The sequence below is a fragment of the Streptomyces sp. NPDC090445 genome, assembly GCF_044769385.1.
In the GTDB taxonomy this organism is placed as follows: Bacteria; Actinomycetota; Actinomycetes; order Streptomycetales; family Streptomycetaceae; genus Streptomyces.
The window spans coordinates 41,304-150,943 of the sequence record NZ_JBIVXV010000018.1 but is presented as its reverse complement, the minus strand read 5'-3'; the positions used below and the strand labels follow the sequence as shown (position 1 = coordinate 150,943).

Annotated in this window: 111 protein-coding genes, 1 tRNA gene, 1 pseudogene and 1 riboswitch (1 of these 114 only partly in view); of the genes and pseudogenes, 66 read left to right on the top strand and 47 right to left on the bottom strand. The window is 73.0% G+C overall.

From position 1 onward, the window contains the following. From ACIQUT_RS28155 to ACIQUT_RS28145, 3 genes are all read left to right on the top strand, one after another. Positions 1-1,463 carry the 3' portion of a serine/threonine-protein kinase gene (locus ACIQUT_RS28155; RefSeq protein ID WP_403566729.1) on the top strand. Its footprint begins 232 nt before the window's first position, so the window shows 1,463 of its 1,695 coding nt (coding positions 233-1,695); its start codon lies off the left edge, out of view; the stop codon is at positions 1,461-1,463. 73 nt (positions 1,464-1,536) lie between these two features. Beyond that, positions 1,537-2,538 (top strand): NlpC/P60 family protein, encoded by a 1,002-nt coding sequence (locus ACIQUT_RS28150; protein WP_403566759.1) that lies wholly within the window; start codon positions 1,537-1,539, stop codon positions 2,536-2,538. Positions 2,539-2,742: 204 nt separating this feature from the next. Then, complete coding sequence (locus ACIQUT_RS28145; protein WP_403566727.1) at positions 2,743-3,453, top strand: phosphatase PAP2 family protein; 711 nt, start codon at positions 2,743-2,745, stop codon at positions 3,451-3,453. Between the two features lie 151 nt (positions 3,454-3,604). Here the strand turns inward: ACIQUT_RS28145 and ACIQUT_RS28140 are convergent, their stop codons facing one another. Both ACIQUT_RS28140 and ACIQUT_RS28135 read right to left on the bottom strand, forming a co-directional pair. Further along, positions 3,605-3,886 carry a hypothetical protein gene (locus ACIQUT_RS28140; RefSeq protein ID WP_403566726.1) on the bottom strand — a complete coding sequence of 94 codons (282 nt, stop codon included), beginning with the start codon at positions 3,884-3,886 and terminating at the stop codon, positions 3,605-3,607. Between the two features lie 115 nt (positions 3,887-4,001). Beyond that, complete coding sequence (locus ACIQUT_RS28135) at positions 4,002-4,217, bottom strand: hypothetical protein (RefSeq protein WP_403566724.1); 216 nt, start codon at positions 4,215-4,217, stop codon at positions 4,002-4,004. A 143-nt stretch (positions 4,218-4,360) separates the two neighbouring features. Here ACIQUT_RS28135 and ACIQUT_RS28130 point away from each other — a divergent pair, with 143 nt between their 5' ends. Both ACIQUT_RS28130 and ACIQUT_RS28125 read left to right on the top strand, forming a co-directional pair. Further along, positions 4,361-5,197, top strand: a complete 837-nt coding sequence (locus ACIQUT_RS28130) for a hypothetical protein (RefSeq protein ID WP_403566722.1) — start codon at positions 4,361-4,363, stop codon at positions 5,195-5,197. A 153-nt stretch (positions 5,198-5,350) separates the two neighbouring features. Next, positions 5,351-5,503 carry a hypothetical protein gene (locus ACIQUT_RS28125; RefSeq protein ID WP_356849675.1) on the top strand — a complete coding sequence of 51 codons (153 nt, stop codon included), beginning with the start codon at positions 5,351-5,353 and terminating at the stop codon, positions 5,501-5,503. 84 nt (positions 5,504-5,587) lie between these two features. On the opposite strand, the gene ACIQUT_RS28120 is transcribed toward ACIQUT_RS28125, so the two are convergent. Continuing rightward, the gene (locus ACIQUT_RS28120; protein WP_218783177.1) at positions 5,588-5,935 is read right to left on the bottom strand and encodes a metal-sensitive transcriptional regulator; all 348 of its coding nucleotides are present in this window, start codon (positions 5,933-5,935) and stop codon (positions 5,588-5,590) included. A gap of 194 nt (positions 5,936-6,129) precedes the next feature. Here ACIQUT_RS28120 and ACIQUT_RS28115 point away from each other — a divergent pair, with 194 nt between their 5' ends. Both ACIQUT_RS28115 and ACIQUT_RS28110 read left to right on the top strand, forming a co-directional pair. Then, positions 6,130-6,750, top strand: coding sequence for a DUF47 family protein (locus ACIQUT_RS28115; RefSeq protein ID WP_179177074.1), 621 nt, complete (start codon positions 6,130-6,132; stop codon positions 6,748-6,750). 5 nt (positions 6,751-6,755) lie between these two features. Further along, a complete protein-coding gene (locus ACIQUT_RS28110; RefSeq protein ID WP_403566719.1) occupies positions 6,756-7,754 on the top strand; it encodes an anion permease in 999 nt (332 codons plus the stop codon). A gap of 153 nt (positions 7,755-7,907) precedes the next feature. On the opposite strand, the gene pstB is transcribed toward ACIQUT_RS28110, so the two are convergent. The 7 genes from pstB to mshD form a co-directional block, all read right to left on the bottom strand. Then, positions 7,908-8,684, bottom strand: coding sequence for a phosphate ABC transporter ATP-binding protein PstB (gene pstB, locus ACIQUT_RS28105; protein WP_403566718.1), 777 nt, complete (start codon positions 8,682-8,684; stop codon positions 7,908-7,910). A 29-nt stretch (positions 8,685-8,713) separates the two neighbouring features. Further along, on the bottom strand, positions 8,714-9,796 hold the full coding sequence (gene pstA, locus ACIQUT_RS28100; RefSeq protein ID WP_403566717.1) for a phosphate ABC transporter permease PstA: 1,083 nt from the start codon (positions 9,794-9,796) through the stop codon (positions 8,714-8,716). Beyond that, entirely contained in the window at positions 9,796-10,785 is a 990-nt protein-coding gene (gene pstC, locus ACIQUT_RS28095; RefSeq protein ID WP_403566715.1) for a phosphate ABC transporter permease subunit PstC, read from the bottom strand. The genes pstA and pstC overlap by 1 nt, the downstream gene beginning before the upstream one ends. Before the next feature lie 124 nt (positions 10,786-10,909). Continuing rightward, positions 10,910-12,046: a phosphate ABC transporter substrate-binding protein PstS gene (gene pstS / locus ACIQUT_RS28090; RefSeq protein ID WP_403566713.1), complete on the bottom strand. Its 1,137-nt coding sequence runs from the start codon at positions 12,044-12,046 to the stop codon at positions 10,910-10,912. Between the two features lie 928 nt (positions 12,047-12,974). Continuing rightward, positions 12,975-13,940, bottom strand: coding sequence for a CHAD domain-containing protein (locus ACIQUT_RS28085; protein ID WP_403566712.1), 966 nt, complete (start codon positions 13,938-13,940; stop codon positions 12,975-12,977). Continuing rightward, on the bottom strand, positions 13,921-16,197 hold the full coding sequence (locus tag ACIQUT_RS28080; protein WP_403566710.1) for an RNA degradosome polyphosphate kinase: 2,277 nt from the start codon (positions 16,195-16,197) through the stop codon (positions 13,921-13,923). The genes ACIQUT_RS28085 and ACIQUT_RS28080 overlap by 20 nt, the downstream gene beginning before the upstream one ends. A gap of 222 nt (positions 16,198-16,419) precedes the next feature. Beyond that, positions 16,420-17,352, bottom strand: coding sequence for a mycothiol synthase (mshD, locus tag ACIQUT_RS28075; RefSeq protein ID WP_403566708.1), 933 nt, complete (start codon positions 17,350-17,352; stop codon positions 16,420-16,422). A gap of 147 nt (positions 17,353-17,499) precedes the next feature. Here mshD and ACIQUT_RS28070 point away from each other — a divergent pair, with 147 nt between their 5' ends. Further along, positions 17,500-19,314 carry a bifunctional metallophosphatase/5'-nucleotidase gene (locus ACIQUT_RS28070; RefSeq protein ID WP_403566707.1) on the top strand — a complete coding sequence of 605 codons (1,815 nt, stop codon included), beginning with the start codon at positions 17,500-17,502 and terminating at the stop codon, positions 19,312-19,314. 211 nt (positions 19,315-19,525) lie between these two features. On the opposite strand, the gene ACIQUT_RS28065 is transcribed toward ACIQUT_RS28070, so the two are convergent. Then, entirely contained in the window at positions 19,526-20,299 is a 774-nt protein-coding gene (locus ACIQUT_RS28065; protein WP_403566705.1) for an alpha/beta fold hydrolase, read from the bottom strand. A gap of 137 nt (positions 20,300-20,436) precedes the next feature. Between ACIQUT_RS28065 and ACIQUT_RS28060 the strand changes: the two genes are divergently transcribed. Together ACIQUT_RS28060 and ACIQUT_RS28055 are read left to right on the top strand one after the other, a co-directional pair. Then, positions 20,437-21,024 (top strand): TetR/AcrR family transcriptional regulator, encoded by a 588-nt coding sequence (locus tag ACIQUT_RS28060; protein WP_403566704.1) that lies wholly within the window; start codon positions 20,437-20,439, stop codon positions 21,022-21,024. A gap of 76 nt (positions 21,025-21,100) precedes the next feature. Further along, on the top strand, positions 21,101-21,991 hold the full coding sequence (locus tag ACIQUT_RS28055; RefSeq protein ID WP_403566702.1) for a phosphatidylinositol-specific phospholipase C: 891 nt from the start codon (positions 21,101-21,103) through the stop codon (positions 21,989-21,991). Here ACIQUT_RS28055 and ACIQUT_RS28050 read toward each other — a convergent pair. From ACIQUT_RS28050 to ACIQUT_RS28030, 5 genes are all read right to left on the bottom strand, one after another. After that, complete coding sequence (locus tag ACIQUT_RS28050; protein WP_403566700.1) at positions 21,971-23,518, bottom strand: ATP-binding protein; 1,548 nt, start codon at positions 23,516-23,518, stop codon at positions 21,971-21,973. The genes ACIQUT_RS28055 and ACIQUT_RS28050 overlap by 21 nt on opposite strands. After that, the gene (locus ACIQUT_RS28045; protein ID WP_403566698.1) at positions 23,515-24,264 is read right to left on the bottom strand and encodes a response regulator transcription factor; all 750 of its coding nucleotides are present in this window, start codon (positions 24,262-24,264) and stop codon (positions 23,515-23,517) included. Before ACIQUT_RS28045 ends, ACIQUT_RS28050 begins: the two co-directional genes overlap by 4 nt. A gap of 84 nt (positions 24,265-24,348) precedes the next feature. Continuing rightward, positions 24,349-25,509 (bottom strand): S1C family serine protease, encoded by a 1,161-nt coding sequence (locus tag ACIQUT_RS28040; RefSeq protein WP_403566696.1) that lies wholly within the window; start codon positions 25,507-25,509, stop codon positions 24,349-24,351. Between the two features lie 161 nt (positions 25,510-25,670). After that, positions 25,671-26,693, bottom strand: a complete 1,023-nt coding sequence (locus ACIQUT_RS28035) for a LacI family DNA-binding transcriptional regulator (protein WP_403566694.1) — start codon at positions 26,691-26,693, stop codon at positions 25,671-25,673. A gap of 91 nt (positions 26,694-26,784) precedes the next feature. Then, on the bottom strand, positions 26,785-27,519 hold the full coding sequence (locus ACIQUT_RS28030) for a response regulator transcription factor (protein ID WP_403566692.1): 735 nt from the start codon (positions 27,517-27,519) through the stop codon (positions 26,785-26,787). A gap of 525 nt (positions 27,520-28,044) precedes the next feature. On the opposite strand from ACIQUT_RS28030, the gene ACIQUT_RS28025 reads away from it, so the two are divergent. The 12 genes from ACIQUT_RS28025 to ACIQUT_RS27970 all read left to right on the top strand — a co-directional run bounded on the left by ACIQUT_RS28025 (position 28,045) and on the right by ACIQUT_RS27970 (position 38,190). After that, positions 28,045-28,299 carry a MoaD/ThiS family protein gene (locus ACIQUT_RS28025; RefSeq protein WP_179173447.1) on the top strand — a complete coding sequence of 85 codons (255 nt, stop codon included), beginning with the start codon at positions 28,045-28,047 and terminating at the stop codon, positions 28,297-28,299. Positions 28,300-28,309: 10 nt separating this feature from the next. After that, positions 28,310-30,211, top strand: a complete 1,902-nt coding sequence (locus ACIQUT_RS28020; RefSeq protein WP_403566690.1) for a hypothetical protein — start codon at positions 28,310-28,312, stop codon at positions 30,209-30,211. A gap of 121 nt (positions 30,212-30,332) precedes the next feature. Then, positions 30,333-31,079 (top strand): DUF2993 domain-containing protein, encoded by a 747-nt coding sequence (locus ACIQUT_RS28015; protein WP_403566689.1) that lies wholly within the window; start codon positions 30,333-30,335, stop codon positions 31,077-31,079. Positions 31,080-31,499: 420 nt separating this feature from the next. Continuing rightward, positions 31,500-32,345 (top strand): sulfurtransferase, encoded by an 846-nt coding sequence (locus tag ACIQUT_RS28010; protein ID WP_403566687.1) that lies wholly within the window; start codon positions 31,500-31,502, stop codon positions 32,343-32,345. 55 nt (positions 32,346-32,400) lie between these two features. Continuing rightward, complete coding sequence (locus ACIQUT_RS28005; RefSeq protein WP_403566685.1) at positions 32,401-32,691, top strand: DUF1416 domain-containing protein; 291 nt, start codon at positions 32,401-32,403, stop codon at positions 32,689-32,691. Positions 32,692-32,861: 170 nt separating this feature from the next. Next, positions 32,862-33,125, top strand: a complete 264-nt coding sequence (locus ACIQUT_RS28000; RefSeq protein ID WP_403566683.1) for a DUF3099 domain-containing protein — start codon at positions 32,862-32,864, stop codon at positions 33,123-33,125. Between the two features lie 112 nt (positions 33,126-33,237). Further along, a complete protein-coding gene (locus ACIQUT_RS27995; protein ID WP_403566682.1) occupies positions 33,238-34,014 on the top strand; it encodes a hypothetical protein in 777 nt (258 codons plus the stop codon). Next, positions 34,011-34,862 carry a hypothetical protein gene (locus ACIQUT_RS27990; protein ID WP_403566680.1) on the top strand — a complete coding sequence of 284 codons (852 nt, stop codon included), beginning with the start codon at positions 34,011-34,013 and terminating at the stop codon, positions 34,860-34,862. Before ACIQUT_RS27995 ends, ACIQUT_RS27990 begins: the two co-directional genes overlap by 4 nt. Continuing rightward, entirely contained in the window at positions 34,859-35,707 is an 849-nt protein-coding gene (locus ACIQUT_RS27985; protein ID WP_403566678.1) for a hypothetical protein, read from the top strand. Before ACIQUT_RS27990 ends, ACIQUT_RS27985 begins: the two co-directional genes overlap by 4 nt. A 303-nt stretch (positions 35,708-36,010) precedes the next feature. After that, the gene (locus ACIQUT_RS27980; protein ID WP_403566675.1) at positions 36,011-36,583 is read left to right on the top strand and encodes an FABP family protein; all 573 of its coding nucleotides are present in this window, start codon (positions 36,011-36,013) and stop codon (positions 36,581-36,583) included. Between the two features lie 158 nt (positions 36,584-36,741). Further along, positions 36,742-37,203 (top strand): Fur family transcriptional regulator, encoded by a 462-nt coding sequence (locus tag ACIQUT_RS27975; protein WP_403566674.1) that lies wholly within the window; start codon positions 36,742-36,744, stop codon positions 37,201-37,203. A gap of 21 nt (positions 37,204-37,224) precedes the next feature. Further along, positions 37,225-38,190, top strand: coding sequence for a YgfZ/GcvT domain-containing protein (locus ACIQUT_RS27970; protein ID WP_403566672.1), 966 nt, complete (start codon positions 37,225-37,227; stop codon positions 38,188-38,190). A 131-nt stretch (positions 38,191-38,321) separates the two neighbouring features. Here the strand turns inward: ACIQUT_RS27970 and dtd are convergent, their stop codons facing one another. After that, positions 38,322-38,747 carry a D-aminoacyl-tRNA deacylase gene (dtd, locus tag ACIQUT_RS27965; RefSeq protein ID WP_179173437.1) on the bottom strand — a complete coding sequence of 142 codons (426 nt, stop codon included), beginning with the start codon at positions 38,745-38,747 and terminating at the stop codon, positions 38,322-38,324. 162 nt (positions 38,748-38,909) lie between these two features. Between dtd and ACIQUT_RS27960 the strand changes: the two genes are divergently transcribed. The 7 genes from ACIQUT_RS27960 (at position 38,910) to ACIQUT_RS27930 (ending at position 44,173) form a co-directional block, all read left to right on the top strand. Continuing rightward, the gene (locus ACIQUT_RS27960; protein ID WP_403566670.1) at positions 38,910-39,581 is read left to right on the top strand and encodes an AmfC protein; all 672 of its coding nucleotides are present in this window, start codon (positions 38,910-38,912) and stop codon (positions 39,579-39,581) included. 61 nt (positions 39,582-39,642) lie between these two features. Then, positions 39,643-40,887: a GNAT family N-acetyltransferase gene (locus tag ACIQUT_RS27955; protein WP_403566668.1), complete on the top strand. Its 1,245-nt coding sequence runs from the start codon at positions 39,643-39,645 to the stop codon at positions 40,885-40,887. A 91-nt stretch (positions 40,888-40,978) separates the two neighbouring features. Then, positions 40,979-41,749 (top strand): putative protein N(5)-glutamine methyltransferase, encoded by a 771-nt coding sequence (locus ACIQUT_RS27950; protein WP_403566758.1) that lies wholly within the window; start codon positions 40,979-40,981, stop codon positions 41,747-41,749. A 123-nt stretch (positions 41,750-41,872) separates the two neighbouring features. Further along, positions 41,873-42,439, top strand: a complete 567-nt coding sequence (locus ACIQUT_RS27945; RefSeq protein WP_403566666.1) for a hypothetical protein — start codon at positions 41,873-41,875, stop codon at positions 42,437-42,439. Positions 42,440-42,663: 224 nt separating this feature from the next. Beyond that, on the top strand, positions 42,664-43,092 hold the full coding sequence (locus tag ACIQUT_RS27940) for a helix-turn-helix domain-containing protein (RefSeq protein ID WP_403566664.1): 429 nt from the start codon (positions 42,664-42,666) through the stop codon (positions 43,090-43,092). Positions 43,093-43,118: 26 nt separating this feature from the next. Next, entirely contained in the window at positions 43,119-43,685 is a 567-nt protein-coding gene (locus ACIQUT_RS27935) for a hypothetical protein (protein WP_403566662.1), read from the top strand. 149 nt (positions 43,686-43,834) lie between these two features. After that, positions 43,835-44,173, top strand: coding sequence for a DUF2516 family protein (locus tag ACIQUT_RS27930; protein WP_179173453.1), 339 nt, complete (start codon positions 43,835-43,837; stop codon positions 44,171-44,173). Positions 44,174-44,327: 154 nt separating this feature from the next. On the opposite strand, the gene ACIQUT_RS27925 is transcribed toward ACIQUT_RS27930, so the two are convergent. The 3 genes from ACIQUT_RS27925 to ACIQUT_RS27915 form a co-directional block, all read right to left on the bottom strand. Next, complete coding sequence (locus tag ACIQUT_RS27925) at positions 44,328-45,605, bottom strand: PP2C family protein-serine/threonine phosphatase (protein ID WP_403566660.1); 1,278 nt, start codon at positions 45,603-45,605, stop codon at positions 44,328-44,330. A gap of 231 nt (positions 45,606-45,836) precedes the next feature. Continuing rightward, entirely contained in the window at positions 45,837-46,901 is a 1,065-nt protein-coding gene (locus ACIQUT_RS27920) for an NlpC/P60 family protein (protein ID WP_403566658.1), read from the bottom strand. Between the two features lie 231 nt (positions 46,902-47,132). Continuing rightward, positions 47,133-47,858, bottom strand: coding sequence for a class I SAM-dependent methyltransferase (locus ACIQUT_RS27915; protein WP_403566756.1), 726 nt, complete (start codon positions 47,856-47,858; stop codon positions 47,133-47,135). Positions 47,859-48,261: 403 nt separating this feature from the next. Here ACIQUT_RS27915 and mshA point away from each other — a divergent pair, with 403 nt between their 5' ends. From mshA to ACIQUT_RS27900, 3 genes are all read left to right on the top strand, one after another. After that, positions 48,262-49,644 (top strand): D-inositol-3-phosphate glycosyltransferase, encoded by a 1,383-nt coding sequence (gene mshA / locus ACIQUT_RS27910; RefSeq protein ID WP_403566656.1) that lies wholly within the window; start codon positions 48,262-48,264, stop codon positions 49,642-49,644. After that, positions 49,637-50,146, top strand: coding sequence for a YbjN domain-containing protein (locus tag ACIQUT_RS27905; protein WP_403566654.1), 510 nt, complete (start codon positions 49,637-49,639; stop codon positions 50,144-50,146). The genes mshA and ACIQUT_RS27905 overlap by 8 nt, the downstream gene beginning before the upstream one ends. 84 nt (positions 50,147-50,230) lie before the next feature. Beyond that, complete coding sequence (locus ACIQUT_RS27900; RefSeq protein ID WP_403566652.1) at positions 50,231-51,091, top strand: DUF4396 domain-containing protein; 861 nt, start codon at positions 50,231-50,233, stop codon at positions 51,089-51,091. Between the two features lie 123 nt (positions 51,092-51,214). On the opposite strand, the gene ACIQUT_RS27895 is transcribed toward ACIQUT_RS27900, so the two are convergent. Next, positions 51,215-52,501, bottom strand: coding sequence for an MDR family MFS transporter (locus tag ACIQUT_RS27895; protein ID WP_403566650.1), 1,287 nt, complete (start codon positions 52,499-52,501; stop codon positions 51,215-51,217). A gap of 209 nt (positions 52,502-52,710) precedes the next feature. Between ACIQUT_RS27895 and ACIQUT_RS27890 the strand changes: the two genes are divergently transcribed. Both ACIQUT_RS27890 and ACIQUT_RS27885 read left to right on the top strand, forming a co-directional pair. Then, the gene (locus tag ACIQUT_RS27890) at positions 52,711-53,472 is read left to right on the top strand and encodes a phosphoglyceromutase (protein ID WP_403566648.1); all 762 of its coding nucleotides are present in this window, start codon (positions 52,711-52,713) and stop codon (positions 53,470-53,472) included. A gap of 226 nt (positions 53,473-53,698) precedes the next feature. After that, positions 53,699-54,280 carry a hypothetical protein gene (locus ACIQUT_RS27885; RefSeq protein WP_403566646.1) on the top strand — a complete coding sequence of 194 codons (582 nt, stop codon included), beginning with the start codon at positions 53,699-53,701 and terminating at the stop codon, positions 54,278-54,280. 86 nt (positions 54,281-54,366) lie between these two features. On the opposite strand, the gene ACIQUT_RS27880 is transcribed toward ACIQUT_RS27885, so the two are convergent. After that, on the bottom strand, positions 54,367-54,516 hold the full coding sequence (locus tag ACIQUT_RS27880) for a hypothetical protein (protein WP_179173420.1): 150 nt from the start codon (positions 54,514-54,516) through the stop codon (positions 54,367-54,369). A gap of 123 nt (positions 54,517-54,639) precedes the next feature. Then, positions 54,640-55,311: a phosphate signaling complex protein PhoU gene (phoU, locus tag ACIQUT_RS27875; RefSeq protein ID WP_403566644.1), complete on the bottom strand. Its 672-nt coding sequence runs from the start codon at positions 55,309-55,311 to the stop codon at positions 54,640-54,642. 215 nt (positions 55,312-55,526) lie between these two features. On the opposite strand from phoU, the gene ACIQUT_RS27870 reads away from it, so the two are divergent. Together ACIQUT_RS27870 and ACIQUT_RS27865 are read left to right on the top strand one after the other, a co-directional pair. Next, entirely contained in the window at positions 55,527-56,750 is a 1,224-nt protein-coding gene (locus ACIQUT_RS27870) for a sensor histidine kinase (protein WP_403566642.1), read from the top strand. Between the two features lie 38 nt (positions 56,751-56,788). After that, a complete protein-coding gene (locus ACIQUT_RS27865; RefSeq protein WP_179173417.1) occupies positions 56,789-57,469 on the top strand; it encodes a response regulator transcription factor in 681 nt (226 codons plus the stop codon). A 174-nt stretch (positions 57,470-57,643) separates the two neighbouring features. Here ACIQUT_RS27865 and ACIQUT_RS27860 read toward each other — a convergent pair whose 3' ends face one another. Beyond that, positions 57,644-58,336: a DUF461 domain-containing protein gene (locus ACIQUT_RS27860; protein ID WP_403566640.1), complete on the bottom strand. Its 693-nt coding sequence runs from the start codon at positions 58,334-58,336 to the stop codon at positions 57,644-57,646. Between the two features lie 591 nt (positions 58,337-58,927). Here ACIQUT_RS27860 and ACIQUT_RS27855 point away from each other — a divergent pair. The 7 genes from ACIQUT_RS27855 (at position 58,928) to ACIQUT_RS27825 (ending at position 66,657) form a co-directional block, all read left to right on the top strand. Further along, the gene (locus ACIQUT_RS27855) at positions 58,928-59,410 is read left to right on the top strand and encodes a CarD family transcriptional regulator (protein WP_179178388.1); all 483 of its coding nucleotides are present in this window, start codon (positions 58,928-58,930) and stop codon (positions 59,408-59,410) included. A 350-nt stretch (positions 59,411-59,760) separates the two neighbouring features. Next, the gene (ispD, locus tag ACIQUT_RS27850) at positions 59,761-60,507 is read left to right on the top strand and encodes a 2-C-methyl-D-erythritol 4-phosphate cytidylyltransferase (RefSeq protein WP_403566638.1); all 747 of its coding nucleotides are present in this window, start codon (positions 59,761-59,763) and stop codon (positions 60,505-60,507) included. Further along, positions 60,497-61,021 carry a 2-C-methyl-D-erythritol 2,4-cyclodiphosphate synthase gene (gene ispF, locus ACIQUT_RS27845; protein ID WP_403566636.1) on the top strand — a complete coding sequence of 175 codons (525 nt, stop codon included), beginning with the start codon at positions 60,497-60,499 and terminating at the stop codon, positions 61,019-61,021. Before ispD ends, ispF begins: the two co-directional genes overlap by 11 nt. Positions 61,022-61,137: 116 nt before the next feature. Next, positions 61,138-62,538 (top strand): cysteine--tRNA ligase, encoded by a 1,401-nt coding sequence (gene cysS, locus ACIQUT_RS27840; protein WP_403566634.1) that lies wholly within the window; start codon positions 61,138-61,140, stop codon positions 62,536-62,538. A 100-nt stretch (positions 62,539-62,638) separates the two neighbouring features. Further along, positions 62,639-63,595, top strand: a complete 957-nt coding sequence (gene rlmB / locus ACIQUT_RS27835; RefSeq protein WP_403566632.1) for a 23S rRNA (guanosine(2251)-2'-O)-methyltransferase RlmB — start codon at positions 62,639-62,641, stop codon at positions 63,593-63,595. A 191-nt stretch (positions 63,596-63,786) separates the two neighbouring features. Continuing rightward, positions 63,787-65,412, top strand: coding sequence for a DoxX family protein (locus ACIQUT_RS27830; RefSeq protein ID WP_403566631.1), 1,626 nt, complete (start codon positions 63,787-63,789; stop codon positions 65,410-65,412). A gap of 198 nt (positions 65,413-65,610) precedes the next feature. Continuing rightward, on the top strand, positions 65,611-66,657 hold the full coding sequence (locus tag ACIQUT_RS27825; RefSeq protein WP_403566630.1) for an LLM class flavin-dependent oxidoreductase: 1,047 nt from the start codon (positions 65,611-65,613) through the stop codon (positions 66,655-66,657). 53 nt (positions 66,658-66,710) lie between these two features. Here ACIQUT_RS27825 and ACIQUT_RS27820 read toward each other — a convergent pair whose 3' ends face one another. The 3 genes from ACIQUT_RS27820 to ACIQUT_RS27810 all read right to left on the bottom strand — a co-directional run bounded on the left by ACIQUT_RS27820 (position 66,711) and on the right by ACIQUT_RS27810 (position 69,245). Then, positions 66,711-67,499 carry an NDP-sugar synthase gene (locus ACIQUT_RS27820; protein WP_403566628.1) on the bottom strand — a complete coding sequence of 263 codons (789 nt, stop codon included), beginning with the start codon at positions 67,497-67,499 and terminating at the stop codon, positions 66,711-66,713. 76 nt (positions 67,500-67,575) lie between these two features. Next, entirely contained in the window at positions 67,576-67,989 is a 414-nt protein-coding gene (locus ACIQUT_RS27815) for a hypothetical protein (RefSeq protein WP_403566627.1), read from the bottom strand. 167 nt (positions 67,990-68,156) lie between these two features. Further along, positions 68,157-69,245 (bottom strand): ABC transporter ATP-binding protein, encoded by a 1,089-nt coding sequence (locus ACIQUT_RS27810; protein WP_403566625.1) that lies wholly within the window; start codon positions 69,243-69,245, stop codon positions 68,157-68,159. 271 nt (positions 69,246-69,516) lie between these two features. On the opposite strand from ACIQUT_RS27810, the gene ACIQUT_RS27805 reads away from it, so the two are divergent. From ACIQUT_RS27805 to ACIQUT_RS27790, 4 genes are all read left to right on the top strand, one after another. Then, positions 69,517-69,590, top strand: a tRNA-Thr gene (locus ACIQUT_RS27805). A gap of 146 nt (positions 69,591-69,736) precedes the next feature. After that, entirely contained in the window at positions 69,737-70,639 is a 903-nt protein-coding gene (locus ACIQUT_RS27800; RefSeq protein ID WP_403566623.1) for an aminoglycoside phosphotransferase family protein, read from the top strand. A gap of 9 nt (positions 70,640-70,648) precedes the next feature. Next, positions 70,649-71,122, top strand: a complete 474-nt coding sequence (locus ACIQUT_RS27795; RefSeq protein ID WP_403566621.1) for a GNAT family N-acetyltransferase — start codon at positions 70,649-70,651, stop codon at positions 71,120-71,122. Between the two features lie 55 nt (positions 71,123-71,177). Beyond that, complete coding sequence (locus ACIQUT_RS27790; RefSeq protein WP_403566619.1) at positions 71,178-71,870, top strand: pentapeptide repeat-containing protein; 693 nt, start codon at positions 71,178-71,180, stop codon at positions 71,868-71,870. 119 nt (positions 71,871-71,989) lie between these two features. Here the strand turns inward: ACIQUT_RS27790 and ACIQUT_RS27785 are convergent, their stop codons facing one another. The 3 genes from ACIQUT_RS27785 to ACIQUT_RS27775 all read right to left on the bottom strand — a co-directional run bounded on the left by ACIQUT_RS27785 (position 71,990) and on the right by ACIQUT_RS27775 (position 74,422). Continuing rightward, positions 71,990-72,493 (bottom strand): hypothetical protein, encoded by a 504-nt coding sequence (locus ACIQUT_RS27785; protein WP_403566618.1) that lies wholly within the window; start codon positions 72,491-72,493, stop codon positions 71,990-71,992. Positions 72,494-72,554: 61 nt separating this feature from the next. Then, the gene (locus tag ACIQUT_RS27780) at positions 72,555-73,190 is read right to left on the bottom strand and encodes a response regulator (protein ID WP_403566617.1); all 636 of its coding nucleotides are present in this window, start codon (positions 73,188-73,190) and stop codon (positions 72,555-72,557) included. Further along, entirely contained in the window at positions 73,187-74,422 is a 1,236-nt protein-coding gene (locus ACIQUT_RS27775; RefSeq protein WP_403566615.1) for a sensor histidine kinase, read from the bottom strand. The genes ACIQUT_RS27780 and ACIQUT_RS27775 overlap by 4 nt, the downstream gene beginning before the upstream one ends. 292 nt (positions 74,423-74,714) lie before the next feature. Between ACIQUT_RS27775 and ACIQUT_RS27770 the strand changes: the two genes are divergently transcribed. Together ACIQUT_RS27770 and ACIQUT_RS27765 are read left to right on the top strand one after the other, a co-directional pair. Continuing rightward, positions 74,715-75,272, top strand: a complete 558-nt coding sequence (locus tag ACIQUT_RS27770; RefSeq protein WP_403566614.1) for a heme-binding protein — start codon at positions 74,715-74,717, stop codon at positions 75,270-75,272. 138 nt (positions 75,273-75,410) lie between these two features. After that, on the top strand, positions 75,411-76,808 hold the full coding sequence (locus ACIQUT_RS27765) for a M1 family metallopeptidase (protein ID WP_403566755.1): 1,398 nt from the start codon (positions 75,411-75,413) through the stop codon (positions 76,806-76,808). A 60-nt stretch (positions 76,809-76,868) separates the two neighbouring features. Here ACIQUT_RS27765 and ACIQUT_RS27760 read toward each other — a convergent pair whose 3' ends face one another. Next, the gene (locus ACIQUT_RS27760; protein ID WP_403566613.1) at positions 76,869-77,444 is read right to left on the bottom strand and encodes a TerD family protein; all 576 of its coding nucleotides are present in this window, start codon (positions 77,442-77,444) and stop codon (positions 76,869-76,871) included. A 218-nt stretch (positions 77,445-77,662) separates the two neighbouring features. Between ACIQUT_RS27760 and arfB the strand changes: the two genes are divergently transcribed. After that, positions 77,663-78,088 carry an alternative ribosome rescue aminoacyl-tRNA hydrolase ArfB gene (arfB, locus tag ACIQUT_RS27755; protein WP_403566612.1) on the top strand — a complete coding sequence of 142 codons (426 nt, stop codon included), beginning with the start codon at positions 77,663-77,665 and terminating at the stop codon, positions 78,086-78,088. Between the two features lie 62 nt (positions 78,089-78,150). Here the strand turns inward: arfB and ACIQUT_RS27750 are convergent, their stop codons facing one another. Beyond that, a complete protein-coding gene (locus tag ACIQUT_RS27750) occupies positions 78,151-78,720 on the bottom strand; it encodes a flavin reductase family protein (protein WP_403566611.1) in 570 nt (189 codons plus the stop codon). A 304-nt stretch (positions 78,721-79,024) separates the two neighbouring features. Between ACIQUT_RS27750 and cdgB the strand changes: the two genes are divergently transcribed. Both cdgB and ACIQUT_RS27740 read left to right on the top strand, forming a co-directional pair. Continuing rightward, positions 79,025-80,737, top strand: coding sequence for a diguanylate cyclase CdgB (gene cdgB, locus ACIQUT_RS27745; protein WP_403566609.1), 1,713 nt, complete (start codon positions 79,025-79,027; stop codon positions 80,735-80,737). A 68-nt stretch (positions 80,738-80,805) separates the two neighbouring features. Further along, positions 80,806-81,816, top strand: coding sequence for a CBM35 domain-containing protein (locus ACIQUT_RS27740; RefSeq protein WP_403566608.1), 1,011 nt, complete (start codon positions 80,806-80,808; stop codon positions 81,814-81,816). Between the two features lie 153 nt (positions 81,817-81,969). On the opposite strand, the gene ACIQUT_RS27735 is transcribed toward ACIQUT_RS27740, so the two are convergent. The 3 genes from ACIQUT_RS27735 to ACIQUT_RS27725 all read right to left on the bottom strand — a co-directional run bounded on the left by ACIQUT_RS27735 (position 81,970) and on the right by ACIQUT_RS27725 (position 85,111). Next, the gene (locus ACIQUT_RS27735) at positions 81,970-82,890 is read right to left on the bottom strand and encodes a 1-phosphofructokinase family hexose kinase (RefSeq protein ID WP_403566606.1); all 921 of its coding nucleotides are present in this window, start codon (positions 82,888-82,890) and stop codon (positions 81,970-81,972) included. Between the two features lie 140 nt (positions 82,891-83,030). Next, positions 83,031-84,179, bottom strand: coding sequence for an N-acetylglucosamine-6-phosphate deacetylase (nagA, locus tag ACIQUT_RS27730; RefSeq protein WP_403566604.1), 1,149 nt, complete (start codon positions 84,177-84,179; stop codon positions 83,031-83,033). Then, positions 84,179-85,111, bottom strand: coding sequence for an ROK family protein (locus ACIQUT_RS27725; protein ID WP_403566753.1), 933 nt, complete (start codon positions 85,109-85,111; stop codon positions 84,179-84,181). Before ACIQUT_RS27725 ends, nagA begins: the two co-directional genes overlap by 1 nt. A 175-nt stretch (positions 85,112-85,286) precedes the next feature. On the opposite strand from ACIQUT_RS27725, the gene ACIQUT_RS27720 reads away from it, so the two are divergent. The 3 genes from ACIQUT_RS27720 (at position 85,287) to otsB (ending at position 87,983) form a co-directional block, all read left to right on the top strand. Further along, a complete protein-coding gene (locus tag ACIQUT_RS27720) occupies positions 85,287-86,579 on the top strand; it encodes an extracellular solute-binding protein (RefSeq protein WP_403566603.1) in 1,293 nt (430 codons plus the stop codon). Between the two features lie 146 nt (positions 86,580-86,725). Next, complete coding sequence (locus ACIQUT_RS27715; protein WP_037924728.1) at positions 86,726-86,962, top strand: DUF3263 domain-containing protein; 237 nt, start codon at positions 86,726-86,728, stop codon at positions 86,960-86,962. A 172-nt stretch (positions 86,963-87,134) separates the two neighbouring features. Next, a complete protein-coding gene (gene otsB / locus ACIQUT_RS27710; protein ID WP_403566601.1) occupies positions 87,135-87,983 on the top strand; it encodes a trehalose-phosphatase in 849 nt (282 codons plus the stop codon). 239 nt (positions 87,984-88,222) lie between these two features. Here otsB and ACIQUT_RS27705 read toward each other — a convergent pair whose 3' ends face one another. Next, complete coding sequence (locus ACIQUT_RS27705) at positions 88,223-89,686, bottom strand: trehalose-6-phosphate synthase (RefSeq protein ID WP_403566600.1); 1,464 nt, start codon at positions 89,684-89,686, stop codon at positions 88,223-88,225. Positions 89,687-89,788: 102 nt separating this feature from the next. Continuing rightward, positions 89,789-90,739, bottom strand: a complete 951-nt coding sequence (locus ACIQUT_RS27700; RefSeq protein ID WP_403566751.1) for a glucosyl-3-phosphoglycerate synthase — start codon at positions 90,737-90,739, stop codon at positions 89,789-89,791. A 196-nt stretch (positions 90,740-90,935) separates the two neighbouring features. Continuing rightward, a riboswitch (SAM riboswitch) is annotated at positions 90,936-91,089 on the top strand. Positions 91,090-91,106: 17 nt separating this feature from the next. On the opposite strand from ACIQUT_RS27700, the gene thrC reads away from it, so the two are divergent. From thrC to groL, 4 genes are all read left to right on the top strand, one after another. After that, positions 91,107-92,426: a threonine synthase gene (thrC, locus tag ACIQUT_RS27695; protein ID WP_403566599.1), complete on the top strand. Its 1,320-nt coding sequence runs from the start codon at positions 91,107-91,109 to the stop codon at positions 92,424-92,426. A gap of 35 nt (positions 92,427-92,461) precedes the next feature. After that, complete coding sequence (locus ACIQUT_RS27690) at positions 92,462-92,740, top strand: MoaD/ThiS family protein (protein ID WP_179175859.1); 279 nt, start codon at positions 92,462-92,464, stop codon at positions 92,738-92,740. Positions 92,741-93,122: 382 nt separating this feature from the next. Beyond that, positions 93,123-93,326 (top strand): cold-shock protein, encoded by a 204-nt coding sequence (locus ACIQUT_RS27685; protein WP_005315736.1) that lies wholly within the window; start codon positions 93,123-93,125, stop codon positions 93,324-93,326. Between the two features lie 391 nt (positions 93,327-93,717). Continuing rightward, positions 93,718-95,337, top strand: coding sequence for a chaperonin GroEL (gene groL / locus ACIQUT_RS27680; protein WP_179175858.1), 1,620 nt, complete (start codon positions 93,718-93,720; stop codon positions 95,335-95,337). Positions 95,338-95,454: 117 nt separating this feature from the next. Here groL and ACIQUT_RS27675 read toward each other — a convergent pair whose 3' ends face one another. From ACIQUT_RS27675 to ACIQUT_RS27665, 3 genes are all read right to left on the bottom strand, one after another. Continuing rightward, positions 95,455-95,586, bottom strand: a complete 132-nt coding sequence (locus ACIQUT_RS27675) for a hypothetical protein (RefSeq protein WP_403566597.1) — start codon at positions 95,584-95,586, stop codon at positions 95,455-95,457. A gap of 241 nt (positions 95,587-95,827) precedes the next feature. Next, a complete protein-coding gene (locus ACIQUT_RS27670; protein ID WP_403566749.1) occupies positions 95,828-96,409 on the bottom strand; it encodes a Uma2 family endonuclease in 582 nt (193 codons plus the stop codon). 162 nt (positions 96,410-96,571) lie between these two features. Beyond that, positions 96,572-97,012: a GNAT family N-acetyltransferase gene (locus ACIQUT_RS27665; protein WP_403566595.1), complete on the bottom strand. Its 441-nt coding sequence runs from the start codon at positions 97,010-97,012 to the stop codon at positions 96,572-96,574. Between the two features lie 58 nt (positions 97,013-97,070). Here ACIQUT_RS27665 and ACIQUT_RS27660 point away from each other — a divergent pair, with 58 nt between their 5' ends. Next, on the top strand, positions 97,071-97,673 hold the full coding sequence (locus ACIQUT_RS27660; protein ID WP_403566594.1) for a phosphoribosylanthranilate isomerase: 603 nt from the start codon (positions 97,071-97,073) through the stop codon (positions 97,671-97,673). Between the two features lie 143 nt (positions 97,674-97,816). Then, complete coding sequence (locus ACIQUT_RS27655; RefSeq protein WP_403566592.1) at positions 97,817-99,247, top strand: PQQ-binding-like beta-propeller repeat protein; 1,431 nt, start codon at positions 97,817-97,819, stop codon at positions 99,245-99,247. 21 nt (positions 99,248-99,268) lie between these two features. Here ACIQUT_RS27655 and ACIQUT_RS27650 read toward each other — a convergent pair. From ACIQUT_RS27650 to murQ, 5 genes and pseudogenes are all read right to left on the bottom strand, one after another. Next, a pseudogene (locus ACIQUT_RS27650) lies at positions 99,269-99,846 on the bottom strand (Uma2 family endonuclease). Positions 99,847-100,008: 162 nt separating this feature from the next. Further along, positions 100,009-100,149, bottom strand: a complete 141-nt coding sequence (locus ACIQUT_RS27645) for a hypothetical protein (protein ID WP_403566590.1) — start codon at positions 100,147-100,149, stop codon at positions 100,009-100,011. Between the two features lie 363 nt (positions 100,150-100,512). Further along, positions 100,513-100,887 carry a hypothetical protein gene (locus tag ACIQUT_RS27640; protein ID WP_403566588.1) on the bottom strand — a complete coding sequence of 125 codons (375 nt, stop codon included), beginning with the start codon at positions 100,885-100,887 and terminating at the stop codon, positions 100,513-100,515. Between the two features lie 28 nt (positions 100,888-100,915). Next, on the bottom strand, positions 100,916-102,445 hold the full coding sequence (locus ACIQUT_RS27635) for a PTS transporter subunit EIIC (RefSeq protein WP_403566586.1): 1,530 nt from the start codon (positions 102,443-102,445) through the stop codon (positions 100,916-100,918). Between the two features lie 57 nt (positions 102,446-102,502). Then, on the bottom strand, positions 102,503-103,525 hold the full coding sequence (gene murQ, locus ACIQUT_RS27630; protein WP_403566584.1) for an N-acetylmuramic acid 6-phosphate etherase: 1,023 nt from the start codon (positions 103,523-103,525) through the stop codon (positions 102,503-102,505). A gap of 317 nt (positions 103,526-103,842) precedes the next feature. Here murQ and ACIQUT_RS27625 point away from each other — a divergent pair, with 317 nt between their 5' ends. From ACIQUT_RS27625 to ACIQUT_RS27610, 4 genes are all read left to right on the top strand, one after another. Continuing rightward, the gene (locus tag ACIQUT_RS27625; RefSeq protein WP_179178189.1) at positions 103,843-104,235 is read left to right on the top strand and encodes a hypothetical protein; all 393 of its coding nucleotides are present in this window, start codon (positions 103,843-103,845) and stop codon (positions 104,233-104,235) included. Positions 104,236-104,242: 7 nt separating this feature from the next. Then, positions 104,243-104,509 (top strand): DUF4031 domain-containing protein, encoded by a 267-nt coding sequence (locus ACIQUT_RS27620; RefSeq protein WP_403566582.1) that lies wholly within the window; start codon positions 104,243-104,245, stop codon positions 104,507-104,509. A 137-nt stretch (positions 104,510-104,646) separates the two neighbouring features. After that, positions 104,647-104,784, top strand: coding sequence for a hypothetical protein (locus tag ACIQUT_RS27615; RefSeq protein WP_403566580.1), 138 nt, complete (start codon positions 104,647-104,649; stop codon positions 104,782-104,784). A gap of 151 nt (positions 104,785-104,935) precedes the next feature. Beyond that, complete coding sequence (locus ACIQUT_RS27610; protein WP_403566579.1) at positions 104,936-106,591, top strand: caspase family protein; 1,656 nt, start codon at positions 104,936-104,938, stop codon at positions 106,589-106,591. A gap of 3 nt (positions 106,592-106,594) precedes the next feature. On the opposite strand, the gene ACIQUT_RS27605 is transcribed toward ACIQUT_RS27610, so the two are convergent. Both ACIQUT_RS27605 and ACIQUT_RS27600 read right to left on the bottom strand, forming a co-directional pair. Then, complete coding sequence (locus ACIQUT_RS27605; RefSeq protein WP_403566748.1) at positions 106,595-107,833, bottom strand: Cmx/CmrA family chloramphenicol efflux MFS transporter; 1,239 nt, start codon at positions 107,831-107,833, stop codon at positions 106,595-106,597. A 109-nt stretch (positions 107,834-107,942) separates the two neighbouring features. Next, positions 107,943-108,644: a hypothetical protein gene (locus tag ACIQUT_RS27600; protein WP_403566577.1), complete on the bottom strand. Its 702-nt coding sequence runs from the start codon at positions 108,642-108,644 to the stop codon at positions 107,943-107,945. A 119-nt stretch (positions 108,645-108,763) separates the two neighbouring features. On the opposite strand from ACIQUT_RS27600, the gene ACIQUT_RS27595 reads away from it, so the two are divergent. Next, complete coding sequence (locus tag ACIQUT_RS27595) at positions 108,764-109,459, top strand: copper homeostasis protein CutC (RefSeq protein WP_403566575.1); 696 nt, start codon at positions 108,764-108,766, stop codon at positions 109,457-109,459. Positions 109,460-109,640 lie beyond the last annotated feature (181 nt).

The window sequence follows — 109,640 nt, the reverse complement described above, 5'->3', positions numbered from 1 at the left end:
TCGACGCCTCGCTGGCGGCGGCGCCGTTCTGGCTGGCGACCGAGTACGTGGCGGGCCCGACGCTGGCCCATGCGGTGGCGCAGCGCGGTGCGCTGCCCGCGGACACCTGCCGCCGGCTCTTCGCGGCGCTCGCGGAGGGGCTGGCGAGCGTGCATGCGTACGGGGTGACGCACCGGGACTTCAAGCCGCAGAACGTGATCCTGGGCGCGCAGGGGCCGCAGCTCATCGACTTCGGCATCGCGCGGGGCGTCGGGGAGACGGCGCTGACCCAGGACGGACAGGCTCCGGGCACGCCGGGGTACACGGCGCCGGAGGTGCTGCTGGGCGCGGAGGCGGGGCCCGCGGCGGACGTCTTCGCGCTGGGGGCGTCGCTGGCGTACGCGGCGACGGGGCGGCCGCCGTTCGGTACGGGCGTGGCGGCGACCGTGAGCTACCGGGCGGTGCACGAGCCGGTGGACGTGGCCGGTGTGGAGCCGGGGCTGGCGGCCCTGATCGGGGCCTGCGTGGCGAAGGACCCGGCGGCCCGGCCGGAGCTGTCGGAGGTCGTGGCGCGGTGCGCGGTGCGGGACGCGCTGGTCGACGATCCGGTGTACGTGGGGCTGGGGGCGCTGGGCGAGGCGGTGCCGCTGCACGAGATGCGCACGCAGGGGCCGGGTGCGGTGCCGTACGGGTACACGCCGACCGCGTACGCGGGCGCGACCGTGCCCGGGCCGCCGGCGGGCCGCGGCGGGCGGCGGGCGGCGGGCTGGGTGGCCGCGGGGGCCGCGCTGGCCGTGGTGGGCGGCGTGGCGGTGTGGCAGCTGCTGCCGGTCGGCGGCGGCGGTGGGGGGGACGGCAAGGGCGCCGGTTCGTCGGCGCAGGGTCCGTCCGGGCAGGCGTCCGGGGCGCCGTCCGGGCAGGGGTCGGCCGCCCCGTCGGCGGGGGCGCAGTCGCCGGCCGGGCCGCCCGTGTTCATCAGGCAGACGGCCCCGAACCTGGACGACTACAACCCGATCGTGAAGCAGTGCCACAACCCGGTCGGGGAGGAGCCCGGCCTCGCGAACTTCCAGACGTCGGTGACGACCGACGGGAGGGACCACCTGATGGAGCTGAAGCCGGGCCAGGCCAGCATCGGCTACCGGCTGAAGTACGGGGTGGCCGACGCCCCGCCGTACTACGTGGCCGTCGTGGTGAAGCCGCAGCACGAGGTCGACGCGAGCGGGCGCTCCACGGCGGTGACCGACAACCGCCAGCTCGGCTTCGTGGCGAAGGCGCGCGACCTGTACGAGGGGGACGAGACGAAGTGGAAGTTCCTCACCTACCCCGACGACTTCTCCATGGAGCTGGACGGCAAACGGGTGCCGGCGCCGCCGCTGGCGCAGGATCCGGGTGGGTGGACGGTGGTGTTCCGGCACGCGGTCTCGGATACCCAACACAAGAGCGTGGTGTGCGATGGCTTCGATTCGGGCCCGCAAAAGGGATGATTCCGACACGTGCCGGTGAATCCCTGTGAAAGTCTGCTCGATGGGGGAGGGTTGACGGGTGCGCAGATTCTGGGTGATCGGCGGGATCGGCTTCGGGGTGTGTCTGTGCTTCGTCGCCCTGCTCGTGGTCGGCACGTACTCGGCGGCGGCGGGCATCGCGGGCGGCGGCGGCCGGGCCCTGGGCCTGACCAAGGGGGCGGTGCCCGCGAAGTACCAGGCGCTGGTGCAGAAGTGGGGCGTGCTGTGCCCCACCCTCTCCCCGGCGGTCCTCGCGGCGCAGCTGTACTCGGAGAGCGGCTGGAACCCCACGATCGTCAGCCCGGCCGATGCCCGCGGCATCGCGCAGTTCATCCCGGGCACGTGGGCGACGCACGGGATCGACGGGGACGGTGACGGCGACCGCGACATCTGGGATCCCAATGACGCGATCCCGTCGGCGGCTTCGTACGACTGTACGCTCGCCAAGGACGTGAAGAACGTCCCGGGCGACCCCGTAGCCAACATGCTCGCGGCCTACAACGCGGGCCCGGGCGCGGTGTTCAAGCACCAGGGCGTGCCGCCGTACCGCGAGACGCAGGGGTACGTGAAGGCCATCACGACCCTCGCCAAGAGTTTCGAGAAGCCGGTCGGGCGGGTCGCGCCCTCCCAGCAGGCGGCCGGGGCCATCTATTTCGCGCAGAAGCAGCTGGGGACGCCGTACCTGTGGGGCGGCAACGGAACGCCCGACCAGGACGGGCGGTTCGACTGCTCGGGCCTGACCAAGGCGGCGTACGAGACGGTGGGGATCACGCTGCCGCGCGTGGCGAACGACCAGTACAACGCCGGGTCGCACCCCGCGCGGAACGACCTGCTCCCCGGCGATCTGGTGTTCTTCTCCGACGATCTGACGAACTCGCGGGAGATCCGGCACGTCGGGCTCTACGTGGGCGGCGGCTACATGATCAATGCCCCGTTCACCGGCGCGGTGATCCGTTTCGACAAGATCGACACGCCCGACTACTTCGGTGCGACGAGGGTCACCAAGGACGGTGCCGAGGCGCTTCCGGACCGCACCGCCGATGCCAAGGCGCCCTGATGACGCTGGGTCAGGTCATGGCCCTGAGCTGCGACGGTGAATCACTCTTGGATAACGTTGCCGTGATCATCCGGTGGAGAGTGGAACCGCACTGACAGAACGGGCGTTCCATGAACACGGGGAGGGATCGCAAGGGGGGGTTCGCGGGGCGTACACACGGGTGCGCCCGAAGGGAACCGAGCAAGGGCAAGGTGCCGCATCGCCATGGCTGCACTCGCAACCGGTGGGTCGAACGTGGATGTCAGCCTGCTGTACGACGTCAACGCCTTGGCCCGGCATGCCCCGGCGGCTGTCGACCGGGCCGTCGCCCTGGTCGGCGACTACGGCATCCCCCTGGCCCTGGTGCTCCTCGTGCTGTGGTGCTGGCGCGGTGCGCGCCGACAGGACGAGACCTCGGCCGCCGAATCGTTCGCCGCTCTCGTGTGGGCGCCCCTCGCGGCGGCCCTCGCGCTGCTCGCGAACGTCCCGCTGCGCCGGCTGGTCGCCCGCCCCCGCCCCTTCGACGAGCACAGCGGGCTGCAGGTGATCGAGCCGGGCCTCGGCCTGCACGGCTTCTCCTTCGTCAGCGACCACGCCACCCTCACCATGGCGCTGGGCATCGGCCTGTTCCTCGTCCGCCGCAAGTTCGGCCTCGTCGGGATCGGACTGGCCCTCGTCGAGGGCGTCTGCCGCGTCTACATGGGCGTCCACTACCCGACCGACGTCGTCGGCGGCTTCGCCCTCGGCACCGCCGTCGTCCTCGTCCTCGCCCCGCTCGCGATGGCGCTGCTGACCCCGGTGGTGCGCGCGGTGGCCCGCTCCCCGCGGCTCGGCCGGCTGGTCCGCGCCGGGCACCGGGCCCGGCCCTGCCCGGTGGACCTCTCCGACCGGCCGGCGGCGGACGCCGGTACGCGGGACAAGGACCTCGCCGCCTGACGGCACCGGCGGCCGCGGGCGGGCCCGCGCCGGGCCGCCCCGGCTCAGGAGTGCCCGTACGCGTCCCAAGCGGTGATCAGGACCGCCGCCAGCAGGCACAGCGCCGCCGCCCCGAAGCACACCAGCACCGCCGTCGGCCGGGGCCGCGGCGTCACGGGTCGCCCCCCTCGGCCCGCGCGCCGGCATCCGACGCCGCATCACGGCGGTAGCGGGAGCGCAGCCACAGGCCGGTGGCGAAGGCCGCGGCGCCGGTCAGCCCGACGGCCAGGGCCACATCGGCGGGGCCGTCCGCGGTGCCCGTCGGCCGGGCCGTGCCCAGCGGCCGGACCGCGGCGGGCTGCCGGGCGGCGGCCGCGGCGACCGCGGCGGCCGGGGTGAGCGCGATCAGCAGGGCCCAGAGGAGGGCTGCGAGGCGGGGTGCGGGTCCTGGCATGCCTCCAGCGCATCCGTACGCGGGCGGCACGGCCAGCCGGGAGTGTCCGAACGGGCGACGGCCGGCGGGCGACGGGCGTCGGGCGTCGGGCGACGGCCGGCGGCGGCGCCGGCCGCTACCCCGCGGTGTGCCCGGCGGCGTCCTTGCGGGCCAGGTCCCGGGAGCGGCGGGCGGGCCCTCTCCAGCCGCAGGTGCAGACGGCCAGGCAGAACGAGCCGCGCTCGGTGGTGTCGGTGGTGTGGGTGTCGCCGGTGGAGGGCTCTTCCGCCGGGCGGGGCAGCGTGACGCTGTCGGGCAGGGCGACGGGTGACGCCTCGGTATGCGGGTCCACCCCACCACGGTACCGGGGGCCGGGGCGGCCCCGGGAGCGCGGCGGCCCCTGGGACGGCCGTGACGGGAAACCGCGGACCTCGTTATCCGGAGCGGGTGGGGGCCTCGGTCGATCAGCGGTCATGCGTTGGGGGTTGGCAGGCGATGGTGGTGCACCAGCACGGGCGGTGGCGCGGGCGGGCGGGTGAGGCGGTGCTCGCCGCCGGCATGGCCGCGACCCTCGCCGCGATGAGCGGCTGCGGCGGCGCGGCCACCGCGGGCGACGACCGGCCCCCGGCCGACCCGGCGGCCACGGTCCGCGCGGCCGCGGACGCGCTGGTCAGGACGGGCAGTGCCCGGGCCCGTACGGCGATGGAGATGGCCACCGGAGGCACCCGGGTCACCATCCGCGGCGAGGGCGGCGTCGACTTCAAGAACCGGATGGGCCAGCTCCTGGTCATGCTCCCGGCCGACGCCGCCGGCAAGGAGGAGCACCGGCCCATCACCGAGCTGCTCGTGCCCGGCGCCCTGTACATGAAGAACCGGGGCGCGGGCGTGCCCGCCGACAAGTGGGTCCGGGTCGACACGACCGCCCTCGCCGACGGGAACCTGGTCACCGGCGGGGCGACGGACCCGCAGGCCGCGGCCGAGCTGCTGCGCGGGGCGCAGGAGGTCCGGTACATGGGCGAGACGGAGCTGGCCGGGGAGAAGGTGCGGCACTACCAGGGGACCACCGACATCGGGCTTGCCGCGCAAAGCGCCTCCCCGGCGGTCAAGGGGGCCCTGGAGGCAGCGGCGAAAGGGTTCAGCAAGGACACCGTGCCCTTCGACGCCTACCTCGACGAGCAGGGGCGGCTGCGGAAGGTCCGGCACCGGTTCACCTATGTCAACAATGGCGTGATCGATGTCTCCTCGACCACGCTGCTCTACGGCTTCGGGACGCCGGTGACCGTCGTATTGCCCGCAAGCAGGGACATTTACGCCGGGAAGATCGCCGACTAGCCGGACGGGCGGTCCCCGGCGGCGCGATCGGGCCATGGCGGGGTATCCGGAAATGGTCCATCCGTGTCATGCGCACAGCGCCCCGCCCTCCCTACCCTGGGAGACCGCAGGCCCACGTCCCCCGTCCGATGGCGGCAGATTGAGGTGACACGCGTGACTCCCGCTGGCGGTACGACGGTGCAGGACCACGTGGCGCTCGCCGAGATCGAGCTGTGCGGCGAGCTGATCATCGCGGCCTCCGCGGCGGACGAGGAGCGGCTCAGCCAGGACCGGATCGACGAGGTCCTGATGGGCCTCGCCCGCTAGCCGCTCTCCGCTGGAAGTCCGGTCGTGACACCGCGGGCCGGTGGGGGCTGGTCGCGCAGTTCCCCGCGCCCCTGCGGGGCGCGGTCAGGTCCGCAGGAGCCGCGCGATCGCCTTCGTCGCCTCCTCGACCTTCGCGTCGATCTCGGCCCCGCCCTTGACGGCCGCGTCGGCCACGCAGTGCCGCAGGTGCTCCTCCAGCAGCTGGAGCGCGAAGGACTGCAGGGCCTTCGTGCTCGCCGAGACCTGGGTGAGTATGTCGATGCAGTACACGTCCTCGTCGACGAGCCGCTGCAGGCCCCGGATCTGCCCCTCGATGCGGCGCAGCCGCTTGAGGTGCTCGTCCTTCCGGTGGTGGTACCCGTGCACCGCAGCGCCGGGGGCCGTGCCGGGGGCGACGCCGGCTCCGGAGCCTTCCGCCTCGATGGCCGTCATGGGTCCTCCCGTGGTCCGGAACGAGGGGTGGATACCCCCAATGGGTATAGGATAGCGGGCTCCGCCCGGCCGGGCAGCGGTCCGCGGTCCTTACTCTGCCTGATGGAGGACACGGTGCAATGGCCGGTTAGCCGTGGCCGGGGTATACGCCTAGCATCAGGCTGACCGAATCCGATGCACCCCGAGGACCCCACGTGCGATTTCGTCTGACCCCCAGGGAGACGAGCTTCTACGACATGTTCGCCGCATCCGCGGACAACATCGTCACGGGCTCGAAGCTCCTGATGGAACTGCTCGGAGCGGATCCCTCCGCCCGGGCCGAGATCGCGGAGCGGATGCGTGCGGCCGAGCACGCGGGGGACGACGCCACCCACGCGATCTTCCACCAGCTGAATTCCTCGTTCATCACGCCGTTCGACCGCGAGGACATCTATGCCCTCGCGTCGTCGCTCGACGACATCATGGACTTCATGGAGGAGGCCGTCGACCTGGTCGTCCTCTACAACATCGAAGAGCTCCCCAAGGGCGTCGAGCAGCAGATCGAGGTCCTGGCCCGGGCGGCCGACCTGACCGCCGAGGCCATGCCGCACCTGCGCACGATGGACAACCTGACCGAGTACTGGATCGAGGTCAACCGCCTCGAGAACCAGGCCGACCAGATCCACCGCAAGCTGCTCGCCCAGCTCTTCAACGGCAACTACGACGCCATCGAGGTGCTGAAGCTCAAGCAGATCGTCGACGTGCTCGAAGAGGCGGCCGACGCGTTCGAGCACGTGGCGAACACGGTGGAGACCATCGCGGTCAAGGAGTCCTGAACCCCGTGGACACCTTCGCTCTGATCGTGACCATCGGTGTCGCGCTCGGTTTCACGTACACCAACGGTTTCCACGACTCGGCGAACGCGATCGCGACCTCGGTCTCGACCCGCGCGCTGACCCCGCGCGCCGCCCTCGCGATGGCCGCGGTGATGAACCTCGCCGGCGCCTTCCTGGGCAGCGGTGTGGCCAAGACCGTCAGCGAGGGGCTCATCGAGACCCCCACGGGCAAGACGGGCATGTGGATCCTGTTCTCCGCGCTGGTCGGGGCCATCGTGTGGAACCTGATCACCTGGTACTTCGGCCTGCCGTCCTCCTCCTCGCACGCCCTGTTCGGCGGCATGGTGGGCGCGGCGCTGGCCGGCGGGATCGGGGTCATCTGGTCGGGCGTCCTGGACAAGGTCGTCATCCCGATGTTCCTGTCCCCGATCGTCGGCCTGCTCGTCGGCTACCTGGTCATGGTCGTGATCATGTGGCTGTTCCGCCGGTCCAACCCGCACAAGGCGAAGCGCGGCTTCCGTGTCGCCCAGACCGTCTCGGCGGCCGGCATGGCCCTCGGCCACGGTTTGCAGGACGCCCAGAAGACGATGGGCATCGTGGTGATGGCGCTGGTCATCGCGGACATCGAGGAGCCCGGCGCCCCGATCCCGACCTGGGTGAAGGTGGCCTGTGCGGTGATGCTGTCGCTCGGTACGTACGCGGGCGGCTGGCGCATCATGCGCACCCTCGGCCGCAAGATCATCGAGCTGGACCCGCCGCAGGGCTTCGCCGCGGAGACCACGGGCGCGTCGATCATGTACACGGCGTCGTACATGTTCCACGCGCCGATCTCCACCACCCACGTGATCACCTCGGCGATCATGGGCGTGGGCGCGACCAAGCGGGTCAACGCGGTCCGCTGGGGCGTCGCCAAGAACATCGTCATGGGCTGGTTCATCACCATGCCGGCCGCGGCCCTCGTCGCCGCCCTGTGCTTCTGGATCGTGGACCTGGCCCTCGTGTAGGCGGGCGGCCGTACGCGCCCGGGCGGGCCGTGCGGCGACGGACACGAAATCGGGCCGGCTCCCCCCACCCAGGGGGAGCCGGCCCTTCGCCTTGCGGTGGCACCGCCATGCAGCACCGCAGGACGTCCGTGCGGCAGAGCCGCGGTCCGTGGATCAGCCGAAGCGGCCCGAGATGTAGTCCTCGGTCGCCTGGACGGACGGGTTGGAGAAGATGCGGTCCGTGTCGTCGATCTCGATGAGCTTGCCGGGCTGGCCGACCGCCGCGAGGTTGAAGAACGCGGTGCGGTCCGAGACGCGGGCGGCCTGCTGCATGTTGTGCGTCACGATGACGATCGTGAAGCGCTCCTTCAGCTCGCCGATCAGGTCCTCGATGGCGAGGGTGGAGATCGGGTCGAGGGCCGAGCAGGGCTCGTCCATCAGCAGGACCTCGGGCTCGACCGCGATGGCGCGGGCGATGCACAGGCGCTGCTGCTGGCCGCCGGAGAGGCCGGAGCCCGGCTTGTTCAGGCGGTCCTTGACCTCGTTCCACAGGTTGGCGCCCTTGAGGGACCGCTCGACGATGTCCGCGAGGTCGGCCTTCTTGTGCTTGCCGTTCAGGCGCAGGCCCGCCGCCACGTTGTCGAAGATCGACATGGTGGGGAAGGGGTTCGGGCGCTGGAAGACCATGCCGACCGTGCGGCGGACCGCGACCGGGTCCACGCCGGGGCCGTACAGGTTCTCGTCGTCCAGGAGCACCTTGCCCCCGACGCGGCCGCCGGGGGTGACCTCGTGCATGCGGTTGAGGGTGCGCAGGAAGGTGGACTTGCCGCAGCCGGACGGGCCGATGAAGGCGGTCACGGAGCGGGGCTCGACGGTCATCGAGATGTCGTCGATGGCCTTGTGGGCGCCGTAGAAGGCGGACAGACCGCTGACGTCGATTCGCTTGGCCATGAGGGTCACTTCGCTTTCATGCAGTCGCGTCAGCGACCGGTCTTCGGGGCCTTCCAGCGGGCGATGCCGCGGGCCACCAGATTGAGGATCATGACGAAGGCGATCAGGACGAGCGCTGCGGCCCATGCCCGGTCGTAGGAGGCGTCACTGCCGACCTTGTACTGCTCCCAGATGTAGAGGGGGAGCGAGGACTGGGCGCCTTCGAAGGGGTTGCCGTTGATCAGCTGGGAGCCGAAGACCAGCAGCATGATCGGGGCGGTCTCGCCGGCGATGCGGGCGACGGCCAGCATCATGCCGGTGGCGATGCCGCCGATGGCGGTGGGGAGGACCACCTTGAGGATCACGCGCCACTTCGGCACACCGAGGGCGAGGGCGGCCTCGCGCAGCTCGTTCGGGACGAGCTTGAGCATCTCCTCGGTGGAGCGGACCACGACGGGCATCATCAGGATCGACAGGGCCATCGCGCCGGCGAAGCCGGAGGGGCCGAAGCCGAGCATCAGGTTCCAGGTCGTCAGGATGAACAGGCCCGCGACGATGGACGGGATGCCGGTCATGACGTCGACGAAGAACGTGACGGCCTTGGCGAGCTTGCCCTTGCCGTACTCGACCAGGTAGACGGCGGTCAGCAGGCCGATCGGGGCGGCGATCAGGGTGGCCAGCGCGATCTGCTCGATGGTGCCGAGCAGGGCGTGGTAGACGCCGCCGCCGGCCTCGAAGCTGGTCACGCCGTTCATCGAGTGGCTGAGGAAGCCGCCGTCGAGGGCCTTGATGCCGCGGCTGACGGTGGTCCAGATCAGCGACAGCAGCGGGATGACCGCGAGCAGGAAGGAGACCCAGACGGCGGAGGTCGCGACACGGTCCTTGGCCTGGCGGCGGTTCTCGACGACCGCGCTGGCGACGTAGGTGATCACGACGAACGCGAGGGCGGCGAGCAGGCCCCACTGGACCTTGCTGCCGAGTCCGAAGACGGCGCCGAGGCCGCAGCCGACGGCGATCGCGGCGGCGCCGATGGCGGCGGGGGCCCAGCGGGGGAGGCCGCCCCGGGTGAGGCTGCCGCCGGCGGGGGACTTGTCGGCCCGGACGGGCCGCTGGTCCTGGATTGCGTGGCTCATCAGGCGTTCGCCCCCGAGTACTCCTTGCGGCGCGCGATGATCATGCGAGCGGCGCCGTTGACCAGCAGGGTGAGCAGGAAGAGGACGAGACCGGAGGCGATCAGCGCGTCCCGGCCGAACTCGTTGGCCTCGTCGAACTTCGCGGCGATGTTCTGGGCGAACGTGCCGCCACCCGGGTTCAGGATGTGCCCGGAGATCAGGAAGCTCGGGGAGAGGACGGTGGCGACGGCCATCGTCTCGCCGAGCGCACGGCCGAGGCCGAGCATGGAGGCGGAGATGACGCCGGAACGGCCGAAGGGCAGCACCGACATGCGGATGACCTCCCAGCGGGTCGCGCCGAGGGCCAGTGCGGCCTCCTCGTTCATGCGCGGGACCTGGCGGAAGACTTCGCGGCTGACACTGGTCACGATCGGCAGGATCATGATCGCGAGCAGGATGCCGACGGTGAAGAGGGAGCGGGCGACGCCGACCTGGGTCTTGTCGAAGACGTAGGTCCAGCCCATGTACTCGTCCAGCCAGAGGTTCAGGCCGCCCAGGTACGGGACGAGGAAGAGGGCGCCCCAGATGCCGTAGATGATCGACGGCACGGCGGCCAGCAGGTCGATCACGTAGGCGAGGGGGCCGGCCAGCTTGCGCGGCGCGTAGTGCGAGATGAAGAGGGCGATGCCGACGGCGATCGGAACCGCGATGGCCATCGCGATGATCGAGCTGACGACGGTGCCGAAGAGCAGGACGGCGATGCCGAAGACAGGGGGGTTCGCCGACGCGTTCCAGTCGAAGGTGGTGAGGAAGTTGCCCTCGTTCTTCGACAGCGCGATCGAGGCGCGGTAGGTGAGGAAGGCGGCGATCGACGCCATGATCACCAGGAGCAGGATCCCGGAGCCCTTGGAGAGGGCCGAGAAGATCGCGTCACCGGCGCGGCCGGTGGGCTTTCCGCTCGTGGAGACAGGCGGAGGCGTGTCTATCTGGGTGGGTGTGGTGGAAGCCATGGTCTTTCCGGTCTGGACGGGGGCAGGCCCCCTGGCGGCGGTGCACCGGATCCCCCGCGGGACGGGGGAGGGGCCCCTGGTCGGCCGGTTCGGACGGGAACCGGCCGGCCAGGGGCTCAGGGGTTCAGGACAGCGAGTTGATGACCTCGCGGACCTTGGTGTTGATCTCGGCCGGGATCGGGGCGTAGCCGTTGTCGGACAGGACCTTCTGGCCGGCGTCCGAGGCGGCGTAGCCGAGGAAGGACTTCACGGTCGGCAGGGTCTCGGCCTTGTTGCCCTTGTCGCAGACGACCTCGTAGGTGACCAGGACGATCGGGTAGGCGCCCTCGGCCTTGGTCGCGTAGTCGAGCTTCAGGGCCAGGTCGGAGCCGGTGCCGGTGACCTTGGCGGCGGCGATGGCCTTGGAGGCGCTGTCGGCGGCGGCCTTGACCGGGGCGGCGGCGCCGGTGTTGATGTCGACGGTCTTGATGTTCTGGGAGCTGGCGTAGGAGAGCTCGAAGTAGCCGATCGCGCCGTCGACGGTCTTCACCTGGGAGGCGACGCCGGAGGAGTTGGACGCGCCCTGGCCGCCGGGGGCGGGCCACTTCTTGGAGGCCTCGTAGGTCCAGGCGTCGGGGGCGGCGGCCTTCAGGTACTTGCCGAGGTTCTCGGTGGTGCCCGAGTCCTCGGAGCGGTGGAAGGCCTGGATCGCGGTGGAGGGCAGGGTGACGCCGGGGTTCAGCTTCTTGATCGCCTCGTCGTCCCACTTCTTGATCTTGTCGTTGAAGATGTTCGCGAGGGTGGGGGCGTCGAGCGTCAGCTTGTCGACGCCGGCGACGTTGAAGCCGATGGCGATCGGGCCGCCGACCATCGGCAGGTTGATGCCCTGGCCGCCGGTGCAGATCTTCTTCGATTCCTCGACCTGCTCGGGCTTCAGCGCGGAGTCCGAGCCGGCGAAGCCGACGCTGCCCTGGTTGAAGGCGACGATGCCCTCACCGGACGAGGAGGACTTGTAGTTGACCTCGACGCCCTGGCAGGCGGCCATGTAGTTCTTGACCCACAGGTCCACGGCGTTCTTCTGCGCCGAGGAACCGGAGGCGAGCAGCTTGCCCTTGGCGTCGCCGCACTTGACGTCGCCGGCCGCGACGGACGGCTTGCCGCTGGCGCTGCCGCCGTTGTTGCTGTTGTCGTCCGAGCCGCACGCCGTGAGGACCAGGGCGCCGGACACGACAAGCGCGCCGAGGGCGGAGGCACGAAGCATGTTCTTGCGCTGAAGCTTCACTGTTTGGGGTGTTCCTTCCAGAAGCCGCCGGCCGCTTTCGGTGATCGGGGCGGCGTGCGAAGAGGACTACGTCGGATGTGAGGGCTGCTGCTGCTCGATCCGGCCAGCGGCGCGCTCGTTGCACCACCGAAATTAGGCAGATCAGGTGAAGCGATCGACGGGGGAAGGTGAACGGAAGGTGAACCTCGACGGACGGGCGAGTGCAGTCCGGCGGGGCGGGTGGCGCGGTACGGATCCTTTCATGATCGGGATCCGGAGGGTGCCGCCGACGGCCGGAACGGTTTCCCGAACGGGAATTCCCCGGCAGGTGGAATTCGGCCCGTGTGGCGTGAATGCAGGCGCGGGAAATACCTTCCCGACGGCCCTGCCGCAATAAGGGGAGGTGTGGCGGGATCGGAATCCCCGGTAAACACGGGAGCCGGGTTGTCTGTGCTCAAGGAATCCCCCTCGCTCGCGGTGGCTGCGGACGTCCGCGCCGGCGGCGGAATCGCACCGGTTCCGGCGGCGGGCGCCGCCGGAACCGGGTGCGCGAAGCGGACCGTCGACCCCTGCCCCGTCTTTCGGCGGGAATTCCGGTGCCGCCATCGGCGCCGTCCGTCTTTGCGGCCACTTCGCGACCGGCCGGCATCAGCCGCGCGTACTGCCTCCGACCGGCCTTCCGCTCCGCTCCCGAATTCCGTCCGGGGCAGTGGGCTGCCGTCGGCGGACTCCGGTCCGTGCTGCGGGCATGCCCGTCCACGTCGAGGCCGTGACGCGCACGGCCTCGACGGCCACCACGGCGGCATACGGCGCCGTGGTCACTGCGGGTGACCACGGTCCGGGCCGGGCACCGAGACCAGCTTGGCCGAAAACGAACGGCACCGCACCCCGCGGCAAGGATCTCGCCGGATCCCGCCGCGGGGTGCGGTGCGTGGGTGTGCGTCGGCGGTCAGGGGGCCGCGGCCGCGGCCACCGGGTGCCAGAGGGTGTGGAAGGTGAGGCGGGCCGCCCCGACCTCGTGGCGCTGGGCGGCGTGGAGCACACCGAGGGCGTACGCGGTCGCCGGGGCGATGCGCGGGGTGCGGGCGGCGGCGGCCGACGCGGCGGCCGCCTCGGCGGCGTCGAGGTGCCGGTCCAGGGCCTCGCCGGCGGCGGTCAGCCGGGCCGCGTCCTCGCCGAGGACCTCCCCGGCGTAGCGGTGGATCCGCAGGAGGCGGCCCACCTCGTGCCAGACGCCGTCGTGGTCGGGCAGGTACGGGTGGCCCTCCGCGGCGGGCGGGAGCGCGGCGACGGCCGTGGTGAGCCGGTCCCGCGTCACCTCGGCCAGCGGGACCAGCACGTCCTCGACCCGCCCCCGGGCGGCGACCACGTCCAGCGGCACCTCGGAGGCGAGGACGGCCACGGCGTCGGCCACCGCGTGGAACCGGGACGATCCCAGGGCGTGCAGCGTCGCGGAGTGGGCCCGGGTCCGGGCCAGGGTGAGCTGCCGCTCCAGCAGCGCGGCGGCCCGCGCCGATCCCACGGTCAGCGCGCCCGGGGTGCCGCGCGGTGCGGGGACCTCCGGCGAGCCCGACAGCCGGTGCAGCGCGTCCAGCAGCCGGGTCAGCCGGGCGGCGTACGCGTGCTCGTCGGCCAGGGTGGAGGCGAGCCAGGCCAGTTCGCCGCGCAGCCCGTCGGCCCAGGACGAGTCGGTGACCGCGCGGAAGGTCGCCAGGGATCCGCTGATCCGGCGCGCGGCCCCCCGCAGGCCGCGCGCCGCGTCGGCGCCGTCCGCGGCGTCGGCCCCGCATTCCTCGTGCAGCCTGAGGCCGCGCAGGAAGGCGGTGGCCTGGGCCCGCAGGTACGCGCCGAGCACGTCCCCCGCGGAGCCCCCGCCGCTCGCGGTCGCTGTCAGGTCATGGTTTGGCAGAGCCACGCCGGCGCCTCCGGGCGTCTATGAGCATCTCCTGAACGTGCCGCAGCGGCTGGCCTTCGTGGTCGGTGCTGTGCCGGGTCCATTCGCCGTCCGGGCCCAGGTGCCAGGAGGAGGTGGAGTCGGACATGCCGGTCTCCAGGAGCCGGTCCAGCGCCGCGCGGTGGGCCGGGTCGGTGACCCGCACCAGTGCCTCGATGCGGCGGTCGAGGTTGCGGTGCATCATGTCGGCGCTGCCGATCCACACCTCGGGTTCGCCGCCGTTGCCGAAGGCGAAGACCCGGGAGTGCTCCAGGAAGCGGCCGAGGACGGAGCGGACCCGGATGTTCTCCGACAGTCCGGGGACCCCGGGGCGCGCGGCGCAGATGCCCCGGACCCAGATGTCGACGGGGACCCCGGCCCGGGAGGCCCGGTAGAGGGAGTCGATGAGGGCCTCGTCGACGACGGAGTTCATCTTGAGGCGCACGTACGCGGGGCGTCCGGCCCGGTGGTGGGCGGTCTCCTTGTCGATGCGGGCGATGAGGCCGTCGCGCAGCGAGCGGGGTGCGACGAGGAGGCGGCGGTAGGTCTCGCGGCGCGAGTAGCCGGACAGCCGGTTGAAGAGGTCGGAGAGGTCCGCGCCGACCTGGGGGTCGGCGGTGAGCAGGCCGAGGTCCTCGTACAGGCGGGCGGTCTTGGGGTGGTAGTTGCCGGTGCCGACGTGGGAGTAGCGGCGCAGCGTGTCGCCCTCCTGGCGGACGACGAGGGAGAGCTTGCAGTGGGTCTTGAGGCCCACCAGGCCGTACACGACGTGGCAGCCGGACTCCTCCAGCTTGCGGGCCCACTTGATGTTGGCCTGCTCGTCGAAGCGGGCCTTGATCTCGACGAGGACGAGGACCTGCTTGCCGGATTCGGCGGCGTCGATGAGCGCGTCGACGATGGGGGAGTCGCCGGAGGTGCGGTACAGGGTCTGCTTGATCGCGAGGACGTGCGGGTCGGCGGCGGCCTGCTCCAGGAAGGCCTGGACGGAGGTGGAGAAGGAGTCGTACGGGTGGTGCAGCAGCACGTCCCGCTCGCGCAGCGCGGCGAAGATGTCGGGCGCGGAGGCGGACTCGACCTCGGCGAGGTCGCGGTGGGTGCCGGCGACGAACTTCGGGTACTTGAGCTCGGGCCGGTCCAGGGAGGCGATGCCGAAGAGGCCGGTCAGGTCCAGCGGGCCGGGCAGCGGGTAGACCTCGGCGGCGGAGATCTTCAGCTCCTGGACCAGCAGGTCGAGGACGCCGGGGTCGATGGACTCCTCGACCTCCAGGCGGACCGGCGGGCCGAAGCGGCGCCGCATGAGCTCCTTCTCCAGGGCCTGCAGGAGGTTCTCGGCGTCGTCCTCCTCGACCTCCAGGTCCTCGTTGCGGGTGACCCGGAACATGTGGTGCGCGAGGACCTCCATGCCGGGGAAGAGCTCCTCTAGGTGCGCGGCGATGACGTCCTCCAGCGGGACGTAGCGCTGCGGGGAGGCCTCCAGGAAGCGCGACAGCAGCGGCGGCACCTTGACGCGGGCGAAGTGGCGGTGCCCGCTGACCGGGTTGCGCACGACGACGGCCAGGTTCAGGGAGAGGCCGGAGATGTACGGGAAGGGGTGCGCGGGGTCCACGGCCAGCGGCGTCAGCACCGGGAAGATCTGGTTGCGGAACAGGGTGAAGAGGCGCGCCTGCTCCTTCTCGGTGAGGTCGGGCCAGCGGATGAGGTGGACGCCCTCCTCGGCGAGTGCGGGGGCGATGTCGTGCTGGTAGCAGGCGGCGTGGCGGGCCATGAGCTCGCGTGAGCGCGTCCAGATGAGGTCGAGGACCTCGCGGGGCTGCAGGCCGGAGGCGGAGCGGGTGGCGACGCCGGTGGCGATGCGGCGCTTGAGGCCGGCGACGCGGACCATGAAGAACTCGTCGAGGTTGCTCGCGAAGATCGCCAGGAAGTTGGCGCGCTCCAGGAGCGGGGTGGCGGGGTCCTCGGCCAGTTCGAGGACCCGCTCGTTGAAGGCCAGCCAGCTGCGCTCGCGGTCGAGGAACCGCCCGTGCGGGAGCTCCTCGCCGTCCTTGTCTTCGTAGGCGTCCATGTCGGTGTCGATCTCGGGGGCGAGATCGGCTTCGAGGCCGCTGGCGTGCGGCCGGTGCGCGGCGATGGAGCCGAGTCTGGCGTGCGCGGCGGGCGAGCCGGTGTCCGCCGCGGCGGACGTGGACGACGGGTGCTGGGCGGGGACCTCGGTGGGCCCTGCGCTGGGCTTCTGGCTCATGACTCCATTGTTCCGCGCACGCGGCAGGACGGGCGCGTCGGACGGGGCCGCGGTCAGTCGGAGTCGGGGCTGCATGCACGGAGATTCGCAAGCGCGTCTTAAGGTCCGGTGAATGGCGCATGGCTTCCAGGCTCCGGATCGCGCACGAGTACGTCAGCTTCGCTCCGGAATGCACCCGTACGGGCCCCGGTGCGCCCGGGAGGCCCGTACGGGTGATGACGCTCAGCTCTCCGTTCGGTACATGAGGTCGACCTCGTGCGTGCTGAAGCCGAGGCCCTCGTAGACGGCGAGGGCCGCCGGGTTGTCGGCGTCGACGTAGAGCATCGCGGTGGGCAGGCCGGCGGCGGCCAGGTGCTGGAGGCCGACCGCGGTGAGGGCCTTGCCGAGGCCGCCGCCCTGGGCGCCGGGCAGGACGCCGAGCACGTAGACCTCGCCGAGCTGCTCGGCGGTGTGGATCTTCGTCCAGTGGAAGCCGACGAGTTCGCCCTCCCGTTCGGCGAGGAAGAAGCCCTTCGGGTCGAACCAGGGCTGCGCCATGCGGTCGTCGAGGTCGCGCTGGGCCAGCGAGCCCTGCTCGGGGTGGTGGGCGAACGCGGACGCGTTGGCGGCGAGCCAGGCCGCGTCGTCCTGCCCGGGCACGAAGGTGCGGACGGTCACCCCGGCGGGCAGGGCGGGCTCGGGCAGCGGGGGCGCGTCGGGGCCGAGCGGGCGGCGCAGCTGGCGCAGCTCGCGGAAGAGGGTGAGGCCGAGGACCTGGGCGAGGTGGCGGGCCGCGGACTTGCCGCCGTGCGCCCAGACGCGGATCCGCTTGCCGGAGGCGGCGAGGAGGGCCGAGCCGAGGGCCCGGCCGTGGCCGCGGCCGCGCAGGGCGGGGTGCACGACGAGTTCGGCGGCGGGTGCCTCCACCGGGTCGGTGTCCTCCAGTTGGCCGTATCCGGCGAGCCGTCCCTTCTCGGTGAGCAGGAAGTGCCGGATGCCCTCGCGGCGGCCGCCGCGCAGCTGGAGCCGGCCCTGCTCGGAGACGGCGGTGGTGCCGTCGGTGCGGGCCGCGTCCTCGATCAGCTCGATGACGGCGTCGGCCTGCTCTTCCGTCAGTTCGTCGAGGGTCTGGATCTGGCGTCCCGGCTCCAGGGCCGCTGCTGCGTCGTCAGTCATGGTCCGAGCGTACGGCGGCGGGGGGCCGGGGCGGTGGTGTCGGGGTGTTAACCAGCTCGATACCCCACCCCCCTGTTGGTGCTACGCGCGTTGACCGTAGGCTGCGCCAGACCTCCATGCTTTACCGCTGATTCATAAGGGGACAAAATGTCAGCGACGCCACAACGGCACCACAGAACCCGCCGGTTGACCCTCATCGCGGCGGCCGCCACGGCCGCTTCCGGCGCGCTGGTCGCCGCCGCACTGCCGGCCGGTGCCGCGAGTGGAGGCAGTGCCGGCAAGGGCCGCACCGTCGACGTGCAGCTGCTGTCGTTCAACGACTTCCACGGCACGCTGGAGCCCCCGCAGGGCTCCTCCGGCACCGTGACCGAGCGTCAGGCGGACGGAACCACCAAGGCCATACCCGCCGGTGGCGTCGAATACCTGGCCACCAGCCTGCGCGAGGCCCGCAAGGGCCACGAGTACTCCATCACCGCCGCGGCCGGCGACATGATCGGCGGCAGCCCGATGCTGTCCGGCCTGTTCCACGACGAGCCGACCGTCGAGGCGCTGAACAAGCTGAAGCTGGACGTGTCCAGCGTCGGCAACCACGAGTTCGACGAGGGCAAGCAGGAGCTGCGCCGCATGGCGTACGGCGGCTGCCACCCGGTCGAGGGCTGCTTCGAGATGGGCAAGGAGTTCACCGGCTCCGAGTTCAAGTACCTCGCCGCGAACGTCGTGGACGAGAAGACCAAGCGCCCGATGATGTCGCCCACCTGGATCTGGAAGAAGGGGGACGTCAAGATCGGCTTCATCGGCGTCACCCTGGAGGGCACTCCGGACGTCGTGACGGCCGAGGGCGTCAAGGGCCTCAAGTTCGGCGACGAGGTCGAGACGATCAACAAGTACGCCGCCGAGCTGAACAAGCAGGGCGTGAAGTCGATCGTCGCCCTGATCCACGAGGGCGGCCTGCCGGCGAACGGCGCGTACAACTACGACTGCAACGTCCCGGGTGCCGGCGCCGGCATCTCCGGCGCGATCGTGGACATCGCGAAGAACGTGGACGCGAAGGTCGACGCGCTGGTCACGGGCCACACGCACCAGGCGTACGCCTGCAACATCCCGGACCCGGCGGGCAACCCGCGCATGGTGACCTCGGCCGCCTCCCTGGGCCGCCTGTTCACCGACACCACGCTGACGTACGACCGGCAGACCAAGGACATCGTCCGCACGGCCGCGCTCGCGCCGAAGCCGGTCAACAAGGTCGTCACCCGTGACGTGCCCAAGGCCCCGGACATGACCGAGCTGATCGACCGCTGGAAGACGCTGGCCGCCCCGGTCGCGAACCGCCCGATGGGCTACATCTCGGCGGACGTCCCGGGCCGCGGCCTGGACGCGCCGGAGAAGCCGCTCGGCGACCTGATCGCGGACGCGCAGCTGGAGGCCACGGCCCCGGCGGACAAGGGCGGCGCGCAGCTGGCCCTGATGAACCCGGGCGGCATCCGCTCCGACCTGGCCTACAAGGCCTCGGGCGCGGAGGGCGACGGCGTCGTCACCTACGGCGAGTCGTACACGGTCCAGCCGTTCAACAACCTGCTGAACATCGTGGACCTGACCGGCGCCCAGCTGATCACCGCGCTGCAGCAGCAGGTCAGCGGCCCGGTCAACGGCGTGAACCCGAAGATCCTGCAGGTCTCGAAGGGCTTCACCTACACCCTGGACATGACGAAGTCGGGCGCGGACCGCATCGTCGCGGACTCGGTGAAGCTGAACGGCGCGGCGATCGACCCCGCCAAGACCTACCGGGTCGCGATGAACGAGTTCCTCGCGGGCGGCGGTGACGGCTTCACCGTCCTGAAGGAGCACAAGAACAAGCTGGTGGGCGCGTCCGACCTGGACGCCTTCAACGCCCTGCTGGCGAAGTCCTCGGCGGCGAGCCCGATCGCCCCGCCGGCCGCGGACCGCATCACCGTCATCAAGTAGGCGAGCGCGGCTTCGGCCGTACCGCCGCACGCCCGGAGGGGCGGCGGGCCTGACCGGCCCGCCGCCCCTTCGGCTTTCCCGTGCGCCATTGCTGCCGGCCGGTGCTGCCGGCCGGTGCTGCCGGCCGGCGTTGCCGACCGGTGTTGCGGCCCGTGCGGCGGCCCGTGCCCGGTGGCACCCCCGTGGCCACGGGGCGCGGGCCGCCGCCGGATCACAGGCCTGCCAGGAACTTCCTGACGGCCTCGTGGAAGCCCTGCGGGTCCTGGAACGGCAGGAAGTGCTCGGTGTCCAGGCCGGTGTAGGCGGTGTGGGGGCGCCGGGCGACCATGGCGTCGGCCTGCGCCTGCGGCAGGGCCGCGCTGCGCCGGCCGTGGACGAGGAGGGCGGGGCAGGCGGTGGCCAGCCAGGCGTCCCAGTTGTCGTGGGCGGCCGCGGCGATGGTGTCGAGGACGTCCTGCGGGTGGAACGGCAGCCGCCAGCCGCCGCCGGGCAGCGGGCGCAGTGCGGGCGCGTAGGCCGGGGCCATCGGGCCGAGGGCGGTGAGGAGTTCCTCGCGGGTGCCGGCGGCGTACGGCAGGCCGTGGAGGAAGGCGAACGGGTTCGTGCCGCCCGGGGCGATCGCGACGGGGCCCTCGGTGTTGACGAGGGCGCTGACCCGGTGGGGCTGCCGCGCGGCGAGGTGGTAGGCGTTCATGGCGCCCAGCGAGAAGCCGACGACGGCGACGGAGTCGAGGCCGAGGTGGTCGAGGAGGGCGACGGCGTCGGAGACGTAGCCCTCCCGGCTGTGCTCGGCGGCCCGGTCGGAGTCGCCGTGGCCCCGCTGGTCGGGGGCGATGACCCGCCACTCGTCGCCGAGGACCTCGGCGAGGCCGGTCCAGGCGGCGGCTTCGGACATGCCGCCGTGCAGGGCGAGCAGCGGGCGGCCGGGGCCCCCGAAGTCCAGGTAGGACAGTGTGCGGCCGTCGATCATCAGTGCGTGGCGCATGTGTGATCCCCCGTTCGATCCGGGGGCGGCGGATTGCCGCCCCCTTCGCCGCCTTCAGCCTGCCAGCATTTGGGCAAGCGTGCAATACGTATGTCTTGGGCGGGTGCGCAAAACGGGGTCGCGGCTACCATCCCGGCATGGGAAATCGCGAGGACCTGCTGGCCGGAGCACGCCGCTGCCTGGAGGAGAAGGGCTATCTGCGCACCACCGTGCGCGACATCGCCGCGGCGTCGAAGGTGAGCATGGCCGCGATTGGCTACCACTTCGGCTCCCGCGAGGCGCTGCTCAACCAGGCGCTCTTCGCCGCCATGGACGAATGGGCCGCCGGCGCCGGCCGGCTCACCGGACAGGGCGACACCTCAGAGGAGCGGTACGCCGACACCTGGGACCGCAAGATCCGGGACTTCGGCGAGATGCGCTGGCTGTGGCTCGCCTCGGTGGAGGCCTTCGTCCACGCGCAGTCCTCGCCCGAGCTGCTCGCCGTACTCGCCGAGAGCCAGCGCAAGAACCGGCGGATGGTGGCCGCGGCGCTGCGCGGGGTGCCGGCGGAGGAGATCTCCGAGGAGGACGCCCGCAGCCTGGGCTCGCTGCACATCGCCCTGCTCAGCGGGGTGATGGTGCAGGCCCTCACCGACCCGGAGGGGGCGCCGGACGGGCACGGGCTCGCCCGGGGGCTGCGCGCCATGGTGGAGCTGCTCGACCGACCGGTGCCTACCGACGGGTAGTAAACCCCGGCCCCGCACGCCGTGATCCGGCCACCAACGGACCGGCAGAGGGGCGGGGACGGCTGTGGATCGTCGGATGTTTCCGGTGGGGGCGGTGGCGGCGGGCGCGAGCGCGGCCCTCGCGCCGGGCGGGACACCCGCCTCCGCACGCGCGCTGGGCGCGCACTCCCTCGACACAGGCACACGGGGTACCCAGGACTGGATGGCCGGACTCGGCGACTCCACCGCCCTGCAGCGGATGACCATCCCCGGCACCCACGACTCCGGCGCCCGCCGGGGCGGGTTCTGCGTCGCCTGCCAGAACACCTCGATCGCCGAACAGCTCGACTCCGGCATCCGCTTCCTCGACGTGCGCTGCCGGGTGACGGGCGGCTCGTTCGCCATCCACCACGGCTCCTTCCAGCAGGGCCTGATGTTCGGTGACGTCCTTGCCGCCTGCCGGGACTTCCTCGCCGCGCACCCCCGCGAGACGGTCCTGATGCGGGTCCGGCAGGAGTACTCGACCGAGAGCGACGCCGTCTTCTGCGCCGTCTTCGACGACTACCTCGACCGGCGCGGCCGGCGGCCGCTGTTCCGGATCGCCGACGCCCTGCCCGCCCTCGGCCAGGCCCGCGGCCGGGTGGTGCTCCTCGCCGACAACGCCGGCCTGCCCGGCCTGCGGTACGGCGACGACGACGGCGGCGTCTTCGACATCCAGGACGACCGGAACGCCGAGCCCTTCGCCAAGCGCGGCCTGATCGAGAACCACTTCCGCAAGGCCGTCCAGCAGCCCGGCCGGCTCTTCGTGAACCACACCAGCACCTCGGCCTACCTGCCGCCGCGCTGGAACTCCGACCGGCTGAACCCGCAGGTGCACGCCTTTGTCGACGGCGCCGAGACGGCCGGCCGGACCGGGCTCGGCATCGTCCCCATGGACTTCCCGAACACCCGCTCCGGCCTGGCCGCCTCACTCGTCCGGCACAACTGACGCACCCGCTGCACCCACTGCACCCGCTGCACCCACCGCGGCAGCCCTGGCAGCCCTGGCAGATCCCGCAGACCTCGCAGACCCGGCTGCCCCGGCCGCCTCGGCCGCCGCCGCAGGAGGCGGCGTCGGCGCGCCCGGGATCCGGAGCGCGGCCTCCGTGCCCGGGCCGCCGTCGCGGGGGGCCCGCAGCTCGGCCGTGCCGCCCGCGCGCTGCACGCTCCGGGCCACGATCGACAGGCCGAGCCCGCTGCCGGGCAGCGCCCGGGCCGACGAGGACCGCCAGAACCGCTCGAACACGTGCGGCAGGTCCTCGGCGGGGATCCCGGGCCCCCGGTCCCGTACGGTCAGCTCGCCCGCCCGCAGCGCGACGGAGACGACCCCGCCCGGCGGGCTGAACTTCACCGCGTTGTCGAGCACGTTGACCACGGCCCGCTCCAGCGCCGGCGCCTCGCCCCGCACGTACCAGGGATCCAGGTCGGCCTCGAAGACCAGCTCCGGACCGCGCAGCCGGGCCCGCGACAGCGCGGTGCCCGCGACCTCGTGCAGGCCCACGACCTCCAGCCGGGCAGGCGGGCCCGCGTCCGGCCGGGACAGCTCCTGGAGGTCGCCGATCAGCGAGGCCAGCTCCGTCATCTGCGCCTTGACCGAGGCCAGCAGCTCCCGCCGGTCCTGGGCCGGGATGGCCCGGCCGGTCTCCTCGCTGCGCGCCAGCAGCTCGATGTTGGTGCGCAGCGAGGTCAGCGGTGTGCGCAGCTCGTGGCCGGCGTCGGCGATGAGCCGGGCCTGCCGCTCCCGGGAGGAGGCCAGGGCCGCCGTCATGGAGTTGAACGACCGCGACAGGCGGGCGATCTCGTCGTCGCCCTCGTCGGGGATCCGCACCGTCAGGTCCTCGGTGCGGGCGATGTGCTCGACCGCCCCGGTCAGCTCGTCCACCGGCCGCAGGCCCGTCCGGGCCACCCACAGGCCGGCGGCGCCCGCGCCGACCACACCGACCCCGCAGACCAGCAGCAGCACCCAGGTCAGCGTGGACAGCGGCTTGTCTATGTCGGCCAGCGGCTTGGCGACCGAGATGCCGAAGACGGGGGCGCCCGGCTGGGCCTGCGCCTGGAAGGTGTAGACGCGCATGCGGGTCCCGGAGGCGGTCTGCACGTCGTGCAGCACGTTCGCCCGCTGCCGGGTGGCGACGTCCCGGTCGGCCTCCACCACCGGCAGGTCGGTCCGGCCGCCCACCCAGCAGTGCGTGCCGTTCGGCAGGACGATCTGCACGGTCGCGTTCAGGTTCCCGGCGATCTCGCGGGCCGGCCGGGCGGGCCCGGTGACGCAGACCCTGTCGTTCAGGGCCCGTACGACCTCCGCGTCCGGGTTCGTGGCCACCAGCGTCCGGTCGAGCTGCTCGCGCAGCTGCGTGCGCACCATCACCCACGACACGGCGGCCACGGCCGCGACGGCCACCGCCACCGCGACCGCCACCAGCAGGGCGAGCCGGGAGCGCAGCGGCAGCCCGCGGAACCGGGCGGCCGGGCTCACTCAAGCCCCCCGGAATCTCCGGCTCCGGCCGTGCGCAGGACGTATCCGACGCCCCGTACGGTGTGGACCAGGCGGGTTTCGCCGCCGGCCTCGGTCTTGCGGCGCAGGTACATCACGTACACGTCCAGGGAGTTGGAGCTGGGCTCGAAGTCGAAGCCCCACACGGTCTTGAGGATCTGCTCGCGGGTGAGGACCTGCCGGGGGTGGGCCAGGAACATCTCCAGCAGCGTGAACTCGGTCCGGGTCAGCTCCACCGGGCGCGCCGCCCGGGTCACCTCGCGGGTCGCGAGGTCCATCCGCAGGTCCCCGAAGGCGAGGTGGTGGTCGGGCTCCGGGGCCGGGCCGGGCACGGGGACGGCGTACGCGCTGCGCCGCAGCAGGGCCCGGACGCGGGCGAAGAGCTCGTCCAGCTCGAACGGCTTGACGAGGTAGTCGTCGGCGCCCGCGTCGAGGCCGGTGACGCGGTCGCCGATGGTGTCGCGGGCGGTGAGCATCAGGATCGGGGTGGTGTTCCCGGCGGCGCGCAGCCGGCGGGCCGCGGTCAGGCCGTCCATGCGGGGCATCTGGATGTCGAGGACGATCAGGTCGGGGGCGTACGAGCCCGCCCGGTCGAGGGCGTCGAGCCCGTCGACGGCGGTCTGCGCCGCGTACCCCTCGAAGGCGAGGCTGCGGCGCAGGGCCTCCCGTACGGCGGGCTCGTCGTCGACGACGAGGATGCGCTGCAGGTCGTCCTCGACGGGCTTCATGCGGTCCCCCTGGGGTGGTGTGCGGCGGTGTGCGGCCGGCGGCGGGCGGCCGGCGGTGCCTTCCAGCGTCGCACGGTCCGCCGGCTAGAAGCCCGCGCCGAAGCCGTCGGCGGTGGAGGAGGGGGAGCGGCCGCTGCCGCCGGCGGAGCCGCTGCCGCTGCTGCCGCCGCCCTTGCGGAGGGAGTCCAGGTCGGCCTTGATCGTGTTGACCGGGATGGCGAAGCCGAGGCCGACGCTGCCGGCGGCGGAGCTGTCGGCAGCGGGCGAGTAGATCGCGGACGGCATTCCGATGACCTCGCCGTTCATGTTGAGGAGGGCGCCGCCGGAGTTGCCGGGGTTGAGGGAGGCGTCCGTCTGGAGGGCCTTGTACGAGGTGGTGTTCGAGCCGGGGTTCCCGTTGAACTGGCGGCCGTCGAACGAGAACGGCCAGCTGCCGTCGCCGCCGCGCTGCCGCTGCGGCGCCTGCTCCGACTTGGGTACGTTCACCTCGCGGTTCAGCGCCGAGACGATGCCGCTGGTGACGGTGCCGGTGAGGCGGTCCGGGGAGCCGATCGCGACGACCTGGTCGCCGACCCGGACGCCGTCGGAGTTGCCGAGCCGGGCCGGCTTGAGGCCGGACGCGCCCTGGAGCTTGATCAGCGCGAGGTCCTTGTCCGGGTCCGTGCCGACGGTCTTCGCGGGGAACTTCCGGCCGTCGCTCAGTGTGACCTGGATCTCGGAGGCGCCGCTGATGACGTGGTTGTTGGTGGCGATCTCGCCGTCGGCGGTGAGGACGAAGCCCGAGCCGGTGCCCTGGCCCGACCCGGTGCGGGTGTCGATGCGCACGACGGAGGGGCTGACCTGCTCGGCGACCCCGGCCACCGTGCCGCTGTTGGACTGCGAGACGACCGTGCCGTTGAAGCCGCCCGCGATGCCCGCCCCGTCGCCGAGCAGCTGCTGGACGAGCGTGGCGGTGCCGCCGCCGATGACCGCCGCGGCGATCGCGACCGCGGCGAGCAGCGCCACCGGGCGCTTGGCCCGGGCAGCGTGCGCCGGGCCGGCGGGGGCGGGGCCGGCGGGGGCGGCCGGGGGAAGGGCCTCGCCGGGGAGCACCGGGGGCTGGTGCGCTTCGAACCACCCGGGCGCCGGGTCGTCGGAGCCCGGCAGGTAGGCGGGCGGCGGGGGGTAGGAGCCGCCGAGAGGCGCGCCCTGGTACGTGCGGTTCTCCTGCGGGTACCCGCCCTCGCGGCGGAAGCTCTCGGTCATGTCCAAGACTCTGTCCGCGGATCATGAGAGCTTTCTGAGTGCCCGCTGAGAAGCGCGACAGAACCTCGTGGGCCCGATGCAATACCGCCCCCGGCCCCGCCGGACCCGCCCCGGCCCCGCCGGACGGACGGAGCCGGCCCGGGCGGGAGGGGAGGGGCAGGTCAGAGGCAGCCGCAGGAGCGCCGGATCACCAGCGCCGACGGGAACTGCTTGAGCCGCTCCCGGCGCGAGCCGGACACCCGCAGCCCGTCGTCGAGGACGAGGTCCACGGCGGCCCGCGCCATCGCCGGGCGGTCCGAGGCGACGGTGGTCAGCGGCGGGTCCGTCAGCGCCGCCTCCTTCACGTCGTCGAAGCCGGCGACCGCCAGCTCCCCGGGCACGTCGATCCGCAGCTCCCGGGCGGCCCGCAGCACGCCGATGGCCTGGTCGTCGGTGGCGCAGAAGATGGCCGGCGGGCGGTCGGGGCCCGACAGGAGCTCCAGCGCGACCCGGTAGGCGTCGTAGCGGTTGTACGGGGCCTCGATCAGGCGGCCCTCGACCGACCGGCCCGACTCCAGCATGGCCCGGCGCCAGCCCTCGACGTGGTCGGCGACGGGGTCGCCGACCGACGGGGTGTTCTCGATGCCGCCGATGCAGGTGACGTACGCGTGCCCGTGTTCGAGGAGGTGGCGGGTGGCGAGCTGGGCGCCGCCGATGTCGTCGGTGACCACCGCGACGTCGTCTATGGCCTCGGGCCGCTCGTGCAGCAGCACGACCCGGGCGTCCCAGGCCTCGATCTCGGAGGCCGCCCGCTCGCTCATGCCCTGGCTGACCAGGATCAGGCCGGACACCCGCATGCCGAGGAAGGCGCGCAGGTAGTGGACCTCGCGCTCGTCCCGGTAGTCGGAGTTCCCGACCAGCACCATCTTCCCGCGCTCGGCGGCAGCCTGTTCGACCGCGTGCGCCATCTCCGCGAAGAACGGCTGGCGCGCGTCCGGAACGATCATGCCTATGAGGTCGGTGCGCCGGGACGCCATGGCCTGCGCGACCCGGTCCGGGCGGTAGCCCAGCTCCTTGATCGCTGCGAGGACACGCTCGCGCGTGGCCGGGGCGACCGGCCGGGGTCCGTTGTTGATGACGTAGCTCACGACGGCGGTTGAAGTACCCGCAAGTCGCGCCACATCATCCCGCGTCACCTTGGCCACGCTGGGAGTCTACGCGGGGTGACCGGCCTCTGGGCAGGGCATCCTGTGGATGGACGGTCACACGGGCTTCCGCCGTCCGGGGGACGGCCCCCTACGCGTCGGCCGAGACCTGTGAGGGCGCCCGCTCCGCGGCCTCCGCCGCGGCCCGGTCGGCCTTCTCCGGCGTGACGAAACGGTAGCCCACGTTCCGGACGGTGCCGATGAGCGATTCGTGCTCCGGGCCGAGCTTCGCGCGCAGCCGCCGTACGTGCACGTCCACCGTCCGGGTGCCGCCGAAGTAGTCGTAGCCCCAGACCTCCTGCAGCAGCTGGGCCCGGGTGAAGACCCGGCCCGGGTGCTGGGCGAGGTACTTGAGCAGCTCGAACTCCTTGAAGGTGAGGTCGAGGACCCGGCCCTTCAGCTTCGCCGAGTACGTCGCCTCGTCGACCGACAGGTCGCCGTTGCGGATCTCCATGGGGGAGTCGTCGGCGCCCAGCTGCTGGCGGCCGGTGGCCAGCCGCAGCCGTGCCTCGACCTCGGCCGGGCCGGCCGTGTCCAGGAGGACGTCGTCGATGCCCCAGTCGGCCGTGACGGCCGCCAGGCCGCCCTCGGTGACGACGAGGATCAGCGGACAGCCCGGGCCCGTGGAGCGCAGCAGCTGGCACAGCGACCGCACCTGCGGCAGGTCCCGGCGGCCGTCGACGAGGATGACGTCCGCCCCGGGGGTGTCCACGAGGGCCGGGCCCTCGGCGGGGGCCACCCGTACGTTGTGCAGCAGCAGGCCGAGGGCCGGCAGCACCTCGGTGGACGGCTGCAGGGCGTTGGTCAGCAGCAGGAGGGAGCTCATGCCCGCCCCCCTGCCCGGGTCGGTCGGGTCGGTCGGTGGTGCACGGTTCGCTGGTCCGTCACGTCGGTTCCTCCTCGGTCCCGTCGAGGACTTTCGCGGTACTGCTTCGTACGGGTGCGTGCCGGGCGCGGCGCGGTGCCCCGCGCCCGGTCCCTGCGGGCGTCGGCCGGCCCCCGCGCCCCGGGGGGCCGGCCGGGCGCCTTTGTTCTCGTTCCGTTCAACGTACTGAAAGCACAAAAGGACCCGGGGGCAACGTTGCCCGGATCCTTCGCCAGCAGGATAGCCCACCTGCCGACGCCCGGCCGAGGCTTCCGGGAACGCGCTTCCTGTGGTTCGCGCCACCCCCGGAACCAGCGTATGCCCCGGTTTCGGATGATCGGCGGGCTTCGGGAGGGCCGCTGTGGGCCGTCCGGGTGCGCTCCCGCCGCACCCGGGGCAAGCGGAGACATACGGAGGCACGCGGGACCAGCGGCCGGAAGGGGCCATCATGGAGGCCGACGGTGGAGCCGACGAAGAGGAGCTGCAGTGGCAACCGGAACCATCCGCTACTGGGCGGCGGCCAAGGCCGCGGCCCATACGGCGGAGGAGCCGTACTCGGCGCGGACACTGGCCGAGGCGCTCGACGCAGTGCGGGAACGCCACCCCGGGGAGCTGACCCGGGTCCTGCTGCGCTGCTCCTTCCTCGTGAACGACGAGCCCGTGGGCAAGCGCCCGCACGATGCCGTCCTGCTGACCGAGGGGGGCACCGTCGAGGTGCTCCCGCCGTTCGCGGGCGGGTGAGCGGAAACCGATGAGCACTCCTGAGGAACAGCAGCGGCAGCAGGCCGCCGGACAGCAGCAGCAGGCCGGGCATCAGGCCGCCGGGCAGCAGGCCCCCGCCGGGCAGCAGGCCGCCGGGCAGCAGGGATACGCGCCGCAGGACCCGTACGCGACCCAGACCTGGCAGTCGGACACCTGGGACACGAGCTACCAGCCGGTGATGCGCGCCGCCGAGCCGGTGCAGCCGCAGCAGCCCGTGGCGCCCGAGGGGTGGTTCCGGGACGACGCCCCCGCCGCACCGGCGCCCGCGCCCGGGCCCGTGGCCCCGCAGGCGTCCGCCGGCCCGGCGGCCGTGCCCGCGCCGACTCCGGCTCCCCGTACGGGGGCGGGGACGGGGGCGGACTGGGCGGAGACCGCCTACCTCCCGCCGTACCCCGGCCCGGCCGACCCGCAGGCGCAGCACCGGCACCGGCCGCAGATGCCGCCCCAGGCGTACCAGGCGCAGCCGCAGGCGTACCAGGCGCAGCCGCAGGCGTACCAGGCTCCGGTCGCGCCCGACGGGTGGTTCCGGGACGAGGCCCCCGCCGCGCCCGCGCCCGCCCCGGCTCCGGCTGCCGCGCCGGTGCAGGACTGGGCCGCCGAGACGGCCTACCTCCCGCCGGTCCCGCAGCAGAACGCCGCCGCGGCCGAGACCGCCTACCTCCCGCCGGTCCCGCCGGTGCAGCAGCACAGCGCGGCCGCCGAGACCGCCTGCCTCCCGCCGGTGCCGCCGGTGCAGCAGCACAGCGCGGCCGCCGAGACGGCGTACCTGCCGCCCGTGCAGGAGGGCGCCGCCGCCGAGACCGCATTCCTCCCGCCCGTGCAGGAGGGTGCCGTCCCGGAGGGCTGGTTCCGGGACGCGGCCCCCGCGGCTGCGGCCCCCGCCCCGGCGGCTCCCGGCGCCTCCGCGGCTCCCGCCGAGTCCTGGGCGGAGACCACCGCCTACCTGCCGCCGCAGGCCGCCGGCGGGCCCGGGGCGGCGACGCCCGGGGCGGCGACGTCCGCGGCCGGTCCGGAGGCGGCGCCCGCTGCCGCCGCCGCGCCCGGCCGGCACGCCGCGCCCGCTCCCGGCGGGCCCGCCGACCCGGCCGGGGAGCCCGAGTGGTCCCCGGCCACCCTCGGCGGGAACACCATGCGCGCCGTCGACCCGGCCCAGGCCCGCGCCGAGGGCCGCTCGCCGATCATCGACCCCGGCCCGCAGTCGGCCGTGGTGACCAGCGCGCTCGGGCTGCTGCTCGCCGTCGCCGCCGTCGTCGGGGACCTCGTGCTGCTCCTGCCGCTGGTGGCGCTCCAGGGCCTCACCGCGGCCGGCTGGTTCCGGCTCAACGGCATGTGGCCGGCCCGCCAGGGCATCGCCCTCGCCTTCGCCGGAGCCCTCGCCGCGGACGCCGCGGTGCTCGCGGTGGACGACACGTACGCCGCCGGCGCGATCATCGGCACGCTCGGCGTGTGGGTGCTGCTCACGCTGGTCCTCCAGCTGCGCAGCCAGGCCGACCCGGACGAGCGCATGTACGGCCTGATGGCCTCGGTGGCCTCCGCAGCCCTGGCCATCGTGTGCGCCGGCTACCTGGCCGCCGACTCCGCGGCCGTCACCGTCGGCGCGGCGGCCGTCGCGGTCGCCGTGTTCGTCCGCGCGCTGCCCCTGCCGCCCCTGCCGTCCGCGGGCGTGTCGCTGGCCGCGGCGGCCGGTGCGGGCATCGCGGTCGGCGGGATGACCTCCGTCGGGGCGGGCGGGGCGCTGCTCGGCCTGGCCGCCGGGGTGTGCGCGCTGATCGGGCTGCGCGTGGCGGCGTACGACTACCCGTCGAAGTTCGTGCACATGACGGCCGGCGTGGCGCTGCCGCTGGCGGCCGCCGCTCCCGCCGTCTACCTGATGGGACGGGTGGTGGGCTGAGGCCCGGGCAGGAACCCTGAACACGCGGGGCGGAGGCCGTCGGCGACGCTGACGGCCTCCGTACGTATGTGCATGGTCAACTAGAGGCGGACGTACCGGTCTTTACAGGGGGGAGAGGCACGTGCGTTTCCTGCGTGTCATGGTGATCGTCGTCGTGGTGCTGGGCGCGTTGGCCGTCGGGGCCGACCGCTGGGCGGCCGGCTATGCCGAGGGCAGGCTCGCCGAGCGAATACAGGCGCGCCAGGGGCTCGCCGGGTCGGCCGAGGTGGAGATCCACGGCTTCCCGTTCCTGACCCAGGCGCTGAGCCACGAGCTCGAACAGGTCGACATCCGGCTGGACGGCGTCGACGCCGTCGCGGACAGCCGCAAGACGCGGCTCTCGCAGCTCCGGGCGAGCTTCCGCGGAGTGAAGCTGAACGGGGACTACAGCGGGGGCACCGCCCGGAACGCCGAGGGCTCCGCGCTGATCACGTACCCGGACCTGACGGAGGCCTCGCAGACCGGCGTGAAGCTCGCCTACGGAGGGGCGCCGGACAAGGTGAAGGTGACCGCGTCCGTGGAGATCATGGGCCGGACCTTCACCCGCAGCGTGGTGTCGACCGTCACGCTCGTCGACGCGAAGGACGGCGGGAACGGCGGGAACAGCGGGAACGGCAAGGGCGGCGGCAAACTGGTCCAGGTGCGGGCTGACGAGGTCCCCGGCGAGGGCATCCCCGGGATCGAGAGCGCAATCCGCAAGAAGACCGACTTCGAGCGGCGCCTCGACGGCGGGCTGCCGGGCGGGCTCCAGCTGACCGGGCTGACCGCGGACGAGGCCGGCGTACACCTGGTGCTGAGCGGTACGGACGTCTCGCTGGCCGGATCGTGAGACAGGACGGTCCGATCCGCAGAAGGACGGGCCGCCGACAGGCCCCGGCAGGGGGTCGGGGGGCCGTCCTGGCCGGATCGCATCCCGAGATTCGGACGTTCCTGTCTCGATATATGACACACCGGTGACAGGGCGGCCGGTTCGTCCCTACGATCCAGGCATGAAGCATCAGCAGGCGGACCTCACGAAGCGACGGGCAGTAGACCTGTGTCGCGTCGCCGCCATGCTCTGTCGATCCATGTGACCTGAGAGCGCATCCGCTCCACCAGTTCGGACGACCGCCCTTCCCGCGTGGCCGTGCGCAGCCGTCTCCTCCCTGTCCACTGGCGCCTCCCCGCTCAGTGCCCACGGGAGCGCCCTGCGCCGCCCGCAGCAGCCACCCGCACCGCCCCGCCGCACACTGCCCCGGAGGAGAACACCATGAGCCGCAGCGACGTCCTCGTTGACGCCGACTGGGTCGAGGCCCACCTGAACGACGCCAACGTCGTCATCGTCGAGGTGGACGAGGACACGTCCGCCTACGACAAGAACCACATCGCCGGTGCCGTCCGGATCGACTGGAAGAAGGACCTCCAGGACCCGGTCCGCCGCGACTTCGTGGACCAGGAGGGCTTCGAGAAGCTCCTGTCCGCCAAGGGCATCTCCAACGACGACACCGTCGTCCTCTACGGCGGCAACAACAACTGGTTCGCGTCCTACGCCTACTGGTACTTCAAGCTGTACGGCCACCAGGACGTCCGCCTCCTCGACGGCGGCCGCAAGAAGTGGGAGCTGGACTCCCGCGACCTGGTCGACGGCTCCGCGGTCCCGAACCGCCCGGCCACCGCGTACAAGGCCAAGGCCCAGGACTCCTCGATCCGCGCCTTCCGCGACGACGTCGTGGCCGCGATCGGCTCCCTGAACCTGGTCGACGTCCGCTCGCCCGACGAGTTCTCCGGCAAGCTGCTCGCCCCGGCCCACCTGCCGCAGGAGCAGTCGCAGCGCCCCGGCCACGTGCCGAGCGCCCGCAACATCCCGTGGTCGAAGAACGCCAACGACGACGGCACCTTCAAGTCCGACGAGGAGCTCAAGGCCCTCTACGAGACCGAGCAGGTCGACCTGGCGAAGGACACCATCGCCTACTGCCGCATCGGTGAGCGCTCCGCGCTGACGTGGTTCGTGCTGCACGAGCTCCTGGGCCAGGAGAACGTCAAGAACTACGACGGCTCGTGGACCGAGTACGGCTCCCTGGTCGGCGTGCCGATCGAACTGGGCGCCAACAAGTAATCCCGGGCACGCGACACCCGGCAGAACCACTTCTCGAGGACAGGACGACAGACACATGTGCGGAGCACAGATCGGCGGACCGGAGCTCGGTGCGCTCAAGCCCGGTGAGACGGCCATCCAGGGTCAGGTGACCAAGAACGGCGAGCCCGTGAGCGGCTACGTGCGGCTGCTCGACTCGACCGGCGAGTTCACCGCGGAGGTCCCGACCTCGGCGACCGGCCAGTTCCGCTTCTACGCGGCGACCGGCACCTGGACGCTGCGGGCGCTCGTCCCGGGCGGCCAGGCGGACCGCGCCGTGGTCGTGGCCGAGGCCGGCGGCGTCACGGACGTGGCGATCGCGGTCTGACCGGCCACCGGCACCGGCACCGGCACCGGCACCGGTACCGCCGGTAGCCCACGAACCGGCCGAAGGGCCGCACCCCAGGGGGTTGGACGCCACTGGAGCAGGGTGCGGCCCTTCGCGCCGTCCGCCGCCGTACGCCTTCGCGGCGCCGCTTCCGGACCTACGCTGGAAGCATGTACGCGCGCCGGCGCCGCATCTACTTCCTCCTCATGGGCGGATGTCTCTTCCTCTTCGTCTCCGCCTGGTCCTTCGTGCGCCTGCTCTCGGTCGAGGCGGCCGTGGCCATGTGCGTCGTCGCCATGGTCATCCCGCCGGTCGCCGCGATGATCGCGAACCGGCGCGGCCCGGACGACCGCTGGTGGGACGACCCCTCGGGCGATCCGCAGTCCGACGAGTGGTGGGACGAACTGGACGGGAAGCGGCGGCGCGACGAATGATTTTCCGCCAGCGCGAAACGTAATGCGTTTCCGTACAACCGCTCCCCTCCGGTACATGTCATGTCCACGCGGGTGATCATCCGCGTGGACAGTCCTGTGGGGGGACACTTCCTTGGAACATGAACAGACCGCTTCCGAGCTGCGGAAAGAGGGGGACCCGTCGGCGCCGGGCGCTCGCCGCCGGGGCCGCCGCACCGCCCTGCTGATCGCCGGCGGGGCCGCCCTCGGAATCCTCGCCGGCACCGTCGCCGGGTACGCCGTCCAGTACGGGCGCCCTCCGACGCCGCTCGCGCCGCTCGCCCAGCAGAAGCTGGACACCCCGAAGGCGCTCGCGCCCGACGCCGGCACGACGCGCGAGACCATCAACGCCAACCGCCGCCACAAGACGGACGGCGACCTCAGTGAGCTGCTGGTCGAGATGCCCGGCGGAGCGAAGGCCCTCGGCAAGGGCTACGAGAGCCTGGACGTCTTCTCGCTCAACTTCGAGGAGCCGGACAAGGCCCTGAGCGGCTTCGCGGAGGAGGGGGTCCGGCGCGTCGCCGCCACCACCTGGTCCCAGGACGACCGCGTCCTCGTCGACGTGCGCCTGATCCAGTTCCGCGACCGCGACGGCGCGGACGTCTACCAGCAGGAGCTGGCCCAGCTCATGCCGCAGAAGGAGTACGCCGGCAACCCCGGCGTGGCCATCCCGGGGATTCCCGAGGATCTCGGGCACGTGTGGGTCGACTCCAAGGCCCAGGAGCGGCGGGGGTACCACCCCCTGCGCGGAGCCCGTGCCATCGCCCGCCGGGGCGACATCGTCATGGAGATCGACTACATCGACAACCGCGGTCAGGTCGCGGAGGGCGATGTCATCGACCTGGCCAAGCGACAGCTGGAGCGACTGTGACCGAGCCGCTGAACACGGACACCCCGACGGCTCCCGAAGCGGGCGAGCCCACGGGCGAGCCCACGGGCGGGGCCGCGGCCGGGGCCGCGGCGGCCGGGACCGGGGCCGGGGTCGGGCCCCGGCGCGGGCGGAAGGTCGTGGCCCTGGTCGCGGGAGCGGTCGGCCTCGCCGTCCTCGCCGGCGGCGGGATCGCGGCGTTCGTCGCGCTGGAGAAGGCCGACCGGACCGCCCCGACCCGCTATTGGAGCGCGGAGGGCCAGCGCCCGGCGGAGCCCGCCGAGCCCGCCCCCGTCCCGGTCGGCGAGCTGTCCGGGAAGCTGCTGCCGGTCCCGTCCGACTTCACCCTCGGCCCCGACCTGGGGCAGGACAGCAACGACTTCTCCGTCGCCGGCGACAAGGCCGTCCAGGGCTTCAAGGACGCCCGCGGAGGGCTGTCCAGCGCCTCGCGGAAGCAGCGCGACGAGGTGCTGGAGGGCCTGAAGCTCAAGGGCCTCGCGGGCCGCAGCTACACCAGGCGCGGCGGCACCGCCGTCTACCAGGTCCGCATCATGCAGGCCGCCCCCCACGCCGTGGGCAAGTTCTCCGAGGTGTCGAAGAAGCTCCTGGAGCTGACGGGTGACGGCCGCGGCGCCCCCGCGGTGGAGGGGCACCCGGAGGCCAAGTGCGTGCTGCTGGCCATCGGCGAGGGGAAGCGGGAGAAGATCGACTCGATGGACTGCGTGGCGGTCCAGGGTGATGTTCTGGTCCACTTCCGTGCGTTCGGGCCCAAGCCCTTCTCGCCCAACGACGCCGTCTCCTTCTTCAAGAACCAGCTGAGCCACCTGAAGTCCCCCGGGGAGTCCGTGTGACCGAGCAGCACACTACCGACACGGCCCCGCAGGGCCCGGACCCGGCCGAGCAGCCGCCGGCCGCGGCACCGGAGCCGGCCGCGCCCGGGGGCCGGCGCCGGACGGGCACGGCACTGCGGTGGCTCGCCGCGGCCGCCGCCTTCGCAGCCTTCGGGACCGGGACCGCGTACGGGATCACCCGGGCGGAGCGCACCGACCTGCCCGGCCTCGCCACCGCCGGCGACGGCCGCTGGGACTACCCGGTCCTCGCCAAGCCCACCCTGGCCCCCGGCGCCCCGCAGCCCTTCGCCCCCGACAACAAGGACGGCATCCACTACGCCGCCCTGTTCCAGCTGCTCCTGCCGGCCCCGGCCGGGTCCGCCCCGGACAAGGCGTTCAAGGTGGAGCAGGACCAGAAGGTGTCCGAGGACGCCTTCCTGGAGGAGTTCGAGCCCACCGTGCGCGCGAAGATGAAGCGGGAGTTCACCGACGAGGGCCTGCGCCAGATCGTCGGCCGCGGCTGGATCATGCCCGACGGCACCCGTACCCGCGTCTACCTGCTGCGCTTCGCCTCCTCCGGGTTCGCCGAGAGCCGCGAGCGCTGCGGCATCAACATGAACGTGAACGGCGTGAACCGGATCGAGGAGGACGAGGACTGGGTCAAGGCGAAGCGCGCGCAGCCCCGGCCCGGGGACGGTGCGCCGCAGCTGTTCGCGGAGGCACGGCCCGTCGGTGACGAGGAGGTGCGGATCGGGTGCGTCCAGGCAGGCGACGTGCAGGCCGCGGTGTTCCAGAGCCGCAAGGGCTCGGTGGCGAGCGTCCCGTTCCACCAGACGGTGATCCTGCAGGGCCAGCTGCTCCGCTGAGGAGCCCCGGGGCACGCCGCGCCGCGCCGGAGGTGACGGCTGCGGCCTACCTCGCGGAGTGCGCCGGTCCCCAGGCCAGTAGGCTTGGGGACCGGCCCCGTACCCGCCACCCGAAACCTCCGAGGAGCACCCCGTGCTTGAGGCAGTCTTCACCTCCCTGCTGGTCCTGGTCTGCGTCGGCGTCCTCGCCTTCTCCGTCCTGGCCGTGAAGAAGCTGTACCAGGGCCAGCGCTGATCCCTCGCGGACCAGCCATCCCCCGGACCACCGGAATCCCCTCCCAGAGATCGCCTGAGCAGCCACCCATGATCCAGATCCCGTCCGACCTGAACCCCGGCCTCGTCCCCCTGGCCTTCCTCCTCGGCACCTGGGAGGGCGCGGGCGTCTTCGACTTCCCCGGTGAGGAGAAGTGCAACTTCGGCCAGGAAGTCGTCTTCACCCACGACGGCCGGGACTTCCTGGAGTACACCTCCCGCACCTGGGTCCTCGACACCGAGGGCAAGAAGGTGCGGCCGCTGGAGTCGGAGTCCGGCTACTGGCGCATCGACGACCACCGCAAGGTCGAGGTCGTCATGGTCCGCGACCAGGGCGTCATCGAGGTCTGGTACGGCGAGCTCGCCGACAAGAAGCCCCAGATCGACCTGGCCACGGACGCGGTCGCCCGCACCGCCGCCTCCGGCCCGTACAGCGGTGGCAAGCGGCTCTACGGCTACGTCAAGAGCGACCTGATGTGGGTCGGCGAGAAGGCCACCCCGGAGGTGGAGCTGCGCCCGTACATGTCGGCCCAGCTCAAGAAGGTCGTCACGCCCGAGGAGGTCGCCGAGATGGCGCGCAACCTCCCGGACATGCCGGACGACGGCATCGCGTTCTTCCGCTGAGCCGCCGAACGGGCCGATCGGACTGAACCGGCCGAACGGGTCGAGCGGACTGAACCGGCCGAACGGATCGAACCGTCCGTCCGGCCGGACGCGCACATCGGACAAGGGGACCGCAGGCCCGCCCGCGGTCCCCTTCCCGCGCTTACACTGGCCGGGTGGTGAGCGCCGAAAGCCCCGACCGTGCCTCGGGCACCGACTGGAAGAGCGACCTGCGGCAGCGCGGATACCGGCTGACCCCGCAGCGCCAGCTCGTGCTCGAAGCGGTCGACACCCTGGAGCACGCGACGCCGGACGAGATCCTCGCCCACGTGCGCAAGACGGCCTCCGGGGTCAACATCTCCACCGTCTACCGCACGCTGGAGCTCCTGGAGGAGCTGAAGCTCGTCTCCCACGCCCACCTCGGGCACGGGGCCCCCACCTACCACCTCGCCGACCGGCACCACCACATCCACCTGGTGTGCCGCGACTGCGGGGACGTGATCGAGGCGGACCTGGGCGTGGCCGCCGAGTTCACCGAGAAGCTCCGCGCCACCTTCGGCTTCGAGACCGACATGAAGCACTTCGCGATCTTCGGCCTGTGCCGCACGTGCGCCGCCGAACACCGTGCCGAACCCGCATAGCAGGGTCGTAGGCTTGGTCCCATGACCAGCCCTTTGCTGAACCTCCCCGGCGCCGTCCAGGCCGAAGGCCGTGACGAGGGTGTCGCCGCCCACTACGGAGAGCTCTACGGCGAACAGCGCGCCCTCGCCGACGGCCGCGGTTTCGTCGACCTCTCCCACCGCGGCGTCGTCGCCGTCACCGGACCGGAACGGCTGAGCTGGCTGCACCTGCTGATCACCCAGCACGTGACCGAACTCCCGCCCGGGCAGGCCACCGAGGCGCTGATCCTCTCCGCGAACGGCCACATCGAGCACCAGCTCTACCTCGTCGACGACGGCGAGACCGTGTGGGCGCACGTCGAGCCCGGCAGCCAGGAGGCGCTGATCGCCTACCTGGAGTCGATGAAGTTCTTCTACCGCGTCGAAGTCGTCGACCGCACCGCCGAGTTCGCGGTCGTCCACCTGCCGGCTGGCTCCATCGCCGAGGTCCCGAAGGAGTACGTGGTCCGGGAGACCCCGCACGGCCGGGACGTCTTCCTGCCCCGCGCGGAGCTGGAGGCCTTCGCCGCCGCGCACGGCCCGGCCGCCGGGCTCCTCGCGTACGAGGCCCTGCGCGTGGAGGCGCACCGGCCGCGGCTCGGCCTGGAGACCGACCACCGCACGATCCCGCACGAGATCGGCCTGATCGGCACCGCCGTGCACCTGCAGAAGGGCTGCTACCGCGGCCAGGAGACGGTGGCCCGCGTCCACAACCTGGGGAAGCCGCCGCGCCGCCTGGTCTTCCTGCACCTGGACGGCTCCGAGGTGCACCTCCCGTCGCACGGCGCGCCCGTCCGGCTCGCCGCGGACGGGGAGGAGGGCCGCCAGCTCGGCTTCGTGACCACCGCGGTCCGCCACCACGAGCTGGGCCCGATCGCCCTCGCCCTGGTCAAGCGGAACGTGCCCGTCGACGCGCCGCTGCTGGCCGGGAAGACGGCCGCCTCGCAGGAGGTCGTCGTAGCGCCCTGACCGGCCCCTGACCGGCCCCTGACCGGCCCCTGGTCGGCCCCTGGTCGGCCCCTGACCGGGCGTGGCCCGGGCGTGGCCCGGGCGCGGCCCGGGTGCCGTCCGGCCCCGACCGGCCCCCGTCCGGGTGCCGTTCAGACGTCGATGACGATGGTGAACGGGCCGTGGTTGGTGAGCGAGACCCGCATGTCCGCCCCGAACCGGCCCGTCTCCACCGTCGCCCCCAGCGCCCGCAGCTGCGCGACGACCTCGTCCACCAGCGGCTCGGCGACCTCGCCGGGCGCCGCCGCGTTCCAGGTGGGGCGGCGGCCCTTGCGGGCGTCCCCGTACAGCGTGAACTGCGAGATCACCAGCAGTGGCGCGGCCACGTCGCTGCAGGACTTCTCCCCCTCCAGGATCCGTACGGACCACAGCTTGCGCGCCAGCTGCGCCGCCTTCTCCGGGGTGTCGTCGTGGGTCACCCCCACCAGGACGCACAGCCCCTCGCCGACGATCTCGCCCACGGTCTCGCCGGCCACGACGACGCTCGCGCCGTCCACTCTCTGCACCACTGCTCGCATACCACCTGTGTACCAGGCGTGCACCCGTCCGGGGCCGATCGGGTGGACGGGGACTGCGCCGGCACCACGGACAGTGGCACGATGCACGCAGGCGGTGCTTCCCCCCGGCCCCACGGGCCGGGCGAGACCCCATGCACCGGTCGAGGGGACGGACACGTTCACATGAATACTTCTGGTACCTCCGTATCTGCGTTGGCCACATCAGCCGCTTCAATCGCTCCAACCGCTTCGGCCGCTCCGGCCGCTTCAGTCCCGTCAGCAGTGGCCGCTCCGGTGGCCGGCGCGGTCCGACCACCCGCGCAGCGCACCGCGGAGGAGCAGGCGCCGACCACGCCCGCCACCCCGCCCGCCACCGCGCTCGGACTGCCGGAACTGCGCACCCTGCGGCGCGAGGCCCAGCGCGACGAGGCCGACCTCAGCTACATCCGCAGACTCCTGCAGGGCCGGATCGACATCCTGCGGGCCGAACTGGCCCGCCGCAGCGACCCGGAGGCGCCCGTCACGCCCGAGCCGCCGGTGGTGGACCGGCTCTCGGAGATCCTCGCCGACGCCCCGTCCAGCCGCAGCGCCTCCGCCCGGCACGTCACGCTCGGGACCCCGCACGGCGAGGAGTACCGGCTGCTGGCCGCGGAGATGCTGGCCGACGTGGAGCTGTCGGACCTCCAGGCCCGGACGGACGGCGAACTGCACGACGCGATGGGCCGGTTGGTGGGATACGAGCAGCAGGTCTCGCGCCGCCGGCAGCAGTTGCAGCGCACGGTGGACGCCTGCACCGCGGAGATCACCCGGCGCTACCGGGAGGGCGAGGCACAGGTGGACGACCTGCTGACGTGAGCGGCGCGGCGGCGGAAATTGCCGCGACGCGGTGCGGACGGGCGCACTAGCGTGGCGAGTTATGAGTGCTGACGTGCGGCTGATCGTCGAATCCGAATTCCCCGCCTGGATGCGGGCCGTGAACACCGGCTTCCTGACCGCGACCCGGGTGACGGATTCCGACGTCGCCCAGCGCGCCAAGTACAGCGACCTCGACCGCGTGTGGGGCTCCTTCGACGCGGCCACCGGCGCCTGCGCGGGCACCCTGCGCTCCTTCCGGCAGGAGCTCACGGTGCCCGGCGGGGCGACGGTCACCGCCGCCGCGATCACCAACGTCGCGGTCATGCCCACGCACCGCCGCCAGGGCCTGCTGAGCCGCATGATGGCCGGGGAGCTGGCCGCCGCCGTCGAGCGCGGCGACGTGCTGTCGACGCTGATCGCCGCCGAGTACCCGATCTACGGCCGGTACGGGTACGGGCCCGCGGTGACGGTCGCGGAATGGGAGATCGACGTCAAGCGCACCGGGCTGGACCCGCGCTGGTCGCGGCCCGAGGACGGCGGCCGGATCGACATCGTGGACGCGGCCGAGGCGCGCCGGGTGGGCCCGGCCCTGCACGACCGGATACGGGCCTCCCGGCACGGCGCGGTCAACCGCGACGAGCGCTGGTGGAGCCTGGCCACCGGCCGGGAGGAGATGTCGTTCCGGCCGTACAAGGACAGGTTCCACGCGGTGTACCGGACGGCGGAGGGCGAGGTGGCCGGCCTGGCGGCGTACACCGCCGACGACCACTGGACGGACGCGAAGACCCCGCAGAACACCCTCCAGGTCACGGAGCTGCTCGCCGCCACCCCCGCCGCCGAGCGGGCCCTGTGGCACTTCCTGTGCTCCATCGACTGGGTGCTGAAGGTGCGCACCGGCTACCGCGCCCCCGACGACCTGGTCCCGCACCTGCTGCCCGACCCGCGCGCGGCCCGGCTGGTGACCTGCGCGGACTTCCTGTGGGTGCGGCTGCTGGACGTCGTACGGGCCCTGCGGGCGCGGACGTACGCGGTGCCCGGCGTCCTCGTCCTGGAGGTCGTCGACCCGGACGGCCCGGCCGCGGGGCGCTACCGGCTCGACGCGGGCACGGGGGAGTGCACGGCCACCGACGAGCCCGCGGACCTGCGCCTGGACGCGGCCGCGCTGGGCTCCCTGTACCTCGGCGACCAGTCCGCGGTGCGGCTCGGCGCGCTCGGGCGGGTGGCCGAGGAGCGGCCGGGCGCGCTGGCGCTGGCCGACGCGGTGTTCCGGACGGCGCGGCGCCCCTGGTGCCCGGACGTGTTCTGACCGGGACGAGCGCGAGAACGTGAAGGTGAAGGTGAAGGCGGACACGGACGTGTACGTGGACGAGGGCGGGGCTTTGGAACTGGAACTGGACATGGACGTGGTGGGGGCCCTGCGCGCGGCGGGCTGTGTCTTCGCGGAGGAGGAGGCGGAGCTGCTCGCGGCGGCCGCCGACGACACCGCCCACCTGGCGGCCCTGGTGGCCCGCCGGGCGGGCGGCGAACCGCTGGAACACGTCGTCGGCCGGGCGGAGTTCTGCGGGTTGAGCCTGCGGGTGGGGGCGGGGGCCTTCGTACCGCGGCGGCGTACCGAATTCCTGGTGTCCGAGGCGGTGGCCGGGGCGCCGGACCGGCCGGACCCGGTGGTGCTCGACCTGTGCTGCGGTGTGGGCGCGCTCGGTGCGGCGGTCGCGGCCCGGCTGGGCCGCGGCGCGGAACTGCACGCCGCGGACATCGACCCGGCGGCGCTGGCGTACGCGCGGCTCAACGTGGCCCCGTACGGCGGCCGCGTGCACGAGGGCGACCTGTACGGGGCGCTCCCCGCCGGGCTGCGCGGCCGCGTCGACGTGCTGGTGGTCAACGCCCCGTACGTGCCGACCGGAGAGATCCCGCTGCTGCCGGCCGAGGCCCGCGAGCACGAGCCCGCGGTGTCCCTGGACGGCGGCCCGGACGGGCTGGACGTCCACCGCCGGGTCGCGGCGGGCGCGCTGCCCTGGCTGGCGCCGGGCGGGCGGCTGCTGATCGAGACGAGCGAGCACCAGGCCCCGCTGACGGCGCAGGCGCTGGAGGCGGGCGGCCTCACGGTCCGGACGGCCGTGTCGGAGGAGTACTGGGCGACCGTGGTGATCGGCACGCGCCCGGCCTAGCGGGTGTGGTGCCTTCTCCCCCGGGCGGGGGAGAAGGCCGGTCAGGCCTCCGTCCGCGGGCGGTGCGGGCAACGGTTCCGCAGGTCGATGACCGGGCCCGAACCCGCCGACACGATGGTCTGCATGACGCATCGACAGCACGCCCCCGCCCCCGCCCCTGCTCCCGCCTCGACCCCTGCCCCGGCTGCGGGGGCGCCCCGCTGGGCGGTCCGCGCCGCGCAGGCCGTCACGCTGCTCACCGTGCCGTCCGGCATCTGGCGCCTGCTGCTCGTGGCGGGCCTGCTGGCGGGCTACACGGAGGCGGGGTACGCGGCGGCCGGCATCCCGGGGTGGGGCCGGGTGTACACGGCCGCCGTCAGCGTGGGGAGCGAGCTGCTGGCGCTGCTCGCTCTCGGGCTGGTCCGCCCCTGGGGAGAGGTGGTCCCGCGCCGCATACCGTGGCTGGGCGGCCGACGGGTGCCGGTGCGCGCGGTCACGGTGGTGGCGGCGTCGGCCGCCGCCCTGCTGACCGCCGTGTGGACGCCGTTCGCGCTGTGGTGGATGCTCCCGCACCCGGACATGACGCCGCTCGGCGCCGCCCTCGTCGGGTTCCTCTACCTTCCCCTGATCGCCTGGGGTCCGCTGCTGGGCGCGCTCACGCTGGCGTACCATCGCCGGCTCCGCGGGCGGGGCGGCCCGGCCCGGGCCTGAGCCGGGCGGCGGAACTCCAGCCCTGGGCGTGGAGGCGTGTGAAGCCGTCCGGGAGGAGGCCGAGGGCGAACCCGAACTCGTGGGTGTCGGACCGAACTTCGTCCTCGGCGCCGACACCGCGCTCGTGGCGTACCTGCTGTACCGCTCGCGGCTGGCGCCGCGGAGTGGGAGATGTTGCAAGCGGCTGCTTGCAATAGTTAGCGGGGTGGGGCAGGATGCGGAGCATGGCATCGCTCAACGTCGGGAATCTCGGCGAATTCCTCCGCGAGCAGCGGCGGCAGGCACAGCTCTCGCTGCGGCAGCTGGCCGACGCCGCGGGGGTGTCGAATCCGTACCTGAGCCAGATCGAGCGCGGGCTGCGCAAGCCGAGCGCGGACATCCTGCAGCAGCTCGCCAAGGCGCTGCGCATCTCCGCGGAGACGCTGTACGTGCAGGCCGGGATCCTCGACGAGCGGGACCGGGACGAGGTGGAGACGCGGGCCGCCATACTCGCCGATCCGTCTATCAACAAGCAGCAGAAGCAGGTGCTGCTCCAGATCTACGAGTCGTTCCGCAAGGAGAACGCGGCCGAGGCCGAGACGGCGGCCGCGGCAGCGCCCGCGGCCACCGCCGGGCCGGCCGGCGCGGACGACGAGAAGCACTCCACGAACTGAAACTGTGATCCGGGAGGACCAGCCACATGGCCATCGCCGATGACCTGAAGAAGACCCTCGCCGACCCGACCCCGCTCTACTTCGCCGCCGGCACCGCCGACCTCGCGATGCAGCAGGCGAAGAAGGTGCCCGGCCTCATCGAGCAGCTGCGGGCCGAGGCCCCGGCGCGGTTCGAGGCCGTGAAGAACACCGACCCGAAGGTCGTGCAGCAGAAGGCGCGCGAGGCGCAGGAGGTCGTCACGGCCAAGGTCGCCGAGGTCCTCGGCGCCCTCGACGCGAAGATCGACGCGAAGAAGATCGGCGAGCAGGCGCAGGACCTGGCGCTGCGCGGGGTGGGCGTGGCCGCCGAGTACGCGGTGCGCGCGAAGGAGACGTACGACCGGGTCGCCGAGCACGGCGAGCAGGCGGTGCGGACGTGGCGCGGCGAGGTCTCCGAGGAGATCGTCGACATCGCCGTCGCCGTCGAGCCGGCCCGCGAGGACGCGGCGGCCGCGGAGGGCGAGGACAAGGCCGCCTCCCGGAAGACCACCACGCGCAAGACCCCCGCGAAGAAGGCCGCGGCCGCCGAGCAGGGCGAGCCGGCCGAGGTGTGAGCCGGCGCGGGCCGGATCCGCGCAGCGGATGACGGCGGGTCGGGCACCGGAGGGGTGTCCGGCCCGTTGGGGTGGGTGAAGGCCGCTCTGCCGGTAGCGTGGAGGCAGAGGACATCAGGCGTGCCACGTGTGAGAAGGCGGTCGAGTCGATGTTGATGAACGGGTTCGATAACGGGGTGCTCCCGTTGCTCGGGTTCGCCATGCTGGCGCTCGCCGTCGTGGCTTTCGTCTTCGCCCTGCTGGCCCGCGAGGACGCGTACCGCGCCGCCGACAAGCAGACCAAGACGTTCTGGCTGGTCATCCTCGGTGTGACCGTGGTGGTGGACTTCTTCCTGGGCATGCTGTTCCTGCAGATCGCCGGCCTCGTGGCGACGATCGTCTTCCTCGTCGACGTCCGGCCCGCCCTCAAGCAGGTCTCGGGCGGCGGCCGGCGCAGGGGCGGCAGCAGCAGCGACGGCCCGTACGGCCCGTACAACGGCGGCCGGTAGCAGAGCAGGCTGCCCGGCTCCTCGCCCGGCCCTGCCCGGCCCTGCCCCGCCCGGTCCGCCAGGCCCTGCCCGCCCCGCCCGGTCCGCCAAGGTCCGGCTCCGGGGCGGTTGTCGCGGCTGCCGCGGCCGGCGGCCGGGTGTGTCCCGGCCGTCCTCAGGGCGTGCTGCGGGAGAGCAGGACCACGGCCACGTCGTCGGTGAGCTCGCCGCCGTTCAGGCGCCGGGCCTCGGTGACGGAGGCCTCCAGCAGGGCCTCGCCGCTCAGCCCGCGCTCCAGGTGCCGGTTGATCATCTCGACCATGCCGTCCTGCCCGAGCCGCTCCTTGCCGTCGCCGATACGGCCCTCGATCAGGCCGTCGGTGTAGAGCATCAGGCTCCAGGCCCCGCCCAGCTCCACCTGGCGGCGGGGCCAGCGGGCCTTGGGCAGCAGGCCGAGCGCCGGCCCGCTGTTCTCGTACGGCAGCAGCCGCGCCGGGCGGCCCGGCCGGGATATCAGCGGCGCCGGATGGCCGGCCAGGCACAGGCCGGCCCGGCGGCCGTCCGGGGAGATGTCCACGGTGCACAGCGTCGCGAAGATCTCCTCGCAGGGCCGCTCCACCTCCAGCACCTCCTGGAGGGTGGCCAGCAGGTCGTCCCCGCACAGCCCGGCCAGGGTCAGGGCGCGCCAGGCGATGCGCAGCTCGACGCCGAGGGCGGCCTCGTCCGGGCCGTGGCCGCAGACGTCGCCGATCATCGCGTGGACGGTGCCGTCGGGGGTGCGGACGGTGTCGTAGAAGTCGCCGCCGAGGAGGGCGCGGCTGCGGCCGGGCCGGTAGCGGGCGGCGAAGCGGAGGTCGGAGCCCTCCAGGAGCGGGGTGGGGAGCAGGCCGCGCTCCAGGCGGGCGTTCTCCTGGGCCCGCAGTTTCGATTCTGCAAGCTTGTACTGGGCGATGTCCGCCCGCTTCCGCTCCACCGCGTAGCGGATGGCGCGGCTCAGCACCCGGCCGTCCAGCTCGTCGCGGAAGAGGAAGTCCTGCGCGCCCACGCGGACGGCCTCGGCCGCGCGCTCGGCGTCCGCCTCGGCGGTGAGGACGAGGACGGCGTGGCGGGGCGCGATGCGCAGGACCTGGCGCAGGGTGTCGAGCTGGTCGGCCGTGTCCGTGTCCGAGGCGGCGCCTCCCGCGGTGCGGGAGGCCGCGCCGCCGTGCGGGAGGGCCAGGTCCAGCAGGATGCAGTGCACGTCCGGGGTGAGCAGGCGGGTGGCCTCGGTGAGGTTGCGGGCCGTGCGCAGCCGGATGCGGTGCCGGTCGGCGTCGAGGATCTCGGGAACGGTGAGACCGCCCGCGGGGTCGTCCTCGATCACCAGCAGGGTCAGGGACGCCTGCGGCAGTACGGCCTGGCCACCGCTCTCCGTGGCGGGGGTCTCCCTCTGCCGCGGTACGGGTACGGGCATCGTCTCCGGTTCCTTCCCTCCCCCCGAGGGTGCGTCGTCCGGGCCGACCCTAGCGGGCCGTGGCGGGCGAGCGGAATGGTGTTCCGCGCCAGGGACAGAGGCATATGCCATATCGCGGGGGAAATTCCGCCTCGCCGAATGATGAACGTCACGGCGGAGGACGGTCTCGTCCCCGTCGACGAGACGCCGACGGGGGCGCGGGAGGTTGCTTCCTCCCGCGCCCTGCCGGGGTTACACGTCGGGGCGGACCACTGCCTTGATCGGCATGGAGCCGGCGCCGGCGATCGTGATCTGCCGGCCGGGGCGCGGGGCGTGGACCATCGCGCCGTCGCCGACGTACATGCCGACGTGGCTCGCGTCGTCGAAGTAGATGATCAGGTCGCCGGGCCGCATGTCCTTGACCGCGATCTTCGGCAGCAGCCGCAGCTGCTCCTGAGAGGTGCGCGGGATGCCCCTGCCCGCAGCCCGCCAGGCCTGGGAGGTCAGGCCGGAGCAGTCGAACGAGTCGGGCCCCGTGGCGCCCCACAGGTACGGCTTGCCGATCTGCTGCGTGGCGAACTGCACGGCCTTCCTGCCCGCCTCGGTCGCCGAGCCGTTGACCTCCTTGAGGACGCCCGTCGACAGCCAGGCCGTCTGCGCCTTGTAGTGCGCTTCCTGCTCCAGCTGGATCAGCCGGGCCTTCTCCTCGGCCTCCAGCTTGTTCTCCAGCTCCTCCGCGGCCTTGATCTTGTCCTCGATCTCCTTCTTCGAGGCCTCCTTCTTGATGCGGTTGGCCTCGAGCTTCTCCCACTCCGCCTTCGCGTCCTTCGCGTACTGCTGGAGGTCGGTCTGGGTGCGGTTCATCTCGGAGAGCAGGTCCGTGGCGGCCTTCTCGCCGCGGCGGATCCGGTCCGTCCCGTCGAGGAACTGGCCCGGGCTGTTGCTCAGCGCGAGCCGGGCCCCGGCGGGCAGGCCGCCCGAGCGGTACTGGGCGCGCGCGGCGGCGCCGGCGCGGTTCTTCAGCGAGCCGATCCGCTCCTGGCCGGCGGCGACCTGCTTGGCGATCTCGACGATCCGGTCGGACTGCGCCTTGGCCTCGCTCTCGGCGAGGTTGTAGGCGTCCGTCGCCGCGCCCGCCTGGCGGTAGAGGCCCTCTATCTCCTTGCGCACCTGTTCCAGGGACTTGACGCCGGGCTCCGGCGCCGGTGCCGCCTGGGCCACGCCGCCCAGTGCCGTCACCGCGAGCAGGGCCGTCGCACACAGCAGCGTCAGGGCGTACGCGCCACCGCGCCGCCGCTTCGGCTCCACGGTTCCCATGGTCCCCCCAGGTACCCCGAGTCGGACCCGGTGTCAGACACCCCACCGAATCTGACTATCCATCAGTAACATTGACTGCTTTCCGGATGGTGCCACGACTCGGCGGATTCCAACACCCTCACGGGCGCACTCCCGATCTTGTCCACCGAGGCAACGGCCCCCACCCGTCCCACAGGCAGTCCCGACGGCTCAACGGGCCACCCCGGCAGCCGGTTCCCCGCCCGCGCGGATTCACCCCGCCGGGCGCAGCGCCTCCCAGCGCACCGTCAGTTCCCCCTGGCGCCACCGCACCGGACCGTCCGTCAGCGGCCAGTCGACCGCCAGCGCCCGCGCCGTCCGGATCCAGCGCTGCCGCGCCCCGTACGAGGCGTACGGGGCCGCCGCCGCCCAGGCCCGGTCGAAGTCGCGCAGGAACGCGTACACCGGCTCCCCCGGCACATTGCGGTGGATCAGCGCCTTCGGCAGCCGCTCCGCCAGATCGGACGGGCGCTCCAGGGAGCCCAGCCGGGTCGCGAACGTCACCGTGCGCGCCCCCTCGGGCCCCAACGCGACCCACACGTGCCGCCGCCCGATCTCGTCACACGTCCCCTCGACCAGCAGCCCGTCCGGGGCCAGGCGGGCACACAGCCGCTCCCAGACCGCCGCCACCTGCTCCTCGTCGTACTGGCGCAGCACGTTCGCCGCCCGGATCAGCGCCGGGCGCTCCCCGCCGTCCAGCGGCACCTCGAACCCGCCGTGCCGGAAGCCGAGCCCCTCCCGCTCGTACGGCTTCGCCGCCGCCACCCGCGCCGGCTCGATCTCGATGCCGACCACCCGCACCCCCGGCGCCGCCCCCCGCAGCCGCGCCAGCAGCTCGACCGCCGTCCACGGCGCGGCCCCGTAGCCCAGGTCCACCGCAACCGGAGCCTCCGCCCGGCACAGCGCCGGCCCGTGCACGGCCGCGATCCAGCGGTCCATGCGGCGCAGCCGGTTCGGGTTCGTCGTTCCGCGGGTCACCGTGCCCACGGGGCGCGACCGGCCGCCGGACCCACCGCCGGGACCACCGCCGGAACGGCCGGCTCCGGCGGGGCCGCCGGCACGGACGGAGGGCAGGGGAGGGCGCTGGGACATGGGCCGAGGGTAAGCGGAGGGCCGCCGCCGGAGGAAAAACCGCCCGGAGGCGGAGGAAAATCGCCGGCTCCCGGAATGCGGCGGGCAGCCATCCGGGTTGCACTCCTTGAGGGCGCCGGGTGCGCTCCCTCCGGCATGCCCGCCGACGCCGCCGAGCAGCCGCCCCAGCACCACAGCACGGCCGTGCCCCCCGCACGGCGCCGTCCGAGTCGTCCGAGCGAGATCGGTCCGAGCGAGAGGAACTGCTCCCTTGAGCCAGTACGTGTCCCGCATCGGCGGCAGCATCGGCGGCCGGATCGCCGCCGTCCGCGGCACCCGCCACGACGCGCCCCGCCTCCGCCTGCCCTCCGTCGGCCACCACCGCAAGCCGCGCCGCGTGGCCATGCTCAGCGTGCACACCTCGCCGCTGCACCAGCCCGGCACCGGCGACGCCGGCGGCATGAACGTGTACATCGTCGAGCTGGCCCGGCGCCTCGCCGCGATCAACATAGAGGTCGAGATCTTCACCCGGGCCACCGAAGGCGGCCTGCCGCCCGTGGTCGAGCTGGCCCCCGGCGTCCTCGTGCGCCACGTGGACGCGGGCCCGTACGAAGGCCTCGCCAAGGAGGAGCTCCCCGCCCAGCTGTGCGCCTTCACCCACGGCGTCATGCAGGCCTGGGCCGGCCACCGCCCCGGCTACTACGACCTCGTCCACTCCCACTACTGGCTCTCCGGGCACGTCGGCTGGCTCGCCGCCGAACGCTGGGGCGTCCCCCTCGTCCACGCCATGCACACCATGGCCAAGGTCAAGAACGCCGCCCTGGCCGAGGGCGACACCCCCGAGCCCGCCGCCCGCGTCATCGGCGAGACCCAGATCGTGGCCGCCGCCGACCGGCTCATCGCCAACACCGCCGACGAGGCGGAGGAACTCGTCCGCCACTACGACGCCGACCCCGCCAAGGTGGCCGTCGTCCACCCCGGCGTGAACCTGGACCGCTTCACCGTCGCCGACGGCCGGGCCGCCGCCCGCGCCCGCCTCGGCCTGCCGCAGGACGCCGTCATCCCGCTGTTCGCCGGGCGGATCCAGCCGCTCAAGGCCCCCGACGTGCTGCTCCGCGCCGTCGCCGTGCTCGTCGAGCAGGACCCCGCCCTGCGCCGACGGCTCTTCGTCCCCGTCGTCGGCGGCCCCAGCGGCAGCGGGCTCGCCAAGCCCGAGGGGCTCCAGAAGCTCGCCGCGAAGCTCGGCATCACCGACCTGGTGCACTTCCACCCGCCGGTGGTCCAGGACCGGCTCGCCGACTGGTTCCGGGCGGCGTCCGTCCTCGTCATGCCCTCCTACAACGAGTCCTTCGGGCTCGTCGCGATCGAGGCGCAGGCCACCGGCACGCCCGTGCTGGCCGCCGAGGTCGGCGGGCTGCCCGTCGCCGTCAACGACGGGGCCACCGGCATCCTCGTACCCGGCCACGACCCCGCCGACTACGCCCGTGAGCTGCGGCGATTCGTCGACGACCCGCAGCTCACCGCCCGCATGGGCGCCGAGGCCGCCCGGCACGCGCAGTTCTTCGGCTGGGACACGGCCGCGAGCGGCACGGCCGACGTGTACACAGCGGCCATGCATGATCACCGCCGTCGCGTACGCTCCCACCATGGCTGACACCGCCGCGATCATCGAGAGCGCGCTGAACGGCGCGGAACTGAGCTGGGAGAGCCCCCAGCCGGGCACGTACGTCGTCCAGCTCCCGGGCACCCGCAAGCTGTCCACGACCTGCTCCCTCAAGGTGGGCCGGCACTCGCTGTCGGTCAACGCCTTCGTCATCCGCCACCCCGACGAGAACGAGGCCGGCGTCCACCGCTGGCTGCTGGAGCGCAACCTCAAGCTGTACGGGCTGGGCTACGCGGTCGACAGCCTCGGCGACATCTACCTGGTGGGCCGGCTCCCGCTGTCCGTGGTGACCCCGGACGAGCTGGACCGGCTGCTCGGCACCGTCCTGGAGGCCGCCGACGGCGCCTTCAACACCCTGCTGGAGCTGGGCTTCGCCGGCGCCATCAAGCGGGAGTACGAGTGGCGGGTCTCGCGCGGCGAGCCGACCTTCAACCTGGACGCGTTCCGCCACCTGACCCGGCCCGAAGGCGAGTCCGGCGGGCCGACCGGCTGACGCACCGCGCCGAACGGGGCGCCGCCGCGCGCCGGCGGGTGTGTCGGCCCGCCCGGCGGCGCCCCCGCCCGGCACCGTGACGGGATGAGCGGGACCACACCTGACGCCCTCATGTACGCCTGGTTCGCCCTGGCCCTCCTGGCCGCCGCCTACGTCGCGGTCGACGCGTTCACCCGGAACCCAGAGCTCACGGTGATGAAGTGGGGCTGGGTCCTGGTGACCCTGTGGACCGGCCCCGTCGGCGGGGCGCTGTACGTGCTGTCCTGCAAGGAGCCCCGGCCCGGGGCCCACGAGCGGTTCGTGGCACCCCTGTGGAAGCAGGCGCTCGGCTCGACCGTCCACTGCGTCGCCGGAGACGCCACCGGCATCATCGTCGCGGCCGCCGTGGCCTCGCTGCTGGGCCTGCCGCCGTGGGCCGACAGCCTGCTGGAGTACGCGGTCGGCTTCGGCTTCGGGCTGCTGGTCTTCCAGGCGCTGTTCATGCGGGACATGCTCGGCGGCAGCTACTTCCGGGCCGTCCGGTCGACGGTGTACGCGGAGTGGCTGTCGATGAACTGCGTGATGGGCGCGATGGTCGCGGTGAACGTGATCGTCCGCAGCCATGTGCCGGCCGCCCGCGACGTCGGCGACGTGCGCTTCTGGGCGGTCTTCTCGCTGGCCGTGCTGGCCGGCCTGGCCTTCGCCTATCCGGTCAACGTCTGGCTGGTGGCCAACCACCTGAAACACGGCATGGGAACGGTGCGCGTACTGGGCGAAGGCGGCGAACCGCTGCCGACCCCGGCCCCGGCCGCCCCGGCCGCCGTGTCCGCCGCCGCGGAGCACGCGGGCATGGCCATGCCGGAGCCGGACGTGACCGGGGCGCAGAAGGCCGCGATGGCGACGCTGACGGTCCTCTTCCTCGCGGCCGGAGTCCTGCTGGCCGCGATCTACGCCGGCCTCGGCTGACCCGGCGGGGCGCCCTGCCTGAGGCCCCGCCGGCAGTGCGGTCACGAAACCGCGGGCCGGTGGGGGCCGGCCGCGCAGTTCCCCGCGTCCCTGTGGGGCGTGGTATCCGCGTCCCTGCGGGGCTCAGGCCGCCGGGGCGGGGTCCGCGGTCGGAGCCGTGGCAGCGGGCGGTGCGGGCCGCTCCTCCGCCGCGGGCGCGTCCTCCCGCGGCAGCCCCCGCATCAGCACCCAGTACCCGAGGGCGGCCACCGTGCCCAGCACCGCGGTCGAGGCCCACAGCCAGTCCGCCCCGTACGTGTCGATCACATGGCCGGCCAGCAGCGGGGCCAGCACCGCCGCCACCGACCAGGACAGGGTGTACATGCCCTGGTAGCGGCCGCGGCCGTGCAGCGGGGAGAGCCGGACGACCAGGCTCATCTGGGTCGGCGAGTTGATGATCTCCGCGAGGGTCCACACGCACACCGTCAGCGCGTACACCCCGAGCGACCCGGCGAACGCGGTCATCGCGAACCCGTACCCGGCCAGCAGCGCGGAGGCCACCAGCAGCTTCTGCGGGTCGCGGTGCTCGATGAACCGGGTGACCGGGATCTGCAGCGCCACGATCAGCACGCCGTTCACGGCGATCGCCAGCCCGTAGTCGGCCGCCGAGAAGCCGGCCTGGGCCATGGCCACGGGCAGCCCGACCGAGGCCTGCGTGAACAGCATGGAGATGAGGAAGGACAGCACCACCACGCTCATGAACCGCCCGTCGCGGAGCACCGTCCCGAGCCCGATCTCCTCGTCCACGGCCTTCCCGGAGCCGGCGGCGTCCGGCTCGGGCCGGGACTCGGGCAGCTTGATCCACACGAGCACCGCGCAGGCCAGCGTCAGCACGGCCTCGACGAGGAAGCCCGCGAGGTAGCTGTGCTCGGCGATCAGGCCGGCGGCGACCGAGCTGACCGCGAAGCCGAGGTTGATGGCCCAGTAGTTCAGGGCGAAGGCCCGCACCCGGTCCTCCGGGCGGACGATGTCCGCCATCATCGCCTGCACCGCGGGCCGGGAGGCGTTGGAGGTGAAGCCGACCAGCATGGCGCCCGCGGCGAGGGCCGCCGGGTCTTCGAGGAAGCCGAGCAGCGCCACCGCGAAGGCGGTGGAGGCCTGGGCGGCGAACAGGGTGGGCCGGCGCCCCAGCCGGTCCGTCATCACCCCGGCGACCAGGGAGGAGACCACGCCGCCGAGCCCGTGCAGGGCGACCACCAGGGCGGCGAAGGAGGCCGAGTAGCCCCACTTCTGGGTGAGGTACAGGGTCATGAAGGTGGCGACGAAGGCCCCGAGCCGGTTGATCAGCGTGCTCGTCCACAGCCACCAGAACGCCCGTGGCAGACCCGACACGCTCTCGTGCACGGCACGTCTCAGACTTCCCACGGACATACGGAATCCCCCCGGCGATGTAAGTGGCCCAATGGCTCTACGCACCCTACGATCACGGCCGTTCCGAGGCCACTCGATTGACACGGACCGTCAATCCGCCGCCCCGGAAACCCCGTTGGAAAACCCGTCGGACACCTCCCCGGACACCACCCGGACACCGGCCGGAGGGCCCGCGCGGCGGCCCCGGCGCGTCCATTAGGCTCGTACGCATGGCCGACGCACCGTACAAGCTGATCCTGCTCCGCCACGGCGAGAGCGAGTGGAACGCGAAGAACCTGTTCACCGGCTGGGTGGACGTCAACCTCAACGAGAAGGGCGAGAAGGAGGCGGTCCGCGGCGGTGAGCTGCTCAAGGACGCCGGCCTGCTCCCCGACGTGGTCCACACGTCCCTCCAGAAGCGCGCCATCCGCACGGCGCAGCTCGCGCTGGAGGCCGCCGACCGCCACTGGATCCCCGTCCACCGCTCCTGGCGCCTGAACGAGCGCCACTACGGTGCGCTCCAGGGCAAGGACAAGGCCCAGACCCTCGCCGAGTTCGGCGAGGAGCAGTTCATGCTGTGGCGCCGCTCGTACGACACCCCGCCGCCGGCCCTTGAGGACGGCACCGAGTTCTCCCAGTCGGGCGACGCGCGCTACGCCTCCATCCCGCCGGAGCTGCGTCCGAAGACGGAGTGCCTGAAGGACGTCGTCCAGCGCATGCTGCCGTACTGGTACGACGGCATCGTCCCGGACCTCCTCGCCGGCCGCACCGTCCTGGTCGCCGCGCACGGCAACTCCCTGCGCGCCCTGGTCAAGCACCTCGACGGCGTCTCCGACGCCGACATCGCGGGCCTGAACATCCCGACCGGCATCCCGCTCGCCTACGAGCTCGACGCCGACTTCAAGCCCCTCAACCCGGGCGGCATCTACCTCGACCCGGAGGCCGCCGCGGCCGCCATCGAGGCCGTCAAGAACCAGGGCAAGAAGAAGTAGTCCTCCTCGCGAGGCAGCCCCCTCCCCGTGGCTCATCCCACCGGAAGGGGGCTTTCGCGTGTGCGGGGCCGCCCTCGGTCTGCTCCCTCCCGTCAAGCCACGTCTTTTCGTGGCATGCGGCATATTTCGCCGACGCGCCTACTTGACGTGCGGCCGCGCCGGAACGCGGCGTGGCCGGTCGGATCCGGCGGGTTCCTCCCGCCGGACAGCACTTCAAGGAGCAGACATGTCCCACGACCTTCACCCCGCACCCCGCAAGCGGCGCATCGCGCGCCTCGGGATGTGCGTCACTGCGGCGGCCTTCGTCTCCGGCGCCGTCGTGGTGCCGGCATCCGCGGCGGTCGCGTCCCCGGACCGGTCCCCGGTCACGAGCATCCGCGCCGATGATCCCAACCGTCAGCCGGGCAGCAACCAGTGTCAGCCGGGGTATGTGTGGCGTGACGGTTTCGAGGGGGACGGCCTGTGTGTCACGCCGGCGGAGCGGGATGCGGCGCATGCCGCGAACCCCAACCGTCAGCCGGGCAGCAACCAGTGTCAGCCGGGGTATGTGTGGCGTGACGGTTTCGAGGGGGACGGCGTGTGCGTCACGCCGGCGGAGCGCGACCGGGTCCATGCCCTGAATCCGAACCGCCAGCCCGGTGGGGGCGCGTGGGGTCCGCTCACGTGCAAGCCGGGTTACGTGTGGAGCGACGCCTATGAGGGCGCCTCCGAGTGCGTCACGCCGCAGGAATCCCAGGAACTCAAGGACGCGATGGCCAAGGCCAAGGCCAGGACCAGGCCCCCGCTGATCGACAACGGCCGCACCTGAAGGGCCTGCCGGGAAGTGACCGGATCGGATGGGGCCCCGTCCCGGTGGACGGGGCCTTTCGCCGTGCGTGGGCCGGGTGCGGCGGGTCAGCCGCCGCACTGGCAGGGCGCGCCGGACTGGCAGCCGCAGCCGCAGCCCGAGCCGCAGCCGCAGGCCGCGAGCAGGGGCAGGCGCAGCGGCTCCGGCTTCGGAAGCTGCTCCTGCTCCGGTGTGACGGGGACGGGGGAATCTGGCATGGATCCTCCTCGGAGGCGGGGTACGGGCTGGCGGTCGTACGTGCCTTCGCCCTCATTCATGCCCAGCGGTACCGGCGCGTCAACGGCGCATTGGGGCTCGCGGCCCCGATCCCCGGCCGCCGCTCAGACGGGCTCGATCGGCGGCTGCAGCTCGTCCGCGTGCTCGCCCGTCACCAGGTACACCACGCGCTTGGCCACCGACACCGCGTGGTCGGCGAAGCGCTCGTAGTACCGGCCCAGCAGGGTCACGTCCACCGCGGTCTCGATGCCGTGCTTCCAGCGGTCGTCCATCAGGTGCTGGAACAGCGTGCGGTGCAGCTGGTCCATCTCGTCGTCGTCCGTCTCCAGCTGCATCGCCAGGTCGACGTCCTTGGTGATGATGACCTCGGCCGCCTTGGCCATCAGCCGCTGGGCGAGCTGCCCCATCTCCAGGATGGTCGCGTGCAGGTCCCGCGGCACCGCCGACTCCGGGAAGCGCAGCCGCGCCAGCTTCGCGACGTGCTGTGCCAGGTCGCCCGAGCGCTCCAGGTCGGCGCTCATGCGCAGCGAGGTCACCACGATCCGCAGGTCGGTCGCGACCGGCTGCTGGCGGGCCAGCAGGGCGATGGCGCGGGCCTCCAGGTCGTGCTGGAGGTCGTCGACCTTCTGGTCGGCGGCGATGACGCTCTCGGCGAGCTTCAGGTCGGCGTCGAGCATGGACGTCGTGGCCCGCCCGATCGCGGAACCGACCAGCCGGGCCATTTCGACCAGGCCCTCCCCGATCGAATCCAGTTCCTCGTGGTACGCGTCACGCATGGGTGTCCCTCTCTTGGCCTGTTGCGCTGCTGCCCCTGGCACGGGCGGGTGGGTGCGGCCTCGTGCCCACGTTGACACGTTCGGCCGCAAACGCGTCCGACTCCGGCATCCCAAGTGAATCAACCCCGTCGCCACGGTGAACTCTGGGCGACGACTGTTCGAGGCGCCACCCGAACGGCTGTGGAAGTGCCATTGCGCCTGCTTAACCTGGATGCATGGACGTGAACGCGGCGGTCGCCGCAGCTGCAGCGATCGCCGGTGCGTGCACCGGTGTGGTCGCGACGCTGGCGTTCCGCTGGAGTGAGCGTGACCAGGCCCGCCCCACCCGGAGCTCCATGCGCCCGGACATCAACGCGGTGCTCCCACCCGGAGTGGACACCGTACTGTCCGTCCTCCGCTCCTCCGCCGTCGTCCTCGACGAGGGCGACGCGGTGGTCAAGGCCAGCTCGGCGGCGTACGCCCTCGGGCTCGTCCGCGGCGGAAAGCTGGCCGTCGAGCCCATGCTCCACATGGCCCGCGACACCCGCCGGGACGGGGAGATACGGCAGGTCGAGCTCGACCTGCCCCGGCGCGGCACCGGCCGCGGCGAGGCCCTCGCGGTCTCGGCGCGCGTCGCCCCGCTCGGCTCCAGGCTCGTGCTGCTGCTGGTCGAGGACCTCACCGAGGCCCGCCGCATCGAGGCCGTACGGCGCGACTTCGTCGCGAACGTGTCGCACGAGCTGAAGACGCCGGTGGGCGCGATCTCGCTGCTGTCCGAGGCCGTCATGGACGCCGCGGACGACCCCGAGGCGGTCAGCCGCTTCGCCGGGCGCATGCAGATCGAGGCCACCCGGCTGATCAACCTCGTGCAGGAGCTCATCGACCTCTCGCGGGTGCAGAACGACGAGCTGCTGGAGGACGCCGAGCCGGTCCGCGTGGACACGCTCGTGGCGGAGGCGATGGACCGCTGCCGCCACACGGCGTCCGCCAAGCAGATCACCATGGCCGCGGGCGGCACCTCCGACCTGTTCGTCTGGGGACACCGCGGCCAGCTCGCGGCGGCCCTGGGCAACCTGGTCGAGAACGCCGTCAACTACAGCCCGGCCCGCACCCGCGTCGGCATCGCCGCCCGCAAGGTGGCGGCACCCGGCGGCGACATGATCGAGATAGCCGTGACCGACCAGGGCATCGGCATCCCGGAGAAGGACCGCGAGCGGATCTTCGAGCGCTTCTACCGCGTCGACCCGGCCCGCTCGCGCGCCACCGGCGGGACCGGTCTCGGCCTCGCGATCGTGAAGCACGTCGCCGCCTCCCACGGCGGCGAGGTGTCCGTGTGGAGCTCGGAGGGCCAGGGCTCCACGTTCACCCTGCGGCTGCCCGAGGCCGCCGCACCGTCGTCCCACCACGCCTCGTCCGCCAACCGGGCCGCCCCCGCCCCCGGCCACCCGACCCCAGCCTGAACCAGAGAACCAGCCATCCCAGCCCCGGAGGTCCTTCCGTGACCCGAGTGCTCGTCGTCGAGGATGAGGAATCCTTCAGCGACGCCCTGTCCTACATGCTCCGCAAGGAGGGCTTCGAGGTCGCCATCGCCGCGACCGGGCCCGACGGGCTCGACGAGTTCGAGCGCAACGGCGCCGACCTCGTCCTCCTCGACCTGATGCTCCCGGGCCTGCCGGGCACGGAGGTCTGCCGGCAGCTGCGCGGCCGCTCCAACGTCCCCGTGATCATGGTGACCGCCAAGGACAGCGAGATCGACAAGGTCGTCGGGCTGGAAATAGGAGCCGACGACTACGTGACCAAGCCCTTCTCCTCGCGGGAGCTGGTCGCCCGCATCCGCGCGGTCCTGCGCCGCCGCGGAGAGCCGGAGGAGGTCGCCCCGGCCGCGCTGGAGGCCGGCCCGGTGCGCATGGACGTCGACCGGCACGTCGTCACCGTCGCCGGGGCCAAGGTGGACCTCCCGCTGAAGGAGTTCGACCTGCTGGAGATGCTGCTGCGCAACGCGGGCCGGGTCCTGACCCGCATGCAGCTGATCGACCGGGTGTGGGGCGCGGACTACGTCGGCGACACCAAGACCCTCGACGTGCACGTCAAGCGCCTGCGCGCCAAGATCGAGCCCGACCCGGGCGCCCCGCGCTACCTGGTCACCGTCCGCGGCCTCGGCTACAAGTTCGAGCCGTAGGCCCGGACCCCGGTCACGGGCCTCAGGACTCGGGCTTCGGGACTCGGGACTCGGGCCTTAGGCCTCGGGCCTCGGGAGTCGGGACGCTCGGGCTTCGCCCGAGGGGCAAACGGGAAGGGCCCCGTCCGCAGCAGCGGACGGGGCCCTTCCCGTTCGTACGGGGTGCTCGGCGCGTCAGTGGCCGGCAGAGCGCGAGGCCGAGGCCGACGGGGACGCACCCGCGGCCGGGGAGCCCGAGGCGGCGCCCGACGGGGTGGCGGCCGGGGAACCGGACGGCGAACCGGACGGGGCGGCGGCCGGGGAGCCCGACGGAGCGGCGGCGGGGCTGCCCGAGGCGGTCGGGCCGGCGGCGGGGGCCTCGGTCGGGCCGAAGGGGGCGAACGCGCCGGTGTTCGGGACGACGAACGCCTCCAGCGGGATGTCGCCGGTGCTGCTCATCTTGAAGACGAGCTCCTGCGCGGCACCGTTCTTCACGGCCTCGCTGGGGCCCTCGATCACGGCGGAGGCGTTGCCCTTGCCGCCGATGACGACGGAGCCGCCGGAGGGCACGACGACCTTGCCGGCGCCCTCGGCGGGCTTCAGCACGACCTTGCCGCGGCCCGGGAGGGAGATCGACTCCAGGACTTCCGGCTTCATGCTGTTGTTGAAGAGCGTTGCCGAGACCACGGCCCCGCCCGTGCGCTCCTTGGTGCCCTGGGTGATCACCAGGGCGTTCTGGATCTCGATCTCGCCCTTCGAGGCGGAGGCGTTGTCCGGCTTGATCTGAAGCGTCTGCGCGTCGTTGCCCGCACCGCAGGCGGCCAGCGAGGCGATCGAGAACACGACGGCGGTGGCGGCGAGGGCGCCGCGTCGAAGGCTGCGGCTCACGGCGGCGGCAACTCCTTGGACGTACGGAACGGAAGGACGGCGGTATGTCGGACGGCCGAGGTAAAGCCGCCCTAAGGGTGTGTCAGCGGGCTTAGGTTACCGAGCCGCCGCCCCGCCCCCGCACCCGACCCTCCGCAGCGCGCGCGGGGCCCCTCGCCCACTCCGCGATCTTGCATTCCGCGCGCCCTTCGCATGCCGTTCACGTGCTGTCCGCTATATCGCCCGGAGACGCTCCTGTGATCAATTCCGGGATTCCTTCGAACGGCTCTCGGTGATCAATTTCAGGATTGGGCCTGAACCACTCCGTACGGGTGGCCTCCAGTCGAGTGGAGTGGCCCCGTTTCCCGCCTTCGAAACCGGCAAAACGGGACGTACGTCACACTGGTGAGGCTGCCGCTCCGCTGTAACGTGGCCGTTTCGCCCGGTCCGCACAGCGCCTCCGACCTGCGAATACCCCCTTCCGCAAGGCCGCCGCAGCACGTTCCTGTCGTGGTTGTCAAGCCCCGAGATGCGCTCTGACCTGCGAAAACGCCATTCATAACGGTCAGTTCTCGTGTTACCCTGGATAGCCACGGAAGGGGTACCTGTCACATGACGTTCAAGGTTGGCGACACCGTGGTCTATCCCCATCACGGGGCCGCGCTGATCGAGGCCATCGAAACTCGCCAGATCAAAGGCGTGGACAAGACCTACTTGGTGCTCAAGGTCGCCCAGGGCGACCTGACGGTTCGTGTGCCTGCCGACAATGCAGAGTTCGTCGGCGTCCGCGACGTAGTCGGCCAGGACGGGCTGGACCGGGTCTTCGAGGTCCTGCGCTCGCCGCAGGTCGAGGAGCCGACGAACTGGTCCCGTCGCTACAAGGCAAATCTGGAGAAGCTCGCTTCTGGCGACGTCATCAAGGTCGCCGAAGTGGTGCGCGACCTGTGGCGGCGTGAGCGCGAGCGCGGTCTGTCCGCGGGCGAGAAGCGCATGCTCGCCAAGGCGCGCCAGATCCTGGTGAGTGAGCTCGCGCTCGCTGAGAACACCAACGAGGACAAGGCGGAGGCCCTCCTCGACGAGGTTCTCGCGTCCTGACGCGACAACCCCGTACACAGCCGTGCCGCGGTGCCCGATGACAGCCCTCTCCTCCACGAGGGGGCCGTTGCCGGGCGCTGCGGCATGTCTGTACCCGCCCTGAACACCCCGGGCACACAGATCCCGGGCAATGAGACCCGGGCACGGAGACCCAACGGGCAACTGACACCCACGCCACTCACGACTCACGCCGTACCGGCCGTACCGCGACCCAAGACCCACGCTGTGCCGGGCCCGGGCAGCCGGCTCGACCGGTCGTCACGGAAGGGGGCGAGGGCGTCGCACCCGGCACTCCCCAGGGCCATACCCATGTCGGCCGAAGTCACAAACCTGGCTCGGAGCTACAACACATGTCTGACCAATCGCGCCCCCACCGCACCGCCGCGGTGATCCCGGCCGCCGGCCGCGGGGTACGCCTCGGCCCGGGCGCCCCCAAGGCCCTGCGGGCCCTGGGCGGCACGCCGATGCTCATCCACGCCGTCCGCGCGATGGCCCGCTCCCGGGCCGTCTCCCTCGTGGTCGTCGTCGCCCCGCCCGACGGCGCCGCCGAGGTCCGCAGCCTGCTGGACGAGCACCCGCTGCCCGAGCGCACCGATCTCCTCGTCGTCCCCGGCGGCGACACCCGCCAGGAGTCCGTGGCCGCCGGCCTCGCCGCGCTCCCCGCGGACGTCACCTCCGTCCTCGTCCACGACGCGGCCCGCCCGCTCGTCCCGGTCGACACCGTCGACGCCGTGATCGAGGCCGTCCGCTCCGGCGCCCCGGCCGTGGTCCCCGCGCTGCCGCTGGCCGACACCGTCAAGGAGGTCGAGCCCGGCAGGCCCGGCGAGCCCGAGCCGGTCGTCGCCACGCCCGAACGCGCCCGGCTGCGCGCCGTCCAGACCCCGCAGGGCTTCGACCTCGCCACCCTCCGGCGCGCCCACGAGACCGTCGCCGCCGTCGGCGAGGGCGCCACCGACGACGCCGGGATGGTGGAACAGCTCGGCACCACCGTCATGGTGGTCCCCGGCCACGAGGAGGCCTTCAAGGTCACCCGCCCGCTCGACCTGGTCCTCGCCGAGGCCGTACTCGCCCGCAGGAGGGCCACCGATGCCTACTGACCCCACCGCCCCCGCCGCGGCCCCCGCCGCCCCGCTGATCCCGCAGGTCGGCATCGGCACCGACGTGCACGCCTTCGAGGCCGGCCGCGAGCTGTGGTGCGCCGGCCTGCTGTGGGAGGGGGAGGACGGCCTCGCCGGGCACTCCGACGGCGACGTCGCCGCCCACGCCGCCTGCGACGCCCTCTTCTCCGCCGCCGGTGTCGGCGACCTCGGCGCCCACTTCGGCACCTCCCGCCCCGAGTGGTCCGGCGCCGCCGGCGTCACCCTCCTGGCGGAGGCCGCCCGGATCGTCCGCGCCGAGGGCTACGAGATCGGCAACATCGCCATCCAGGTGATCGGCGTACGCCCGAAGATCGGCAAGCGGCGCGACGAGGCGCAGAAGGCGCTCTCCGAGGCCGCCGGCGCGCCGGTGTCCGTCTCCGGCACCACCACCGACGGGCTGGGCCTGACCGGCCGCGCCGAGGGCCTCGCCGCGATCGCCACCGCCCTCGTCTACCGGACGAACCGGGGCTGAGCATCCCGAACCGCTGCAAGGCGGTCGTCACACATGCCGCCGCTTCGGCGGCAAAGCGGCCCCGCTCCCCGAAAGGGGTCGCGGGGCACTGCCGACGGCCCACTACCCTGGATCCCGTGACTATTCGCCTGTACGACACCAGCGCCCGGCAGATCCGCGACTTCACCCCCCTCACACCGGGATGTGTCTCGATCTACCTCTGTGGTGCCACCGTGCAGGCAGCCCCGCACATCGGGCACATCCGCTCCGGCCTCAACTTCGACATCATGCGCCGCTGGTTCGAGTACCGCGGATACGACGTCACCTTCATCCGGAACGTCACCGACATCGACGACAAGATCATCACGAAGGGCGGCGAGCAGAACCGCCCCTGGTGGTCCATCGGTTACGAGAACGAGCGCGCCTTCAACACCGGCTACGACGCCCTGGGCTGCCTGCCGCCCACGTACGAGCCCCGCGCCACCGGCCACGTCACCGAGATGGTCGAGATGATGCGCGGCCTCATCGAGCGCGGCCACGCCTACGAGGCGGACGGCAGCGTCTACTTCGACGTGCGCTCGTACCCCGATTACCTGAAGCTCTCCAACCAGGAGCTGGACAACCTCATCCAGCCGACCGAAGAGGGCATCAGCGGCAAGCGCGACCCCCGCGACTTCGCCATGTGGAAGGCGTCGAAGCCCGGCGAGCCCGACTGGGAGACCCCGTGGGGCCGCGGCCGCCCCGGCTGGCACCTGGAGTGCTCGGCCATGGCGCACAAGTACCTGGGCAGCGCCTTCGACATCCACGGCGGCGGCCTCGACCTGATCTTCCCGCACCACGAGAACGAGATCGTCCAGGCCAAGGCCTTCGGCGACGACTTCGCGCAGTACTGGGTGCACAACGCCTGGGTCACCATGTCCGGCGAGAAGATGTCCAAGTCCCTGGGCAACTCGGTGCTCGTCTCCGAGATGGTCAAGAACTGGCGCCCCGTCGTCCTGCGCTACTACCTCGGCACCCCGCACTACCGCTCGATGATCGAGTACAGCGAGGAGGCCCTGCGCGAGGCCGAGTCGGCGTTCGCCCGCATCGAGGGCTTCTGCCGGCGTGTCGTGGAGAAGGCGGGCAAGGCCGTCGAGCCGGCCGCCGAGGTCCCGCCGGCCTTCGCCGAGGCCATGGACGACGACCTGGGCGTCCCGCAGGCGCTCGCCATCGTCCACACCACCGTCCGCCAGGGCAACAGCGCGCTCGCCGCCGACGACAAGGACGCGGCCATCGCGCGCCTGTCGGAGGTGCGGGCCATGCTGGGCGTGCTCGGCCTGGACCCCCTGGACGAGCGCTGGTCGGAGGAGACCGACCGGGGCGCCGAGCTCCACGGGGCCGTCGACACGCTCGTCCGGCTGGTCCTGGAGCAGCGCGAGTCGGCGCGCGCCCGCAAGGACTGGGCCACCGCCGACGCCATCCGCGACCAGCTCCAGCAGTCGGGCCTGGTCATCGAGGACAGCCCGTCCGGGCCGCGCTGGACGCTCGGCCCGCGCTGACCGGACCCGGCCTGACCGGCCACGTTGTGCCGCCCGGGGTCCCGGGCGGCACACTCTTCATACGTACATAACGCAGCACCAACGAAAACAGGTAGAGGTCATGGCCGGGAACAGCCAGCGCAGGGGTCGCCGCACGTCCAACAAGAAGGGCGCGACGGTCGGCAGCGGTGGTCAGCGGCGCAAGGGCCTGGAGGGCAAGGGCCCCACGCCCAAGGCCGAGGACCGCAAGGGCCACAAGGCGTTCCGCATCTCCAACGCCATGGCCAAGCAGGCCGCGAAGCGCCGTCCCGCCCCCCGCCGCGGCGGCCCCAAGGGCCAGAGCGAGATGGTCGTCGGCCGCAACCCGGTCTTCGAGGCGCTGCGCGACGGCGTGCCCGCCACCACCCTGTACGTCCAGCAGTTCATCGACAACGACGAGCGCGTCCGCGAGGCCCTCCAGCTCGCCGGCGCCCGCGGCAACATCAACCTGATGGAAGCCCCGCGCCCCGAGCTCGACCGGATGACCGGCGGCCTCAACCACCAGGGCCTCGTCCTCCAGGTCCCGCCGTACGAGTACGCGCACCCCGAGGACCTCACCGAGGCCGCCCACGACAGCGGCGAGCAGCCGCTGATCGTCGCCCTCGACGGGGTCACCGACCCGCGCAACCTCGGTGCGATCGTCCGCTCCGTCTCCGCCTTCGGCGGCCACGGCGTGGTCATCCCCGAGCGCCGCGCCGCCGGCATGACCGCCGGTGCCTGGAAGACCTCCGCCGGCACCGCCGCGCGCACCCCGGTCTCCCGCGTCACCAACCTGACCCGCGCCCTCCAGGACTACAAGAAGGCCGGGCTGACCGTCGTCGGCCTCGCCGCCGAGGGCGAGCACAGCGTCGCCGACCTCGACGCCCTGGCCGGCCCCGTCGTGATCGTCGTCGGCTCCGAGGGCAAGGGCCTCGGCCGCCTCGTCGGCGAGACCTGCGACTACCTCGTGCGCATCCCGATGCCGGGCGGCGCCGAGTCGCTCAACGCCGGTGTCGCCGCGGGTGTCGTCCTGTACGAGGCGGCCCGCCGCCGGGGCTGAGCGCCGCGGGGGCCGAGCGCCGCCGGGCCCTACCGCCCGTCCGGAGCAACGCCCTTGATCCACTTGGCTCGCGGAGAATGACCCGTGAGCGTGCCACCCCGCCCGTTTCGGGCGGGGTGGCTTGATCTTGACGCGTCTCGGACACATCCCTGCTGTCAAGGCAGTGTCCTAAACACTGATCACTCGGTTAGATGAGTGTGGACACCAGAACGTCAGGGTTCGACGACCAGCCCGCGCTGAGCATGGTCAAGGTGCCGTGCGACCCCGCACAGGTCATCGTCAACCACGCCAGCTTCCGCGTGCGGCTCGCACCGAGCCCGAGCGCGCGTTCCAAGCCCGCGAACACCCCCGGCCGGATGCCCGTCCTCGGCGGCGCCGTCACCGCCGCCGCCGGAGCCGCCGCCCGCCGTCGCAGGGCCCCCGTCGTCTGGAGCGGCAAGTCCGCCCCCGGCGACACCGCCGCCATGGGCGGACTGCTCCAAGCCGTCCGCCAACACGGCCGCGGCCACGACGACCACGACTACGACCACGACTACGAGTACGGCGGCGCCGACGCCGGCGCCACCCAGGTCATCCCCCGCGTGGACCTCGCCCACGGCCCCGGCGACGACACCGTCCCCACCCCCACCGTCATCGGCCAGCGCCGGTACGGCGACCCGGACGAGACCCGCTCCTTCGCCCCCGTACGGGACCTGCCCCACGGCGGGCCCCACGGCCCCGGCGGCCCGCCCCCGTACGACACGGGACCCGGCCAGGACGCCGCCCGCCGAGCCGCCTCCGACAGCCGCGGCCACGCCTCGTACTACCCCGGCCGCCGCATGAACCTCGGGGTCGTCCTCCTCCCCCTGCGGGTCTTCCTCGGGTTCATCTCCATCTACGCCGGCATGGGCAAGCTGTGCGACCCCGTCTACTTCGACGGCGGCGAACGCGGCTCCATGGTCACCTGGCTGCGCACCCTCGAACCCTGGGCCCTGGCCGAACCGCTGCGCGACTTCGCCCTCGCCCACCCCGTCGGCGCCGGCCTCAGCGTGGCCTTCCTCCAGGTCCTCGTCGGCGTCCTGACCGTCCTCGGGCTCTGGCAGCGGTTCGCCGCCTGCTTCGGCGCACTGCTGTCCGCCGCCCTGCTCATGACCGTCAGCTGGAAGACCGTCCCCGCGTACGACGCGCCGGACATCATCTACCTCGCCGCCTGGAGCCCGCTGATCATCGCCGGCGCGCCCGTCTACTCCCTGGACGGACGCCTCGCCGGCGAGGCCTGGCGCACCCTCGGCCCCCGCTCCGACCTGTGGGAGCTGCGCCGGCGCGTGCTGCGGCGCGGCGCGATCATGACCACCCTCGTCTGCGGGCTCACCCTCCTCATCGGCTCGCTGCTCGGCGGCGCCGTCCGCTCCAGCACCGTCGTCACCGTGCCCGGCCCCGGCCAGGCCCCCAGCAACTACCTGCCCGGCTCCCCGCTGCCCGTGCCGCCGCCCAAGCAGCAGCGCCAGCAGCAGCCGCAGCAGCCCGCGTCGCAGCAGCCGTCGAAGCCGGCGGAACCCGTCGCCAGCGCCACCCCCTCGACCAAGCCCAGCAGCCGTACCGGCTCCACGGCCCGCGAGACCGCGGGCACCGGCTCGCAGCCGCCCGCCGCCACCCGCGGCACGGGCAGCGGCAGCGGCAGCGGCAGCGGCAGCGGCCAGAGCAGCACCGGCACCGCGCCGAAGCAGTCCGCACCGAAGACCTCGTCCTCCACGACCACCCGCAGCAGCGGCAGCACGAGCAGCGGCGGGGACACCCCGTCCAAGAAGCCCGGTCTCGTCGGCGGCCTCCTCGGCTGACCGGCCCGACCCGCGGAACCCCGGGGCCCGGCACGCATCCCGCGTGCCGGGCCCCGGGCCGTTCCGTACGGGGGAGTGTGACGTGGCGCTCGATTCGGCGCGCGGCCACCGCTCACCGGGGCGCGATCACGGCCGCCACCGGGGAAGATCGCAACGTGAGACGTACGGCCATGGAATCCGACGGCGAGAGGGATCGGCATGCGGACCGGCATCGTCATGACGGCACGCCCGGGTCTGGAGCGCCTGGCCGCCCGCGCGGAGGAACTGGGCTTCAGCAGTTTCTGGGTGTACGACACGCCGATGGTCCACGGTGATCCGTTCGTCGGCCTCGCGCTCTGCGCCCGGTCCACCAGCCGGATCAAACTCGGTATCGGGGTCACTTCACCGGCGCTGCGCTCCGCACCCGCCGCGGCGGCGGCGCTCGGCAGTCTCAACGCCCTCGCTCCCGGCCGCATCATCTGCGGGGTCGGCACCGGCAACACCGCACGCCGCACGCTGGGCATGCGGCCCGTGAAGACGGCGGAGCTGGAGTCGTTCACGGCCGCCCTGCAGGATCTCACCGCCGGCCGCGAGACGGACTACCGCGAGGGAGCCCGGACCAGCAGGGTGCGCTTCCTGCACGTCGGCGGCCACGTCAACACCGAGGACCCGGTGGAGTTCGTCGTGGCTGCGTTCGGCCCGAAAGTCGCCGCCGTCGCCGGCCGCCTGGGTACGGGAATGATCTCCTTCGCGCTGCACGCCCCCGCGGCCTGGTCCGCGCTCGGCCAGGCCCGCCGGGCGGCGGCACGGGCCGCGGGCAACAGCGAGAAGACGCATGCGTACCTCATCTCCTCCCTGTACGTCCTCGCCGACGGCGAGGACCGGTACGGCGATGCCGTCAAGGACGCTGTGGGGCACATCGCGGTGAGCGCACTGGTCCTCGCGGTGGAGGACCCGGCCTTCCGCGCGGCCCTGCCCCGGGAGGAGTCCGCGGCCGTCGACCGCCTGCTCCACCTGCGCGGTACCACCGCCACCGACCCCGACCGCCACCACACGCTCTACCGCAACTACCTCGGCCCGCTGTCCACCGAGGACCGCGATCTCGTCGTGCCGTCACTGGTGGACACGTTCGGTCTCGTCGGTACCAGGGACGAGATCGGACGGCAGATCGACGCGCTGGAGGAGTCAGGGGTCGACGAGCTCGTGATCCAGCCCGTGGCGGACCCCGAGGCGGAGATGGCCGAGCTCGCGCGGCTCCTGCTCTGATGCTGCACGGCCACGGCATGCTGCACGGCCACGGCCACGGCCACGCCCAGCCGTCAGGAGGCTCTCTGTGCGGCCAGTTCGCGCGCGGCCTCGGTCAGGTCCTTCGCCGTGTCGATCGCCCGCCAGTACGCGCCCTGCGGGAGCGGGAAGCCGGCCAGTCGCCGTTCCCGCGCCAGCCGCGGGAACGTGGTGCGCTCATGGTCGCCCAAATCCGGGAGCAAAGCGGTGAATTCGGGCGAGAAGACGTACACGCCCGCATTGATCAGGTATGGCGACGGCGGCGCCTCGATGAAGTCCAGCACCTGCCCGAACTCGTTGGTCTCCACCACACCCCACGGGATGCGCGGCCGCGCCAGCGCCAGCGTCGCCGTCGCCGCCCGCTCGGCATGGAACGCGGCCATCTCCCGCAGCGAGAACCGGGTCCAGATGTCCCCGTTCGTCGCGTACCACGGCCGGTCCGGATGCGGCAGGTGCCGTGCGGCGTACTTCAGCCCGCCGCCGCGCCCGAGCGGCTCCTCCTCCACCACCGTCGTCACGCGCAGCGGGAGGTCGGCCGCCGCCAGCCACTCCTGGAGCACCTCGGCGAGGTGCCCGCAGGAGACGACGGCGTCGGTGACCCCCTCGGAGGCCAGCCAGTTCAGCTGGTGCCCGATGATCGGCACCCCGGTCCCCGGGATCTCGACCATCGGCTTGGGCCGGTCGTCCGTGTACGGGCGCAGCCGCGACCCCTGGCCGCCCGCCAGGACCACCGCCTGGGTGGGCGCCTGGGTGAGGGAGGCCGGGATCGCGGCCGCGGAGACAGCGGTGTGAGGTGCGGGAGGTGCGGGGGGTACGTCGGTCATGGCCGCCAGCGTAGAGCCCGGCCGGGGCCTCGGCCCGGAGAGCGGCTCGGGAGTCGGCCAGGAGACCGGCCCGGGGTCAGCCCATGGAGGCGACGCCGGACGCGTACGCGGTGTCGCAGACGGGACGCGCGAAGGACTGGGCCTTCGTCGGGCCGTACGCCTCGACGGCGGCCCGCCCCAGGGCCCGCGCGATGCCCACGCAGTGGCCGGCGAGCGAAGGCCGCTTGTCCACCTCCTGCTGCAGGTGCGTCAGGACGTCGCCCGGCATCTCGCCCTGCTGGAGCTCGGAGATGAGCTTGTCGCGCAGCAGGTCCTGCGGGGCGTGCGGCTTCGCGGGGACGGAGACGTCCTCGGCGGAGGCGGTCAGGATCCGGGACGACGAGTTGTCCGCCCACGGGACCATCGTGACCGCGAGGGTCCCGGACAGGACCAGGACGACGGGCAGGACCAGGGCGAGGGATCGGCCGATACGGCGGGCAGTGTGGGTCACGAGGGCGAGAGTAGCGCTCGGTGAAAGTTTGGAGACAGTTAGTCACCCGGTCGGGGGATGGTTCGACGTGGGTTTTCGAATAGCCGGTTGACGGACGCGGCGAAAGCCGCCCCGCATGCCGGAGGGGCGCTCCCGCGGGTGGGAGCGCCCCTCCGGTGCGGACGGCGTCAGCCGGAGAGGCGCTCGCCGGAGGACGTCGAGAAGACGTGGATCTCGTCGGGGCGCGGCACGACGTGCAGGCTGGAGCCCTTCTCGGGCACCTGGCGGCCGCCGACGCGCACGACGATGTCCTGGCCGCCGTCGGCCTTGGAGGTGCGGCCGTAGACGTAGCCGTCGGCGCCGAGCTCCTCGACGACGTTGACCGTGATGGTCAGGCCGCCCTCGGTGCCGATGTCGAAGTGCTCGGGGCGCACGCCGACGGTGACGGTGCGGTCGCCCGCGTCCGCGGCGGCGGCGATCGCCTCGCGCGAGACGGGCACGACGCTGTCGCCGAACTTCACGCCGCCGTCGGTGATCGGGACCTCCACCAGGTTCATGGCGGGCGAGCCGATGAAGCCGGCGACGAACAGGTTCGCCGGGCGGTCGTACATGTTGCGCGGGGTGTCGACCTGCTGGAGGAGGCCGTCCTTCAGGACCGCCACCCGGTCGCCCATCGTCATGGCCTCGACCTGGTCGTGGGTGACGTAGACGGTGGTGATGCCGAGGTCGCGCTGGAGCGCCGCGATCTGCGTACGGGTGGAGACGCGGAGCTTGGCGTCGAGGTTCGACAGCGGCTCGTCCATCAGGAAGACCTGCGGCTTGCGCACGATGGCGCGGCCCATGGCGACGCGCTGCCGCTGGCCGCCGGAGAGGGCCTTGGGCTTGCGGTCCAGGTACGGGGTGAGGTCGAGCATCTTCGCCGCGTCCTCGACCTTGCGGCGGATGGTCGCCTTGTCCTCGCCGGCGATCTTCAGGGCGAAGCCCATGTTGTCGGCGACGGTCATGTGCGGGTAGAGCGCGTAGTTCTGGAACACCATTGCGATGTCCCGGTCCTTCGGCGGCAGGTGGGTGACGTCGCGGTCGCCGATGCGGATGGCGCCGCCGTTGACGTCCTCCAGGCCGGCGAGCATGCGCAGCGAGGTGGACTTGCCGCAGCCGGAGGGGCCCACGAGGACGAGGAACTCGCCGTCCTCGATCTGCAGGTCGAGCGCGTCGACGGCGGGCTTGTCGGCGCCGGGGTAGAGGCGGGTAGCCGCGTCGAAGGTGACAGAAGCCATGGGGATGCATCCCTTCTACCGGCAGGAACGTGCCGGACGATCCGAGTGGAAGGAAGTGGTGGTCGGCCCACCGCAGTGGACTTCCGCCCGACGCTACCCGGCGGGGGGCGTTCTGTCAGTACCCGTCCGGGGGTGACGTACGACGCGCCGGCGGGCGGCCCGGGCCTCTTCCCGGTGGGGCGGCGCGTCGGCACGGGCCGGAATAGCCCTTCGCGAGCGGGCCTGTCGGCTGTGTAAAGTGAAGGCGATTGGCGTGCGCGCAGCGCCACAGGCCTCCTTAGCTCAGCTGGCCAGAGCACCGCTCTTGTAAAGCGTAGGTCGTCGGTTCGAATCCGACAGGGGGCTCCGTTCCAGGTCAGAGGTAGTTCGGGCCATGGAATTCGTGCAGAGGTGAAAGGCTCCGGAGTTTGCTCCGGGGCCTTTTGCGCGTCCGGTCGGGTTCAGCGGCGTCGGCCTCGCGGGGGCGGGGCGGGGCGGGCTACGGTCGGGGAGTGGTGGAGATTCCGGAGGGGCTCGTCGAGGCGCAGCTCCTGTTCAACGGGGAGGCGGGGCGGGAGTTCCTCGCGGGGCTGCCGGCGCGCACGGAGCGGTTCCTCCAGGAGTGGGCGCTGCGGCCGGCGGGTCCTGTGATGCACGGGATGACCGCGCTGGTGGTGCCCGTGCAGCGGGCGGACGGGACGGCGGCGGCGCTGAAGCTGCTGCTGCCCGACGAGGAGAGCGCGGGGGAGCCGCTCGCGCTGCGCGCGTGGGACGGGCGGGGCTCCGTACGGCTGCTGGAGCACGATCCGGGGACGGGGACGCTGCTGCTGGAGCGGCTCGACGAGCGGCGGCCGCTGTCGGGGCTCGCGGAGCGGGATCCGCGGCAGGCGGTGCGTGTGGTGGGGGAGTTGCTGGCGCGGCTGACGGCGGTTCCGGCGCCGGCCGGGGTGCGGGGGCTCGGCCCGGTGGCGGCCCGGCTGCTGGAGCGGGCGCCGCGGGCGCTGGCGGGGATCCCGGACGCGCGGGCGCGGGGGCTGGTGGCGGACTGCGCGGCGGCGCTGGCGGAGGTGGCGGGGGAGCCCGGGGACCGGCTGCTGCACTGGGACCTGCACTACGACAACGTGCTGGCGGGCGGCCGGGAGGCGTGGCTGGCGATCGATCCGAAGCCGCTCGCGGGTGATCCGGGATTCGAGCTGATGCCGGCGATCCGGAACAACTTCGCGGCGGACCAGGTGCAGTGGCGGTTCGACCTGCTGACGGAGGCCCTCGGGCTGGACCGGGAGCGGGCGCGGGCCTGGGTGCTGGGGCGGGTGCTGCAGAACTGCCTGTGGGACGTGGAGGACGCGCGGGGCGGCGTACCGGACCTGGACGGGGAGCAACTGCTCGTCGCCGAGCTGGTGTTGGGGCGGGCTTAGGCTGCGGGCATGATCCGTAGCGCTGTCGCCGGGGACGTCCCGGTCATCCATGCCATGATCCGCGAGCTCGCGGAGTACGAGAGGGTGCCGCACGAGGCGCGGGCCACCGAGGAGCAGCTGCGGGAGGCGCTGTTCGGGGAGCGGCCGGCGGCGTTCGCGCACCTCGCGCAGACGCCGGACGGCGAGCCGGTCGGGTTCGCGATCTGGTTCCTGAACTTCTCGACGTGGCGCGGGGTGCACGGCGTCTACCTGGAGGACCTGTACGTGCGCCCCGGCGCCCGCGGCGGCGGGTACGGGAAGGCGCTGCTGGCCGGGCTGGCGCGGATCTGCGTGGAGCGCGGGTACGAGCGGCTGGAGTGGTCGGTGCTGAAGTGGAACGAGCCGACGATCGCCTTCTACGAAGCGCTGGGCGCGCGGCCGCAGGACGAGTGGACGGTGTACCGGCTGACCGACGAAGCGCTGCGGAGCCTCGGCACGCCCTGACGCGCCCCGACGCCCGGACGGCCGGGTTGTCGGTGCCGCGGGGCAGGATGGGGGTATGGCGCGGAACGGGCAGCAGGGGTCGGGCAGGGCGCAGGCGGTGAAGGCGGCGCGGCGGCCGCAGGCGGGGCTGCCGCCGGAGCTGATCCCCTGGCAGGGCGGCGGGCTGGAGCCCGACGGGGACTACGACGGACTGGAGTTCGCCGACCGGGACCTGTCCGGCCAGGAGGGCGTCGGGGCGCGGTTCATGGACTGCGCGGTGCGGCGCTGCGTGCTGGACGGGGCGGGCCTGGCCAAGGCGCGGATCCTCGACTCGCTGCTGGAGCAGGTCCGGGGGGTCGGCACGGACCTGGCCGGGGCCTCGCTCCGGGACGTGGAGCTGGTCGATGCCCGGCTGGGCGGGACGGCGCTGCACGGGGCGGTGCTGGAGCGGGTCGAGTTCCGCGGCGGCAAGATCGACTACTTGAACCTGCGGCAGGCGCGGCTGCGGGACGTGGTCTTCGAGGAATGCGTACTGGTGGAGCCGGACTTCGGCGGGGCGGTGCTGGAGCGGGTGGAGTTCCGCGGCTGCGTCCTGCGGGCGGCGGACGTCACCGGGGCCCGGATGACGGACGTGGACCTGCGGGCCGCGGCCGAGCTGGACTTCGCCCGCGGTGTGGAGGCCCTGGCCGGCGCGGCGGTCACGCCGGCCCAGCTCCTGTCCCTGGCCCCGGCCCTGGCGGCGCACCTGGGGCTGCGCGTGGTCCCCTGACCCTGCCCATGACGCCGCGGGCCGTGTGCGGCCAAGCGCTCCGCGGGACGTGCGGTACGCAGGCTGCGGGCCGTCTGTGGCTGATCGCGCAGTTCCCCGCGCCCCTTACGAGGCGCAGTTCAGGCCGGGACGCGGGGGAAGCGGGCCTGGAGGGTCCAGATCGCCGGGTTGTCGGCGAGGCCCTCGTGCATGTCGATGAGGTCCGCGATCAGGTCGTGCAGGAAGTCGCGGGCCTCGCGGCGCAGCATCTTGTGGCTGAAGGTCAGCGGGGCCTCCTCCGCGGGCATCCAGTCGGCCTCGACGTCGACCCAGCCGAAGCGGCGCTCGAAGAGCATGCGGTCGGTGGACTCGGTGAAGTCGAGTTCGGCGTACTGCCGGTCGGCGGAGCGGCTGCCGCGCGGGTCCCGGTCGAGCCGCTCGACGATGTCGCAGAGCGCCCAGGCGAAGTCCAGGACGGGCACCCATCCCCAGGCTGTGGACACTTCCCGGTCCGACTCGGTGTCGGCGAGGTAGACGTCCCCGCAGAACAGGTCGTGGCGCAGGGAGTGGACGTCCGCAGTCCGGTAGTCGGTCTGCGGGGGGTCGGGGAAGCGCCGGGAGAGGGAGTAGCCGATGTCGAGCACCCCCCGATGGTCCCACGCCCGCCGCGCCCCGCCGGCGCCGCCCCGGCCCCTGCCCCCGGGGCTACGGGAGGAGGCGCTGTTCCTTGGCCACCGAGACGGCGCCCGCGCGCGTGTCGACGCCGAGCTTGTCGTAGATGCGGCCCAGGTGGGTCTTGACCGTGGCCTCGCTGATGAACAGGGCGCGGGCGATCTCCCGGTTGCCGAGGCCGCGGGCGAGCTGGCCGAGGATGTCGAGTTCGCGGTCGGTCAGGGTGGGCCGGGAGCCCCGCATGCGGGCCATCACGCGGCTGGCGACCGGCGGCGACAGGGTGGTGCGTCCGGCCGCGGCGGCGTGGATCGCGGCGAAGAGCTCCTCGGGCCGCTCCGCCTTGAGGAGGTAGCCGGTGGCGCCCGCTCCGATGGCGCGGGTGATGTCGGCGTCGGTGTCGTACGTGGTGAGGACGAGGACGTGGGGCGGGTGGGGGGAGGCGGTGGTGATCCGGCGGGTGGCTTCGACGCCGTCGATGCCCTCGCCGAGCTGGAGGTCCATCAGGACCACGTCGGGCCGGAGCCGGGCGGCCAGGGCGACGGCCTCCTCCCCGCTGCCCGCCTCGCCGATCACCTCGATGTCGGGGGCGCTGCCGAGCAGGGCCAGCAGGCCGGCGCGGACCACCGCGTGGTCGTCGCAGAGCAGGAGCGTCGTCGTGGCGGTGGTCATGGCTGCGGCTCCAGGGGGATGGCCGCGGACAGGACGGTGCCCTCGCCCTCGGCGGATTCGATCGTGAGCGTGCCGCCGAGCTGGTCGACCCGGGCGCGCATCGCGGGGAGGCCGTGGCCGCGTTCCTCGCCGCTCGCGCGGGGCGGCCGGGTCCCGTCGAAGCCCTCGCCGTCGTCGGCGATGTCCAGGACGACCTGGTCGCCGAGGAAGCTGAGGGTGAGGGCCGCGGTCCGGGCGCGCGCGTGTTCCCGTACGTTCGCCAGGGCGCCCTGGGCGACGCGCAGCAGCGCCGACTGGACGCGGTCGGGCAGCGGTACGGGGGCGCCCTCCAAGTGGAAGCGGACCTCGATGTCCGGTCCGGCGTCGAGGGCGCGCAGGGCGTCGGCGAGGCCGGCGCCGCCGGCGAGTTCGGGCGGGGCGAGGTCGTGGACCAGGCGGCGGGCCTCGGCGAGGCCGCGGGCGGCGATGCCCGTGGCGGTGCGGACGTGTGCGCGGGCGGTGGCCGGGCTGTCGTCCCAGACCCGGTCGGCGGCCTGGAGCAGCATCTGCTGGCTGGACAGGTGCTGGGCGAGGGTGTCGTGGATTTCCATGGAGAGCCGCTGCCGTTCGGCGAGGGTGCCTTCGCGGCGTTCGGTGGCGGCCAGTTCGCGCCGGGTGCGGATGAGGTCGTCGATGAGCGCGCGCTGTGCCTGGGCCTGGCGTTCCATGTGGACGAAGACGGCGGTGGACAGCGCGGCGATGGCCGGCGGGGCGAGCAGCAGGTTCGGGTCGAACTCGCGGGACAGCTTGAGCTGGGCGGCGACGACGAACACGGTCAGCAGGGCGACGAGGACGATGGCGGCGCGCGGGGGCAGGGTCCGCAGGGCCGTGTAGAAGAGGGGGACGGCGCACCAGGCGAAGCTGGGGGCGAGGACGACGAGCACCACCCACACGCCGACGACCAGCCCGAGCCAGGCCAGCCGGCGTGCGGTGGGGGCGGCGCCGAGGGCCGGGCCGAGGACGTACAGCAGGGCGAGCGCGGTGCCGAGGGCGATGATCCAGGGGGTGTCGGGCGAGCCGGGGTGGCGGAGCAGGTAGCGGGCGACGGAGGCGGCCAGGAGCAGGAAGAACGCCGTGTGCATGACCGCCGCGAGCATCCGGGTGTCCGTGTCCGCCCTGTCCGCCCTGTTCCCCCTGCCTCCCCTGTCCCCCTTGTCCTCCTTGAGCGACGGCGCTCGGCTGAGGTGGCTCACGGCGGGCTCCCGGTGCGGATCGGCTGTTCGGCTCCATCGTGCCCGGTCGCGGGGGATGGCGCTGACCAGCCAAGCCGTATCCGCGGCCGGTGCGCATCAACCGATCGGACGACCCCGGGGTCAACCGGTGCGGCAGCCGTCGCGAGCCGGTACGGGGACGGGTGGGCGGGGGTTCCGGCCGCAGGCTGGAAGCACGACGCCGGGCCGCTGGAAACGGGCCGGCGAACGATCCGGTGCACGGCATTCGGCCGACGGCCACCGGCGCCCAGCCCGACGTCCAAGGAGCAGCAGCATGAAGACCCGCACCCGCGTTCTCACCGGTACCGCCCTCGCCGTCGCGCTCGGCGCCGGCACCTTCGGCGCGGTCAGCGCGAACGCCGCGCAGGCCGAGGTGCAGGCCGCGCCGGCCGCCGCGGCCGCGAAGAAGGAGGTGGGCGCGAAGAACTTCACCACCTCGACCCACCTGACCGTCGACGCCGCCACCCGCGCCGCCCAGGGTGCGCTGGAGGCCGCCCGCAAGGAGAACCAGAAGGTGACGGTCGCGGTCGTGGACCGCAACGGCAACACCATCGTCACCCTGCGCGGCGACGGCGCGGGCCCGCAGTCCTACGAGTCGGCTGAGCGCAAGGCCTTCACCGCGGTGTCCTGGAACGCGCCGACCTCGGTGCTCGTGGGCCGCCTCGCGCAGGCCCCGAACCTGAAGGACATCCCGGGCACCCTGTTCCTCGGCGGCGGCGTCCCGGTCCAGGCGGGCGGCGCGCCGGTGGCGGGCATCGGCGTGGCCGGCGCCCCCAGCGGCGACCTGGACGAGAAGTTCGCCAAGGCCGGTGTCGAGGCCCTGGAGCAGTAGTCGGACGGGGGTGGGCGGGCCCGCGTCACCGGTCGTATCAGACCGTAGTGCGACAAGATGCCCCATAGGATCGACTGCGTGGAAACCCGCGCCGTCCCCCGCCCCGCCGATCGCTCCCGCCTCTCCCGCCTCTCCCGTATGACCCGCCTCGCCGTCCCTGCCGTCGCCGCCCTCCTCGCCCTCACCACGGCGTGCACGGGCAGCACGGTGCAGGGGCGGCCGGGCGCGTCGGGCCTGCGCGACCCGTACTTCCCGAAGGCGGGCAACGGCGGCTACCAGGTCGACCACTACCGGCTGGACCTGGCGTACGACCCCGAGGACGGGGTGCTGCACGGCAAGGCGGTCATCACGGCCCGGGCCGAGCAGGGGCTCAGCTCGTTCAACCTCGACCTCAGCGGCCTGAAGGTCGAGGGCGTCACGGTGCAGGGCGCCGGGGCCCGCTTCAACCGCACCGGCAGCGAGCTGACCGTGCGCCCGGCCGAGGACCTGCGGACCGGGGAGGTCTTCCGCACGGAGGTCGAGTACAGCGGCGAGCCCAAGGCCCTCTCCGATCCGGACGGCTCCGAAGAGGGCTGGATCCCCGTCGAGGACGGGGCGTTCGCGGTCGGTGAGCCGGTCGGGTCGATGACCTGGTTCCCCGGCAACCACCACCCCAGCGACAAGGCCGCGTACGACATCACCCTCACCGTCCCCAAGGGCTACGAGGCGGTGTCCAACGGGCTGCTGCGCTCGCGCACCGACACCGGCGACGGGCGGACCGCGTTCGCCTGGCACAGCGCGGAGCCGGTCGCGAGCTACCTGGTCACGGCGGCGGTCGGGAAGTTCAAGGTGGCGACCGGGCAGACCCCGTCCGGGGTGCCGCTGTACACGGCGGTGGCCCCCGGGGAGCCGGAGGGCGGCGGGCCCGCGCTGGCGCGGCTGCCGGAGATGGTGGAGTGGGGTGCCGCGCGGTTCGGCCCGTACCCGTTCGCGGCCGCGGGTGCGATCGTCGCGCCGTCCGAGACCCTCGCGTACGCGCTGGAGACGCAGACCCGGCCGGTCTTCTCCGGTGCCCCGGCCGACGAGGACCTGGTCCTGCACGAGCTGGCGCACCAGTGGTTCGGGAACTCGGTGTCGCCGAAGTCCTGGAAGGACATGTGGCTCAACGAGGGCTTCGCGACGTACGCGGAATGGCTGTGGGACGAGGAGCACGGCGGGCCGTCCGCCGAGCGCCGCTTCGACGCCTTCCTGGCCGGCGACACCTCCGTCGACGAGGGTGCGGGCACCGACTGGGACGCGTTCCCGCCGGCTTCCCCGCCCGGCCCGGAGGAGATCTCCGCGGGCCCGGTGTACTACCGGGGCGCGATGGTGCTGCACCGGATCCGGCAGGAGGCCGGCGACGAGAGGTTCTCCGCGCTGCTGCGCGGCTGGGCCGCCGACCACCGGCACGGCAACGCGAGCACGGCCGACTTCACCGCCTACGCGGAGCAGAAGACCGGCATGGACCTGTCGAAGGTCTGGGACGCCTGGCTGTACGGCAGAAAACCCATCCGCTGACCGGGGTGTGGCGAAGCCCCCTGCCCGGACGGCCGGGAGGGGGCTTCGGGCCGGGGTGGCTCAGACGTTGACGCCGAAGTCCTGGGCGATGCCGACCAGGCCCGAGGCGTAGCCCTGGCCGACCGCGCGGAACTTCCACTCGGCGCCGTTGCGGTAGAGCTCGCCGAAGACCATGGCGGTCTCGGTGGCCGCGTCCTCGGAGAGGTCGTAGCGGGCGATCTCGGCGCCGCCGGTCTGGTTCACGACGCGGATGTACGCGTTGCGGACCTGGCCGAAGTTCTGCTGGCGGGTGTCGGCGTCGTAGATCGAGACCGGGAAGACGATCTTGTCGACGTCGGCCGGGAGGCCGGCCAGGTTGACCTTGATGGCCTCGTCGTCGCCCGCGCCCTCGCCGGTGCGGTTGTCGCCGGTGTGCACGATGGTCTGGTCCGGGGTGGACTTGTTGTTGAAGAAGACGAAGTGGCCGTCCGAGACGACCTTGCCCATCGCGTTCACCGCAATGGCGGAGGCGTCCAGGTCGAAGTCGACACCGGTCGTCGTCCGCGTGTCCCAGCCGAGGCCGACCGTGACGGCGCTGAGGCCCGGGGCCTCCTTCGTGAGCGAGACGTTGCCGCCCTTGGACAGGCTTACTGCCATTGTGACTGGTGTCCCTTCCTTCGTCGCTGACCGCGAGATGTGCGGTCAAGGTACCGCTGACCTTCATAACGCGGGGAGGGGCCTCGCAGGTTCCAGCCTGCCGATTTCCGCTTGGATTTCCCCCGCGGGGCCCGCAGGGCCTTTCTCCTGTGGCTTTCCCTTCCGACGGTACGGAAATACGGGTGACGGGGGCGTAAGCGGGGCGGGATCATGGGGCCATGCCTGGTCCCTATGTCATCCGCGGCTCCGTCGTGCTTCCCGAGGCGGAGCTCTCGTGGCGGTTCTCGCGTTCCTCCGGGCCGGGTGGCCAGCACGTGAACACCTCGGACTCCCGGGTGGAGCTGCTGTTCGACCTCGCGGCGACGAAGGCGCTGCCCGAGGTGTGGAAGGAGCGGGCGCTGGAGCGCCTGGCCCCGCGCCTGGTGGGCGGGGTGCTGGCGGTACGGGCCTCCGAGCACCGCTCGCAGCTGCGCAACCGGGAGATGGCGCTGGTCAGGCTGGCGTCGCTGCTCGCGGAGGCGACGGCCCCGCCGCCGAAGCCGCGCCGCGCGACGAAGATCCCGCGGGGGATCAACGAGCGGCGGCTGCGGGAGAAGAAGGCCCGCGGCGAGACCAAGCGCGGCCGCTCGGCCCGCGACTGGTAGCGCCCGCCGACCGGACCCGCAGCCGGCAGGCAGGCGAGCCCACGGCCGGCGGCGCCCCCGCGCTACGGCGCCAGCCTGCGGTAGCGGCCGCGGAAGTATGCGAGCGGCGCGGCGTCGGGGGCCGGCAGCGACGCGGCGAGCACGCGGCCGATGACCAGGGTGTGGTCGCCCGCCGGGACGCGCTCCTCGGTGCGGCACTCCAGCGTGGCCAGCGTCCCCGCGGGCAGCGGGGCCCCGGAGACCTCGCCGCGTACGTACGGCAGGTCGGCGAAGAGCAGGCGGTCGCTGATGCGGCCCTTCATCGAGAAGCGGCTCGCGATCTGCACCTGGTGGTCGGCCAGCAGCGAGACCGCCCACAGCGGCTGCTCGGCCAGCAGGTCGTCCATCCGCGACCCCTCCCGCAGGCTGATGAGGACCAGCGGCGGGTCGAGGGACACCGACAGGAAGGCGGTGGCCGTCATCCCGACGTCCTCGCCGCGCGGGCCGTCCTCGGTCAGCGGTGGCTCGTGTGCGGTGACCAGGCAGACGCCCGCCGCCAGTCGGGACAGGGCGGCGCGGAACTCGTCGTGGCTCACACCTTCAGGATGAAGGCTCGCGGTGGTCGGTACGGGTACAGAGGTCGTTTTCGGCACGCCGGGAACGCTAGTCTCGCCCTCCCCCGGCGCACATCGGGCCCGAGGCCGAGCCGTGTCCCGGACCCTTGGCCTAGGCCTCACGCGTATCGTGAGCCGCCGGAAAGACGGGGGAGCGCCCCAGGGCGCAGAAGCCGTCAGCCGGCGCCTTAATTCATCTGATGTGACTTAAGTCACAGAGGGCAAGATTTGTTGACCCTGTGTACCTGCCGCACAGCTCACTGTGATTCAGTGGACGGGACACCGCAACGAAACGCCGATGACAAAACTGGAGTTGCTGTCGAGGTCTCGGGGAGAGCGAGCAATGGAGACCGAGTCAGAGCCGTACGTCCGTCTTGCGACCCTGCGGCAGCTGCACCGGGTGGTGGCCGAGCTCAACACGGCCAGGAGTCTGGCCGACACCCTGCAGACCGTCGTGGACGGCATCGTCACCGGCCTCGGCTACGAACTCGCCTGTGTCAACCTCGTACGCCCTGACGGCGACCTCGTCGTCGCCGCCTTCGCCGGCGACCCCGCCGCGGAAGCCCTGATCACCGGCCGCGTCGGCTCCCGCACCTCCTGGGAGCGCCGCCTGACCATGGGCGAGAACTGGGACGGCCTGCGCTTCATCCCGCACACCGAGGGCTGGGTCCTGCTGGAGGACGACGTGCCCCAGTGGCACACCGACGGCCCCGACCCCCGCTTCGAGGACGAGTGGCACCCCGAGGACCGGCTCTACGCGCCCATGTACGCGTCCGGCGGGGAACTCCTCGGCGTCATCTCCGTGGACCGGCCGCGCAACGGGCGCCGCCCCGGCGCATGGGGGCGCGAGGCGCTCCAGATGTACGCCTCCCAGGCAGCCATCGCGATCAGCAACGCCCGGCTCCGCGCGAACATGCAGCGCGCCCTGGTCCGCCTCGAACGCGAGCAGCAGGCCCTGCGCGCCAGCGAGGAATCCTTCCGGCAGGCCTTCGAGTACGCGCCCAGCGGCATGGCCATCGCCGAGATGGGCGGGGACCAGCACGGCCGGCTGCTGCGCACCAACGACGCCCTGTGCCGGCTGCTGGGCCGCCCCGCCTCCGTCCTGCGCCGGTACTCCTTCTCCGACCTGGTCCACCCCGAGGACATCGGGACCCTGCTGCGCACCTCCGCCGAGGGCGGCCGCGCCGAACTGCGCCTCGGGCGGCGCGACGGCACCTACGTGTGGGTCTCGCTGCGCAACTCCGTCGTCGCCGACGCCGCCGACGGTCCGCGGTTCCTGCTCACCCACGTCGAGGACATCGAGGAGCGCAAGCGGCACGAGCTCCAGCTCGCCCACCGCGCCAGCCACGACTCCCTCACCGGCCTGCCCAACAGCGCCGAACTCCGCGCCCGGCTCTCGGCCCGGCTGTGCCGCATGCCGCAGCAGTCCGTGCGCTCCGCCGCCGTGGAGGCGCTCGACGCCGCGTACGAGGGCCGGGGCGCCGACACCGCGGCCGTCGCCGCGGCCGTCCCGGGCGGCCCGGCGGGCTCCGGCGACCCGGGCGACCCCGGCTTCCGGTACGACGCCTTCCCCGAGCCCTTCGACCTCTCCGGCGGGGTGGACCCGTACGACCACCACGTCCACGCGGTCGCGCCCGCCTCCGAGGTGGACGACGGGACGAAGGGGCTCGCGGTGCTCTTCTGCGACCTCGACGGGTTCAAGTCGATCAACGATCGGTTCGGGCACCACACCGGCGACGCGGTGCTGATCGAGGTCGCCCGCAGGCTGACGACGGGCGTACGCGACGGTGACACCGTCGCCCGGCTGGGTGGTGACGAATTCGTCGTCCTCGCCGACGGACTGGGCGCCGCCGACGCCGCCGACCTCGCCGTCCGGCTGCGCAACGCGATCATCCCGCCGATCCGGGTGGACGGCCGCGCCGTGCGGGTCGGCGCCAGTTTCGGCATCGGCTGGGCCAGCTGCGGCATGTCGGCGGACGAGGTGCTGCGCTCGGCCGACCAGCGGATGTACATCGAGAAACGGTCTCGTTCCAAAGCACATCGCAGGGCCGGCTGAGGCCGTCGGCCGCCCGGGGGCGCACGTGTTCGGGGTAGGCTCCCCGGGATGGAAAGGAGTGACCTGCGATGACGACGCCCGCGAACAACGGCCCGAACAGCGGGGCGAACAAGCCCGAGGACGACGATCCGTTCGGCTACCTCTACGCGGACGGTCAGGCAGCTGCGGAAACCGGGCCCGGAGCGGCGCGCGGTGTACCCCGCACGTCGTACAACCAGGTGCGCACGGTCGGCGAGCGGACGTACGGCGGCCAGCGCGGCCAGGTTCCGCCCCAGCAGCAGCCCGGCTACCAGGCCCAGTACCAGGCCCCGGAGGCGCTGCAGGCGGGCGGCTACGGCGTGCCCCAGCAGCAGCCCCACACGGCGTCGATGCAGGCGCAGAACGGCGGTTCGGGCGGCCGCGCCGCGCGCGGCGGACGCGGCGCAGGCAGCAGCAGCTCCAGCCGGCGCGGCATGCTCATCGCGGCCGTCGCCGTCGTCGCTGCCGTCGCGATCGGCATCGGCGCGGCCCTGGCCTTCGGCAACAAGGACGCGGGCAAGGACAACACCGCCGACAAGGGCGGCCAGACGCAGAACCAGCAGCAGCCGCAGCCGCAGAACCCCGGCGGCTCGGAGGCCCCGAGCCCCGCGGCCTCCCCCGAAGTGCCGCTGCCGAAGGGCGACGCCGCGGGCGCGGGCATGGCCCTGACCGGCGGCGCCCTGCTGCAGAACGCGGTGCCCGGCGGGAAGGGGGCCGGCGGCCAGTACGTCGGCAACTTCAACCAGGGCGGCGCGGCGCTGACCTGGACCGCGGACATCCCGACCGGCGGCGACTACACGCTCTTCGTGAACTACTCGGTGCCCGGCAAGGACGCGAAGGTGACCCTGACCGTCAACGGCCAGAACCCGACGCAGTCCCTGAACCTGGCGAACTTCGCCAAGGCCGAAGCCGGCGCCTGGGACAAGGGGTGGACGCGCACCTACGCGTTCATCAACCTCAAGAAGGGCACCAACACGATGAAGATCTCGTGCGAGGCCGGCAACCAGTGCGATGCGATCTTCGACCAGCTCTCGCTGGGCCAGGGGTGGGTCAAGCGCTGATCCGCCGACAGCGCCGACCGCAATGAGTCTGGCCCCCGCCGCATACGCGGCAGGGGGCCAGCGGTGTTTTCCGGCCGAGGCATGCTGACGGCACTTCGGCTGACCCGGCTCGGCTGGCTGACCCGGCTCGGCCGGGCGGGATCGGTGGGATCGTCAGGTGCGGCCGGTGACCGAGACCGTCCGGCGCAGTTCCTCGTAGGTGCGGGGGTCGAACTCCCCCGCCGCCGGGGCGAGGACGGTGGCCGCGGACAGGGCGACCGCGCGGGCCAGGCGGCCCGGCCAGTCCATGCCCTCGACCAGGCCCGCCAGCAGGCCCGCCACAGCGGAATCGCCTGCTCCGGTCGGGTTGCCGGCCAGGGCCCGCGGCGGGGCCGCCTGCCAGGTGCCCTCGGCGGTGGCGGCCAGCAGGCCCTCCGGGCCGAGCGAGGTGACCACGGCGTGCGCGCCCCGGCGCCGGGCGTCGCGGCTGGCCTGCACCGGCTCGCGGGAGCCGGTGAGTTCGGCGAGTTCGACGGCGTTCGGCTTGACCATCTCGGGCCGGGCGGCGATCCCGCGGCGCAGGGCCTCGCCGCTGGTGTCCAGGAGCACCGGCACACCGGCCGCGCGGGCGGCGCGGACGAGGACGGCGTACGCGCCCACCGGCAGGCCCGGCGGCAGGCTGCCGCACAGGGCCACCGCCTCGGCGCCGGCGAGCAGGTCCTCGTACCGGTCCAGGAACTCCGCCCACTCCCCGGAACCGATCAGCGGGCCCGGCTCGTTGAACTGCGTGGTGTCGCCCGAGGACTCGTCGACCACGGCCAGGGTGCGGCGCGTGGCGCCCGCGCAGGGGACCAGAGCGTCGGTCACACCGGGGCAGTCGGCGAGCAGTTCGCGTACGACCGCGCCCGTGCGGCCGCCCGCGAAGCCGGTCGCCGTCACCGGTCGGCCCAGCGCGGCCAGCACGCGGGCCACGTTGAGGCCCTTGCCTCCGGGCCGCTCGGTCACGGTGGTGACCCGGTGCGTGGTGTGCGGAGTCAGCCTCGGTACGCGGTGGGTGACGTCGAGTGCGGTGTTGAGCGTCACGGTCAGGATCATGGTTTTTCGGGTCCCGGTCTCGGTGTGTGCCGGGATCATGTCAAAGACGGGGCGGGCGGCCCAGTCCTGCAGGCCGTCCGCCCCCGCCTCCGTCGCCGGGTACCCCCGATCGGCGGCTCACCGCCGCACCGCACGCACCGCTAGAGCGGGTTGACGATCCATTCGCCGCGCCGCATGACGCCCTTCAGGTCGAACGAGGCGTCGAGGACGACCAGGTCGGCGTACTTGCCCGGCTCCAGCGAGCCCACCCGGTCGTACAGGCCGAGCAGTTTGGCCGGATTGGCCGAGATCGCCTGGACCACGGACTCGACGGGCAGCCGGTCCAGCGTCACCGAGCGCTTGAACGCCGTGTCCAGGGTGAGGGTGGAGCCCGCGATCGAACCGCCCTCGACGAGCCGGGCCACGCCCTGCTTCACCTCCACCTCCAGCGGCCCGAGGTGGTAGATCCCGTCGCCGAAGCCGGCCGCGTCCATCGCGTCGGTGATCAGGGCGACGCGGTGGGCCCCGGCGTGGTGGAAGGCCAGCTCGAGCATCGCCGGGTGCAGATGGGTGCCGTCGTTGATCAGCTCGACGGTGACCCGCTCGTCCTCCAGCAGCGCGGCGATCGGGCCCGGCGCCCGGTGCTCCATGGCGGGCATCGCGTTGTACAGGTGGGTGGCCACGGTGGCGCCCGCGTCGATCGCCTGGCGGGTCTGGTCGTACGTGGAGTCGGTGTGCCCGATCGCGGCGATCACCCCGTGCTCGGCGAGCAGCCGTACGGAGTCCAGCCCGCCCGGCAGCTCGGTGGCGAGGGTGACCATGCGGGCGGCGCCGTGCGCGGCGTCGACCAGCTTGCGGACCTCGGCCGGGTCGGGGTCGCGCAGCAGCTCCTCCTTGTGCGCGCCCTTGCGGCAGGGGTTGATGAACGGGCCCTCGAAGTGGATGCCCGCGATCTCGCCCTGCTGGGTCAGCTCGGCGAGCAGCCCGGCGCGGCGGGCCAGTTCGTCCAGGCCGCCGGTGACGGTGGAGGCGACCAGGGTGGTCGTGCCGTGCTCGCGGTGCGTCCGCACGCCCTTCAGCACCTCCTCGGCGGTGCCGGAGGTGAAGGAGGCGCCGCCGCCCCCGTGGTTGTGCAGGTCCACGAAGCCGGGGACGAGCCAGTGCCCGGACAGGTCGGTGACGGTCGCGTTCTCGTGGGCGCTGCCGGCGATCCGGTCGCCCTCGACGATGACGCGCCCGCCTGCCACGATGCCGGTGGGCAGCACCACCCGGGCGCCGGAGAGAACGGTGCTGTGTGCGCTTCCGGCCATCAGGCGGGTACCTCCGTGGCGAGTAGGTCCCAGGCGAGCAGCCCTGCGCCCAGGCATCCGGCGGTGTCCCCGAGGGCCGCCGGGACGATGTCGGGAAGCCGCTGGAACGTCACCCGCTCCTCCACGGCCGCCCGGAGCGGTGTGAACAAGGTTTCCCCCGCCTCGGCGAGCCCGCCACCGATGATCAGCGTGCCCGGGTCCAGCAGGGTGATCGCCGTGACCAGGCCGTCGGCGAGCGCGCCGACGGCCGTGAGCCACACCTCCCGGGCCGCCGCGTCGCCGGACGCGACGGCCTTGGCGCAGTCCGCGGCGTCGGCGTCCGGGGCGCCGCTGGCGGCCGCCCAGGCGCGGCTCACGGCGGAGGCGGAGGCCAGGGTCTCCAGGCAGCCGCGCTGCCCGCACCCGCAGGGCAGGCCGCCGGGCCGGACCACGACGTGGCCGATCTCGCCGGCGTACCCGTGGGCGCCGGCCTCGATGCGGCCGGCGATGCCGATGGCACCGGCGATGCCGGTGCCGAGGGGGACGAACAGGAAGCGGTCGGCGCCCCGGCCGGCCCCGATCCGGCCCTCGGCGAGTCCGCCCGTGCGGACGTCGTGGCCCAGGGCCACGGGGAGGGCGCCGAGGCGGCTGCCCAGCAGTGCGCGCATCGGCACGTCGCGCCAGCCGAGGTTGGCCGCGTAGACAGCGGTCCCGCCCTCGGCGTCGACGATGCCGGGCACGGCGACGCCGGCCGCGGAGGCGGCCGTTCCGAAGCGCTCGCGGCCGAGCGCGTGCAGCTCGGCGGCGAAGTCCAGGATCGTCTCGACGACGGCGTCCGGGCCCCGGTCGCGGCCGGTGGCGCGGCGCGCTTCATGGAGCAGGGAGCCGTCCTCGCCGATGAGGGCGGCCTTGATCCCGGTGCCGCCCACATCGAGGGCGATGACGTGTTTCACGGGTTTCACAGTCGACAGTCTCGCTCGCTCGGTCGGGAAAGGTCTAGTCCATTGGAGGGGATTGTTGAGCTGCCATACAAATCCGGCCCCGGGGCGGCTCCGAATGTGGAAGAGAGGCCAAAGTGGTGTAGACCTTACGTGGATCGTACGTACAACCTTGGGTGGATCGAGAACTGTGAAAGGCCGTTACCTGCGTCTGGCCGCAACCGGAACCGCACTGAGCCTGGCCGCGGCGGCACTGACCGGATGCGGAAGCGTCACCGGGGACAACGAGGTGACCCTCCGGGTCGTGGCGGCCGACTACGGGGACAATCCGCAGAACTCCTCCGCGTCCTGGTGGAAGGAGCTCGCGGCCGGCTTCGAGAAGGACCACCCCGAGGTCAAGGTCGAGGTCAGCGTCTACAACTGGTCCGAGGTCGACGCCAAGGTCGCCGAAATGGCCAAGGCCGGCAAGGCCCCCGACATCGCCCAGATCGGCGCCTACGCCGACTACGCGGCCGCGGGCAAGCTCTACACGGCCGAGGAACTGCTGTCGGTGAAGACCGAGGCCGACTTCCTCGCACCGCTCGCGGACGCCGGCAAGATCCGCCGCACCCAGTACGGCATGCCGTTCGTCGCCAGCACCCGCCTGCTCTTCTACAACGAGAAGCTGTTCGCCGACGCCGGGATCATCCCCAAGGACGCCAAGGGCGCCTGGCAGCCCAAGAGCTGGGCCGACCTGGAGGCCGCCGCGAAGAAGCTCAAGGGCACGGGCGTCCCCACCCCGTTCGCCCTGCCGCTGGGCCGCGAGGAGGCGCAGGCCGAGACGATGCAGTGGCTCCTCGCGGGCGGCGGCGGCTACACCGACAACGAGGAGGAGTACGCGATCGACGCCCAGGCCAACGTCAAGACCTTCGAGTTCCTCCGCGACAAGCTGGTCGGCCAGGGCCTGACCGGGCCGACCGAGCCCGGCAAGACCGACCGGCAGGCCGCCTTCGACGCCTTCGCCCGCGGCGAGGTCGGCATGCTCAACGGCCACCCCACCCTGATGAAGCAGGCCGCGGCCAAGGGCGTGAAGGTCGGCATGGTGCCGCTGCCGACCGTCGACGGCACCGACCAGCCGGCGATGGGCGTCGCGGACTGGGTGATGGCCTTCAAGAACGGGCACCGCACGCAGACCGGCAAGTTCCTCGACTACCTCTACGAGTCGAAGAACCAGACCACCTTCACCCAGAAGTACGACCTCCTGCCGGTCACCACCAGCGGCTACCGGGCCGTGGAGGCGAGCAACGGCGGCTCCGCGGCACAGATGAAGACCTTCCTCACGGCGCTGCCGAACTCGCGGCTGTACCCGGCCGGCAAGAAGTCCTGGGCCGGGGTGAGCGAGAACATCAAGCAGAACATCGGCCGGGCCGTACAGCCGAACGGCCAGCCCAAGCGGGTCCTGGAGGAGATCGCCTCCAAGGCCCGCACGGCGGACACCCGCTGACCGGCACCCGCTGACCGGCACCCGCTGACCGGCACCCGCCGGCCGCGACGGCCGCGACGGCCGGCGGGGCCCCCGACCCCCGCCCCCGACACCCACCCGAGCTTGGCGGCCCCGTGGGTGTCGGTGGGCGGCGTTAATCTGGCCGTATGACGGACGACGGGCAGCTCACGGCCACCGAGGCCGCGGTGCTCGCGTACGAAGGACGCACCTGGCCCGGGCCCGGGGCCAAGGAGCGGGCGATACGCGAAGGGCTGGGGATGACCCCGGTCCGCTACTACCAGCTGCTCAACGCACTGATGGACGATCCGCGGGCCCTCGCCCACGCCCCCGGCACCGTCAACCGGCTCCGCCGCATCCGCGAGGCACAGCGCGCCCGCCGCTGACGGGCCCCGCCGAGGGCCGCTGCTGACAGCCGCCGCAGACAGCCGCCGCTGAGGGCCCCCGCTGACGGCCCCCGCCGAGGGTCGGCGCTGGCGCCCGGTCCCGGCTGGCGCCCGGCGCGCGCGTCCCCGTGCGCCGTAGCCGTCGCCCGCCCGGGCCGTTAGGGTCGTGCCCATGGGGAGCCATCCGCACGACCTGCCGATGCCCGTCACCGCCGCCGGCCGCGAGGGACTCGCAGCCCTGCTCCGCGCACCGCGCCGCAGCGTGGTCGCCCTCGACTTCGACGGCACCCTCGCCGAGATCGTCCCCGACCCGGACCAGGCGCGCGCCCACCCCACCGCCGTCCCCGCCCTCGCCGCCCTCGCCCCCGAGGTCGCCTCGGTCGCCGTGATCACCGGCCGGCCGGCGGGCGTCGCCGTCCGGCTGGGCGGCTTCGCCGGCGTGCCCGGCCTGCAGCACCTCGTCGTACTCGGCCACTACGGCGCCGAACGCTGGGACGCCGTCTCCGGCATCGTCCACGCGCCCGCCGAGCACCCCGGAGTGGCGGCCGTACGGGCCGAGCTGCCCGGATTCCTCGACTCTATCGGCGCCTGGCACGGCACCTGGATCGAGGAGAAGGGCCGCGCCCTCGCCGTCCACACCCGCCGCGCCGGGGACCCCGCCGCCGCCTTCGCCGCGCTGCGCGAGCCGCTGGCCGAGCTGGCCGCCCGGCACGGGCTCATCGTCGAGCCGGGACGGGCCGTACTGGAGCTGCGGCCGCCCGGCATGGACAAGGGCGTCGCCCTCACCGAATACCTCGACGAGACGGGCGCCGAAGCGGTGGTCTACGCCGGGGACGACCTCGGGGACCTCGCGGCGTACGCGGCCGTCGAAAAGCGGAGGGCCGAGGGCCTGCCGGGTCTTTTGGTGTGCAGCGGCTCGGAGGAGGTCCCGGAACTGGCGTCCCGGGCCGACCTGGTCCTCCCCGGCCCCGCCGCCATCACCACGTTCCTGTCCACCCTGGCCGCCGCCCTCCGCGCCTGACCCCGGGCGCCCGCCGCTCCCGCTGCGCGGAGCCGTTCCCCACCCCGCCCCTTCCCGAAACCGGGGGCTCCGCCCCCAGCCCCCTGCGCCTCAAACGCCGGCGAGGCTGGAACAGCCAGCCCGCGCTGGGGGCACCTCCCAGCGGTAGCTGGGGGAGTTTGAGCGCACCGGGTCCGGGCGGAGCCCCGCCACGCGGCGGAGTCGCATATCCGGTACGGCGGGAAGGGGCGGGACTGGGGTCAGGAGGGGGCGGTGGCGCGGAGGGCGGCCAGCTGGGCCGTGAACCACTGTGCCGGCGGAAGGGCGGTCGCCGCCACAGCCAACCGCTTCATCCGCTCCAGCCGCTCCCCACCCGGCATGGACAGCGCGGCGTGCAACGCCTCGGCGGTCTCCGTCACGTCGTACGGGTTCACCGTCACCGCATCGCCCCGCAGCTCCCCGTACGCCCCCGCCCCGGTGGACAGCACGAGCGCGCACCCCTGCTCGGACACCACCGGGATCTCCTTGGCGACGAGGTTCATCCCGTCCCGCACCGGGTTGACGAGCGCCACGTCGGCCAGCCGGTACACCGCCAGGGACCGGGCGAAGTCGTCCTGCACGGACAGCAGCACCGGCTGCCACTCCGCCGTGCCGAATTCCGCGTTGATCTCCGCGGCCAGCTCCCGCACGGCCGCCGTGTACGACCGGTAGACCTCCAGGTCCTGCCGGGAGGGGTACGCGGAGGCCAGGTGGACGACCCGGCCGCGCCACTCCGGGTGGGCGGTGAGCAGCTCCCGGTAGGCGAGCAGCCCGCGCACGATGTTCTTCGACAGCTCGGTCCGGTCCACGCGGGCGATGGTCCTGCGGTCCCCGATCTCGGCGCGCAGCCCGGCCAGCCGGTCGTCGACCTCCGGCCGGTGGGCGAGCCGGCGCAGCTCGTCGCCGTCCACGCCGAGCGGGTACACGGCGACGTCGGTGCGCCGGTGCCGTACGGGCCCGAGCATGGCCTTGCGGACGTACCGTGCGCCGTCCGCCTCCGCGGGGACGAGCGGCTCGGCGGTGCCCCGCTCGTCGTCGAGGCGGGCGCAGTCGAGGAAGGCGTGCGCCCAGGCCCAGGTGTGGAAGCCGAGCAGGTCCGCCCCGAGCATGCCCCACAGCAGCTCCCGCCGGATGCCGTCGGGGAGCATGGCGAGGAACTCCCACGACGCCCAGGGGGTGTGGGTGAAGTGGGCGATCCGCAGGTCGGGCCGCAGCTCGCGCAGCAGCCCGGGCACGAGTGCCAGGTGGTAATCCTGGACGAGCACGCAGGCGTCCTGGGTCGCCTCCTCGGCCAGGGCCCGCGCGAAGGCCCGGTTGTAGGCGGTGTACGACTCCCACTGCCGGCGGAAGGCCGCGTCGAAGACGGGGGTGCGCGGGATGTCGTACAGGTGGTGGTGGGTGAACCAGAGCACCGAGTTCGCGATGCCGTTGTAGGCGGCGTCGTACACGGCCGGGTCGATGTCCAGCATGCGCACGCCGGGTTCGGCGATGCCGCGGCGGACGGCCTCCCGGTCGGCGTCCGACAGGGCGGCGCAGATCCACAGGGCGTCGGGCTGCTCGGCGAGCGCGGCGGACAGGCCGGAGACGAGGCCGCCCCCGCCGCGCCGGGCGCCGAGGGTGCCGTCGGCTTCGAGGGCGTAGGAGAGCGGACCGCGGTTGGCTGCGACGAGAACGTGGGAAGCCATGCGGCGAACCTAGCCCGGCCCGCCCCGCCTCAAACGTCCGTTCTCACCCCCGGCGTGCCCCTGACGCGCCCCTGACACGGCCTTGGCGCGGCCCTGGCACCGTCATGCGACGCGCCGGACCGCGTACTCCTCGATCTCCGCCATCGGCGGCCGCTCCTCGGTGTCCACGGCATGCGTGCGCGGCTCGAACCCCTCCGGCCCGCGCTCGAACTGCGTCAGCACGGGCCGGACGAGGTGCCCGCGCGACAGTCGCAGCTGCGCCGTCCGGTAGATCGCCGCGGCCATCCGGCCGAGCGCCTGCCCGTCCTGGTGGCGGTGGAGCCGTACGCCGACGTCCACCTGGGCGAGGGCGTCCAGCCCGACCGTGTGCAGGGCGTCGACCAGCAGGCCCAGCTCGACGCCGTAGCCGACGGGGAAGGGCAGCCGCTCCAGCAGCGAGCGGCGGACGGCGTACTCGCCGCCCAGCGGCTGGACGAAGCCGGCGAGCTGCGGCCAGTGCAGGTTGAGCAGGGGCCGGGCGACGAGCTCGGTGACCCGGCCGCCCTGTCCGGGGGCGTCGCCGAGCGGGCGGTCGTACATGGCCTTGACGAACTGCACGTCCGGCTCGGTCAGCAGCGGGCCGACGATCCCGGTGACGAAGGCGGCCGAGAAGTCCCGCAGGTCGGCGTCGACGAAGCAGACGATGTCGCCGGTGGTGGCGAGCAGGGAGCGCCACAGCACCTCGCCCTTGCCGGGCACGGCCGGGATGCGGGGCAGGATCCCGTCGCGGTGGACGACGCGGGCGCCGGCCTTGGCCGCGACCTCGGCGGTCCGGTCGGTGGAGCCGGAGTCGACGACCACCAGTTCGTCGACGAGCGGGAAGGCCGGCCGTTCGATGAGATCGCGCCGGATGACCTCGACGATCGCGCCGACCGTCGCCTCCTCGTCGAGCGCGGGCAGGACGACGCTGACCGTGGTTCCCGACGCCCGTTTCGCGGCGAGGAGCTGGTCGAGCGGTCGGTCGGCAACGGACCAGGAGCGGTCCGCAAGCCAGCGCTCCACCTCTTCCAGCACGTTCGGCACTCCCTGTTTTCTCGGCTGCTTGCCCGGCTGTTCCGGCCGAAAAGCGATCCATCTCGCGCATCGGACAGCCGTCTCAACTGCCCGATCCTTCGGTTACAGTCTTGAACAACGCGATGGACCGCCGCATGCCGGGGGTCCCGCGGACAAACGCGTCGGCGCGCCACGAGCGCGCGGATCGGCGCCATACCGCTCATCCAGAGGGGCAGAGGGACACGGCCCGTTGAAGCCCCGGCAACCCTCCAGTCGGTTTCCCGCGACTGCGTGCAGCAGCAGCGAGGTCCCCGGCTAGGGAAGGTGCCAATTCCGTCTCATGGCGAAATGCGCCATGGGGAAGATGAGGAGAAAGGGCCTCGCCATCATGGCTGCACAGACCGTTGCCACCCCTGCCGCCGTACCCTCCGCCGGTGCGCCCGCCGTCGACCTCGGACCCGCCTCGGCCCTGTCGTGTCGTGAGTGCGGCACCCGTTTCGAGCTCGGTCCGATCTTCGCCTGCGTCGAGTGTTTCGGCCCGCTGGAGGTCGCGTACGAGCTCCCGGTCGGCACTGGGTCATCCGAAGACGTCGAGGCCCTGCGCGCCGCGATCGAGGCCGGTCCGAACAACATCTGGCGGTACGCGCCGCTGCTGCCCGTCCCCGCCGACGTGGCCGGCAAGCCCAGCCTGAACCCGGGCTTCACCCAGCTCGTCGACGCCGAGAACCTGGCCAAGGAGCTCGGCGTCACCGGCAAGCTGTACGTCAAGGACGACTCCGGCAACCCGACGCACTCCTTCAAGGACCGCGTCGTCGCGATCGCCGTCGAAGCCGCCCGCGCCTTCGGCTTCACCACGCTCTCCTGCTCCTCCACCGGCAACCTGGCCGGCGCCGTCGGCGCCGCGGCCGCCCGGGCCGGCTTCCGCTCCTGCGTGTTCATCCCGCACGACCTGGAGCAGGGCAAGGTCGTCATGGCCGGCGTGTACGGCGGCGACCTGGTCGGCATCGAGGGCAACTACGACGACGTGAACCGCTTCTGCTCGGAGCTCATCGGCGACCCGCTGGGCGAGGGCTGGGGCTTCGTCAACGTGAACCTGCGCCCGTACTACGGCGAGGGCTCCAAGACACTCGCCTACGAGATCTGCGAGCAGCTCGGCTGGCGGCTGCCCGACCAGATCGTCATCCCGATCGCCTCCGGCTCCCAGCTGACGAAGATCGACAAGGGCCTGCAGGAGCTGATCAGGCTCGGCCTCGTCGAGGACAAGCCGTACAAGATCTTCGGCGCGCAGGCCGAGGGCTGCTCCCCGGTGTCGACCGCCTTCAAGGCGGGCCACGACGTGGTCCGCCCGCAGAAGCCGAACACGATCGCCAAGTCCCTCGCCATCGGCAACCCGGCCGACGGCCCCTACGTGCTGGACATCGCGCGCCGCACCGGCGGTTACGTCGAGGACGTGACGGACGAGCAGGTCGTCGAGGCCATCAAGATCCTGGCCCGGACCGAGGGCATCTTCGCGGAGACCGCGGGCGGCGTGACCGTCGGCGTGACGAGGAAGCTCATCGAGAACGGGCAGCTCGACCCCGCGCTGACCACCGTCGTCCTCAACACCGGTGACGGCCTGAAGACCCTGGAGGCGGTGGCCGCGGACAGCGGGCAGACCGCCACCATCCGCCCGAGCCTGGACGCGTTCCGCGCCGCCGGCCTGGCCTGACCATCCCCCCGCTCTACCGGAAAGGCAGTAGCGCCATGAGCGTCAACGTCCGCATCCCCACCATCCTGCGCACCTACACCGGCGGTCAGGCCGAGGTCCCGGCCGAGGGCGCGACCCTCGCCGAGGTCATCGCGTCGCTGGAGCAGAACCACCCCGGCATCGCCGCGCGCGTCCTGGACGACCAGGGCAAGCTGCGCCGCTTCGTGAACGTCTACGTCAACGACGACGACGTGCGCTTCGAGGGCGGCCTGCAGGCGGCGACTCCGGACGGTGCGGGCGTCTCGATCATCCCGGCCGTCGCCGGCGGCTGCTGATTCGTCGTACACGAATTACTCCCTCCGGCATTAAGCGGAGGGGGTAATTCTGCTTGGTTGGGCGCGGTAGAGTTGGGGAAGCCCCCTCCGTCGTTCTTGCCCGCCGCATATGAACGGGCCCGCCGAGGGGTGACATTGAGTCAATGTGCGTGCGCGGTATGGGGCTTTGGCGCGATATGCCGGGTCCGAGTTGCCCGGGAATATGGCCAATTTTCGGCCTATTTCGCGTTTTCGGTGTGACCGGAATTCTCGTCGGATTGACCTGTTGCAGACAGCACCGGTGCGGATACATTCAGCCGCGGTCGAGGCGTTCCGGCGCAAGTTCTGACCCGGGATCGCGAAGTGCGGTCCTGCGCAAGGGCCAGTAATAGGGGAGTTAGGCATGGCTCAGGGCACCGTCAAGTGGTTCAACGCGGAGAAGGGCTACGGCTTCATCGCGGTCGACGGTGGTGCGGATGTGTTCGTCCACTACAGCGCCATCCAGATGGACGGGTACCGCACCCTTGAAGAGGGTCAGCGGGTCGAGTTCGAGATCTCGCAGGGCCAGAAGGGCCCGCAGGCGGACATGGTCAAGCTCGCCGTCTGAGACCGGCGCGACCGGCACGACCGGCCACCGACGCGTACGCGAGGGTCCGCACCCGAGGAGGGGTGCGGGCCCTTCGTGCGTCCCGGCCCGGGAGCGTCCGGCGGGCGTCCGGCGCCCGGCGGCGTCCGGCGGCGGCGTCCGGCGCTGTGGCCGGGATGCCCGAAGCCGCTTGCACTCGCGGGGGTCGAGTGCTAATCATTGGCGTTAGCACTCTCCACTGGAGAGTGCTACTACACGGGACCGGGTCGGTGAGGCCCGCAGCGTCCGGCGGGAAGGAACCGCCGGGCACCGCAGGCCGTCCGTCGCGGGCGCAGGCGCGGTCCGGAGCAATCCACCCTCCCCGCGCGCCTGGCGGCGCAGGGGGAACCCCAGTCCTGGAGGACCACTTCAGATGGCCAAGATCATTGCGTTCGACGAGGAGGCCCGGCGCGGTCTCGAGCGCGGCATGAACCAGCTCGCCGACGCCGTCAAGGTCACCCTTGGCCCCAAGGGTCGCAACGTCGTCCTTGAGAAGAAGTGGGGCGCCCCCACGATCACCAACGATGGTGTCTCCATCGCCAAGGAGATCGAGCTCGAGGACCCGTACGAGAAGATCGGCGCCGAGCTGGTCAAGGAAGTCGCCAAGAAGACGGACGACGTCGCGGGCGACGGTACGACCACCGCCACCGTCCTGGCCCAGGCGCTCGTCCGCGAGGGTCTGCGCAACGTGGCTGCCGGCGCCAACCCGATGGCCCTCAAGCGCGGCATCGAGAAGGCCGTCGAGGCCGTCTCCGGCGCCCTGCTGGAGCAGGCGAAGGATGTCGAGACCAAGGAGCAGATCGCTTCCACGGCCTCCATCTCCGCCGCCGACACCCAGATCGGCGAGCTGATCGCCGAGGCCATGGACAAGGTCGGCAAGGAAGGCGTCATCACCGTCGAGGAGTCCCAGACCTTCGGTCTGGAGCTGGAGCTCACCGAGGGCATGCGCTTCGACAAGGGCTACATCTCGGCGTACTTCGCCACCGACATGGAGCGTATGGAGGCGTCGCTCGACGACCCGTACATCCTGATCGTCAACTCCAAGGTCAGCAACGTGAAGGACCTCCTTCCGCTGCTGGAGAAGGTCATGCAGTCCGGCAAGCCGCTGCTGATCATCGCCGAGGACGTCGAGGGCGAGGCCCTGTCGACCCTGGTCGTCAACAAGATCCGCGGCACCTTCAAGTCCGTCGCCGTCAAGGCCCCGGGCTTCGGCGACCGCCGCAAGGCCATGCTCGGCGACATCGCCATCCTCACGGGCGGCACGGTCATCTCCGAGGAGGTCGGCCTCAAGCTGGAGAACGCCGGCCTGGACCTGCTGGGCCGCGCCCGCAAGGTCGTCATCACCAAGGACGAGACCACCATCGTCGACGGTGCCGGTGACAGCGACCAGGTTGCCGGTCGCGTCAACCAGATCCGCGCCGAGATCGAGAACTCCGACTCGGACTACGACCGCGAGAAGCTGCAGGAGCGCCTCGCGAAGCTGGCCGGCGGCGTGGCCGTCATCAAGGCCGGTGCCGCGACCGAGGTCGAGCTCAAGGAGCGCAAGCACCGCATCGAGGACGCCGTCCGCAACGCGAAGGCCGCCGTCGAGGAGGGCATCGTCGCCGGTGGTGGCGTGGCCCTGCTGCAGGCCTCCTCGGTCTTCGAGAAGCTGGAGCTGGAGGGCGACGAGGCCACCGGTGCCGCCGCCGTCAAGCTGGCCCTCGAGGCCCCGCTGAAGCAGATCTCCGTCAACGCCGGCCTTGAGGGCGGCGTCGTGGTGGAGAAGGTGCGCAACCTGACCCCGGGCCACGGCCTGAACGCCGCGACCGGCGAGTACGTCGACATGATCGCCGAGGGCATCATCGACCCGGCGAAGGTCACCCGTTCCGCCCTGCAGAACGCCGCGTCGATCGCCGCGCTGTTCCTGACCACCGAGGCCGTCATCGCCGACAAGCCGGAGAAGGCCGCCGCCGCTCCGGGCGGCATGCCGGGCGGTGACATGGACTTCTGATCGGCCCCGCGCTGATCGGCTGTTCTCGACCGAGGGCGGCACCCCCTCCATCCGGAGGGGGTGCCGCCCTCGGGCGTTTCCGCCCCGCCCGGTGGCTGCGCCCGGCGCCCGCCGCCGTCAGGCCGCGGGCCGCGCGACGAAGGACACCTCCTCGCGGTCCCCGTCCAACGCGATGGTCGGCGACGCGTCAAGCGCGTGCGCGAGACGGCGCAGCAGCGGCAGGGTCGGCACGGCATCGGCGCCCTCCACCCGCGAGACCTTCGCCTGGGTCAGCCCGGCCCGCTCGGCCAACTCGGCCCGGGACGGCCTGGGACAGTCCCAGCGCCTTGCGGCGCTCGTACACGGCCCGGGCGAAGGCCATGGCCAGGCGGATCTCCGCCCGGCCGGCCGCCGCCTCCGGGGGGCTCGGCGTACCCCTGCGCCACCGCCTTCTCGCGGGCCGGCTTCCAGCGGGCGTGGTTCACGTCGCCTCCCCTTCCTCGCGGCGACCTCAGGGGGTGCGGAGGCCGGCTGTGTCGAGGTCGAAGCCGAAGGGCTCCCCGATGGCCAGAGGCTTGCCGAAGGACACCGTCTGCCGGGAGCGGTAGCCGTGCGGCGAGGGGTCGCAGAAGCAGGTGACCTCCGCGTCCTGCATGTCGACGACCAGGTAGACCGGGACCAGGCGGCCGTACACCTCCAGCTTCTCGGCCCAGTCCGCGTCCTTGGTCGAGACGGAGGTGAACTCCGCGACCAGGGAGAGGGCGGCCCCGTCCGCACTGCGGCCATCGGCTTCAAAAACCGCCTCGTCGGCCACGAAGAGGGAGGGCCCGTAGGCGCGGCCGGCCGACGGGAACCGGAACAGGAACGGGGCGGCCTCCGCGAGGTGGCCCTCCGGGGCATGGGCCCCGAGCTGCCGACGCAGCGCACGCAGACAGAGCGCGGAACGCAGCCCCGGCCACGGTGACACGATGATCTTCCCGCGGATCGGCTCGGCCTTGAAACCGTCCGGCGTGTCCGTCTCCTCGACGGTGTGCAGGAGACTCTCGGACGCCGCCTGTGACAGGCCCTGCATGGCGGCGTCCCGCTCGGTCATGATCGTCACCGTTGCCTTCCGGATCCGGGGAGCGTGTGCCCTGGGCGTGCGCTGCCCAGGCTCACATGTTTCCTTCGGGCCAGGGGCGGAGCCGCACCCGTGCCCGGATGCGGGCGGAGCGCCACCCTTGGGGCGGCGCTTCGGAAGGTGTGGTGGGGTGGCTCAGGCGGGGAGGGGCTTCAGGAAGTGGACGTCCTCGTGGTTGCCGGGGAAGCCGGGGACGCGGGTGGTCTCCTCGTAGCCGTGGCGGGCGTAGAAGGCCGGTGCCTGGAAGGTGAACGAGGACACCATGATCGTGCGGCAGCCGCGGGCCGCGGCCTCGGCCTCCGCCGCGGCCAGGAGCTTGCCGCCCCAGCCGTCGCGGCGGCTGTCCTCCCGTACCCACAGCATCGCGATGCCCGCACGGTCGCCCCAGGTCCAGCCGCTGAGTCCGGCGACGAGCCCGCCGTCCGCGTCGTTCACGCGGACCGTGAACTCGGCGGGGGCGATCCCTCCGGCCGCCTCCTTGTTGAAGGCGTCCAGCTCCTTGCCGAGCCGTTCGTCGAGGCCGGAGTCGGGGCCGCCGGTGGTGAGGGTGTGCGTGCCGTGCGCGGTGTCGGTCATGGCACCCAGTCTTCAAGATCGCCCCGGCCGGGGCACCGCAATTTGTTTCACTGGGGGCATGAGCGACCTCTTCGTGAAGATCTGCGGTCTGAAGACCGCGCACGACGTCGACGCGGCCGTGGCCGCCGGCGCCGATGCCGTCGGCTTCGTCTTCGCCGCGGGCAGCCCCCGTACGATCGGCGCGGCCGAGGCGCGGGAGCTGGCAGCGCGGGTCCCGGCCGGGGTCCTCACGGTCGGCGTGTTCCGCGGCCAGCCGGTGGAGGAGGTCCGGCGGCTCACGGAGGAGAGCGGGGTCCGCGGCGTGCAGCTGCACGGGGACGAGGGCCCGGAGTACTACGGGGCCCTGCGCGCCGAGGGCCGCACCCTGCTGCGGGCCACCGCGCGGCGCGTGGAGCGGTGCGGGGAGTACGGGGAGGACCTGCTCCTGATCGACGCCCCCGACCCCGGCTCCGGCAAGCCGTGGAACTGGGCCGCCGCGGAGTTCACCGCCCCCCGCGGCCACTGGCTGCTGGCCGGCGGCCTGAACCCGGACAACGTCCGCGAGGCCGTGGAGACCACGGGCGCGTGGGGCGTGGACGTGTCCAGCGGCGTCGAGCGGGAGCGCGGTGTGAAGTCCCCGGACCTGATCCGCGCCTTCGTGGCCGCGGCCCGGGGCCGCTGACTCCCCGGCGGGCGTCCACGGACCGTGACGACCGCCAGCTCCAGGCCCCCGGCCCCAGGCCCCCGGCCCCCCGGCCCCCCGGCCCCCCGGCCCCGCCGTCCGGGGCGGCGGCCGGAGCACTAGGCTGCGGGCCAGGGGGGATCATGGACGACAGACTGCCGCCGCTCGTGAAGCGGCTCCGGGACCACGCCGTGCTGGCCGCTGCCTGCGCGGCCACCGCCGTCACCGTGCTGTACGCCGTCCTGTACGTGAAGGTGTCGAGCGTCGACGCAGTCAGCGACGTGTGCAACAGCACGGACTGCCCCCGCGGCCTGGGCCGGCTGCTGCTGTTCACGCTGGCGTCCGGGCTCGTCGCGGCAGTCCTGTGGGTGGTCGCCCGGCGCGGCCGCCCCCGGCGGTCCGCTGCCGTCCGGACCGTGGCCGTCGCGGTCGCGCTCGCCGCGCTGTGGCCCGCCTGGAACGGCTTCTCGTGGATGCGCGGCCCGCACATGGAACTCTTCGGCTACCAGGCCCCCGAGGGGTCCGGCGCCGGCAAGCCGCTCGGCTCCTGGGCCGGTGAGCGCCACTCCGAGCAGGTGGTCCGGATCCGCGAGGACGGCCTGACCGCCTACGACGGTGGGGGCCGGCGCAGCTGGGGCCGCGGAGCGCCCGAGGGCACCACGGTGTGCGGGATGAGTGCCGACACCCCGTCCGGCACCGGCGTCCTCGCCTACGCCACGGCCGCGCCGGGCGGCGGCCCGTGCGGGATCCGGCTCGCGGCGGTGGACCTCACGAACGGCGAGGAGCTCTGGTCGAAGGACGTCCGGGACCCGGTGGGCACGGCGACGGGGACGGTCACGGCCGGCGGCTCGCTCGCGGTGTCGGCCACGGCGCGGGCGGCGGTCCTCGCCCATGACCTGCGCGGGGGCGCCGAACGCTGGCGCGCCCCGCTGACCAAACCGGGCGCCGCCGTCCAGGACATCGCCGCGGGCCCCGACCGGGTCCTGGTCACGGTCCGGTCGGACGAGGGCCGCGAGCTGCTCGCGCTGGACGCCGGTACCGGCGCCGTCACCTGGCGGGCCGCGCTCCCGGCCGGGCCCGACCGCCCGCGCATCGTGTCGGCCGGACCGGTCGCGGTCGTCGTGGACGAGCGGCTGCTGCTGTTCGACGACGCCGGGCGCCCGCGCGGGGCCGACGGTGCGGAGCCGCCGTACGTCGCGGCCGAGGGCGGGCAGCGGAGGGTCGTCGGCGACGTGCTGGTCATGGCGGTCCCGGAGCGGGAGAAGCGAGAGGTGCTGGAGGCGTTCTCGCTGGTGGACGGCCGCCTGCTGTGGCGGCGCGCCTTCGACGACGACTGGCTGGTCCGCGCGCTCGGCGTCGGCCGGAGCGGCCGGCTCGCGGTGGTGACGCAGGGCGCGTTCACGCACCTTTGGCATCTGGATCCGCGTACGGGGGCGCCGTCGGGGGAGTCGACGGTCCTCCGCGACCTCCCGATGGGCGAGTCGATCGCCGTCTACGGCAGGACGTTCGTCAATCTGGACCCGGGCGGGCGCCTGCCCCCGATCTTCGACGTGGCCCCGACCTTCGGGTGGTGACGAACTCTCGGCCCAGGCGCGCTAGCTGGCGAATTCCTTCAAGGCGTCGGTGTTGAGGGCGATACTCACGGGGGCCGGGATCTTGACGGTTTCCCCGTAGGGGAAGGACGGGCTGCGGAGGTAGGAGCCGCCCCCGGGGGCGCTGTGGACGGTCACCGTGCAGCTCTCCCGGTCGATGAGGACGTAGACGGGGATGCCTGCCGTCGCGTACCCGTCGCGCTTCTCGGTGCGGTCCCGTCGGTCGGTGTCGCTGTCGTGGGAGGCCACCTCCAGCACCATGAGCACGCCTGCCGGGTCGGCCCACTCGCCGGCGCCGGCAAAGGTGCCGACCGGCGCGAGCGCGCCGTCCACACGGGCCCGGCCGGCGCGGTACCGCTCCACCTTCAGGCCGCGCTCCGGGTACAGCGCCAGTTCCGGCGCTGCTGCATGCACTGCCGCAACACCCACATGATGATCTCGTCGTGGTCGCCGTCGGGCACGGGCTTGACCTCAAGCTTTCCCTGGATGAACTCAAGGGTCACCGTCTCCGGAGCCGCCCGGGCGATCTGCTCGAACTCCTCGACCGTCATTTGCTGGTGCTCGGCAAACCTTGGGGTCATGGCGTCGCCTCCTCGACACCATGGTGCCCGGTGAGCCCACCTTCGGATCGACTGAAGCGTCATTCGCGGCTCCGTTCGGGTGCGGATTACGCATACGCTGGGGGCATGTGACGGTGTGCACCCGACCGGAGGCGCAGGGTTAGCCCGGCCGGGTGAACCCGCTCAGAGGGGGCGGACGAACACGGCCCGGGCGGCTGCGCCGAGTCGGCCGATGAGCGAGTCGCTGGCGAACGGCGGTTCGGCGCGTGCTGCTCGGGTCTTCCCCGCCCGCTCTCGGGTGGTGCGTGGTTCGGCATCGAGCATCGCCGGGGTCTTCCTGTCGCGGGTAACTCCCGCATCAACGGGTGCGGTTGTTGACGGGCCGTCGTTGAAAGGCCGGCAGTGCGGGCCCTGCCTCACGCGCCGGTCGGCGACTGGCCGAAATTCGACGATCCGAGGTACGTGCCGATCAAAGCCGATCCGCCGACCGGGTGCACGTGTCGAGGAGATCGGCGGCCGCTTCGCGCTGCGCTGTGGGCGGCCCGGGGCGCGGCTGCCGGACGCGGTGGCGGGGCTGTGCGGGGAGGTGCGGGCCCGGTACGGGTGGTTCCCGTCCGCACTCGGGATCGTGAAGGCCGGGGAGTGGTCCGCGGAGGGCCCGACGGGTGGGGGCGGGGAAATCGCAGGTCAGGCGGCGTCGCGGAAGTGGGCCAGGAGGGCGTCCGCCTCGGCGGTGTTGCCCGAGACGGTGTCGAAGGCCAGCTCTTCCGGTACGGCCCGGCCCCACAGCCAGCCGTGGTGGCAGCTGAAGCAGAAGATCAGCTCGAACAGGGGCTCGTGGGTGGCGCCGTACGCCCGCAGGCCCCAGCCCGGCGCGAAGCACAGGCGGGGGTCGCCCGGCGGCATGGACGAGATCAACTCAAGGGAGTCGGTGGCCTGTCGGCCGGTCCAGCGGGAGATGACGGGGCCGCTCATGGGATCGCCGTAGCGCTCGGGACGGGTGGTGAGGCGCACGACTTCTACGACGGCGGTGGCGGCGACGGCTTCGGCGGGGAGCTGCATGTCGGCAGTGTCTCCGCCGGATCCACATCTACGCCATAGCCGGCTGCGTGGCCGGTGGGGCCGTGGCCGGAATTGCACCCGGGTCGGCGTTCAGGTCGGTCAGCATCTGCCGGGTGAAGCCGAAGAAGTACGTGGCGAGGAAGCCGACCAGGTAGCCGACGGCGAGGCCGCCCGCGTAGATGGCGATGGTGAGGCCCATGCCGGAGCGGCCGTCGAGGAGCGGGAAGAGGGCCCATCCGGACGGTCCGATGGCGGTGGAGCCGAAGGCGACACCGAGCTGGTTGAACAGGCCGATGAACGCGCCGCCGGCCGCTCCGCCGACGCAGGCGGTGACGAAGGGGCGGCCCAGCGGCAGCGAGACCCCGTAGATCAGCGGCTCGCCGACCCCGAGGAAGCCGGCCGGGAGCGCGGACTTGATCGTCGTACGCAGGCTGCGGTTGTGCGGGAGGCGGCAGTAGACGGCGACGGCGGCGCCGACCTGGCCCGCGCCGGCCATGGCGAGGATGGGGAGCAGGACGGTGTAGCCGGTCTGCTCGATGAGGGTGGTGTGGATGGGGATCAGGGCCTGGTGCAGGCCCAGCATCACCAGCGGGAGGAAGAGGCCGCCCAGGACGAGGCCGGCGAAGGAGCCGCCGGTGCGCAGGAGCCAGGTGGCGAAGGCGCCGATGGCGGCGGAGACCTCCCCGGCGACGAACATCAGGCCGAACAGGGCGACCAGGCCGGCGACGAGGACGGTCAGCGTCGGCGTGACCAGGTTGTCGAGGGCCTCCGGGACCCGGCGGCGGCACCACTTCTCCACCTGGACGGCGAGGAGGGCGGCGGCCAGCGCGCCGAGGACGCCGCCCTGGCCGGGGGAGAGGTGGTGGCCGAAGGCGTCGATCTTCGCGACGCCGGGGAAGACGATGATCGCGGCGACGGCGCCGCCCAGGACGGGCGTGCCGCCGAACTCCTTGGCCGTGTTGTGGCCGACGAACACGGCGATCAGGGACATGAAGCCGGAGGCGATCGCGGCGAGGGCCGGGACGGCGCCGGGCAGCCAGCCGGTGTTGACGAGGAGGCCGTTCAGGCCGGCGATGATGCCGCAGCCGATGAGGGCCGGGATCAGCGGGACGAAGATGTTCGCGATGCGGCGCAGGGCCAGTTTGACGGGGGTGCTGTTCCTGGCCTTCCGGGCCTGTTTGAGCGCGGCGCCCCGGTCGGCGAGTTCCGCGGCGGTGACGGCGCCGCCCGCGGTCGGCGGGGCGGCGGCCGTGGGAGTGGTGGGAGTGGTGGGAGCGGCGGCCGCGGGGGAGACCTGGCGGGCCTGCGCGACGAGGGCCTCGAACTCGGGGGTGATGCGGGCGACGGCCCCCGGCCCCAGCACGATCTGGTACGTGTCGTCCTCGACGACGCCGAGGACCGCGGGCAGCGCCTTCAGGGCGTCGTCGTCGACGAGGGAGCGGTCGCGCAGGCCGATGCGCAGGCGGGTCATGCAGTGCGCGATCGAGGTGATGTTGTCCGGGCCGCCGACCAGGGGGAGGATCGCGGCGGCTGTGGCGCGGTACTTGTCTTCGGGCATGGGCGGTCGCCTTGCGTCGTCGGGGACGGGAGGTGCGGGCGGTCGGCGGGGGTGACGTCAGCGGGCGGTGTCCGCGGAGACGGGGGCGGCGGCGGTGCCGGCGGTGCCGGTGCCGGCGGCGGCCTCGGTGAGGGCGACGCGCAGGTGGCCGCGTGCGGCGGACAGCAGCCGGGCCGCGGCCGGGCCGTCGACGCCGCCGAGGATGACGAGGATGGCGGCCTTCACCTCGCCGCCGGTGGCGGTGAGCGCGGCTTCGACCTCCCCGTCGCCGGCTCCGGTGGCCAGGGCCACGATGCGGCGGGAGCGGGCGCGCAGCTTCTCGTTGGAGGCGCGCAGGTCGACCATCAGGTTCCCGTACGTCTTCCCGAGCCGGATCATCGTGATGGTCGAGATGAGGTTCAGGACGAGCTTCTGCGCGGTGCCGGCCTTCAGGCGGGTGGAGCCGGTCAGCAGCTCCGGCCCGACGACGACCTCGATGCCGTGCTCGGCGGCCGCGGCGAGCGCGGAGCCGGCGTTGCAGGACAGGCCGACGGTGAGGGCGCCGCGGGCGCGGGCGAACTCGACGGCCCCGACCGCGTACGGGGTGCGGCCGGAGGCGGAGATGCCGACGACGGTGTCGTCCCTGGTCAGCGTGAGGGCGGTGAGGTCGGCGGCGGCGAGTTCGGCGGAGTCCTCGGCGCCCTCGACGGAGCGGAGCACGGCGGCCGGGCCGCCCGCGATGAGGCCGACGACCTGGCCGGGGTCGGTGTTGAAGGTGGGCGGGCACTCGCTGGCGTCCAGGACGCCGATCCGGCCGGCGGTTCCGGCGCCGGCGTACACGAGGCGGCCGCCGCGGGCCATGCGTGCGGCGACGGCGTCGATCGCGGCGGCGATGCGGGGCAGCTGGGCGGCGACGGCGGCCGGGACGGCGGCGTCCCCGTCGTTCATGGTGCGGGCGATTTCGAGGGTGGTCCGGCGGTCGATGCCGGCGAGTTCGGGACGGAAGGCCTCGGTGGTCAGCCCGTCGAGCTGGGTGCGCAGCGCGGTACGGGTGTGGTCGGCGGTGGCGGTGGCAGCGTCGGTGGGGGCGTCGGCGGTCACGGGCCGGTCTCCTGGCGGGTGGGTGCGGGCGGGTCGGTGGCGCGGTGCCGCGCGCGCAAGCGCTCCGCTGGAAGTCCGGTCGTGGAACCGCGGGCCGGTGGGGGCTGGTCGCGCAGTTCCCCGCGCCCCGTGCGGGGCGCGGTACCGCACCGGACTTCGCTGAGCCCGCTTGGTGCCCGGTCGCTCATGCCCGAAATGTATTTTCGGGCCCGGAACAGGGTCAATACGCCATAAGGCTCCTGAACTGGTGGAAAACCAAACAATCCAGAGCGAAGAGGGTCTTCGCCTGTGGGCCGGTCGGGGTTCACAATGGGCGCATGGACCACGCAACACCCCTGGAACAGGCGTTGCACGCCGCCCGTGCCCTCGTCCTCGCCGATCTCGTCGCCGGCCAGGTCGCCGAGGCCGATGTCGTCTCCCTCGTCGAGGACTCGGTCACGCACCGCCGGTGGTGGGTGGAGCAGTGGCCCGAGGGGGTCGACTACCTGGCCGGGCTCGTCGCCCAGGACGTGCAGGACGCGCTGCTGGAGAAGTACGGCCGCTGGCCCCTGTGCCCGGTCTGCTCGCACGGCGACCCGCACGCGCTCGACGTGGAGCCCGAGTTGGGGCCCGACCCGCACTGGGTGTGCGCCAAGGCGGGCGTGAAGGTCGCCGCGGTGGGCGGCCTCGGGCCGGTCATCGGCCCGGGCGGCTTCGGCGGAGGCCTGTGAGCCGCCGGTGACGCTCTACATCGACCCGCCGACCTGGCCGGGCCACGGCCGCATGTGGTCGCACTTGATCAGCGACGTCTCGTACGAGGAACTGCACGCCTTCGCGGCGTCGATCGGCTCCCCGCCGAGGGCCTTCGACGGCGACCACTACGACGTGCCCGAGTCCCGGTACGCGGACGCGGTCCGGGCGGGCGCGGTGGAGGTCGGCAGCAAGGAGATCGTCCGCCTCCTGGTGAAGGCCGGCCTCCGCCGCCCGAAGGGCCGCCCGGCGTAGCCCCGCCGCCGACCATGGCCGACGATGTGATGATCTGTCATATGCCGTCAGTCCGGAGGGATTTGCTGCATTAGGATGACCGCCGTTTCGTCTGTCCGTCGACTTGCTGCGGCCTGAGGGGGATCGTGCGTCGGTCAGTGCTGTTCGTACACGGGACGGGAGTGCGGGAGGCCTCGTACAAGGAGAGCCTCGCCGCCGTCCGGGACAACCTCGACCGGATCCGGCCGGGGCTGGAGGTCCGCGGCTGCTTCTGGGGAGCCCGGCGAAGTGGCTGAACGTCTACGACGAGCGGGATTTCCTCTCCTACCGGGCCGAGAAGGTGTTCCCGGGCCGTGTGTACGACCGGAAGGTCGACAACCGGCAGCCCTTCCTGGAGTCCCACACGACGTACTGGTCCAACCCCGAGGTCTGGGACGCCGTCGGCACATGGCTGAGCTGAGCGCCTCCGACCCGGCGCGCGTTCACGCCGTCGTGGTCGGCATCGAGCACTTCGACCGGGTGCCCGGTCTGGACTGGGACCTGCGCGGCGCCGCGTCCGACGCGATGCGGTTCACCCGCTGGCTGCGCCGGCGCGGGGTGCCCGGAGCGAACATCACGCTGCTGCTGGCGCCCGTGCCGGAGGCGCAGGCCGCCTTCAACGCGGAGGCCCGCGCCCTGGGCATCGACGTCCGGTTCGTCGTGTCCCGCGACCACATCATGGACGGCTTCAGGGCGCCGGCCGATCCGTCCGAGGGCGATCTGCTGTACGTCTACTGGGGCGGCCACGGCGTACTCGACCACGGAGACCGCCGGCTGCTGCTCTGCCCCGACGCCAGCGACGCGGACCAGCGGTGCATCGACCTGAACCATCTGCGGGAGTACCTCACCCGATGGGACGTCGCGCGGTGCGGGCAGCAGGTCTTCCTCGTCGACGCGTGCGCGACCTTCCTGGAGGAGAGGCGGCCGGACTCCGGGCCGGCGGTCGCGGCCTTCCCGTCCGGCCCCCGGTCGGCGGTCGACCAGTTCCTGCTGCTGGCAGCCGCGGCCGGCCAGGTGGCGGTGCACGACGAGGACCGCAGCACCGGTGCGTTCTCGAACGCCGTCATGGACTGGCTGGAGGAGAACTCGCCCGGCCTCGCCCCCGATCTCGCGGCCCTGACGGCCCACATCGAAGAGCACTTCCGGGACGTCGGCCTCGGCGGTGGATCACTTCAGACCCCGGTGACGCTGGACTTCCGCGGCCCCGGCGGCAAGGCGAAGGTGATCACGCTGTCCCCGCACCCCGCGGCTCCGGCGGCCGCCCTGGCCCCGGCGGCCGCCCTGGCCCCGGCGGCTGCCCCGGCTCCGGCGGCTGCCCCGGCTCCGGCGGCTGCGCACGCCGCGGAGGCGGCCGGGGCTGCCGACCAGCGGGCCGGCCGGCCGGCGAGGCGCAGGCGGGCCGCGCTGTGGGGCGGGGTCGCCGCTGCGGCGGCGGTGGCCGCGGTGGTGGCGGCCGTGGCGCTGAAGGGGCTGCAGGGCGGAGGCGGCGGGGACGGGAAGTCCTCGGCGGCCGCTTCGGGGGCGGCGGGGGTCTCCGGGGCACCTTCTGCGCCCGCATCCGCATCCGCGTCGCCGTCGCCGTCGCCGCCGAGCGCGGCGGGATCCGGCAGTCCTTCGGCGGCGGGTTCACCGGCGGCGCCCGGTACGCCCTCGCCGTCAGGGCAGGGCGGGGCGCCCGCCTCCGGTCCCAAGGGGTCGTGCGCCGGCACGTACGGCACGTACGCGGGCGAGCACGTCACCGCGAGCCCCTGCTACGTCCTCGACGGCGGGAAGGTCACCATGGTCGCCGAGGTCGCCGCCACGACCCCGACGGACGTGACCGTGTACCTCTGGCTCAGCACCAAGGCGGACAACACGTACCTGTATCCGGCGGGCGGGCCGAAGACGTGGACGTTCAGGGCCGATCCGTCGGGCGAACGGCTGACGGAGCAGGTCGGCATGCCGCTCGGCTCCGGTGCCTACTACGACGTGCACGTCGCCGTCACCCGCAAGGGTGCCAACCCGCCGCAGATCGTGACGAACTCAAGGGTCACCGGGCGCTCGCAGTCGTTCAAGTACCCCTGACGGTCAGCCCGCGGTCGGCGTGTACTCCGCGGCGGCCGGGGCGGCGGTCGGGTGGGGCGTGGCCGACGAGGCGACGACGCGGGTGGTGCGGGGCGGCGTACGGCGGTCCAGGCGGAGGGCGATCAGGCCGAGGGCGATCGCGGTGACGGTCATGGCGGCGCCCGCCCAGGCGGTGGCGGCGACGCCGTGGCCGGCGTCGATGACGGTGCCGCCGAGCCACGGGCCGCCCGTGTTGCCGAGGTTGAACGCTGCCGTGGTCGTCGCCCCGGCCAGGGTCGGTGCGGCGCCGGCGACGTTGAACATGCGGGCGTTGAGCGCGGGCGCGGTGAAGAACGTCGAGAACCCGAGCAGGAAGGACAGGGCGACGGCCGCCGCGGCCACCGGGGCCAGCAGGGCCAGCGCGAGGAGGAAGGCGGTCGAGGCGGTGATGCCCCACAGCATCACCCCGAAGAGGCGCGCGTCGGCGTACCGGCCGCCGGCCGTGGTCCCGGCCAGCGCGCCCAGCCCGAACAGGACGAGCACCCACGGCACCCAGCCGGAATCCAGGCCGGCGACGTCGGTGAGCAGCGGCGACAGGTAGCTGAAGGTGCAGAAGACACCGCCGGCGGCGAGGGCGGTGATGCCGATGGCCAGCCACACCTGCCGGTCACCGTAGATGCGCAGCTCCCGCCGGAGGCTGGGCCGCCCGGCGGGCAGCGGGATCCGCGGGACGAGGGCCAGGATGCCGGCCAGGGCGACCGCGGAGGCGGCGCCGACCGCCCAGAACGCGGAGCGCCAGCCGAGGTGCTCGCCGAGGAAGGCGCCCAGCGGGACGCCGAGGACGTTGGCGATGGACAGCCCGCCGATCATGACGGCCATGGCGCGGGCCCGCTGGTCCTGCCGGACCATCGCGATGGCGACGGCCGCGCCGACCGCCCAGAAGCCGGCGCAGGCGAGGGCGGAGACGACGCGGGAGGCGAAGAGCAGCTCGTACGTGGGTGCGAGCGCGCCGGCGACCTGCCCGAGCCCGAAGAGGCCGATGAGGGAGATCAGGGTGGTGCGGCGGGGGAGCCGCAGGGTGGCCACGGCCAGCAGCGGCGCGCCGACGACCATGCCGATCGCGAACGCGGAGATGAGCAGGCCCGCCTGCGGGATGGTCACGCCCATGTCCTCGGCGATGGGCGGCAGGAGGCCCGAGAGCATGAACTCGCTGGTGCCGAGGGCGAAGACGGACAGGCCGAGGACGTACACGGCGACGGGCATCCGGGTGCCGGTGCTGGTACTGGTGTGGGGGCGGGCAGGGGCGGGTGCGGGGGCTTCGGGCATGTCCTTCTCGAACCGGGCCGAAGTGGATCTCATTCCCCGCGCGGGCTCAGTCCGTGGACGCCGGGTCCGTCAGGTCGGCGAGTTCCGCGGCCAGGTTGCGGCGGGCCCGGGCCTCCCAGTGCGCGGTGCCGTGCGGGGTGCGGAAGAGCCGGGGCAGGTCCAGCAGCTGGCGCAGGACGGCGGCCCGGCCGGTGCGGAAGGCGTCCTCGGGGACGAAGCCGTACTCCTCGCGGACGGCGGCGACGTAGGCGGCGTACGCGTCGGGGTCGCCGGCGAGGACGGCCAGGTCGGCGTCGCAGAGCACCTCGCCGTTGGTGTCGCCGGGGGCGGGGTCGTGGGTGACGGTGAGCCGGACGAGGCGGGCCGCCTCGGCGGTGCGGTGCTCGGGCAGGCCGAGTTCGCGCAGGGCGCGTTCGGCGAGGGCGGCGCTGCGCTCCTCGTTCTCGGAGCGGTCGGGGCGGTAGACGGCGTCGTGGAACCAGGCGGCGAGCTCGACGGCGGCGGGGTCGGCGGCGTGCGGGGCGAGGACGTCGATCCGGTCGAGTACGTCGGCCAGGTGCGCGGTGGTGTGGTAGCGGCGCTGCGGCTCCGCCCAGGCGGCGAGGAGGCGGTCGGCGTAGGGGGCGGGGTCCCGGTCGGCGGGGGCGCCGGCCGAGACGGCGGTCGCGTGCCAGCGGCTGCGCAGCCGGGCGGTGGCGGCTTCCCCGCCTGCGCCCGGGCCCGGGCCCATGTCCGTGTCGATGTCCATGCGGACATTGTGGGGTGGCGTGAAGGTGCTGGTGAAGGGTGGGAACGGCCCGTACCCTGGATATTGGACTAGACCTATTTTTCCGATCAGCAGCTTTCCCGAACCGAGGAGTGGGACCGATGAGCAACCGTGCAGTCCTGGAGGTGATCGCCCTCGACGTGGAGGACGCGGTCGCGGCCCAGGCCGGTGGGGCGGACCGACTGGAACTGGTCAGCGACATGGCCGCCGACGGGCTCACCCCGTCGCGCGAGACCTTCGCGGCGATCAGAGCGGCGGTCGGCATCCCCCTGCGCGTGATGCTCCGGGCGGCGGACGGCTTTTCGGCGGGCTCGGCGGAGGACGTGGACCGGCTGGCCGCACAGGCGCGGGCGCTGCGGGCCGAGGGCGCGGAGGAGTTCGTCCTCGGGTTCCTGGCCCCGGACGGCAGCCCGGACCTGGCCGCCGTCGAGGCGGTCACGGCGGAGCTGGCCGGCTGCCGGTGGACCTTCCACCGGGCGATCGACCGGGCCGCCGACCGCGACCAGCTGCGCAAGGCGCTCGCGGACCTGCCCGGGCTGGACACCTACCTGACCGCCGGGTCGGCGGCGGGCGTCGAGGAGGGCCTGCCGGTGCTGCTGGCCGAGGCGGCGCGGCGGGGCGAGCCGGGGTACGGGGCGCGGCTGCTGGTCGGCGGCGGGCTGACGCTGGAGCACCTGCCGGTGCTGCGCGAGGGCGGCATCGACGGCTTCCACATCGGCGGTGCGGCCCGGCCCGGCGGGTGGGAGCGCCCGGTCTCGGCCGCCGCCGTCGAAGAATGGCGCACCGCCCTGTCCTGACCGGCCGGCCGCACCTCCGAAGCCGAGGCGGCGCATCCCGCCCCTTCGAAGCCGGGGTTCGGCAATTCCAGCCTCGCCGGCGGTTGAGGCGCGGGTCCGGGCAGAGCCCGGTGCCCGGCGGAGCCGGGTTTCTTGGGGCGCCGCCCCAGACCCTGGGGGGCCCAACCGCCCCGGGCGGGGC

Bases quoted from the DNA above. Each gene is read 5' to 3' on its own strand.
- ACIQUT_RS28145 (WP_403566727.1), top strand. From the start codon at position 2,743: ATGGCTGCACTCGCAACCGGTGGGTCGAACGTGGATGTCAGCCTGCTG.
- ACIQUT_RS28140 (WP_403566726.1), bottom strand. From the start codon at position 3,886: ATGCCAGGACCCGCACCCCGCCTCGCAGCCCTCCTCTGGGCCCTGCTG.
- ACIQUT_RS28130 (WP_403566722.1), top strand. From the start codon at position 4,361: ATGGTGGTGCACCAGCACGGGCGGTGGCGCGGGCGGGCGGGTGAGGCG.
- ACIQUT_RS28120 (WP_218783177.1), bottom strand. From the start codon at position 5,935: ATGACGGCCATCGAGGCGGAAGGCTCCGGAGCCGGCGTCGCCCCCGGC.
- pstB (WP_403566718.1), bottom strand. From the start codon at position 8,684: ATGGCCAAGCGAATCGACGTCAGCGGTCTGTCCGCCTTCTACGGCGCC.
- pstA (WP_403566717.1), bottom strand. From the start codon at position 9,796: ATGAGCCACGCAATCCAGGACCAGCGGCCCGTCCGGGCCGACAAGTCC.
- pstC (WP_403566715.1), bottom strand. From the start codon at position 10,785: ATGGCTTCCACCACACCCACCCAGATAGACACGCCTCCGCCTGTCTCC.
- ACIQUT_RS28080 (WP_403566710.1), bottom strand. From the start codon at position 16,197: ATGAGCCAGAAGCCCAGCGCAGGGCCCACCGAGGTCCCCGCCCAGCAC.
- mshD (WP_403566708.1), bottom strand. From the start codon at position 17,352: ATGACTGACGACGCAGCAGCGGCCCTGGAGCCGGGACGCCAGATCCAG.
- ACIQUT_RS28070 (WP_403566707.1), top strand. From the start codon at position 17,500: ATGTCAGCGACGCCACAACGGCACCACAGAACCCGCCGGTTGACCCTC.
- ACIQUT_RS28065 (WP_403566705.1), bottom strand. From the start codon at position 20,299: ATGCGCCACGCACTGATGATCGACGGCCGCACACTGTCCTACCTGGAC.
- ACIQUT_RS28060 (WP_403566704.1), top strand. From the start codon at position 20,437: ATGGGAAATCGCGAGGACCTGCTGGCCGGAGCACGCCGCTGCCTGGAG.
- ACIQUT_RS28055 (WP_403566702.1), top strand. From the start codon at position 21,101: ATGTTTCCGGTGGGGGCGGTGGCGGCGGGCGCGAGCGCGGCCCTCGCG.
- ACIQUT_RS28045 (WP_403566698.1), bottom strand. From the start codon at position 24,264: ATGAAGCCCGTCGAGGACGACCTGCAGCGCATCCTCGTCGTCGACGAC.
- ACIQUT_RS28040 (WP_403566696.1), bottom strand. From the start codon at position 25,509: ATGACCGAGAGCTTCCGCCGCGAGGGCGGGTACCCGCAGGAGAACCGC.
- ACIQUT_RS28030 (WP_403566692.1), bottom strand. From the start codon at position 27,519: ATGAGCTCCCTCCTGCTGCTGACCAACGCCCTGCAGCCGTCCACCGAG.
- ACIQUT_RS28020 (WP_403566690.1), top strand. From the start codon at position 28,310: ATGAGCACTCCTGAGGAACAGCAGCGGCAGCAGGCCGCCGGACAGCAG.
- ACIQUT_RS28010 (WP_403566687.1), top strand. From the start codon at position 31,500: ATGAGCCGCAGCGACGTCCTCGTTGACGCCGACTGGGTCGAGGCCCAC.
- ACIQUT_RS28005 (WP_403566685.1), top strand. From the start codon at position 32,401: ATGTGCGGAGCACAGATCGGCGGACCGGAGCTCGGTGCGCTCAAGCCC.
- ACIQUT_RS28000 (WP_403566683.1), top strand. From the start codon at position 32,862: ATGTACGCGCGCCGGCGCCGCATCTACTTCCTCCTCATGGGCGGATGT.
- ACIQUT_RS27980 (WP_403566675.1), top strand. From the start codon at position 36,011: ATGATCCAGATCCCGTCCGACCTGAACCCCGGCCTCGTCCCCCTGGCC.
- ACIQUT_RS27970 (WP_403566672.1), top strand. From the start codon at position 37,225: ATGACCAGCCCTTTGCTGAACCTCCCCGGCGCCGTCCAGGCCGAAGGC.
- dtd (WP_179173437.1), bottom strand. From the start codon at position 38,747: ATGCGAGCAGTGGTGCAGAGAGTGGACGGCGCGAGCGTCGTCGTGGCC.
- ACIQUT_RS27960 (WP_403566670.1), top strand. From the start codon at position 38,910: ATGAATACTTCTGGTACCTCCGTATCTGCGTTGGCCACATCAGCCGCT.
- ACIQUT_RS27955 (WP_403566668.1), top strand. From the start codon at position 39,643: ATGAGTGCTGACGTGCGGCTGATCGTCGAATCCGAATTCCCCGCCTGG.
- ACIQUT_RS27950 (WP_403566758.1), top strand. From the start codon at position 40,979: ATGGACGTGGTGGGGGCCCTGCGCGCGGCGGGCTGTGTCTTCGCGGAG.
- ACIQUT_RS27945 (WP_403566666.1), top strand. From the start codon at position 41,873: ATGACGCATCGACAGCACGCCCCCGCCCCCGCCCCTGCTCCCGCCTCG.
- ACIQUT_RS27940 (WP_403566664.1), top strand. From the start codon at position 42,664: ATGGCATCGCTCAACGTCGGGAATCTCGGCGAATTCCTCCGCGAGCAG.
- ACIQUT_RS27935 (WP_403566662.1), top strand. From the start codon at position 43,119: ATGGCCATCGCCGATGACCTGAAGAAGACCCTCGCCGACCCGACCCCG.
- ACIQUT_RS27930 (WP_179173453.1), top strand. From the start codon at position 43,835: ATGTTGATGAACGGGTTCGATAACGGGGTGCTCCCGTTGCTCGGGTTC.
- ACIQUT_RS27925 (WP_403566660.1), bottom strand. From the start codon at position 45,605: ATGCCCGTACCCGTACCGCGGCAGAGGGAGACCCCCGCCACGGAGAGC.
- ACIQUT_RS27920 (WP_403566658.1), bottom strand. From the start codon at position 46,901: ATGGGAACCGTGGAGCCGAAGCGGCGGCGCGGTGGCGCGTACGCCCTG.
- ACIQUT_RS27915 (WP_403566756.1), bottom strand. From the start codon at position 47,858: ATGGACCGCTGGATCGCGGCCGTGCACGGGCCGGCGCTGTGCCGGGCG.
- ACIQUT_RS27905 (WP_403566654.1), top strand. From the start codon at position 49,637: ATGGCTGACACCGCCGCGATCATCGAGAGCGCGCTGAACGGCGCGGAA.
- ACIQUT_RS27900 (WP_403566652.1), top strand. From the start codon at position 50,231: ATGAGCGGGACCACACCTGACGCCCTCATGTACGCCTGGTTCGCCCTG.
- ACIQUT_RS27895 (WP_403566650.1), bottom strand. From the start codon at position 52,501: ATGTCCGTGGGAAGTCTGAGACGTGCCGTGCACGAGAGCGTGTCGGGT.
- ACIQUT_RS27890 (WP_403566648.1), top strand. From the start codon at position 52,711: ATGGCCGACGCACCGTACAAGCTGATCCTGCTCCGCCACGGCGAGAGC.
- ACIQUT_RS27885 (WP_403566646.1), top strand. From the start codon at position 53,699: ATGTCCCACGACCTTCACCCCGCACCCCGCAAGCGGCGCATCGCGCGC.
- ACIQUT_RS27880 (WP_179173420.1), bottom strand. From the start codon at position 54,516: ATGCCAGATTCCCCCGTCCCCGTCACACCGGAGCAGGAGCAGCTTCCG.
- phoU (WP_403566644.1), bottom strand. From the start codon at position 55,311: ATGCGTGACGCGTACCACGAGGAACTGGATTCGATCGGGGAGGGCCTG.
- ACIQUT_RS27870 (WP_403566642.1), top strand. From the start codon at position 55,527: ATGGACGTGAACGCGGCGGTCGCCGCAGCTGCAGCGATCGCCGGTGCG.
- ACIQUT_RS27855 (WP_179178388.1), top strand. From the start codon at position 58,928: ATGACGTTCAAGGTTGGCGACACCGTGGTCTATCCCCATCACGGGGCC.
- ispD (WP_403566638.1), top strand. From the start codon at position 59,761: ATGTCTGACCAATCGCGCCCCCACCGCACCGCCGCGGTGATCCCGGCC.
- ispF (WP_403566636.1), top strand. From the start codon at position 60,497: ATGCCTACTGACCCCACCGCCCCCGCCGCGGCCCCCGCCGCCCCGCTG.
- rlmB (WP_403566632.1), top strand. From the start codon at position 62,639: ATGGCCGGGAACAGCCAGCGCAGGGGTCGCCGCACGTCCAACAAGAAG.
- ACIQUT_RS27830 (WP_403566631.1), top strand. From the start codon at position 63,787: ATGAGTGTGGACACCAGAACGTCAGGGTTCGACGACCAGCCCGCGCTG.
- ACIQUT_RS27825 (WP_403566630.1), top strand. From the start codon at position 65,611: ATGCGGACCGGCATCGTCATGACGGCACGCCCGGGTCTGGAGCGCCTG.
- ACIQUT_RS27820 (WP_403566628.1), bottom strand. From the start codon at position 67,499: ATGACCGACGTACCCCCCGCACCTCCCGCACCTCACACCGCTGTCTCC.
- ACIQUT_RS27810 (WP_403566625.1), bottom strand. From the start codon at position 69,245: ATGGCTTCTGTCACCTTCGACGCGGCTACCCGCCTCTACCCCGGCGCC.
- ACIQUT_RS27795 (WP_403566621.1), top strand. From the start codon at position 70,649: ATGATCCGTAGCGCTGTCGCCGGGGACGTCCCGGTCATCCATGCCATG.
- ACIQUT_RS27790 (WP_403566619.1), top strand. From the start codon at position 71,178: ATGGCGCGGAACGGGCAGCAGGGGTCGGGCAGGGCGCAGGCGGTGAAG.
- ACIQUT_RS27780 (WP_403566617.1), bottom strand. From the start codon at position 73,190: ATGACCACCGCCACGACGACGCTCCTGCTCTGCGACGACCACGCGGTG.
- ACIQUT_RS27770 (WP_403566614.1), top strand. From the start codon at position 74,715: ATGAAGACCCGCACCCGCGTTCTCACCGGTACCGCCCTCGCCGTCGCG.
- ACIQUT_RS27765 (WP_403566755.1), top strand. From the start codon at position 75,411: ATGACCCGCCTCGCCGTCCCTGCCGTCGCCGCCCTCCTCGCCCTCACC.
- ACIQUT_RS27760 (WP_403566613.1), bottom strand. From the start codon at position 77,444: ATGGCAGTAAGCCTGTCCAAGGGCGGCAACGTCTCGCTCACGAAGGAG.
- arfB (WP_403566612.1), top strand. From the start codon at position 77,663: ATGCCTGGTCCCTATGTCATCCGCGGCTCCGTCGTGCTTCCCGAGGCG.
- cdgB (WP_403566609.1), top strand. From the start codon at position 79,025: ATGGAGACCGAGTCAGAGCCGTACGTCCGTCTTGCGACCCTGCGGCAG.
- ACIQUT_RS27740 (WP_403566608.1), top strand. From the start codon at position 80,806: ATGACGACGCCCGCGAACAACGGCCCGAACAGCGGGGCGAACAAGCCC.
- ACIQUT_RS27735 (WP_403566606.1), bottom strand. From the start codon at position 82,890: ATGATCCTGACCGTGACGCTCAACACCGCACTCGACGTCACCCACCGC.
- nagA (WP_403566604.1), bottom strand. From the start codon at position 84,179: ATGGCCGGAAGCGCACACAGCACCGTTCTCTCCGGCGCCCGGGTGGTG.
- ACIQUT_RS27715 (WP_037924728.1), top strand. From the start codon at position 86,726: ATGACGGACGACGGGCAGCTCACGGCCACCGAGGCCGCGGTGCTCGCG.
- otsB (WP_403566601.1), top strand. From the start codon at position 87,135: ATGGGGAGCCATCCGCACGACCTGCCGATGCCCGTCACCGCCGCCGGC.
- ACIQUT_RS27705 (WP_403566600.1), bottom strand. From the start codon at position 89,686: ATGGCTTCCCACGTTCTCGTCGCAGCCAACCGCGGTCCGCTCTCCTAC.
- thrC (WP_403566599.1), top strand. From the start codon at position 91,107: ATGGCTGCACAGACCGTTGCCACCCCTGCCGCCGTACCCTCCGCCGGT.
- ACIQUT_RS27690 (WP_179175859.1), top strand. From the start codon at position 92,462: ATGAGCGTCAACGTCCGCATCCCCACCATCCTGCGCACCTACACCGGC.
- ACIQUT_RS27685 (WP_005315736.1), top strand. From the start codon at position 93,123: ATGGCTCAGGGCACCGTCAAGTGGTTCAACGCGGAGAAGGGCTACGGC.
- groL (WP_179175858.1), top strand. From the start codon at position 93,718: ATGGCCAAGATCATTGCGTTCGACGAGGAGGCCCGGCGCGGTCTCGAG.
- ACIQUT_RS27670 (WP_403566749.1), bottom strand. From the start codon at position 96,409: ATGACCGAGCGGGACGCCGCCATGCAGGGCCTGTCACAGGCGGCGTCC.
- ACIQUT_RS27665 (WP_403566595.1), bottom strand. From the start codon at position 97,012: ATGACCGACACCGCGCACGGCACGCACACCCTCACCACCGGCGGCCCC.
- ACIQUT_RS27660 (WP_403566594.1), top strand. From the start codon at position 97,071: ATGAGCGACCTCTTCGTGAAGATCTGCGGTCTGAAGACCGCGCACGAC.
- ACIQUT_RS27655 (WP_403566592.1), top strand. From the start codon at position 97,817: ATGGACGACAGACTGCCGCCGCTCGTGAAGCGGCTCCGGGACCACGCC.
- ACIQUT_RS27645 (WP_403566590.1), bottom strand. From the start codon at position 100,149: ATGCTCGATGCCGAACCACGCACCACCCGAGAGCGGGCGGGGAAGACC.
- ACIQUT_RS27640 (WP_403566588.1), bottom strand. From the start codon at position 100,887: ATGCAGCTCCCCGCCGAAGCCGTCGCCGCCACCGCCGTCGTAGAAGTC.
- ACIQUT_RS27635 (WP_403566586.1), bottom strand. From the start codon at position 102,445: ATGCCCGAAGACAAGTACCGCGCCACAGCCGCCGCGATCCTCCCCCTG.
- ACIQUT_RS27625 (WP_179178189.1), top strand. From the start codon at position 103,843: ATGGACCACGCAACACCCCTGGAACAGGCGTTGCACGCCGCCCGTGCC.
- ACIQUT_RS27610 (WP_403566579.1), top strand. From the start codon at position 104,936: ATGGCTGAGCTGAGCGCCTCCGACCCGGCGCGCGTTCACGCCGTCGTG.
- ACIQUT_RS27605 (WP_403566748.1), bottom strand. From the start codon at position 107,833: ATGCCCGTCGCCGTGTACGTCCTCGGCCTGTCCGTCTTCGCCCTCGGC.
- ACIQUT_RS27600 (WP_403566577.1), bottom strand. From the start codon at position 108,644: ATGGACATCGACACGGACATGGGCCCGGGCCCGGGCGCAGGCGGGGAA.
- ACIQUT_RS27595 (WP_403566575.1), top strand. From the start codon at position 108,764: ATGAGCAACCGTGCAGTCCTGGAGGTGATCGCCCTCGACGTGGAGGAC.